Annotated in this window: 76 protein-coding genes and 1 pseudogene; 38 read left to right on the top strand and 39 right to left on the bottom strand. The window is 42.1% G+C overall.

All coding sequences use genetic code 11. From position 1 onward, the window contains the following. Positions 1–97 precede the first annotated feature (97 nt). From RMY27_RS18830 to RMY27_RS18730, 21 genes and pseudogenes are all read right to left on the bottom strand, one after another. Positions 98–847 carry a hypothetical protein gene (locus RMY27_RS18830; RefSeq protein WP_322665754.1) on the bottom strand — a complete coding sequence of 250 codons (750 nt, stop codon included), beginning with the start codon at positions 845–847 and terminating at the stop codon, positions 98–100. Positions 848–1,210: 363 nt separating this feature from the next. Continuing rightward, positions 1,211–1,606, bottom strand: a complete 396-nt coding sequence (locus RMY27_RS18825; RefSeq protein WP_322665752.1) for a hypothetical protein — start codon at positions 1,604–1,606, stop codon at positions 1,211–1,213. 104 nt (positions 1,607–1,710) lie between these two features. Beyond that, on the bottom strand, positions 1,711–2,103 hold the full coding sequence (locus tag RMY27_RS18820) for a hypothetical protein (protein WP_322665750.1): 393 nt from the start codon (positions 2,101–2,103) through the stop codon (positions 1,711–1,713). Between the two features lie 335 nt (positions 2,104–2,438). Continuing rightward, entirely contained in the window at positions 2,439–2,609 is a 171-nt protein-coding gene (locus RMY27_RS18815; RefSeq protein ID WP_322665748.1) for a hypothetical protein, read from the bottom strand. Between the two features lie 206 nt (positions 2,610–2,815). Then, the gene (locus RMY27_RS18810) at positions 2,816–3,994 is read right to left on the bottom strand and encodes an ABC transporter permease (RefSeq protein WP_322665746.1); all 1,179 of its coding nucleotides are present in this window, start codon (positions 3,992–3,994) and stop codon (positions 2,816–2,818) included. Then, positions 3,967–5,433, bottom strand: a complete 1,467-nt coding sequence (locus tag RMY27_RS18805; protein ID WP_322665745.1) for an efflux RND transporter periplasmic adaptor subunit — start codon at positions 5,431–5,433, stop codon at positions 3,967–3,969. Before RMY27_RS18805 ends, RMY27_RS18810 begins: the two co-directional genes overlap by 28 nt. Positions 5,434–5,514: 81 nt before the next feature. After that, a complete protein-coding gene (locus RMY27_RS18800) occupies positions 5,515–6,762 on the bottom strand; it encodes a glycosyltransferase family A protein (RefSeq protein ID WP_322665743.1) in 1,248 nt (415 codons plus the stop codon). Positions 6,763–6,789: 27 nt separating this feature from the next. Beyond that, on the bottom strand, positions 6,790–7,920 hold the full coding sequence (locus RMY27_RS18795) for a glycosyltransferase family 2 protein (RefSeq protein WP_322665741.1): 1,131 nt from the start codon (positions 7,918–7,920) through the stop codon (positions 6,790–6,792). Continuing rightward, on the bottom strand, positions 7,905–9,092 hold the full coding sequence (locus RMY27_RS18790; RefSeq protein ID WP_322665739.1) for a glycosyltransferase: 1,188 nt from the start codon (positions 9,090–9,092) through the stop codon (positions 7,905–7,907). The genes RMY27_RS18795 and RMY27_RS18790 overlap by 16 nt, the downstream gene beginning before the upstream one ends. A 24-nt stretch (positions 9,093–9,116) precedes the next feature. Continuing rightward, entirely contained in the window at positions 9,117–10,256 is a 1,140-nt protein-coding gene (locus tag RMY27_RS18785) for a glycosyltransferase family 1 protein (RefSeq protein WP_322665737.1), read from the bottom strand. Beyond that, positions 10,253–11,593, bottom strand: coding sequence for a glycosyltransferase family 2 protein (locus tag RMY27_RS18780; RefSeq protein ID WP_322665735.1), 1,341 nt, complete (start codon positions 11,591–11,593; stop codon positions 10,253–10,255). The genes RMY27_RS18785 and RMY27_RS18780 overlap by 4 nt, the downstream gene beginning before the upstream one ends. 76 nt (positions 11,594–11,669) lie before the next feature. Further along, positions 11,670–12,863, bottom strand: coding sequence for a hypothetical protein (locus tag RMY27_RS18775; protein ID WP_322665733.1), 1,194 nt, complete (start codon positions 12,861–12,863; stop codon positions 11,670–11,672). A 2-nt stretch (positions 12,864–12,865) separates the two neighbouring features. After that, the gene (locus RMY27_RS18770; RefSeq protein ID WP_322665732.1) at positions 12,866–14,047 is read right to left on the bottom strand and encodes a hypothetical protein; all 1,182 of its coding nucleotides are present in this window, start codon (positions 14,045–14,047) and stop codon (positions 12,866–12,868) included. Positions 14,048–14,072: 25 nt separating this feature from the next. Next, positions 14,073–14,222: pseudogene (locus RMY27_RS35540) on the bottom strand (chloramphenicol acetyltransferase); the annotation flags it as partial. A gap of 413 nt (positions 14,223–14,635) precedes the next feature. Further along, the gene (locus RMY27_RS18760) at positions 14,636–15,235 is read right to left on the bottom strand and encodes an acyltransferase (protein ID WP_322665728.1); all 600 of its coding nucleotides are present in this window, start codon (positions 15,233–15,235) and stop codon (positions 14,636–14,638) included. Between the two features lie 159 nt (positions 15,236–15,394). Then, positions 15,395–17,200, bottom strand: coding sequence for an ABC transporter ATP-binding protein (locus RMY27_RS18755; RefSeq protein WP_322665726.1), 1,806 nt, complete (start codon positions 17,198–17,200; stop codon positions 15,395–15,397). Beyond that, complete coding sequence (locus RMY27_RS18750; RefSeq protein ID WP_322665724.1) at positions 17,197–18,987, bottom strand: ABC transporter ATP-binding protein; 1,791 nt, start codon at positions 18,985–18,987, stop codon at positions 17,197–17,199. Before RMY27_RS18750 ends, RMY27_RS18755 begins: the two co-directional genes overlap by 4 nt. A 96-nt stretch (positions 18,988–19,083) precedes the next feature. Next, the gene (locus RMY27_RS18745; protein WP_322665722.1) at positions 19,084–19,647 is read right to left on the bottom strand and encodes a hypothetical protein; all 564 of its coding nucleotides are present in this window, start codon (positions 19,645–19,647) and stop codon (positions 19,084–19,086) included. 24 nt (positions 19,648–19,671) lie between these two features. Next, on the bottom strand, positions 19,672–21,726 hold the full coding sequence (locus tag RMY27_RS18740; protein WP_322665720.1) for a glycosyltransferase: 2,055 nt from the start codon (positions 21,724–21,726) through the stop codon (positions 19,672–19,674). 404 nt (positions 21,727–22,130) lie between these two features. Continuing rightward, on the bottom strand, positions 22,131–22,256 hold the full coding sequence (locus tag RMY27_RS18735; RefSeq protein ID WP_322665718.1) for a hypothetical protein: 126 nt from the start codon (positions 22,254–22,256) through the stop codon (positions 22,131–22,133). A 65-nt stretch (positions 22,257–22,321) separates the two neighbouring features. Next, the gene (locus RMY27_RS18730) at positions 22,322–24,679 is read right to left on the bottom strand and encodes an NACHT domain-containing NTPase (RefSeq protein ID WP_322665716.1); all 2,358 of its coding nucleotides are present in this window, start codon (positions 24,677–24,679) and stop codon (positions 22,322–22,324) included. Positions 24,680–25,745: 1,066 nt separating this feature from the next. On the opposite strand from RMY27_RS18730, the gene RMY27_RS35535 reads away from it, so the two are divergent. The 6 genes from RMY27_RS35535 to RMY27_RS18705 all read left to right on the top strand — a co-directional run bounded on the left by RMY27_RS35535 (position 25,746) and on the right by RMY27_RS18705 (position 30,828). Next, positions 25,746–25,976, top strand: a complete 231-nt coding sequence (locus tag RMY27_RS35535) for a DUF4870 domain-containing protein (RefSeq protein ID WP_416212353.1) — start codon at positions 25,746–25,748, stop codon at positions 25,974–25,976. 79 nt (positions 25,977–26,055) lie between these two features. After that, the gene (locus RMY27_RS18725; protein WP_322665766.1) at positions 26,056–27,153 is read left to right on the top strand and encodes a Gfo/Idh/MocA family oxidoreductase; all 1,098 of its coding nucleotides are present in this window, start codon (positions 26,056–26,058) and stop codon (positions 27,151–27,153) included. Between the two features lie 7 nt (positions 27,154–27,160). Next, a complete protein-coding gene (locus tag RMY27_RS18720; RefSeq protein WP_322665714.1) occupies positions 27,161–27,406 on the top strand; it encodes an HNH endonuclease in 246 nt (81 codons plus the stop codon). Positions 27,407–27,445: 39 nt separating this feature from the next. Next, entirely contained in the window at positions 27,446–27,691 is a 246-nt protein-coding gene (locus tag RMY27_RS18715; RefSeq protein WP_322665712.1) for a hypothetical protein, read from the top strand. 496 nt (positions 27,692–28,187) lie between these two features. After that, positions 28,188–29,687, top strand: a complete 1,500-nt coding sequence (locus tag RMY27_RS18710) for an SIMPL domain-containing protein (protein ID WP_322665710.1) — start codon at positions 28,188–28,190, stop codon at positions 29,685–29,687. A gap of 292 nt (positions 29,688–29,979) precedes the next feature. Further along, entirely contained in the window at positions 29,980–30,828 is an 849-nt protein-coding gene (locus RMY27_RS18705) for an AraC family transcriptional regulator (protein WP_322665709.1), read from the top strand. 46 nt (positions 30,829–30,874) lie between these two features. Here the strand turns inward: RMY27_RS18705 and RMY27_RS18700 are convergent, their stop codons facing one another. Further along, entirely contained in the window at positions 30,875–31,366 is a 492-nt protein-coding gene (locus RMY27_RS18700) for a GNAT family protein (RefSeq protein WP_322665708.1), read from the bottom strand. A 221-nt stretch (positions 31,367–31,587) separates the two neighbouring features. Here RMY27_RS18700 and RMY27_RS18695 point away from each other — a divergent pair, with 221 nt between their 5' ends. Both RMY27_RS18695 and RMY27_RS18690 read left to right on the top strand, forming a co-directional pair. Continuing rightward, entirely contained in the window at positions 31,588–32,025 is a 438-nt protein-coding gene (locus RMY27_RS18695; protein ID WP_322665706.1) for a DUF6640 family protein, read from the top strand. After that, entirely contained in the window at positions 32,022–32,840 is an 819-nt protein-coding gene (locus RMY27_RS18690) for a nickel/cobalt transporter (protein ID WP_322665704.1), read from the top strand. The genes RMY27_RS18695 and RMY27_RS18690 overlap by 4 nt, the downstream gene beginning before the upstream one ends. Before the next feature lie 297 nt (positions 32,841–33,137). Here the strand turns inward: RMY27_RS18690 and RMY27_RS18685 are convergent, their stop codons facing one another. After that, complete coding sequence (locus RMY27_RS18685) at positions 33,138–34,025, bottom strand: HAMP domain-containing sensor histidine kinase (protein WP_322665702.1); 888 nt, start codon at positions 34,023–34,025, stop codon at positions 33,138–33,140. Between the two features lie 24 nt (positions 34,026–34,049). Beyond that, positions 34,050–34,712, bottom strand: coding sequence for a PAS domain-containing protein (locus RMY27_RS18680; protein ID WP_322665700.1), 663 nt, complete (start codon positions 34,710–34,712; stop codon positions 34,050–34,052). A gap of 1,107 nt (positions 34,713–35,819) precedes the next feature. On the opposite strand from RMY27_RS18680, the gene RMY27_RS18675 reads away from it, so the two are divergent. Continuing rightward, positions 35,820–36,623 (top strand): PEP-CTERM sorting domain-containing protein, encoded by an 804-nt coding sequence (locus RMY27_RS18675; RefSeq protein WP_322665698.1) that lies wholly within the window; start codon positions 35,820–35,822, stop codon positions 36,621–36,623. 163 nt (positions 36,624–36,786) lie between these two features. Here RMY27_RS18675 and ebsA read toward each other — a convergent pair whose 3' ends face one another. Continuing rightward, positions 36,787–37,161, bottom strand: a complete 375-nt coding sequence (gene ebsA / locus RMY27_RS18670; RefSeq protein WP_104905290.1) for a type IV pilus biogenesis protein EbsA — start codon at positions 37,159–37,161, stop codon at positions 36,787–36,789. A 738-nt stretch (positions 37,162–37,899) separates the two neighbouring features. Here ebsA and RMY27_RS18665 point away from each other — a divergent pair. Further along, positions 37,900–39,306, top strand: coding sequence for a glycosyltransferase family 2 protein (locus RMY27_RS18665; RefSeq protein ID WP_322665696.1), 1,407 nt, complete (start codon positions 37,900–37,902; stop codon positions 39,304–39,306). 72 nt (positions 39,307–39,378) lie between these two features. Here the strand turns inward: RMY27_RS18665 and RMY27_RS18660 are convergent, their stop codons facing one another. Continuing rightward, positions 39,379–41,475, bottom strand: a complete 2,097-nt coding sequence (locus RMY27_RS18660) for a DNA polymerase III subunit gamma/tau (protein WP_322665694.1) — start codon at positions 41,473–41,475, stop codon at positions 39,379–39,381. Between the two features lie 379 nt (positions 41,476–41,854). Between RMY27_RS18660 and RMY27_RS18655 the strand changes: the two genes are divergently transcribed. The 5 genes from RMY27_RS18655 (at position 41,855) to RMY27_RS18635 (ending at position 51,552) form a co-directional block, all read left to right on the top strand. Beyond that, entirely contained in the window at positions 41,855–42,553 is a 699-nt protein-coding gene (locus RMY27_RS18655) for a hypothetical protein (protein WP_322665692.1), read from the top strand. Between the two features lie 197 nt (positions 42,554–42,750). Further along, positions 42,751–46,605 carry a CHAT domain-containing protein gene (locus RMY27_RS18650; RefSeq protein WP_322665690.1) on the top strand — a complete coding sequence of 1,285 codons (3,855 nt, stop codon included), beginning with the start codon at positions 42,751–42,753 and terminating at the stop codon, positions 46,603–46,605. A 171-nt stretch (positions 46,606–46,776) separates the two neighbouring features. Then, positions 46,777–48,462, top strand: coding sequence for a M14 family metallopeptidase (locus tag RMY27_RS18645; protein WP_322665688.1), 1,686 nt, complete (start codon positions 46,777–46,779; stop codon positions 48,460–48,462). Positions 48,463–48,652: 190 nt separating this feature from the next. Next, positions 48,653–49,120 carry a GNAT family N-acetyltransferase gene (locus RMY27_RS18640; RefSeq protein ID WP_322665686.1) on the top strand — a complete coding sequence of 156 codons (468 nt, stop codon included), beginning with the start codon at positions 48,653–48,655 and terminating at the stop codon, positions 49,118–49,120. Between the two features lie 749 nt (positions 49,121–49,869). After that, positions 49,870–51,552, top strand: a complete 1,683-nt coding sequence (locus RMY27_RS18635) for a fasciclin domain-containing protein (protein ID WP_322665684.1) — start codon at positions 49,870–49,872, stop codon at positions 51,550–51,552. Positions 51,553–51,610: 58 nt separating this feature from the next. Here RMY27_RS18635 and RMY27_RS18630 read toward each other — a convergent pair whose 3' ends face one another. Further along, positions 51,611–52,276, bottom strand: coding sequence for a class I SAM-dependent methyltransferase (locus RMY27_RS18630; RefSeq protein WP_322665682.1), 666 nt, complete (start codon positions 52,274–52,276; stop codon positions 51,611–51,613). 67 nt (positions 52,277–52,343) lie between these two features. On the opposite strand from RMY27_RS18630, the gene RMY27_RS18625 reads away from it, so the two are divergent. From RMY27_RS18625 to RMY27_RS18615, 3 genes are all read left to right on the top strand, one after another. Beyond that, complete coding sequence (locus RMY27_RS18625; protein WP_322665764.1) at positions 52,344–52,751, top strand: hypothetical protein; 408 nt, start codon at positions 52,344–52,346, stop codon at positions 52,749–52,751. A gap of 239 nt (positions 52,752–52,990) precedes the next feature. Then, entirely contained in the window at positions 52,991–53,764 is a 774-nt protein-coding gene (locus RMY27_RS18620) for a hypothetical protein (protein WP_322665680.1), read from the top strand. Positions 53,765–53,998: 234 nt separating this feature from the next. Continuing rightward, positions 53,999–54,277 (top strand): hypothetical protein, encoded by a 279-nt coding sequence (locus RMY27_RS18615; protein ID WP_322665678.1) that lies wholly within the window; start codon positions 53,999–54,001, stop codon positions 54,275–54,277. A gap of 130 nt (positions 54,278–54,407) precedes the next feature. Here the strand turns inward: RMY27_RS18615 and RMY27_RS18610 are convergent, their stop codons facing one another. The 3 genes from RMY27_RS18610 to RMY27_RS18600 all read right to left on the bottom strand — a co-directional run bounded on the left by RMY27_RS18610 (position 54,408) and on the right by RMY27_RS18600 (position 57,779). After that, positions 54,408–55,292, bottom strand: a complete 885-nt coding sequence (locus RMY27_RS18610) for a hypothetical protein (protein WP_322665676.1) — start codon at positions 55,290–55,292, stop codon at positions 54,408–54,410. Positions 55,293–55,362: 70 nt separating this feature from the next. Further along, a complete protein-coding gene (locus RMY27_RS18605) occupies positions 55,363–55,956 on the bottom strand; it encodes a DUF1517 domain-containing protein (RefSeq protein ID WP_322665674.1) in 594 nt (197 codons plus the stop codon). Between the two features lie 251 nt (positions 55,957–56,207). After that, the gene (locus tag RMY27_RS18600) at positions 56,208–57,779 is read right to left on the bottom strand and encodes a pentapeptide repeat-containing protein (RefSeq protein ID WP_322665761.1); all 1,572 of its coding nucleotides are present in this window, start codon (positions 57,777–57,779) and stop codon (positions 56,208–56,210) included. A gap of 70 nt (positions 57,780–57,849) precedes the next feature. On the opposite strand from RMY27_RS18600, the gene RMY27_RS18595 reads away from it, so the two are divergent. Both RMY27_RS18595 and RMY27_RS18590 read left to right on the top strand, forming a co-directional pair. Continuing rightward, positions 57,850–58,689, top strand: coding sequence for a prephenate/arogenate dehydrogenase (locus RMY27_RS18595; protein ID WP_322665759.1), 840 nt, complete (start codon positions 57,850–57,852; stop codon positions 58,687–58,689). Between the two features lie 540 nt (positions 58,690–59,229). Further along, positions 59,230–59,532, top strand: coding sequence for a hypothetical protein (locus RMY27_RS18590; RefSeq protein WP_322665672.1), 303 nt, complete (start codon positions 59,230–59,232; stop codon positions 59,530–59,532). 314 nt (positions 59,533–59,846) lie between these two features. Here RMY27_RS18590 and RMY27_RS18585 read toward each other — a convergent pair whose 3' ends face one another. Further along, positions 59,847–60,827 (bottom strand): helix-turn-helix domain-containing protein, encoded by a 981-nt coding sequence (locus RMY27_RS18585; RefSeq protein ID WP_322665670.1) that lies wholly within the window; start codon positions 60,825–60,827, stop codon positions 59,847–59,849. Between the two features lie 591 nt (positions 60,828–61,418). On the opposite strand from RMY27_RS18585, the gene RMY27_RS18580 reads away from it, so the two are divergent. The 9 genes from RMY27_RS18580 (at position 61,419) to hetF (ending at position 75,625) form a co-directional block, all read left to right on the top strand. Next, complete coding sequence (locus tag RMY27_RS18580) at positions 61,419–62,180, top strand: DUF6748 domain-containing protein (RefSeq protein WP_322665668.1); 762 nt, start codon at positions 61,419–61,421, stop codon at positions 62,178–62,180. A 293-nt stretch (positions 62,181–62,473) separates the two neighbouring features. Then, positions 62,474–62,842 (top strand): hypothetical protein, encoded by a 369-nt coding sequence (locus RMY27_RS18575; RefSeq protein WP_322665666.1) that lies wholly within the window; start codon positions 62,474–62,476, stop codon positions 62,840–62,842. Between the two features lie 249 nt (positions 62,843–63,091). Then, complete coding sequence (locus tag RMY27_RS18570; protein ID WP_322665664.1) at positions 63,092–63,523, top strand: GFA family protein; 432 nt, start codon at positions 63,092–63,094, stop codon at positions 63,521–63,523. Between the two features lie 883 nt (positions 63,524–64,406). Continuing rightward, complete coding sequence (locus RMY27_RS18565; protein WP_322665662.1) at positions 64,407–65,042, top strand: TetR/AcrR family transcriptional regulator; 636 nt, start codon at positions 64,407–64,409, stop codon at positions 65,040–65,042. Continuing rightward, entirely contained in the window at positions 65,036–65,470 is a 435-nt protein-coding gene (locus RMY27_RS18560) for a thioesterase family protein (RefSeq protein ID WP_322665660.1), read from the top strand. Before RMY27_RS18565 ends, RMY27_RS18560 begins: the two co-directional genes overlap by 7 nt. Positions 65,471–66,576: 1,106 nt before the next feature. Then, entirely contained in the window at positions 66,577–67,407 is an 831-nt protein-coding gene (locus RMY27_RS18555) for a phytoene/squalene synthase family protein (protein ID WP_322665659.1), read from the top strand. Between the two features lie 589 nt (positions 67,408–67,996). Continuing rightward, entirely contained in the window at positions 67,997–69,592 is a 1,596-nt protein-coding gene (locus RMY27_RS18550; RefSeq protein ID WP_322665657.1) for a serine/threonine-protein kinase, read from the top strand. Between the two features lie 690 nt (positions 69,593–70,282). Continuing rightward, positions 70,283–71,038 carry an FHA domain-containing protein gene (locus RMY27_RS18545; protein WP_322665655.1) on the top strand — a complete coding sequence of 252 codons (756 nt, stop codon included), beginning with the start codon at positions 70,283–70,285 and terminating at the stop codon, positions 71,036–71,038. 2,085 nt (positions 71,039–73,123) lie between these two features. After that, positions 73,124–75,625, top strand: coding sequence for a cell division protein HetF (gene hetF, locus RMY27_RS18540; protein ID WP_322665653.1), 2,502 nt, complete (start codon positions 73,124–73,126; stop codon positions 75,623–75,625). Positions 75,626–76,098: 473 nt separating this feature from the next. Here hetF and RMY27_RS18535 read toward each other — a convergent pair whose 3' ends face one another. From RMY27_RS18535 to RMY27_RS18520, 4 genes are all read right to left on the bottom strand, one after another. Beyond that, positions 76,099–76,665 carry an antibiotic biosynthesis monooxygenase gene (locus tag RMY27_RS18535; RefSeq protein ID WP_322665651.1) on the bottom strand — a complete coding sequence of 189 codons (567 nt, stop codon included), beginning with the start codon at positions 76,663–76,665 and terminating at the stop codon, positions 76,099–76,101. Between the two features lie 148 nt (positions 76,666–76,813). Beyond that, a complete protein-coding gene (locus RMY27_RS18530) occupies positions 76,814–77,731 on the bottom strand; it encodes a gluconolactonase (RefSeq protein ID WP_322665649.1) in 918 nt (305 codons plus the stop codon). A gap of 6 nt (positions 77,732–77,737) precedes the next feature. Further along, positions 77,738–78,484, bottom strand: a complete 747-nt coding sequence (locus RMY27_RS18525; protein ID WP_322665647.1) for an SDR family oxidoreductase — start codon at positions 78,482–78,484, stop codon at positions 77,738–77,740. A 358-nt stretch (positions 78,485–78,842) separates the two neighbouring features. Continuing rightward, complete coding sequence (locus RMY27_RS18520; protein ID WP_322665644.1) at positions 78,843–79,817, bottom strand: NAD-dependent epimerase/dehydratase family protein; 975 nt, start codon at positions 79,815–79,817, stop codon at positions 78,843–78,845. A gap of 701 nt (positions 79,818–80,518) precedes the next feature. Between RMY27_RS18520 and purD the strand changes: the two genes are divergently transcribed. Together purD and nblS are read left to right on the top strand one after the other, a co-directional pair. Then, the gene (purD, locus tag RMY27_RS18515) at positions 80,519–81,796 is read left to right on the top strand and encodes a phosphoribosylamine--glycine ligase (RefSeq protein WP_322665642.1); all 1,278 of its coding nucleotides are present in this window, start codon (positions 80,519–80,521) and stop codon (positions 81,794–81,796) included. A 132-nt stretch (positions 81,797–81,928) separates the two neighbouring features. Next, positions 81,929–83,875, top strand: coding sequence for a two-component system sensor histidine kinase NblS (gene nblS / locus RMY27_RS18510; protein WP_322665640.1), 1,947 nt, complete (start codon positions 81,929–81,931; stop codon positions 83,873–83,875). A gap of 152 nt (positions 83,876–84,027) precedes the next feature. Here the strand turns inward: nblS and RMY27_RS18505 are convergent, their stop codons facing one another. Next, positions 84,028–84,399 carry a zinc ribbon domain-containing protein gene (locus tag RMY27_RS18505; protein ID WP_322665639.1) on the bottom strand — a complete coding sequence of 124 codons (372 nt, stop codon included), beginning with the start codon at positions 84,397–84,399 and terminating at the stop codon, positions 84,028–84,030. Positions 84,400–84,663: 264 nt separating this feature from the next. On the opposite strand from RMY27_RS18505, the gene RMY27_RS18500 reads away from it, so the two are divergent. The 3 genes from RMY27_RS18500 to RMY27_RS18490 are packed head-to-tail and all read left to right on the top strand — an operon-like array spanning position 84,664 to position 87,599. Continuing rightward, on the top strand, positions 84,664–86,046 hold the full coding sequence (locus RMY27_RS18500; protein WP_322665637.1) for an AAA family ATPase: 1,383 nt from the start codon (positions 84,664–84,666) through the stop codon (positions 86,044–86,046). Continuing rightward, a complete protein-coding gene (locus RMY27_RS18495; RefSeq protein WP_322665635.1) occupies positions 86,046–86,801 on the top strand; it encodes a ParB/Srx family N-terminal domain-containing protein in 756 nt (251 codons plus the stop codon). Before RMY27_RS18500 ends, RMY27_RS18495 begins: the two co-directional genes overlap by 1 nt. A gap of 42 nt (positions 86,802–86,843) precedes the next feature. Beyond that, on the top strand, positions 86,844–87,599 hold the full coding sequence (locus RMY27_RS18490; protein WP_322665634.1) for a hypothetical protein: 756 nt from the start codon (positions 86,844–86,846) through the stop codon (positions 87,597–87,599). Between the two features lie 231 nt (positions 87,600–87,830). Here RMY27_RS18490 and RMY27_RS18485 read toward each other — a convergent pair whose 3' ends face one another. The 3 genes from RMY27_RS18485 to RMY27_RS18475 form a co-directional block, all read right to left on the bottom strand. After that, a complete protein-coding gene (locus RMY27_RS18485) occupies positions 87,831–88,778 on the bottom strand; it encodes a glycosyltransferase family 2 protein (RefSeq protein WP_322665632.1) in 948 nt (315 codons plus the stop codon). A gap of 494 nt (positions 88,779–89,272) precedes the next feature. Beyond that, positions 89,273–90,301, bottom strand: a complete 1,029-nt coding sequence (locus RMY27_RS18480; protein WP_322665630.1) for an Npun_R2821/Npun_R2822 family protein — start codon at positions 90,299–90,301, stop codon at positions 89,273–89,275. Positions 90,302–90,605: 304 nt separating this feature from the next. Beyond that, a complete protein-coding gene (locus tag RMY27_RS18475; RefSeq protein ID WP_322665628.1) occupies positions 90,606–91,055 on the bottom strand; it encodes a hypothetical protein in 450 nt (149 codons plus the stop codon). Between the two features lie 504 nt (positions 91,056–91,559). On the opposite strand from RMY27_RS18475, the gene RMY27_RS18470 reads away from it, so the two are divergent. The 4 genes from RMY27_RS18470 to RMY27_RS18455 all read left to right on the top strand — a co-directional run bounded on the left by RMY27_RS18470 (position 91,560) and on the right by RMY27_RS18455 (position 94,802). Then, complete coding sequence (locus tag RMY27_RS18470) at positions 91,560–93,035, top strand: MFS transporter (protein WP_322665626.1); 1,476 nt, start codon at positions 91,560–91,562, stop codon at positions 93,033–93,035. A gap of 47 nt (positions 93,036–93,082) precedes the next feature. Continuing rightward, on the top strand, positions 93,083–93,832 hold the full coding sequence (locus tag RMY27_RS18465) for an SDR family NAD(P)-dependent oxidoreductase (RefSeq protein ID WP_322665624.1): 750 nt from the start codon (positions 93,083–93,085) through the stop codon (positions 93,830–93,832). Positions 93,833–94,282: 450 nt separating this feature from the next. Next, entirely contained in the window at positions 94,283–94,525 is a 243-nt protein-coding gene (locus RMY27_RS18460; RefSeq protein WP_322665622.1) for a hypothetical protein, read from the top strand. Positions 94,526–94,559: 34 nt separating this feature from the next. Continuing rightward, complete coding sequence (locus RMY27_RS18455) at positions 94,560–94,802, top strand: transposase (protein ID WP_322665756.1); 243 nt, start codon at positions 94,560–94,562, stop codon at positions 94,800–94,802. Positions 94,803–94,888 lie beyond the last annotated feature (86 nt).

Genomic DNA, 94,888 nt, shown 5'->3' with positions numbered 1-94,888 from the left:
TTCCCTTTAACATGCACCCTTTTCCCTAAGAGTGCAAAAATATATTTTTGCAAGAAATCTAATATGTTTCCTCAATTTGATAGCTGAATTTTCCCTTTTAGCTACAAGTATCAGCTGAAGCTGAGGTCATCGTTCTTAAATCGCCTGTAAATGCGGCTGTGTATTCGTAAGGTGATGCACCATAGCAATTCATGGAATTTGTATAGGTGTTACGGGGAGTCCACCATGACGTTGCTTTCACAGTCAAATTTGCGCCATTCCATGACAGAGAATTGACAAGTAAAGAGTTAGTTTGGCCATTATCAAACTTTTTAGAAGAGAAAAATGTGGCATAATCAACCTGGCCATTAGCTGGATTAATCCGGGCTATAACTGCGGCTTGTGGCCCGCCTCCATAACCATAGCTAGGCAACCACCGACCACTGGCAAAACGCCTAAAATCATTACCTGTTTGACTGCCTGTGGAAGAGTAAACGCCATATAAAACATCACTTCCATTCCAATACAATCCGTAACCTGTACCATCGTCACCTGTTGTCTCGTAATCATTACGACACCATGCTTTTATCCCATTATTAAAGCGGATAGTTACAGGGTTTTTGTTATTAGAGAATTGCTGATAACCAATGTAAATTCTTGCTGTTCCATTAACTACTTTGGGGCCATTTTTAGCTGCGATTGTCGCTTCACTATCATTGCAACTGAATGTCACAGCTTCACCGATCGATGTATTTATGGTTTCGGCTAAAACTGGAGCAGTTTTTTGTGTAAGAACTAAATCACCTACTAAAATCACAGACACAGAAATGCCCGCAAAATACTTTTGTAATTTGCCAGAATAAATCATGTTATGAATCTGCCGAGACAAGGAACGGAAAACACCGTACCACTATAAACTCTAATCAGTATTTATACAAGTAAATGGTTTCAAAACACCACCCCGCAAGAGTCTCAGCATTCCAAAACATTAGACAAACCTACAAAATACCTGATCTAATATGCATGACGATGCATGATAGTAGCTGTATATAATTGTTGTTTATCAAAGACTATTGGTAAATATAAAAAATTGCAATAGGTTATGGTAAATCATAAACAATTGCAGTATTTTAGAAAATAATTTTAATTAGCAAACTAGCCTTTGATCGTGCCCTACATACCTAACAAGAAGATTTATTTACCTTTATGCAATGCTTTTATCCAGGCTGTATTAGGTAGTTTTAGGATTTTCATCTGATGCTTCTCCAGCAGCAGCTTTTAAGCGGCTCAATCTGCTTTTTCGAACCCGTTCACTATCGCGAACCCCACCCGCCATTTCATATTCGCTGCTATCTTTGCCATATTTAAAAGCAACCCCTCTTACCATCTTGTCTGTAAGATTACTTAGGGTTTTTTCCATCGCATCAATTTGAGTTTTGGAAGAATCAATTACAGTTAAAGCAGTGTTATAAGTATTAAGCATAGTTCTTAACTGCTCAATTGCTTGACTTAAGTTTTGCAAATTGCAATCATTATCAAAACTCATATTTGAATCAATTGCTTTTAGTCCAGCGGATCTCAACTCAGCTTTTTCGAGAACACGGGATGTACGTTTTTTACGAGACATCAATATATTCCTTAGAGAGGTTTCTAAAGCTACTTTGCCTTACTAAAGCTGTTTTTTGGTTCAGTAAAATTAGTGAAAAGTTATATTTGTTAAAAAAAAACAAACTAATATAAGTAATTTCTCTTAATTTTTAGTTTGTATCTGTTTTTCTTTGCAATTGCTTTAATCTCGATGAGAAACATTGCAATGTTGATGAGGAACATTGCAATGTTGATGAGGAACATTGTAATGTTGATGAGAAACATTGCAATGTTGATGAGGAACATTGCAATGTTGATGAAGAACATTGCAATGTTGATAAGGAACATTGTAATGTTGATGAGGAATATTGCAATGTTGATGAGGAATATTGCAATAGACTTCTGGGCATTTGTCGGGAAAAGGGTAAGGGGGAAGGGGGAAAGGTTCTGTATTGTCCCCTTCCCCTTTAACATGAACCCCTTTTTCCCCCTCTTGCAAAAAGCACTTTTGCAAGAGACTCCATGATCTGCGCTCACAAGGAACAATGAAAATGATCTTGGAACGATTTTGCGTTGTTTCAGCCTCTATTTTCAAGGCAGGTCTAATGTTTATGCGAATAATATCATGTCCGCCAAATTACCCATAATAAAAGAACCCCACCCCCAACCCCTCCCCGCTCTTCGGGAGGGGAGACAAAGCACAGCTTTGGCGGGGTGGGGTTCTTCGGATTTATAGCAAAGTGCTGAGTGCTGAGTGCTGAGTGCTGAACAAAAACCCAGTCGTTTCAGGCCTTTGAGCAATCAACACTGTCCTAACCTATGTGACTACGGCTATAATAAGCAATCAAGCGGACATGATATAACAACCGACATTAGCGGTTCCCATTCAGATGCGGTATAACATCATATCGCGTGGTGTAAGGCACGGCACTGCCCATTGGTGTTAACTTAAGCCGAAACTCTTTTAAAGCCTCGTTTCTAGCCTCTGGCTGGAAATGCTGCTCCTGGCGGCTCTGCTGCCAGCAAGAGAGGCGGAGCCTCAAAGATGAGCATTCCCAGTCTCCGACTGGGAACGAGGCCCAAATTGTGATTAATCGATACCAGAGATGCCTACAGCAACGCATACTTCATCTAATCGAAAATTGTTGTCAGTACTTTTTAAGTAGATGAAGTACAAAGTGCAAAACTTATACATCAGACATAAAAAGTTTCTGCCTCCTGCCTCTTTGTACTTCATGTAGAAAGAAACTTATGAGCGCAAGGCTTTTACTGGATCGATCTGGCTAGCCCGCACGGCGGGAAGCAAACTAGCTCCCACACCCACCAGTAGCGCTGAACCCACTGCCAACACTGCAATTTTGCTATCAAATTTATAGGGCAAGCTAAAGGTATCAGTAATTACAACAGTCAATCCATGCACTACTCCTAGAGCCGCTGTTCCACCTATTAAACTTAAAAGCATCGCCTCTAGAATAAATTGCAGCATGATTTCGCGTTGGGTTGCACCTATGGCCCGTCTTAAACCTATTTCAGCGGTTCGTTCATTTACCGAGGCAATCATAATATTCGCAATCCCAACACCGCCAACTAACAACGCGATCGCTCCTACTGCTGTTAGACCTTGAGAAGCCATCTCTAGAGTTTTCTGCTGCTGTATAATATCTGATACATTATTCCAAAATTTAAATTTGTACCCTGGAAATCTTTGTAACAGTAACTTCTCTGCTTGCTGGCCTAACTCTTCAATATCTTCAAGTGAATAAGGGCGCATTTGGATGCTCCCAATGTCGCGGCTACCAGTCAAAGCGTTGTAAATAGACATCGGCACATACAGTTGACCCGCCGGGGGTGCATTTTCATTTAAACTAGTTTCTACCACCCCGATGACAATATAGGGTCTGTCCCCAGCATAAATCAGCTGACCTACAGGTTCTTGCTTTTGAAAAAGTTGTTCTGCCAGCAATTGATCGATTACTATTACTGGGCGGTAGTTGGCAAAATCTTCAGAAGTGAAAAACCGTCCTGACACCAATGATTTCCCTGAAGTCAACAAAAAATCTTGGGAAACAGGTGACAAGGTTGGAGTAAATTCCTTATCCCGAAATATAGTTGGCGTAGAACCACCCCAATTAAAAGAACTGATCGCCTGCAAGCCCACCATTCGCTGTCGTAAGAATTCCATATCTTCCAACTTGAGTTGAGTGGCTTGACCACCAGAATCCCAATTTGGATAAACTGAAACTTGAGGCGCGCCTCGTTTTTTTAATTGTTGAGCGATCGCATCTCGGCTAATATTACCAACCTGAAGTGTAGCGCTGACAGCAGCCACACCCATAAATACCCCCAGAGTAGTCAGAGCAGAACGCAAGGGGTTTCTACCTAAAGAGTGAAAGGTAATATTTAATAAGTCAAAAGCTGAAAGAGCCATAATAGTCGCTTTGCTCTAGCTTGGGGATTGGGGATAAGAGGCAGGGGGGCGGAGGGGCGGAGGGGCAGGGGGGCGGAGGGGCGGAGGGGCAGGGGGGCAGAGGGGCAGAGGGGCAGAGGGGATAAACTTACTGCAACTTCTCCCCTGCTCCCTTGCTCCCCTGCTCCCTTGCTCCCCTGCTCCCCTGCTCCCCTGCTCCCCTGCTCCCCTGCCTTAACTGGCGTTCCTGGTTTGAGTTCCGACTCAACGGGCGGCAGTATAACCTGTTCGCCGGCATGCAAACCAGAGGTTACTTCTACGCCCATTAACCCCTCTAATCCCAGATTAATGGTGCGTTTTTGGGCTTGATTTTGGCTATCCAGAACCCATACAAAGGGGCGTGGTTGCGATCGCACAATTGCCTCTGTCTTCAAAACTACTACGTTCTGCCGTTGCTGCAACACAACCTCAACATTTACCCTGCTACCAGGGAGCAGTGTGCGAGTCGGGCTATCAAGCTCAACCGTTGCGGGTACTGTTGATTGCTCTGATTGTTTTGAACTGCTACCATCTTGTTTTTGGGCTTCCGGGCTGAGTGCTTGAGGATACAAGCTTTGCACGCGTCCAGAGAATTTCTTGGCATTAGGCCCAATCGCATTAATGCGGGCAAGTTGGTTAACCCGAACTTGAGCAGCGTTGAGGGTAGAAAGCTGGAGTTTCACCAGGACTTTTCTAGGATCGCCCAAAGTGAGCAGATTGGTACGCAACTCGACCCCATCACCATTTTCTACACTCACACCCAAGACTACGCCATTCAATGGTGCAGTTACAATATTATCCTGGAGTTGCTGCTGAATAAGTTGGCGCTCCAATTGCAAAGTCTGAATTTTGAGGGCGGTTGTACGTGCCTCTGCTTGACTATCTCGCAGACTAGCGCGAGCAACGCGTACTGCATCTTCTTGCGTTTTGGCTTGTTCTTGGGCAATAGCTCCTTCTCGCACCAGAGGAGCAAGCCTCTGGAGTTGTCGTTCCTCGGCTGTTAATCGTTCTTGGTCTTCAATAATTTTCTGGCGACTACGTGCTAGGTTGATTTGCTCTTGCTGGATTTGCAACTGCTGATTGGTAAGAGCAATTTTTCGCTCAGGGTAGCGCAGAGTCAGCAGCACTTGACCAAGTTTTACCCTCTCACCAGGTTTTACCATGACTCGTTCGACTGCACCCTCTTTTGGGGACTTCAAGATTCGCTGTTCTCGTAACTCAACAGTACCGCTCTCATTGATTGTGGTTTCAACATTACCTCGCTCCACAGTTAACAAGCGTACTGCTACTGGTTCAGGAGGTTGGTTCAGAGCTAAGAAGTAGGTCAGCCAACCGCCAGCGCTAGCTAAAGCCAAAACTCCTGACCAGGCTAGCCATCGACTTGGGATATTAAATTTATCTTTTTCATATTTCCAGTTCATGACAACTCGATCCAGTGAGTTTGCAGTTGATTACAAGCGATCGCAAAGTAGATGGGCAGGGGGGCAGGAGGGAAGAGGGTTTTATTCTGGCGACATAATTAACGTTGGAGAATCTCCCAGACAGAGATCGAAGACGACGAGGCGACTGTTGTCCAAAACGCGGCGGAAATTTGAACTGAGATAATTTCGTAGACCAGAGTAATAATCAAGCCACCAGAAGGCCGGCCAGGCAATAATCATAAAACTTGCTCCTGCTTGACGCATTCGTTCAAGTTCTTGGATCGCCATCTCGTCATCCAGTGGCGCTCCCCAGTACTGACCCTCATGTTCTAAAAAGGGTAGAGCATCTAATTCCGCCAGAATCTCGCAGCCCCATTGATTTTCATCGACCAAAATCAAACGCTTCCCGGCGGGAATCACAAATGCAATTTCCCGCATCGCAATCTGTAGCCGCTCTGACCAACTCAAATTAAGTTCAGGTATCAGTTCAGATGTCAACTCACTACGGCGCATATTTATATACAACAGGCGCTCTGCTAGCCACTGACGATAAGATGCATCCTCTGCACGCGGTGACTGTAACAAATAAGCGATCGCATCAGTACGTTCTGCTACCACAGCCAGCGAACCTGTTCCCCCTGGAGAGTGGAAGCTAACCTGGGAATCCTGTTCGACGTGAAACCGCACTTGCGCTAACTCTTGAGCAATAAAGAAGATGTCGAATTGCGCCGCTATCCGCAAGTATAAGTTCAGGTCTAGCATATACTTAGAATGCGGGATGTCAAATGTGCCAACTACTGCAAGTGTATAAGCACGAAACATGACGGCTGAGGTACGCAAAATCCATTTTTGCCCATCAACAATTTGGTGAATGAACTCTAGCCCGTCGATTGCTCCTACTGGGAAGTTGTCGGAAAGTTCCGTCTTTGTTACATCCACTCGGACATTAGAAATGTCAATAAACCCAGCTTGGGCAACCGAGAAACCAACATTTGGATGGTTATCTAATGCTAAGACAGATTCACGGATGAAGCTGGGTAGCAAAATATCATCGTCCGACAAGATACTGAGATAAGGGCTAGAATTTAGCTCAACAGCCAGCTGCCAATTGCCAAAGATGCCAATATTGGTTTCGTTGCGGACATAAGTGATTCGTGGATCTGCGAATGAGCGGACAACCGCCTCTGTATCATCCTCAGAAGCATTATCCAATACAAGCACTTGGTAATCTCGATAGTCCTGTGCCAATGCACTCTCAAGGCTAGCTTTTAGTAATTCCGAGCGATTGTAAGTTGGGATTGCGATCGTAACTTTGCTTTCAGGTTGCATATCGTTTGGTAATAACGGCCAGGTAGTTCAAGCTAAAATCCGTAAATCAAAGACAACCAAGCGCTCATTTTCCAAAACACAACGAAACTTAGTACGCAAATAGCGAGCGAATTCAACATAGTAGTCAAGCCACCAGAAGGCAGGCCATCCAAATACGATGAAACTTGCGCCTGCACCGTGTAATCGCTCGAATTCTTGAATCGCGATCGCATCATTTGTTGGTGGGCCCCAATAGAGACGATTTTTTTCTAGAAAGGGGATTGACTGACTATTTTCAAGTAGTTGATGTTGCCCGAATTGATTCATATCAACTAAAATATATTCTTGTTCTCCAGGAATGAAGGGTTCTAATTCTTGCCCCAAATCGACCATGCTTTGCAGAGATTGATGATAAGAACCTTTCCAGTGTTCAAAAGCATCATCGATTTGAATGCCCTGGTCTTGTAAATACTCGCGTAAGACTGCCACTTCATTGTGATAGTGGTTAAGTCGCCATTTGTAACTACGCTTGCTAGTGCCATTGCTGGCATGAATGCGATACAAAGCTTGATATTCAGGAATGCGCTTGATGCTGCCAGAGAAGGGAGCAAGAATTGCTAGGTAAGAATCGGCATTGAATCGATAGCGGCTTTCCGGCAAGGGCAAAATCTTTTCTAAGTAGCTGCGCGACCAAGCATTACCACTGGTAGGGGAGAAAATATGACCTTCTATACCGCCTTTAATCTGGGCATCACGCAAATCTCCCTCTGACAAAGGATCTTCGGGAATTAACTTTCCTAACAGCTTGCCATGAACGTCAACGGCAGACAGAGGCCAATGTACCTTAACTACATTTGGATCGTGCAGCAGTTCAACTGCTTTTCCAATCGCACTAGGTAGTAAAACATCATCTGCATCCAAGAAGCAGATCGTTTTACCTTGGCTAATCTCAAACCCGGAATTGAATGCGGAGCCTTGACCGCCATTCTCCTTTAACAGAGGGATAATGCGTTCTCCATAATCAGCAACAATCTGCCGTGAATTATCTGTTGAGCCATCATCAACCACAATTACTTCTGTCGACTGATAATCTTGATTTAAAGCACTTTCAATCGCTTCAGGCAGAAAATGCCCGTAGTTGTAGTTATTGATGATAATACTGGCTAGAGGTTTTTGCATAAGCGTAGGTCAAATATAATCACACAGTCATTTCGCAACACACAGGGGAATTTTTGACGTAAATAGTCATAAAATTCAACGTAATAGTCCAGCCACCAAAAAGTGTGCCAAAGGAAAACGATCGCACTAGCACCTATTTGGTGCAGGCGATTAAATTCTCGGATAGCCGTCTCGTCGTCTGCTGGTTGCCCCCAATACTGCCCGTTGTGTTCCGTAAAGGGGATAGTCTGAAAACCCTTGATGATTTCGTTACCGTTCAGGATGTCCTCATCGACCAAAATAAATGATTCCTGCGGTGATATCAGAGTTTTGAGTTCTTCTCTAATTGCATGAAGCTGACCGATGCGATTTCGCTCCATGACAAAATCTAAATCTGCGGTTACACGAACCAGATTCCACTTTTTTTGAATGCGATCGATCTCGCTAGCAGCTTGTTGAAGATCCCATCTTTGGCAAAAATAGTCGAGTTCATCTAAATGGGGGGGATAAGGATGCCAAAAATGAATAATAGATTTCGGCTCAAACACAATTGGAATTTTGGCATTATATAAAGCCAAACTAGAATCAATCCAATCTAGATAAATAACATCTCCATCAAAAGGATTAACTTTGTCAAAAACACTCCGGCGATAAAGCTGACAATGAGCTTCTCCAGACAACTTTATCGTCCGGCGATCGCAACCTTTATCGAGTTGAAGATCGCCTGTCGGTGGCAAGATTTCCCATTTGACTCCGTTGGCTGTTTGTACTGGCTGAACCTCACCCAAGCCTGGATCCCAGTGAATTTTTGTCTCTCCTAAAGGCCCTTCAATAATGCGTGGGATTGCCACATCTGCGGAATGTTCTTCACAGGCAGCGATCAAATAGGATAACCAGTCCTTCTCAACCAGAACATCATTCTCGATAAAACACACAAAATCATCTTTGGCTTCTTGAATCACCAAGTTTTTTGCTTGGTTAGGCATTAGGTAATCATTCGCGTGAATGATCTTGACATTGCTACGCCCTTGTAGCACCTCTTCGATTTGCTGCCAATATACCTTTGGGGTGTTGCCATCCACCACAATCAGGTTAAAAGGGATACAGGTGTAATCAAAAATTCGCTGCAAACATTCAGCAGCCAGAGAAAACTGTTCGCGAGGAGAAAAGCCGATAGTTACTGTTGAGGTCATAATATCTCCTAAACTGAATGGCAGTTAGTTCATTGCCGCCTCTAGCAGAGACGAAAGAACTTTATCTGAGTCAAAATATTCCTCTGCTAACCTCCGTGCTGCATACTGATGTCGCTCATAGTCAGCGTTGATGGCTTCTACACCTTTGACTACCTCCTGTTGGTCGCAAAAAGTTAAAATCCCTTCTCCGATGGGCAACCAATCGCTTAAACCTGTGTCTTGTACTAGAATTGGCTTACCGGAGGCGAGGTAACAAACGCTGCGATCGCTAAACCAGCCGCCTTTGGTAGCAACATAACCCTGTTTTGCGACTCCAAACTCAGCGCGGGATGCTTGGACGAATTTCTGGTAAGATTCTGGTGTAAAGGATGCCAGCCATCCGGGAATTACCTCCCAGCCCGACTGCGATAGTTCATTAGGAAAGCCGCCGCTTAAGGCAATCCGAAACTGCTGTTTGGTAAGTTGTGGTATATCAATAAACTTTAAAAACTCTTTATCCTTGTTACCGTAAGTGACTCCTTCGTAGACCACCTCGCGATAACTTTGCCACTGCATAATCGAACTGAAGTGGGTGGAGTTATCGTTTTGAGTCACTGGCCAGTAAGGCAGTGCTACAAGAGGTAATGTCTTGAGCCAATGCTTACCGTTTGTGGGGATACGACAGTCTTGGGCATCAATGCGTTGTCCAATCGTGAACAAGCGATCGCAATGTTCAATTGTCTGTACTAATTCTCCATGACCGCAAGCAATATTAATCTGAGTGAAACCGGGATCGGCATCAATATAAATGCGGCGCTGCGGCAATCCATATTCCTCTCTCCAGAGAGAAACTGGCGAACCACGGACAATCATCAAATCAGCTTGGGAGCAGATGTCTTTAAACTCGTCAACCTGCATCCCGACAGAGCGATCGCCTGCGCGGTAGATCCATTTGTTTGCAAAGCCCAGCGGTTCCAGGCAGTTTCTTACATAATTGGTGGGATAGTCTAACTCGGTTGTAAATTCCTCAGTTTGCCAGTTATAAACCCACGACTCTAAACCGCATTCTTCCAAATAGAAAATATCATGCCCAAGGGCACGCAGACCCAGAAGGTATTGTAGGTCAGACCAAGCGTTGCCGCCTATGGGAAATCGACCGATAGCACTAGCAAAAATTATAATCATCCGACTTCAACTTTTTCTAACTCGTTTTGAACTGTAAATTCCAGTTCGCGCTGGAGATTGAATACGACAAAATAATTGTTTTCTAGGATGCAGTCGAACTTTGTCCTCAAGTAGTCGTAAAACTGGGAATAATGATCGAACCACCAAAAGGAAGACCAAGCGAAAACAATAAAGCTGGCTCTCAATTGGCGCAACCGCTCTAGTTCCTGAATAGCAGTGCTGTCATCCGCAGGTAAACCCCAGTATTTTCCTTCGTGTTCTAGAAAAGGTATAGTTCTCCACTGGGAAAAAGTCTCTTTACCAAGTTTGTTCTCATCAACGAGAATAAAGGTTTCTTCTTTGGGGATAATGGTTTCCAATTGTTTTACCGATTGTCTAACTTGCTTTAGCCAGCGTGCTTCAGAGCTTTTGCTATAAGCTTTGGCAAGTTTTGAACCAATAATAGGTAAGTATTCAGTGGCAATAATCAAATCACGCACCAAATCTTGTTGATGATTTTTTATCCTGTTGGCTAGTTCACCGTAGCAAAGTAAGCGATCGCGCCAACTCAAAGGCGCTCGATTGATGCCTGCCATATATTCAGCAAACATCCTCCAAGAAGGGAAAATCAGCTTTCCAGCCATTTTGGGGTCGAACCAGACAATAGCCTTATGAGGTTGGCGATAATCAAAGGCACGCGATCCCCGCTGACTGTGGTCTCGACTGTAGAAGAGATACTCAGGAATCTGATAAAATCTTCCATGAAGACTTAATTCCGCCAGTAAAGGCAAATCGTGAGCCGGATAATTTCCCAGCAAAGGAGTTTTGTTTAAAACATCTGCTCGAATTAGCCCTGATATCGGATTAGATGACTGGAAAATTTCCTCGCTAATAAACTCTCGAAATCTTTTGGAGGGAATTGTTGAATTGATCTCTGCGTTAGATTTTAACTGTTTGAAAGGTTTTCCTTGAGCATTAATAGTGATTGTTCTGGCATGACACAAGATGATTGTCGGTTCTCGATCGAGAACTTTGACGCATTCGGCTATAAAAGTAGGCGCACAGACATCATCGTGAGCGGCCCATTTGAAATATTCGCCAGTAGCCATTTGAAACACACGGTTAAAATTGTCGGCAGCTCCAAGGTTTTCTGAATTACGATAGTAACGAACTCGCCGATCTTGAGTTACATACGCCTGACAAATTGCTTCAGTGCAATCGGTCGAAGCGTTATCAGAGATGATTAATTCAAAATTTTCAAATGTTTGATTCAAGATAGAATCAATTGCCTCTTTAATAAAGTTTTCTCCGTTATAAACAGGAAGACCAATACTTACCTTTGGTGATTGAGTGTTCATTTTTGATTAATCTCTCATATTTATTTTAAATTTGTTAAATGTTTTGATTAGCTGATGATTTCTTCTTTATTGGCAGTCAGGGAAATGAAGATATATAAGGTATATTCGTGGTTAAAGCTGTCTCCAGTAGTCGAGGTAGCACCACTTTATAACTAAAGAATTGCTCGGCTAATTCCCTTGCTGCCTGACAGTGAGCCTGATAATTTCTATTGACGCGATCAATGCAATCTACCGCTTCTTCCAAAGATGAAAACGCCAACACACCTTGCCCCGTCGGTAGCCAATCGCTAAATCCAGTATCTTGTAAGATCGCGGGACGACCAGCGGCGAGATAACAAACACTGCGATCGCTAAACCAACCGCTACGGGTTTTGACATAAGCCTGTTTCGCCACGCTAAATTCTCCGCGTGAATTGATTAAATACGTTTGATAGGTTGATAAGTCTACGCTTACCGCTCCACCGTCTCGTATCAGCCATCCCTCTGTTAAAAATTGCGTTTGAATCTCCGAACTTGCCCCAGAAAGCGCCAGTTCCAAACGTTGTGCTGTATGGTTTGGCAGGTTCAGCAACCGCAAGAATTCTTCACTCTTTTGCCCGTAATACTCCCCTGCATAGGCGATCCCTCCATAAGCATTCCAGTTAGCAATTGTCGTGAAGGGAGCATCTGTAATACTTTCTACAATGGGTTGTTCGTTCACAGTCGCCCGTTTCTGCCAAATTTCAGGCACCACAGGCGGAACCGTAGGATGCCAATCAATTCCGCGCGTCGGAACCGTACAATCGGACTTACCAATATTGCCACCATAGCTAAAATACATCTGATATTCGTCCAAATCCTCGACTGCAAAGCGCCCGATCTGGGTAAAGAAAGGGTCTAGATCGATCAGAGTACGCCGATGACACAGACGAAACTCAGGCAACCAGCAAACCCCTCCAATATTCAGTAGCAGATCAGCCCCTTTTAGCATCTCCTTTAAGTCGTCCCAGGTTGCCCCCCAACTCTGGCCAGACTCGCGATTGACATAGCATATTGGGATTTGTAAATCGAATTTAGCCATCACGGCGTGAATAATCTCAAATCCTGGTAGTGGATCATCACTGTACTCCTGGCGCACGGGATTGTAACAGGATTGCGACCAGCCACTTTCTTCCAAATACAGCACATCATGCCCCAGCCGTGCCAACCCCAGCAGATAGTGAAAGAAGACAAAGAGCATTCCTGCTACGGGATATCGAATCATATAGCCACAAACCACAATGCGTGCCATGCTTATAACCCTGCTCGCTCCATAAGACTGCCAATCACTTTCTCTGCGGCAAAGTACTCTGAGGCAATTTCGCGGGCTGCCCGACAATTGCCTTCGTAGTCGCTTTCGATCGCATCCACTGCCGCCAGAATATCTTCCATAGTGTTGAATGCAAATAATCCCTTACCCGTGGGCAAGAACTTGCTAAACCCTGTTTCTTGGGTAATTACAGGACGGCCTGCTGCTAAATAGCAGGCAGAGCGATCACTAAACCAGCCACTATGCAATCGCGTGTATTGATCCTTAGCTACGGTGAATTCTCCGCGCGATCGCTGGATATAATTGCGGTAAGAATTCAGATTTTGGGAGAGTTCCATCGAGTCTACCTGGCTCCAACCGTGTTTTTGCAGCAGGTGTCGGACATCCTGACTGATATCAGCCGCCGCAATCTCAAATTGCACTGAGCGCTGGTGCGGCAGATCGATAAATTTTTCAAACTCGCGTGCCTTGCGCCAGTAATAGGTTTCACCCTGATAGGTAATATCTTTACCTCCCTTGTTATCCCAAGTGGTAATGGTGTTGTAAGCGATGCCAGGCGTGTTATCTGAGGTATGCCACAAATCTGTTGCGATCGGTTGACGAGTCGGCAACCACTCAAAGCGGGAAGTTGGGACTCCACAATCAGGCGCGCCCAGATTTTCTCCAAAGCTAAAGTGTGTATCATGGGCTTCCAGATCGGTAATTAAGGTTTTGTCTCCCTGAACAACCCGAATCTGAGAGCCAACTGGATCGGACTCAACATAGATGCGGCGACGACAAGCTAAATGTTCTTCACGGATTTCTTGAGCGCCAGTTACATTCAAGAATGCATCTGCTTCCTTATATAGGTTGAGGATTTGAGCTTCGCTCATCCCATAACACTCGCCCCCTGGATAGTGGCCACGAAATGCCCAACGCTCTTTAAAGCCATAGTCCTCCAAAATTGGTGCGACTCGCTTAATGTTCTCGCTAGCGTCTGGAGATAAATCGTTGATTAAGGGATTGTAAACCCAGCGTCCTGAATCTTCGATGTAGTAGGGATCGTAGCCGAGTTGACGCAACCCAAGCATATAGTGGAGAAATTGATAAGTTACTCCTGCTAGGGGATACCAAAACAAAATCCCGAAGACAATAATTTTTCCCTTAGTGGGGGATTCACAATTCATGCTTGCTACCTCCTGCCTCTAACTGGCGAACAATCCGGGCAGGATTGCCAGCCACAACGCTATACGGTGGAACATCCTCGCTAACAACAGATCGGGCACCAACGATCGCCCCTTCACCGATTGTCACTCCCGGCAAAATACAGGCATCAAATCCAATCCAGACGTTATCTTGAATCCAAATTGGTTGGGCTGGGACATCGGCGCTAAAGGATTGAGAAGGTTGACACGATGCTTGTTCTAAAATTTTTCGTCGCTTGCCAATGTCGAATGGTAAACGGTAGGTATCCATTATGACAACTTGCCAGGAGATCAAAGCATAATTGCCAATCTTCAGTTCGGCATCGCAGACGATGCGGGCACCGTGAATCAATGCATATTCCCCTACCTTTACCTGAGCGCGGGAACCTATGTCAAACATAGTATCTTTATATACAGCAGATCCTTTACCCAATCGTAGCCCTACTGCCAATTGGCTGTGGTAAAGTTTAAAGCTAAGGCTAGTCTCAATATAAGTGTCGTCTCCTAAAACAACATTGTCGGGAATCGTTCCCGGATACCAGTCCCACGGCAATGTTCGTGTGGCTTCCATTAGGCTTCTACCTCCCCAATCACCTGGGCTGGATTGCCCATCACCCTACTACGTGGTGGTATATTCCGTGTCACCAATGCCCCAGCCTCAATCCAAGCTCCCGCACCAATGCGAACTCCTTTAAGGATCGTGACATTGGGACCAACCCAAACATCATCTTCAATGATCACCGGCTGGCACATCACAGGAGGGCGGAGCCGTCCTTTTCCTAGAGGAGAGCAGGCGATCGCATCTGCAATTCTTTCTGCTGGTGCGATCGGATGAAAGTCAGTGTCAGCGATCGTGGTATTCCATCCCAAAACCACATAGTTGCCGATGCAAATTTCCTGTTCGCAAAGCAGAATGACACTAGTCAAATAGCAATAATTTCCAATCTCAACCCTAGCAGCTTTGCCCAGCGCAAAATGTACATAATCTATCGTGCAGTTTTCTCCAACAAGCAGCGCGGGGTTGATGCGGCTCTGGAAGCGAGCAAAACAGCGCTCATCATGGTTGATAACACTGTTAAGTCCCACCTGGACATTGGATGGAAGAGCTATTGTCTGGCAGTCGGTTGGCTGGTTGGTTAAATCATTCACAATTTCAGGGGAGCGCTGCATGTTGTAATGCGAATCAAAATGGGTTGGTAAACGGTCTGTTAGGTTTTGGAAAATATGTATAATTTAGTAATACAATTAATCAGTATTTTGGTATTTTACTAAACGGATATTTTTGCAATTGCTGTATTTACCTTGAATTCTGACTTTTGCCTTGCGGTACTAGGCTGATGCTGGTTGAGTTGAGCCGAAGTGCAATTTATACAGCTTCTTGTAATAGCCACTTACCGCTAGCAACTCCTCGTGAGTTCCCATCTCTACTACTTTCCCCCGATCCAAAACTACGATTCGGTCAGCTCGTTGAATTGTCGAGAGGCGATGGGCAATGATAAACGTAGTCCGTCCTGCCATCAGTCGTTCTAAAGCTTCTAGCAGCAGAAACTCGGTTTGAGCATCTAGAGCGGAGGTGGGTTCATCCAGAATTAGCACTGGAGCATCCTTGAGCAGGGCACGGGCGATCGCTAATCGTTGCTTTTCTCCTCCTGAAAGTGTGGCTCCGCGCTCACCAATTACCGTGTCATAACCTTGAGGTAATCGTTGAATAAAGGTGTCAGCATTGGCAGCTTGGGCGGCTTTGGCGATCGCTTCACGGCTAGCATTAAAGCAGCCATAGGCAATGTTCTCAGCAATAGTTATCGGCAGCAAAAATGGTTCTTGCAGCACTAGGGCAATTTGCTCGCGCAGGCTTTTCAGTTGCACATCTCGTACATCCACCCCATCAAAGAGAACTCGTCCCTGCCAGGGATCAAAAAAACGAAGGATCAGGGAGACTAGGGTCGTTTTGCCAGCACCAGTTGCGCCTACTAGTGCGATCGTTTCTCCCGGTCGCGCTTCTAGGGTAATTTCTTGGAGGACGGGATAGTTCGGTTCGTAACCGAAGGTGACTTTCTCTAAACATACGTGTCCTCGTCTTCCCAGCGGACGAACTGGCAATGGTCTGGCAGTAGCAGCATCCTGCACCCCATCTTGAGCATCCAAAACCTCTAACACTCTTCGAGCACTAGCTGCTGCTGCCGCAAAACTGGACGACACATAAGCTAGAGTCGCCATCGGCACGTACAAGGAGGCGAGATAAGAGAGGAAAACTAGTAAAGAACCAATTGAGAGTGATCCATCTAAAACCTGGAAGCCACCGTAAGCCATGATTGCTGCTGTTCCAACTGCTGTTACCCCGCCCACCCCAACTTTGAATTGCATTTGGGCAAGGATAGAGCGCACATAAGCTTGGAGGGCTTTTTGAGACAGGTAGCGAAAGCGCTCATCTTCGTGTGCTTCACGTCCGAATGCTTGAATAATTGGTAATGCTGTCAGGGTCTGCTCGCTCAACGCCACGATCTCACCTTCAAATTGTTGATAATGATAGGTTCGTTCAGTCATGGGCTGGTTAAAAACCCAAATTAGTAACATTATTAAAGGAGCAATCATTAGCGAGAGCAGTGAAAGGAAGCGATTAATCTGCCACATCACGGCGAACATTGCGACCAAATTCACCACAGAAGTAAGCACGGGCAGAAAAACCCCCATCGCCAGATTCTGAATACACATGCTGTCGGTCATTACCCGCCTGACCAAATCGCCAGCACGCTGTTGGTTGTGGAATCTCAAAGAAAGATGCTGTAAGCGATCGAACAGTGCTGCTCCCAAGTCATAAACCATCTGGCTGCCAACACCAGCTCCAACATATTCTTGTATCAGCCGAACTCCCTCACCAGATAAAAATAGAACGATTGTGGCACCTGCTAACCAACCGAGCAACTGCATATTGGATTCACTACCAGGCAAGGTTTTGAGCCAAACAACGCTATTTGGCAGCGCTTGGTTGTTCAGGACGCAATCAACGATCAACTTCAAAGGCCAGGGCTTGAGTACATTCAGCCCGACATTAATCAGCATTAGCAGCATGACAAAGGTAAGTCCGCGCCAACGAACCAGGGCGTAACGTGCCAGTCGCAGCCACCACCATTTCATAGAACGACCTCCTGCGGCGGTTTGGAAAACTGCAAGGAGTGCAAACGCTGGTAGAAACCACCGACAGCTAGCAACTCTTGGTGCGTTCCCATCTCTACAACCTTTCCTTGTTCCAGAACCACAATCCGATCTGCTCGTTGAATCGTGGAAAGTCGATGGGCAATGATAAATGTAGTCCGGCCTGCGATCAGGCGATCTAAAGCTTCCAACAGTAAATTCTCAGTTTGGGCATCCAGGGCAGAAGTAGGTTCATCGAGAATCAGTACTGGCGCATCCTTGAGCAGGGCGCGGGCGATCGCTATTCGCTGTCTCTGTCCCCCAGACAGGAGTCCTCCTCTTTCGCCAATCAGGGTGTCATAACCTTGGGGCAACTGTTCAATAAAGTCGTCCGCCTTGGCCGCTTTGGCTGCTGCGACAATCTTCTCTAAACTTGCTTCTGGACTCCCGTAGGCAATATTCTGTGCTACCGAGAGGGGCAGCAAAAACGGTTCTTGCAACACCAGGGCAATTTGCTCGCGCAAGCTTGCCAGTTGTACATCTCGGACATCCACTCCATCAAAGAGGACTCGTCCCTGCCAGGGGTCAAAAAAGCGGGGAATCAGGGAAACCAGTGTACTCTTACCAGCACCTGTCGCTCCTACTAGTGCGATCGTTTCTCCGGGTCGCGCTTCCAGGGTAATTTCTTTGAGGACGGGATAGTTAGGTTCGTAACCGAAGGTGACTTTCTCTAAACATACGTGTCCGCGTTCTCGCGGTGGACGAACTGGCAATGGTCTAACATTAGGGGCATCTTGCACCCCATCTTGAGCATCTAAAACTTCTAAGACTCTATCTATATTGGCATCTACAGACTTCAGGCTCCCGTAAATGCCAAATAGACCCTTAAATGCTCCTTGTATAGATTGTAGATATGCTAGGAATACAAGCAGGCTACCGATACTCATAACCCCCAATAACACTTGCTGGCCGCCCACATACAGAACGATCGCAGTACCAATCGTTGTCACAATACCATTTGCCACACCGTAAACACTCTTGAGCAGAGTTTCGCGTTGTGAGAGAACAACTGCGTCTGCGGCTAAATGCTCAAACTGCCGGGTATTGTAACTCTCTCTACCAAATGCCTGAATCATGGGAATTGCTGTGACTGTTTGGTGGACAAAGCTGGTGAGGCGGGACTGAGCTTCGCGGTTAAGTTTTGTCCGGCGCTTGAGTCGGGAACCAAAAACAAGGGCTGAACCGCCCATCACTGGTGCTACGAAAAGCGAAAGCAGCGTTAGTAAAGGACTCAGATTCCAGGCGACGATGCTAATAGTTGCTAGCGTCAGCAGGTACTGCACAGGTGAAATCAGCAAAGCACTGCTCAAGGTGTAAACGCAATAGGTATCGCCGGCTAGACGGCTGAGGGAATCACCGACAGTCCGTTGGCTATGGAACAGCAGTGAAAGGCGTTGCAAACGATAGAAGAGTTTCTGGGCCAGTTCGTAGACCATACTTTGCCCGGCAGCACTCCAGGCCCAGCTAAGGCTAGTTTCTAGGGTAGCGTTTAAAGCATAAAGTCCAAGGCTACAAACAGCGGCGACAATGACCAGCAGTGATGGTGTAAGCGCCAGGTTAAAAGTCCCCAGGAATGAGCGAACCAGCGGGGGGATGACTGCCTGTCCGAAAGCATAATCCACCAAGATTTTCATGGGCCAAGGTTGAAGTGTGGCGGTGGCTGAAGCGCCGGCCGTGAGACCGAGGATTGCGATTAAGGTGCGCCACTGGCGCAGCGGATATCGGAGCATCTGCCCGTATCGATGCATTATTGCTTTGATCTCTTGCCTCACTTACAGATTTACCTCCCGTCTGGCCATTTGCTTACTGGAGTACCAAGACGTTAGTCATGGCTGTAATACACTTTCTAAGACAGACTTGTTGCTGTTGGTTTGTATTGGCAGTAAGTACACTCTTTTGGCAAGAATCTCCAGTACCTGGTAGAGAATACGTCCTAACTGGAAGTTCTGATATAAGATGAAAGCGCTGTTGAGCATACCTACTGCAATTGTGACTGTTGCTACTTCTGGCATTCCCAGAACGATCGCCACAATTGTAAATAGACAATAGCCAACCATCGCCATAATGGCTAGCTGTGACATTCTCAGGGCACACCGCACCCGCAAAACTCTTTTGTTACCTCCATGATTTTCGGTACATACTTTCAGTTGAACTTTTGACCAAATTCCCTGGTAAATCTCTAGATCCCAGTCGCTCCAGCCTTGATCCATCGCAATGAAATACTTGCAAGGCACGAGTAAATCCATTACCTTTTGCAGCAGGTTCTCCTTCTCTATTCCTGTTTCTGTCCAATAGGACAACTCATAGGCGCGATCGCGCCAGGAAATATTTACTCTGCTGGCTGGCAAATCAAATTGAATTAAATCTGCTTGAGTTAGTGTTTGAGTCATTTTTTTTAATGCTTCTATTTTGATTTACAGATCGTCAACCTTTATCGGCTCGGCTTTCTTAAGTTCTTTGATTCGCCATTTGTAGCGCTCTATACTACGTACAATTGGCCCCAGGTAAATCAATAGCGCCACCAGCAACCGTGCCCTTCTTTTGAGAAAACGAGAGTCAATCCGCGCTTGTATAGCACCAGCTACACACCAGCTAAAAGAGATAAGGAACATTACTGCACCCAACCAGGGGCGATCGCCAGACAAAAGCGCAGAGACAAATAGGATCAAAGCTGCGACATTCCACTCCAGTGTCAGGGGGAGGTAAGAGATCAAAGAGGAGGAAGGCTCGTACAAGGTTTGAAACAGACCACGACCAAACACCCCAGAATAGATAACTGGTTGACCGATACGAAGAAATGTAGATAAATCTCCGTAGATTCTCCCTAACCAAGAGGGCTGTCCCAGAAGGTTAAAGCGGTAGGGATGCTGAAAATAAACGAGTGCTTCTGCCTTACCATAACCTTGCTGTTGTTTGAGATAGGCAGCTACTGTGTTACGGCGAAAGTGCCATACGATTGCTGTTGGACTAAAACCAATGGTGTAACCTCGATCTTGTAGTCGCCAGCAGATATCGACATCATCCCCAGCAGTACGAAATATCGGGTTGAAGCCGTTAATTTCTTGTAGAACGTCCCGACGAAAAGCCATGTTACAGCCAGCAATATGTTCTGCTACCTCATCACTCAAAAGTATGTGGGTAGGTACGCCAGGAGAGACGGCAACGCAGGCGGGAACAAGAGAGTCTTCTGGGGGAGATAAGTTTGGCCCGCCTACGGCAGCTAGTCCAGAGGAGAGAAACTTGGCAACCAGATAGGTAAGCCAGTCTGGATCTGCCATACAATCAGAATCTGTATAGGCCACAATTTCGCCAGTTGCGGCGGCCATACCGACGTTGCGGGCGACGCTTAATCCCTTGTTTTCTTGGTTAATTAGGCGTACATAGTCGTAACTCTGAGTAATTTCGAGAGTGCGATCGCTCGATCCATCATTAACTACAATGACTTCATAGTTGGGATAGTTGAGTTCTTTAAGAGAAGCTAGACAACTATCCATCGTGCGTTCAGCATTGTATGCGCATACGATTACTGAGACTTTGGGATAATCAGGTAGCGCTGGCGGTAAAGGCGCTGTGTAATACTGCTGAACTGTCTCGAAGGCGGGCTTTTTGAGCCGTTCGGCGTCAACTAGACCAAAAGCCCAATCCTGTATGGCATATCCGCCGGTAAACCATTCATCAGTCCAAGAAAATATTATTGTCCCGGCTGCTCCCATCTCAAAACTAGATGACAGCTTTTGAGAGAGAATTTCGGCTTGGGCTTGGGTTCCTTCACGCATTGAGTCAACCCCAAACTCACTTAGCACTAGAGGTTTATCCTCGGCTAGGTTATGGAGTCGTGAGAGGTAGCGACGAAAATCTGTTTCCCGATGCAAGTAAACGTTGAAGCATGAGAAATCAGTAAAGTCAATATTTAAATACTCTGTAGAGGGGTAATTGGCATAACTCACCAAACCTTCGGGATCGCTGTCTTTTGCTACTGCCATTAACTCTTTAATAAAAGCTCGAACTGGTTTTGCTCCATGCCATCGGACAATATCTGGAGGAATCTCATTACCTACCAAATAAGCAAAGGTAGCGGGATGATTCCGGCAAACTTGAACTCCTTGAACAATGCAGTTACGGATTTCTGCTTGTACAGCAGAAGAGTTAAGGAAGGCAATATGCTGAGACCAAGGTATACCAATTAACAGTCTTAGTCCATAAATTGCAGCTAGATCCAACAGCCAATCAGGTGGAACAGTATAGGTACGCAGACAGTTAGCCCCCATTTCTGCTATCATGGCGAAATCTTTTTCCACAACTGATTTTTCTGGAAAAGACTCACCGTGGCTACCGATGGAAAAAGGGCCGTAACTCACTCCTTTAAGAAAAAACTTTTTATCTCTAATAAAGAAAAACTTACCTTTTACTGTGACTACCTCGCTTTTTGCAAGTGGTTCAGCACAGAAGCCAGAAGGTGTTGAAGTCAAGTTTTGCAAATTACCCCCGACAATTCACTGCAAATTTATTTCATTACTGCTGAAACGCTAGCCAGTTTGCTCAAAAACAGAAACACACATATACTTAGCTCATTAATCCATTCGCAGCATATTTGGCGTTAGTACCACCACAATTGCTATCAATTAATAATTTAGTAATACTTAATACTGTGTCAGTAGTACGTTTGCGATCGCGTTTACGAAAATGTATGAATTAACGTATATTTTCAGTCCCGTTTTGTATCCAGTTAGTCAATCAAACTGAGCAACACCAGTTGCTCAGTCAGTTCAAAAATTTGCAGTTTAATACATACATTCAGGGTTAAATTTCAGCCAATGGACGAAATATTGCAAAAAATTTTATACTACATATACTCACTCTGAAAACAGTACTTTTAAAACTTGTTACTATAGCCGTAGTCACATAAGTTAGGACAGTGTTGATTGTTCAAAGGCTTGAAACGACCGGGTTTTTGTTCAGCACGGGCTAAACGCCCCGCTACCGCTACCGCTAACAGCACTCAGCACTCAGCACTCAGCACTTTGCACTTTGCACTTTGCACTTTGCACTCAGCACTTTGCTATACTATGCTTCATAAATCTGCTGTATGCTGTTTCTTATCAATATCTTAGGGGTGGGTAACAATAACGTTGCTAAAAGACTCTCTGGTATGGTGGAAGTTACTTTACAACCACTATTGAGGCAATCAACCAATAACTGGCTAGCAGTATAGTACTGCTTGAGTATTTCTTTCTGCTGGTCGCTAAAATGCCATTGATGACCAATGTTGCGACACCGAATTATCATCAACCTCAAATCATTAGTCCAAGTTTGACCGTTAGCATTCCACCATTCTTTTAATTTTTCTCTACCTTGGACTAGAGTTGGTAATTGTTCTTTGAGTTTTTGCAAAGAACTTTGTAACTCAGAATTACAGACAAGAGTTTGGCAATCGGGAAGAGCAAAGCTTAAAGCTAAAACTCGATCTAAAGTTGGCTCGTTAGATAGGGCAACGCTTAAGTAAAGGGCACACTGAAGAGCTATATCTAAAGCTAAATCAGGGGTAAGATTATTAGTAAGCCTGAGATCAATGCCAAGGGAAAAAGCCAGGTCATTAGTCAAGCTCAGATCGTCGAGAAGTTCTAGTGTTAGATAAAAGGCACGAATAGCGACTCTTTTATGAGTAGACTGAACTGAAAGAGACTTATGGTTAAGCCAGTTGAAGAAATTTTCTAATTGCTGATCAAAGGCAACAAGCCGATCGATCTGTTGCTTCATTAATTGCAACAGACAAGTGGGATTATCCAACATACCAGCGGTTAGTAAAAATATTTTGCGCCAACGTGGTTCTGTCAAATGGCTAACCAGATCGATTAATTTTTTTTCTAATATTTGTGGGTTGGGGCTAGTAACAATATTTTTAGCTGTTAAATACTCCTGAAAAGCTATATGTGAGAACGAGTAAATTCCCCGTGCCTGCTCTATCAGTAATCCATGTGTCTCAAGCAATCTCAGCACAGCTTCACTATTTAGTTGAACCATCTCAGGCTGAGTTTGAGCTATGTTTAAGTTGCAGAGGTAGTCTGTAATATATTGCTCTACAATACTCTGTGTAAAAAAGTAATGACCTTGTTTAAAGGTAATAGCAGCAATTTGACTCAGGAGTTCAAGCTTCTGAGCTAAAGATAAATGAAGATAAATTTCATCTCGTTTAATGCTCCTCACTTTATCCCAACGATTGAGCAAAATATCCAATCCTTGCTTGTAAAATTCGACCCTTCTAACTGGAAAGTCTGAACGGGCTTGAAACACACAACAAGCCAAATTCAGCAAAAGTGGCCTGACAGCTAGTTCTCGAATTTGTTGATTCTCCAACAACTGTAATTTTTGCACAAACTGACAAGCTAAGGCTTTTCCTTTTTCTATGGAATTCTTGCTAACGTTGACAAACCAATTTTGGACAAAAGCCTCAATCTGGGAGCAATCAAAATCAGCAATTTCAACATCGCAAAATTCCTCAAAGTGATACTGTTGATAACCAATGCGACATGTAATAATCAACTTATTTTTATAATAATTTTCAGCTAGGCTGCGAATTTTACTAATAATTTTGGCGTTATCTTCTTCTGGAATCTCATCTAAGCCATCCAGGAGAATTAATATTTTACCGTTAACTAATAATGTTTGAATTTCTTGATCTGAAGCACCACAGTTAGCAAGCTCTTGACTAAGATAGTTCAATAAACTGTAATTTCCGGTTTCTCTAGCATCCTCAGCAAAATTTTTCAAGCGAATAAAGATTGGTATCTGGTCTGATAGTAATTTGCCTTGATTGCATTGCATGGCAATATACTGTAAAAATGTGGTTTTACCAGATCCTGGTTTACCTAGTACCATTAATTTTGGATAGGTGATAACTGCTTGTATTGCAGAGGCTCGTTCTTGATAAAGTTGATTAAAATTAAAACAGTCGAATTCTTCTGTAATTAAGCCTTGTAGATCGAGGATATCTAACCATCTTCGACTTGTAATATTATTCAAAATATTAGTACTGACATATATTTCTTCTAGTTGAATTGGTTGATCGATATCTAACAACCGCGTAGTGGCACATTGAGATTTAATCTTATCACTTAGACGCGATCGCAGCATTTGCACTAAACTTTCGACATCCTGGCAGTCTTCCCATTCCTGGTTGTTTTCTATCAGTAGCTTCTGATTGGGTAGTTCAGCAATGTCTTGCCAATCTAAACCGAGTCGAAAGCATATCTCCATAAAGTTCTGACGCTCAATCGGTTTACCTGTAAAAAACTTCCAGATTGGTTGTCGAGTCTCAAGCCCTACCTCAGTAGCTAAATACTCTTGTGTCCATTCTCGGATTTTAAAAGCCCTTTTTGCTTTTTCAATACCTACAATAGATGCTTTCAACGAACGTCGTGCCATAGACCAGTTTTTGAATCTCCAGTTATTAATTAAAAGAAACTTTTAATCATTAATTATTGATTTATAATTATGTCACTTTAAAGTTTGAGTTTCATTAAGTTTTCTGATAATATCTAAACAAAAGGTTGTAATTAGCGTAACTAATGTAGTGCCATTTATATTCGTTAATATGATTAGTTTGATTACTGGCTTTTAAAATTAACTAATTTATTTAGGGTCTTTCTTCCCCCTTATGGCTTATATTTTACCTTTTTATTAAAAACAATGTCTTTTAGTATTTCGTTATTTTAAATACGTAATTTAATTAAAAGTAGGAAAGGTAGGAAAAGTAGGATAGATATACAAATTAAAGCAAACTCATCTCATATAACTTATACGTCAATTCATACATTCTCCTGAATGCGATCACAAACAGACTTATTGGACTCATAGCTTATCTACAATAACCTTGCTATTGGGTATCTCAAAAGGTTTCGCCAGTACTCAATGTAAACTTTCAGATTGCGATCGCCCAAGTTGATGAAGCCTTCAAAGGTTTTACTTTAAAAAGCTACGCTAATGCCATCTTTAACAGTGCTATCTGCGAAACTTTATACCAAAAGAGGGAAGCAAAAAACTCAAAAACCTCTCTCATATGCATCTCTGCGCTCTTAATGATACGTCTTTAAGGGGATACGGTATCAAATGGCAATGCTTGCGGCAGGCTACATCTACGCAGTCCAAATTTACAAATCGCATATTTTACCACAATCTAAACCAAATACAACAACTATGTGCCCCTCAATACTTTTCCGATAAACTCAACAATTTCTCTTTTAGTTTGGAGAAAAGTTATTGGACTTGGGTAAAGGTAAATTCAAACCCTTCCCCCTTTAACCGAAAAATATTGGTTTGTCCCTTTGAGTTACGTAATATCATTATGGGCGCAGCTATTCCTGGTGGTTTTAAACTCCGACTATTCACTGAAGATTTACACATATCCTTGATTTTAGTATTAACTAACTTTAGTTTAGCAGTGACTAATAATGGTTATATCAATGAAATAAAAAATACTTTAAATAGCTGATTGATTATACTTATTCCACTAATTTCATTCAAAGTTATACTACAATCTTTTGTAGTGACTTTTGCTGCTGTTAAAGCTTACAATAGTGAGCATTATCGTTACCCTTTTACAATTAGTGCGATAAGGCTATCTGATAGTATACTAGATTCAAAAGAGCGATCGCTAGATGTTATTAACTCAATAGCAACCGCTAAATCGGAGGGAAGATATTGCCTAAAAAGTTTGAGATAACTACATATTATATTAGAGATGCTTGCTCAAAGAATATGAATAAAATAATAATTTGCATAAACATGGGGATAAAAATTATATGATTGGAGTTGCGATCGCAGGTACTGGATTTGGTCAAAAAGTCCACATACCAGGATTCCAAGCACATCCTCGAACTGAGGTAGTTGCTGTTTATCACCGAGATATAAATAAAGCCAAAGCCATAGCAGAATCCTATAATATTCGTCACGCTTACGATTCACTTGCAGATATTGTGGCATTACCAGAAGTGCAAGCCGTCAGCATTTCGACACCGCCCTTTTTGCACTATGAAATGGCAAAAACCGTATTGCAGGCTGGAAAACATTTATTACTAGAAAAACCGACAACTTTAAATGCAGTTGAGGCGAAAGAACTTTATCAATTAGCTAAAGCAAAAAGCGTCATTGCAACTGTGGACTTTGAATTTCGCTTTGTACCAGCATGGCAATTGTTTGCAGAATTATTGTCAGAAAACTATGTGGGTGAGTTACGCCTAATTAAAATTGATTGGTTAGGTTCTTCTCGTGCTGATGTTTCGCGCCCTTGGAATTGGTATTCTGATAAAGAGAAAGGAGGCGGTGCATTGGGATCTTTAGGTTCTCACGCCTTCGATTATATTCACTGGTTATTCGGGCCAGTGCGTAGATTAAACGCCTATTTGAGTACTGCTATTCCTACACGAGTTGACCCGATTAGCGGGGAATCTAAAGCAGTGAATACAGATGACAACTGTATCTTAACCCTGGAATTAGCCAATGGTACACCTTGCCAACTTTCTATTAGTGCGGTTGTTCATGCAGCAAGAACCCATTGGGTAGAAGTATACGGCGATCGCGGTACATTAATTGTGGGTAGTGAAAATCAAAAAGATTATATACATGGTTTTCGTGTTTGGGCTTCCCAACCAGGTAAACCTTTGACGGAAATAGAAATACCAAATCGATTAATTTTTCCCAAAAATTATGCTGATGGGCGCATTTCAGCATTTATCCGCGTAGTAGACCAATGGGTGCAAGGAATTGACCGCAATCAGGAAATTACACCATCACTACGCGAAGGAATTTATTCTCAGTTGTTGATGGATTTATCTCATGAATCGCATCAAAAATCAAGTTGGTTAGACATACCCAGTTTGGAAGAATTTCTGAGTAACTAGAAAACAAATGAGCAAAACTCACCGCATTCGTATCCCGCCGGAAGTCAAAAAATATGTTTTTCAACGCGACCAATATCAATGCCGAAACTGCGGTAAAACTAATGTAGAAACTAACCTCAGCATTGATCATATCATTCCCCTTGCTCGTGGGGGTCAAAATGATATCAGCAATCTCCAAACTCTCTGTTTTACCTGTAATCAGCAGAAAACAGATAATATCGATCCACGTTTTCGGCGATATTTTCAGCTTTAGGTTACGATGGTATGAGCTATTAGTTTCTCTCTCATTTCTATGCCTCAAAATCAAAATAGCAATTCCCTAATATTTCTGAATATTAGAACTACCCTTTTTTACTTCTTGACTGTCATAGCTATTTTAGTAGTAGCCTTTCCCTGGCTATATGAGATTAAAACGAAAGCTGGGATCGACATATCACCTGGACGCCATGCAGGAACATTTTTTGAAAAACATACCCGTGGAATCTTCAAGTGTGAGTGGCTTTATCCCTACCATTGCGATCGCTCTCACCTGAAGTAAAGGAAGTTACTCCAGAATTCAGAATTCAGGAGTCAGAATTCAGGAGTAAAACAGGATGCATTACCTGGATTTGCGACAAATTGTTGTGTACTTGACTACTTTGAAATTCACTAGACTTCTTGCATAAGTCGAGAAAAGGGGAAGAGGTTCTGTATTGTTCCCTTCCCCTTTAACCTTTACCCTTTCCCGCCTCTTGCAAAAAGGAGTTTTTGCAAGAGGTCTAATAACTTTCAAACGACCTTATTGCTTATCTTACTTCTCCCAAAAATCGAGATTTGGGCGTTGTTAAATATCAACCCAAATCTCAACAGCGAGACACTTTGGACTTATCTCCAGACCCCACTTGACATTTTGGCGTAGGCGTAGCCCGCACTTCGGCTGCGCTCAGTGACCTTCGTAGACATCGCTTTAAGTTGTCACCAATAGTGAGTGTCCAGATACGATTAAGATTAAAACATCAACAGGTATCAAACATCATTTAAGCAAGGAGAATAAGATGGCTGACACAAATAATCTCACAGGTGTGAGAAATTCGGGTGTTGCGATCGCCGATCCCCTCATTGGTAGCACTGCTTCAAACACTTCTCAGATATTGGAAGTTACTGGTCAAGGAGAAGTCAGTGTTGTCACTACTTTAACTGAGGTGCAATTGGGGATTAGAGTACAGGCAAAAACTGCAACCGAAGTTCAAGAACAAGTTGCTCAACGTTCAACAGCGGTAGTTGATGCACTGCAAAAGCTTGGGGCGCAGGAACTTCAAACTACATCTATTCAACTAAATCCTGTCTATAGCTTTGAAAATGGTACTCAAACCCTAACCGGCTTTGAAGGCCTCAACACACTTCAGTTTGAGTTACCAACAAATCAAGCTGGGGCAGCAATTGACAAAGCTATCCAAGCAGGTGCAAATGTCATACAGAATATCAGCTTCACTGCCTCAGACGAAGTATTGCAGCAGGCACGTCTGCAAGTTCTCAGCGAAGCTGTTAAAGATGCCCAAGCTCAGGCGCAGGCTGTTTTTAGTACCTTGCAGTTAACCCCTGGACAGATTATTGACATTGATATTAACTCAGATGATAATCCTAGACCATCTCCCTTGGTGTCTAATCTAACAGCAGATAGGGTTTCGGCATCAGCTAGTACAACTCCTATAATTGGTGGTCCTCAGACGATAGAAGCTAGTGTTTCTCTAGATATCGGTTATTCTCCAAATTCAGCAGGGACTCTTGCCTCGGCTACTGATAGTCTTATCGGTGTGAGAAATTCGGGTCGTGCGATCGCTGATCCCCTTATTGGTAGCACTGCTTCAAACACTTCTCAGATATTGGAAGTTACTGGTCAAGGAGAAGTCAGTGTTGTCACTACTTTAACTGAGGTGCAATTGGGGATTAGAGTACAGGCAAAAACTGCAACCGAAGTTCAAGAACAAGTTGCTCAACGTTCAACAGCGGTAGTTGATGCACTGCAAAAGCTTGGGGCGCAGGAACTTCAAACTACATCTATTCAACTAAATCCTGTCTATAGCTTTGAAAATGGTACTCAAACCCTAACCGGCTTTGAAGGCCTCAACACACTTCAGTTTGAGTTACCAACAAATCAAGCTGGGGCAGCAATTGACAAAGCTATCCAAGCAGGTGCAAATGTCATACAGAATATCAGCTTCACTGCCTCAGACGAAGTATTGCAGCAGGCACGTCTGCAAGTTCTCAGCGAAGCTGTTAAAGATGCCCAAGCTCAGGCGCAGGCTGTTTTTAGTACCTTGCAGTTAACCCCCGGACAGATTATTGACATTGATATTAACTCAAATGACAATCTTAGACCATCTCCTTTGGTGTCTAATCTAACAGTAGATAGAACTTTTGCACTAGGTACTACAACTCCTATAATTGGTGGTCCTCAGACGATAAAAGCTAGTGTTTCTTTAGATATTGGTTATTCTCCAAATTCAGGAGTGATTCTCGATCTACCTCTTAATGGATTGCAGCAATATGCTTAATCAGGACTTATGCAAGTTTCACAAGCACGTGACGCGGTGTAGTCGCGCCACGTGCCATTCTCATCGGTGGTGTAGGTGCTAACTTTTTCCTTTTGGATTCCTTGGAACAACACCAAATTAAATGTGAGTCAATACCGTTCGGTTAAGGTTTTTTGATGAAAATTCTAGATCGCAAAGACGCGATTTATCGCCGTCTCTTGCCTTAACCGAAGAGTATTGCCATATCTTGTTATTTTTGGACATTTTTTTCCAGGCAAAATTGGATTTACAGTGATCGCTAATTGGACTGCTTATGAAGGAAACATGGATTTCTGAGCGCCGGGTGATTCAATTGCCTGGATTAACTATCGATCACCATATCTCAGCACCGAACGAGCTTGAATTCCCTGGATGCAACCATCATCTGCTTTGTCTTTTGTTGAGCGACCATAATCAACAAAAAATCACTCATATCGGCGAACAAAAATCGGAAAAGTCTCAAGCTAAAGGAGATTTCTGGATTTGTCCTGCGAAAATGTCGGGGCTTTGGGCATGGGAGAGTACCGATGAATCATTGATGTTTGTGATTGATCCATTGTTTTTGTCTCAAACGGCAGAAGAAGTCGGGGGGCTGAATGAAAACAAAGTTGAATTGCTCAGTACGGTTAATGCCCATGATCCACAGATTGAAGCGATCGCTCGTTTGTTTCAAGCAGAGTTTGACACGGGTGGAATCGGTGGCCATCTTTATGCCGAATCGCTGATACAGGTGTTGATTGTTCACTTGCTGCGACAATATTGTGCATTTTCACCAAGAATGCAGTCTGATGATGTAGGAGAGATGCCCAACAATCGACTCCAGCCAGTGTTGGACTACATCCACAGCTATTTAGATCGACCGTTACATCTGGCTGAACTGGCAGAAATTGTGGGCATGAGTCAATATTATTTTTGCCGATTATTTAAACAGTCAATGGGTGTAGCGCCCTATCAATATGTGCTGGGGCAACGAATGGAAAAAGCTAAAGAACTATTGCAACAAAGAAAATATGCGATCGCAGAAATTGCTCTGCTTGTTGGTTGTGCAGATCAAAGCCGCTTTACAAGACATTTTAAAAAATACGTCGGAGTTACACCCAGGATGTTTTTAAAGAAAAATTAGAATGGGTACATCTGGTTTGGGAAATTCTAAATTAGTCAGTACTCTTTTACTGATTGCTGTTACAGTAGTCTGTTCGCAATAAAACAATAAATTGCATTCCATCACTTCCTCGCTCAAATGATTGCTGATACTGGAATTCCAATTTTTGCCATACCCGTATCGCACGCTTGTTGAACGCTGCGATCGTCACCCGAAAAGCTTTTGGTTTAAATAAACTGTCTGCAAATTCCAATACAGCATTAGCATACTCAGCACCCTTTCTTTGTCCGGTCAAGTCAGGGCGAATTCCCATGCCAATATCCAACGCCTGATTATGGTAATTACCACCAGTGACCTGTCCATCTTGTCCAAATGAACAGTAAGCTACTAACTCGCTATTTTCATCCATAATGCTATAGAAGGTATTCTGGGGGTGAAGAATATATTGTAATAAATTAACTTCATCCTCTAAGTAGTTGTATAAATCATAGGGTGGCTTATATCGCCAACTTAGGATAGCGCGTGCGTTACTCTCGTCGATTAGGTGAAACGTAAACATTACTACTGTGCTGTTTGTACTACTTTTATACTCCCTTAGCCCTAACTTTACGCTTAGTAGAACTCTGCGATACGAATCCCGTAGGCATCGCAAGAATGATCTAAATCATGATTATATGTAGCAAGAAAAGTCTATCGTTTATCCAGCAGCACACTGTACCTTCATTTGTGGGATCTACGGCTGATGAACCCACAAATCAACGAAACCGATTAACTAAATTTATGAGAAGAATTAGTCGCATTTTGCTTTCTATTGTTCTGGTCAGCACTGCTGTAGTTTCCGTAGCAGTCGATTGGAACGCGACTCACCTCTTTAACTCTGAATGGCATCCCCATGCTAAATTTCATGATGCAGTGATGCTGTGGTTGCTCAGTGGCGTGAGTATTGTGGCGCTGTGGTTACTATGGCGACGAACAACTGAACCTGACATCGCTTATACCTTTGCCATGTTAGTACCTGTAATCTTCTGGTCGCCCTTTTTCTTTGTGACGCTAGTGGTTCCTGGAACCAGCTTGCAAGCCGATCTAAAAGAACCTCCACCAATCATAGGAGGCATTCCGATTTATCCTAACGTCGCCGTTGCAACAGTCAGCATTATTTTGGCGTTGATTGGCTATGGTTTGTACCGCGCTTCTAAATCGGAAGCGAGTAGTTTATGAACAGGCCGATGCTGATTTTAGGTTTAGCATTGCTAGTTAGTTTCCTGCCGAGTCAATCAGCCGTGGCTCATATCGGACATGGTAGCTTTCTGATGCAAAATCTGGCTCAGATGACCCTCTCTCCATCCTTAATGTTCAGTGGTATTGGCATCGCTTTGGTGGCTGGAGCCGGACACGCTCTTTCACCTGGACACGGAAAAACGATGGTAGCAGCATACCTCGTTGGTTCGCGGGGCACTCCTGGGCAAGCAGTTGTACTGGGGCTGGTGACAACGCTTACTCACACAATCAGCGTTTTTGCGCTGGGTATTTTAGCCTTATTATTATCTCAATATATTTTACCAGAGCAATTGTATCCATTTCTCAGTTTATTGAGCGGATTGATGGTCTGTAGTGTTGGTTTTTGGTTACTCGATCGCTATCTCAACCCCGCACCAGAACATCATCACACTCACAATGATTCTGAGCATCATCACCACACTCACAATGATCGCCATCATTCTGCAAATCAAGTTACATTACAGTCTCTTTTAACTTTGGGGATAGCTGGTGGTTTAGTTCCCTGTCCATCAGCGCTGGTATTATTGTTGAGTGCGATCGCACTTCACCAAACTGCATACGGTTTAATCTTGGTGTGTGCATTCAGCGTGGGATTAGCAGTTGTACTAGTAACCATTGGTTTAGTCATTATTTATGCTCACCAATGGCTAAAGCGTTTTTCATGGGTTCAACCATTGCAGCAGTATACACCGATAATTAGTGCGATCGCGGTGATTATCGTAGGAAGTGTACTGATGGCTTGTGCTGTAATTTAGGTGTTCAAAAGACAATACCAAAGGTATCAAACTCAGATATCGTGAATGCGGCGACCGCCTTGTTAATGCATCGACTTGCATTGTTAATGCGGCGGCCGCCTTGTTAATACATCTGCTTGCATTGTTAATGCGGCGGCCGCCTTGTTAATACATCGACTTGCATTGTTAATGCGGCGGCCGCCTTGTTAATACATCGACTTGCATTATGAATGCGACGGCCGCCTTGTTAATACATCGACTTGCATTATGAATGCATCGACTTGCAAAAATTAACACCTCCTCCCCAAAGTTCATTACCTAAAAGTTGGCGTGTTTTCTAATCGCGGCATAGTGTCTTGCTGTTGTATTCATCTCAATCACCAACTCTGTTCCTTGACCTAATTGAGAATTACACTTAAGTTTACCTTGATGCTTTTCAACGATAATTTGCCGACTAATTGATAGCCCTAGTCCTTGACTTTTGCTTACTGGCTTGGTTGTAAAAAACGGTTCAAATATATGTTTTTGGATATGGGGAAGTATACCTTTGCCATTATCAAAAATGCGAATGATAACTTTGTGTTTTTTACCTAATAGTTTGTCATTTAGCCAAGGTTCATTATTATTGACCAATGATAAATGGCTGCCAACAACTTCTGTATGAATCAAAATTTTTGGAGTAAAAGAATCATCATGCTTCATTTTCTCTTCTAAGGCATCAATGGCATTAGTTAAGATGTTCATGAATACCTGATTTAGTTCACCAGGATAACACTCAATTAAAGGTAATTCTCCAAAGGTTTTAATTACTTTAATCTCTGCTCGATCAGGTTTTTCTTTGAGACGATGTTGTAAAATCCTGAGAACACTATTAAATCCTTCATGCAAGTCAACCTTTTTCATTTGACCTTCGTCAGAGGTGGAAAAATTCCGCAAGGCGAAAATAATATCTTTAACGCGCTCAGAACCGGCTCGCATTGACCACAGTAATTTTAAAAAGTCTGTCTTCACGAAACCAAGGTCAAGGTGTTGCAAATGTAAGGCAATAACTGGGGTAGGCGTGGGATAGTAATATTGGTAAAGTTCAATAATTCTGATTAAATCTTCAGCGTATTTACTAGCAGGATGGAGATTGCCGGAGATAAAGCTAACAAGGTTGTTAATTTCGTTAGCCATATCCGCCAGCAGTTGACCGAGATTAGCCATTTTCTGGTTCTGCAATAACTGCTTTTAAGTATATTTGAGTTCATCAAGAGTAGTTTCTAGCTGCTCTGATTTTTCCTTAATTTGGTCTTCAGTAGACTGGCGTTGAGCAATTTCGGTTTGGAGTTGTTCAAATAGTTGGTATTGTTGAGTAGCGTAAGCGCAGCCCGCACTTCGGCTGCGCTCAGTGACCTTCGTAGACATCGCCTTATCCTGATTAATATCCTTGTGCGTTCCCACCATCCGCACTGGTTTACCGAATTTATCCCACTGAAATACTTTGCCACAAGTCAAAATCCACTTCCACTCCCCGGATTTAGTCAACATTCGCAATTCGACTTCAAACACAGGTATGCATTCTTGAAGATAATCGTGCAATACCTGGCGAATTTTTGGTAAATCCTGTGGATGTACAAGTTGTTCAAAGGATTTATAATCGTTGTCGATTTCGTCTACTTTATATCCCAGGATACTTTTCCACTGGGGATCGTAATAGGTTTTGTCAGTTACGAGATTCCAATCCCACAACCCCAAACCACTAGCGATTAATGCCATTTGTAAGGCGGCTTGTGAGCATTGGCAAGGATCTAAATTTTCTTGAGATAAGTCTTTTGGTTCTGGGAAATTCTGAGAATCTTGTACTGAAAGTGAAGCTTCCGATTCATGGGTAGCGGGTTCTTGGATATGCATAGCTGCTGGTACGATGAGGAAGATATTCTGTAGCTCTCTCTCTACGCTGTTTTAGCACCCTGACGATTCAGTTATGGACAAATCGCCTAGTTGGTTTATTAGGCTGTAACTTAAGTTAGGGATATATCAGCCTATATCATAAATTGGGATGGAATTTAGAAGAATGTAACCTCTGTTGCGATCGCAATAGCAATCTTTTAGAAAAAATCGCTACATTGTTGTGCATCTACATTCTAAGATATGTCTAAAAAAAGTAGTTCAAGTCACATACAATTACCTAAAAAACCCGAACAATTTGTAAAAAAAATTCTATGTACGTGCAGAAGCTAATCCAGCTTCATAGAGTCTTGGACATTCTGAAACAATTTTATCCCAAGAGTGCATTTATCGTTGATAGTTTAATTAAAATTGCACTGAAACTAGTTGAGCCAAAGCATCTAAAAAATTGGTTTACTAATTGCTGTTACTGTACCTCATAAACCTCAAATATGCTGTAAATTACAAAGTATATGGCTAATTAATTTAGAAGGTGATCGCAGTACTCCTGCGTGTGAATTATATCGGTTATATTTCCAACAATATCTCAAAAAAAGTGAGCATTTCAATAATACTCATGTTGAACGCTTGAAACAAGAAAATCAACAGTTGTCCGTCCTCTCTAGTTTAGATGAACTAACTTAATTAGTTAATCACTGCTACTTTGAAAGCTACCTGCAAATTGAGTGGCAAAATTTTGCTCGTCAAAACACTCTAATATCACTGATTTTTTGCGATATGAAGAATAATTCAGCTATTCTGAATTCCGAAGTCAGAATGAATCAGTGGGGAATTCAGACCCGCCACTGTTTTGTTTACCACTAAATATGCAGATTGAGTAGAGGTATTAAACCCCTTAATTCATCCACAGTCGCACAAAATTTATGTCTGTTTTCTGACTTCTGACGCCTTTATTCTGTTTTGCTAAAAATAGCAAACGATAAGACTTTTTTTGTCGATGAAACTTCTATTACTAGCTTGGGAATAATAAATCATGCATGAGATAAACTTGCAATTAATCTCAGCATATTAAGTGTGTTTACTATCGACAAATAAAGGAACAATTTGTTAATGAAAGTGAGTTCATTAGGGATTAAGCTAGGTTTTGCAGCTGTTAGCAGCAGTTGTCTTGCGGCAGTAGCGATCGCGATGAGTGGAGCAAGTGCAATTGCTGCTCAATTCATCACAATTCAAAGCACTGGTACATTATCAGGAACCATCGAACTTCCCAGAAATAATCCCAATTTCAATAACAGTATTACTCGTATTGATACGGATGACACTGGAACTTATTACCGGAACTTAGGTACTAATAATAATCCCAATTATGTTCCTGTATACCATTCAGACTATTTAAAGGTAGAAACACGCTCGGATGGAAGTCTGCATTACTTTGTTGACTTTAAAGGTATTCCGATTGTCTCGTTTAATGGTGTTCTGACATCGCCGGTGCTTTCTGGTGGTCAGTTGACTGCCTTCCTCTACCAGGGACAATTGCCAGGAACCACATTTCAAGGAGTAGTTCAGGATGAATTTAATCTCACAAAAGCTTTCTACACTGGTACTGTCACCGACCCAGACACCGGAAAGAAGTACCAAGGTACTTTTGAAGTGAGTGGATATGGAGAGCGATATAGTAATCCCAATGGGGATTTAACTCCCACGGTCTTTGATTTCAAGTCTGATATCCCAGGTTTCCCAGGCGTAACATCCTTGACCATAACTAACGCTAGCTTGGCAAATTTAAGAATCATAGTACCTATAAATGAAACTTCTATTCCAGAACCTGCTAGCCTTCTCGGAACTCTGATGGTAGCTAGTTTTGGTATCGTTCTGAAAAGAAGAAAAGACAGCGGGCTTAGGAAGACGTTTTAAAACTGAAAGACTGTTGTAAGAAAACTCACAAGGCACTGAATTGTAAATATCAGTGCCTTGTGAGCAAATAATCTCAGACAATAAGGACTAAAGTCCTTACTACAAACTTATTTATCTATCAATTTAAAATAAGCCGGACTTTTGCAAATCCGGCTGAGTTTAATTAATCATCTATACGCAGTAGCTTGCGGTAAAACGGTTGTGAAAAATCGGTTACGCGATAACGTTTATAGTTGTCCATAAGTTCAATTAAAAAATTAATAAACTCGAAACTAGCCATCATCAGTTCATAACTCAGGTCAGCATTGCCATCAAACTGAATTCGGCAACGGGTTAAGTCTGAGGGTAAAGTAGCAACATTCCAGGAGGCGACAAAAGGGACATGTTCGCTGGCTTCGATCTTGCGATGTCCCTCCAAGACCCCTTTTTGATAAAGACTGATGGCATAGGGTAAGAAATTACGCCTAGCACCCTGAACATAAGGTAAGTAAACACTGGCTTGTTGTTGAGTTGCAGGCTGGAGTTGCTCAATAGACATAGTTAAATATTCCTCAAGTTAGTTAGCAACTGGGGATATTAGTGGATGTTAGTAGTATTCCCCAAAGATGTGTCTAAAGCACATAGTAGAAATGGGGAATAGGGAATGGGACAAAGGAGAAATAAGCAATGCCCAATGCAATACTTCTCGGTTTTTGCACTTTTAACTCGGAATCTGGTTTGGGGAAAAGGTTACTGGGTTTGGGTTAAAGGTTTTTTCTTTTCCCTTTTCCCCAAAACCCGAGAAGTATTGATGCCCAATGCCCCATGCCCCATGCCCAATAAATGAAGTTACTACTAAGAAATATTAAAATTTCGGTTACAATGATGCTGCATTAACTGTTATCGAATCTGGGAACGACAACACTAAAAATGCCTACTGTAAAGTGGTGGATGCCGTTATAGCAGTTTTTCCCAACAAAAAGCTGCTGCTACCTTGCTATTACTTTACCCAAAGCGGAGTTCTCATTGGAGAAAGTCCGACTCTACAAGCTTCCTGCCCAAGTGGTTATCAAAGGAATCAAGCCTCTGTCTAAGAGTAGCAAACGTGGTTAATGCGAGGTAATTACGCACAGTGACGGTGACAACAAAGGTAGTCCCAGCGGCTTTTGGCTTAGGGATAGCGGGTATTGCAGTTTGCCCATTCCGATTAATATCGGGAAAAGTAGCTTAGGGATATTTGTCCGTAAAATTACTAACTGTAGACAAATAGTGGTTTTTGAATCAAGCAACCTAACCTATGCCAGCGAATTCCTGGCCCGAAGAAGATTCTTATCAAGAGCTTGATCCGCTCAACTCCTTGTTGTCTGACCTATCAGTAGATGAGGAGTCAGTGTTAGAGACAGATTCTATGTCTCTACCATCCCGGTTTCAAGGTCGTAGAGGCAAAGCAGCTCTAGTCTTGACTATCGTCTGGAGTGGCACGATCGCTCTACATTTAGTTTCTTGGGCTTCAATTTTTATTCTAGGACTAACCACCATTCTAGGATTTCATGCTTTGGTGGTGGTGTTTACTAAATCACGTCGCTATCCAAAAGAAATACAGGGAGATTTACCTTCTGTTTCTGTGTTAGTGGCTGCGAAAAATGAGGAAGCGGTAATTGCTAAATTAGTCAAAAATCTTTGTAATCTGGAATATCCAGGTGGGCAGTACGAAATTTGGATAATTGACGATCACAGCAGTGATAGCACGCCACGTTTATTAGCAGAACTCGAACAGAAACACGACCAGCTGAAAGTACTAAGGCGTTCAGCAGAAGCTACTGGTGGCAAATCGGGGGCGTTGAATCAGGTATTGCCGCTGACAAAGGGCGAAATTATAGCAGTATTTGACGCTGATGCCCAAGTAACACCAGACTTGCTGCAACAGGTAATACCTTTATTTCAAAGAGAAAACGTGGGGGCGGTGCAGGTGCGAAAAGCGATCGCCAACGCTAAAGCAAACTTTTGGACTAAGGGTCAAATGGCTGAAATGGCGCTTGATACCTGGTTTCAGCAACAACGGACTGCCCTTGGTGGCATTGGCGAACTGCGGGGCAATGGTCAATTTGTCCGGCGTTCAGCCTTGGAAAGCTGCGGTGGCTGGAATGAAGAAACCATTACCGATGATTTGGATTTGACAATCCGTTTACATTTGGATAAATGGGATATTGAGTGTGTTTTCCATCCGGCGGTGCAAGAAGAAGGAGTGACAAATGCAGTTTCACTCTGGCATCAGCGCAACCGTTGGGCAGAAGGCGGTTATCAGCGCTATTTAGATTATTGGGATTTAATTCTCAAAAACCGGATGGGAACGCGTAAAAGCTGGGATTTGCTGATTTTTATGCTGATTATGTATATCTTACCGACAGCAGCAGTCCCAGATTTATTAATGGCGATCGCTCGTCATCGTCCACCAATGTTAAGTCCGATCACAGGCTTATCCATTTCTATGTCAATGGTAGGGATGTTTACAGGTCTGAAGCGGGTACGTCAAGATCAAAAGTTCCCACTTTCTACATATCTTACGATGCTGGTGCAAACCCTGCGTGGCAGTTTATATATGTTGCACTGGTTAGTCGTCATGAGCAGTACTACTGCCCGGATGTCGGTAAGACCAAAGCGCCTGAAATGGGTGAAAACCTTGCATACAGGGAATGGGGAATAGCCCCTTTAGGGAATTAAAAATTTAAAATTCAAAATGCAAAATGCAAAATTACCAAAAATAATTTTGCATTTTTTATTCATCATCAACTTCTGCTTCTTCTACCCATTCTGGTGTAGTTATGGAATCAGAGAATTCTGGAAAATCATCTGCAAAACGGATAATTTGTCCATTGAAAAATTCTGCTACACGTTGAGCTGCGATCGCTACTTCGTCAGGTTCCCAATCAGGTGCGGGTGTTTGTTTTGGGGGTGGAGGCAAAGTTTGCATCCCGTTTCCATTTACCCCGTTTCTATTTGCCCCATTTCCATTTACGCCATTTCCATTTACACCATTGCCATTTCTTGCTGCCAACTCGCTTTTTTGTGGTGCTGGTGATGGATTAGTTGGCTGTGGTACTGGCGCTGGAGGCGAAATTTGCTGGTTGTAACTGGGAGTTGGTGGTTGCTGAACGCGAGTAGAATCTTTTGGCGGAGGATTTTTTTTAGCTGAGGTAGGAGTTGCAGAACTGACTTGTTCCAGATTTACCTGAACTTCACGTTGAAAAGTCTGCTGGAAAGCTGCTTTCATCATCGGGAGATCAGATTTAAGTGTTTCATACCATTTAGCCCCTTTAACAGCAATACGCGCTACAGTACCGTTAAACTCTATTAGCTGGCACATTTGTCCAAGTAAAGCTTGCCTGGAAGGCATCGGAAAATTAGCACGCACCTGTTGCCAAACCTGAGTTAAGTCATATTGTGCTTCCCCAACAACTTCTTCTCCAACAACTTCTGAAGTTTCTGGTTCAATGTTTGCAGGTGGCACAGGAACAGCAACAGGTTCTGGGGTTGGTGGTGAAACTGATTTAGCAGCAGAATTGTGATTTGTTTGCTGTTCAACAGGGGGAGATGAAGTGACGGGCTGATTTTGAGCAGCTGCTTGATGATTGGGAGATGCAGAATTATGATTTGTTTGCGGTTCAGCTAAAGGTACAGAAGAGACTGCGTGATTTTGGGCAACTACTGGAGGATAGCTTGGAGATACAGCAGGTGTATTAACTCGCGGCGCGACACTTGGGGCTTGTAGCTGAATATTCGTCGTCGCACTAGGCAACAATCCTAGTAATGTTACTTCCAACCACAAACGTGGCTGGGTGGTATTTTTAATTTGTACTTCAGCTTCTCGTAAGTGTTTCTGTCCCGCCAAAATCACGCTGATATCGAAGTATTGAGCAAACTCAATCAGCGCTGTCCAGGTTTGCTGAGTGCAAGCAACCAAATCGTGGCGGTTGGGTGCTGTTTTGGCAATCAGTAAATCGCGGTAAAAAGCAGCGAGATTTTGCAGAATAGTTAGGGGTTCTCGACCACGATCTAGGATGTAGTGAGTACAGTCTAGAACTGCTTCGGGTTTATCTTGAGCGATCGCATTTAAAAGCGCTAACAAGTCCTGTTCGCTTACCGTACCCACCAAATCCCAAACTCGCTCTGGTGTGACTTCACCCGCTAATAAACCCAATTGGTCGAGTAGACTTTCGGCATCCCGTAACCCTCCCTGAGAAAGTTGGGCTACTAGGGTGACAGCATCATCTGAAATATGAATGTTTTCTTTAAAGGCGATCGCACTTAAATGCTTCACCATCGCCTCTAACTGAATGCGTCTAAAATCAAACCTTTGACAGCGCGAAATAATCGTTGGTAACACCCTTTGCGGGTCTGTTGTCGCCAATACAAAAACTACGTGTCTAGGTGGTTCCTCTAATGTCTTTAGTAGCGCGTTGAATGCCTGGGTACTGAGCATGTGGCATTCGTCAATTACATAAACCTTGTAGCGACACTGCACAGGAGCAAACTGGGCTTTTTCAATCAACTCGCGGATATTATCGACACCAGTGTTACTGGCAGCATCGATTTCAATTACATCTAGGGCGTAGCCCTTAGCGATCCCCTGACAAACCTCACACACGCCGCAGGGTTCAGCCGTGGGCTTGTCACTTTTAAGGCAATTAAGGGATTTAGCCAAAATCCGGGCACTAGAAGTTTTCCCCGTACCTCTTGGCCCGGTGAATAAGTAGGCAGGGGCGATTTTAGATGTGCCGATCGCGTTCGTGAGGGTGGTAGCGATCGCCTCTTGGCCCACCAGTTCAGCAAAACTCTTGGGGCGATATTTGTGGTGCAGGGGTTCGTAAGACATGGAAAAATAGACTTCAATGCCTTTCAACGTGAATTAGTAGCACCGAGTCGAGTTTAGGATTCAATAATTTTAAACTCTCGTACCTGGCTTTATTTATCGATGTTGCCATAGCCCTTGCACTCAACTAATGCCTTAAATTTTGGCATTCAGGAAAGCAAGCAACCAAAGCTTATCCTCTACTATGATTTCAACATCAATGTATCGGAATTATAGCATATCATTTAGTACATTTGTTCTATTTAAGAAGACTGGGAAGCAGAGAAGAATAACTCTTGACAAATGGCTAATGACTAATGACAAATGACTATACGTTTTATTTACTGAACTAACGCCATAGTCCAGTGCGATCGCTACAATTTTATAGATAAAGTAAAACTCGATGGTGCAGCAGATGCTCAAGCGGCTATTTCAATGGCTCAAAAAGCTTTTTCAGAGCTTGTTTGGAGGAAAACAGACTACCTCAAAATCTAGGGGAAATGTGGAAAAAGAACCAGCACCCCCCTTGAGCGATACGGATCTGGAATTTCTCTTCAACGAACTGTTGCAAGGAGTACATCAAGCACGAGGGGAAGCATGGGCACAAAAGTGGCTGCATAATATCGAACATCGCATCACAACTCAAGAGTGGGTTGAGTGGTTAGGGCGCTTTGGCGACAGATTGCTAGCATCTCCGACACCGAATAATGAAATGGCCGCGCGGTTAGTGCAATTGGGTGAGTTAAAAGTCGGAGAAATTGGAGATGTTGCCTATAATATCGGGATGCAGTTGTTGACACGCAATGAAGGCGAACCAGTTTGGGAATATGAAGGGCCAGATGCTTTTAGCACTTCTTTGTCCTCTGAGGTAGCTGTCCCAGTATCGGAGTCAGCAGATGCGCCAGAGAACTTCCCAGAGGGAGAATACCAAACTGTCACCCTAGAACAGTTGTTTGTAATGTTACAGGAGGATGAAAATTTACGTCAGCAAATTGCTCAACAGCTTGCCGTTGAAACAGACGATCCACAAGTGCTTGTCCAGGCATTAATTAGTCAGTTATATCCTGACGGTCAATCGACTACAGAGCAAACTGAAAATTAACTGCTTGCCAGAGTCAAATTCAAGAGTTAAACCTGAGAATTGTAACGTTGTAATGCTATGCTCTTGAAGATTTGTATATTTTTTGCTAACCTGCTACGGAAGCGCTGTCCGAATCTAATGGATTTTTACGTAATTGATGATTTTTTTAACACAACGATGGCTACAATCTAGAAAAACAAAATCCAAGAGTGTGGCAGATGCTCAGGCGGATATCGCAGTCGCTTAAAAGGTTTATAAAGCGCCTCATTGCAAGTAAACAGAATAGTTCTCTCAAGGGTACGAGAGGACGCAATCTGGTGGGGGTACTACCAGAACTAACCAATGCGGATCTGGAACAATTGTTCATCCAATTGTTAGAAGGCGTGCATCAAGCACGAGGACGACAGTGGGCATTGAGGTATCTGCAACGGATCGAAAATCGCGTTCCGGCTGAACGTTGGATAGACTGGTTGGTGATGTTTGGTGAAAGCTTGCTAGCTTCACCTACACCAAATCCTCTTTTAGCAACACAGATGGTGCAATTGGGGGAACTTGGTGTTGGCAGAATTGGAGAAGTTGCTTATGACATTGGCATTCGGCTAATGCAAAACTTACCTACAGAAATAGAAGATTACCCTGACAATCAGGCACAAGATGATCTAGAAATCACTCCTGGGCAAGAACTGATCCGCGATTTGGGCGAACAGTTATGGGAGCATGATGAGCCAAATGTAATCGAAACTACTCCTGGGCAAGAACTAATCCGCGATTTGGGCGAGCAGTTATGGGAGTATGATGAGCCAGATGTAATAGAAACTACAACCGATGAAGAAATTATCCCAACTTCTCCTGGACAAGAGCTAATCCTTAGCTTTGGCGAACAATTATGGGAATATGATGAGCCAGATGTTGAACCAATAACGTCAACACCTCAAAATGCCTCTTTTGAAGAGAGATCGTCCGGAAACTTCGAGGAACTGGTATCGGAATATGAAAGGGAAGACGCCCAAACTACAATACCAGAAAATATCCCCCTGCCGGCAGCAGGAGATACAATCAGCTTGTTGACCCAACTTCGGTTCGACGAAGAAATTGTTCAAATTACTACACCAGCAAATCTTCTTTCCACGAGACAAAAGACTGAATTAGCAACGTCTCCCTCGGTGGAAACCTGGGATAACACTTTGACGAATTTAGAGCCAAATGTGGCTAATACTTTAGATGAGTTGTGGGTGAAGTTGGATCAAAGTACCAATTTAGTCCAGCAACTTGCTTCAGATTTAGCAGTTCAAAGCAGTAATTCTCCTGGTATTATTGAGCGGCATAACGATAATCCGATTACCCACGCTCAAGGGTGGTTTTACCAAGGTCTAAGCCAAGCGAAAACAGGCGATTTGCTAGGCGCGATCGCATCTTATGACCAAGCCATTGAAATGCAACCCGAATTTTCCGAATATTGGTTTAATCGAGGCTTAACGCTGTTCCATTTAGAACGTTTTGATGAAGCGATCGCATCTTATGAAACAGCCATACAACTGAAGCCAGACTTTTACAAAGCTTGGTACAACCGGGGTGGAACTCTCGGAGAATTAGGATACTTTGAAGAAGCGATCGCTTCTTTTGACAAAGCTATAGAAATCAAGCCAGACTATCAAGAAGCGTGGTCTAGCAAGGGTTTGGCACTGCTGAAATTAGGTTGGCTACCAGAAGCTATTGCTAGTTATGACCAAGCGCTACAACTCGAACCTGAAGACCAGGAAAACTGGTATCACCGAGGTATAGCCCTAGCTGTGAGCGAACAATTTGCCGAGGCGATTTTATCTTATGACAGAGCTATAGAAATTAACCCAGAATACCACGAAGTTTGGATAGACCGGGGTGTAGTGCTGTTTAATTTAGGCAGGTGGTCAGAAGCGATCGCCTCTTGGGACAAAGCACTTTCAGTTCAAGCCGACTTCTACTTAGCTTGGTACAACCGAGGTATAGCATTAGACAACTTAGGACGGAGACAAGAAGCGATCGCCTCCTATCGGCAAGCGATCGCCATTAAACCCGACTTCCACTTAGCTTGGTATAATCAGGCAATAGCACTGTTTCATTTAGAACAATTTGCCGAAGCGATCGTTTGTTATGACAACGCTTTGCAAATCAAACAAGATTATTGGGAAGCTTGGATTGGTCGGGGAACTGCGATCGGTCATTTAGTGAATTATGACGAATTACTGAATTTGTCGAGTAGTATCATCGCGGCAAATCCTGCCTTACAACAGGGCGGCTACGAAGGAAAATTAGCCAGTTATGAGGAAGGGTTAAAGCATCTGCGGACAGATACCCATCCAGAAGGTTGGGGTAGATTGCACTTTGCGATCGCTAATACTTACTATGAAGAAGGTAAAAAACATACTAATACGCGCGATTATTGGCGCAAAGCTGCATCTGAGTACCATCAGGCGCTGTTGACCCTGACATTAGAGTATTTTCCCCAGTTGCATTTAGAGGTTTTACAATCTCTAAGCAAAGTGTTGATGGGTTTGGGACAAACCACACAAGTTCAAGAATTGCTGCAACGTGGGACAGATTTATTGCGACAAGTACTAAGTGAAGAAACTCGCTCAGATGAAAGTAAAAAACAGCTAGCTTTAAAATTTGCCGGCTTCGATCAATTGGCAGTTGATTTAGCTGTAGAGTCGGGTGATTTAGTAGAAGCTTGGGAAATTGCCGAACAAGGCAAAAATGCTTGTTTAAACTGGCTGCTTTCTGGCTGGAATCATAATATTTACTCGCCTTATTATGGCGCAATTCAACAACTATTCAATCCCACAACAGCAATTATTTACTGGCATATTAGTCCAGTTGCCCTACATACTTTCATTCTCAAAGACCAAGCGCCATCACCGATTCTCCTGTTTACACCCATGCAAGATACTGGGGTAATACCTTTAGGAGAAGACGCTATCCGCCTCAATGAATTGCCTCTACCCGAAGCAGTACAACGCCTAATTGAATTTGAAACTTGGCTAGAAGATTGGCATCAACAATACCAAGAATATCGCAGCACAGCCCATGACAAAGAAAGTAAAAGCCAGCATTCTTGGCGAGTTGAGATGGAAGAGAAACTGTTGCAACTGTATGAAATCCTGAATATTTCCACAATTGCACAGGAACTCGAAGGCATCACCCAACTGGTCTTAATTCCTCACCGTGACTTGTACCGATTGCCCATTCATACACTTTTTCATCTTTCTTCGCCATCACCAGAAGAGTTACCCAATGTGGAATCAAATTTCAGCGTCACCTATCTACCTAGTGCCCAAATAGGTTTATCAATCAGAACTGAGGATATTTGGCAGTGGCAAAATAAGTTCTTGCTTAGTGTTGAACATCCTGAAAGTACAGGTTATCCCACACTTAAATTTGCCAAACTGGAATCTGAAATTGTTAGTCAGATGTTCAATAACATCCAACGAATTCCGGGAGCAGAAGCGACAAAAAATATTGTTGAAAATGCCTTATCTGATAATTATAACATCTTACATTTTACGGGTTATGCCACTAATAATTTGGTTGAACCCAAAAAGTCAGAATTAGCATTAGCAGGTGAAGATAGACTTACTCTAGATGAAATCTGCCAACAAAATCTTGCAAGTTACAACCTTATTACCCTCTCTGCTTGTGAAAATTTAAGTACTAGCAACCACACTATCACGAGTGAATATGTGAGTTTAGTCAGTGGTTTTGTGAGTCAGGGCGTACCTCATGTAGTGAGTACTCTCTGGAGTGTGGAATCTTCGGCTAGTGCTTTGGTAATGATCGAGTTTTACCGACGATTACAGCCTAATAAATCAGCAGTTATTGCTTTAGCGGAAGCCACACGATGGCTGAAAGAACTAACTGCCGGAGAACTGACAAAATGGTATGAAGATATTTTGAATAATCTGCATCCAGAGGAAGTAAGAATTCAAACTTATTTAGCGACGCAGCTATATAGAAATAGCAAAATGGCATCAGATAAAAATCTTTATAATCATCCTTATTACTGGGCAGCATTCACAATTACGGGTAAGCCGAATTAATATTTTCAAACTTAGTCAAATATAACAATCCTATTTAATTTCTCAACTTATTTGCGTAGGAGGCAATAGGCAATAGGCAAGAAGCCTTTTTGAGTTGTACTGAATCTTTTCAGAAATCAAATATGAGTCAAATAATTTTGGGTTTTATATTTGCGATATGGGGGGTTTATTATGCCAGATGTTCGGTTTGATAAATACTATCGTTATGAAGACTTAACGCGCATTCTGCAAAGTTATGCGAAGGAATTCCCCCAACTAGTACGCATAGAAAGCATTGGCAAAAGTTACGAAGGACGTGACATCTGGCTATTGACAGTTACCAACTTTGCCAGTGGCGCACATCAAGAAAAACCTGCCCTTTGGGTTGATGGGAACATCCACGCCACTGAACTAGCACCGTCAAGTGTTTGCCTATACCTCTTGCAAACATTAGTTACAGCTTACGGCACTCACCCAGAGTTTACCCGTTGTTTAGATACCCGCACCTTCTACATTTGCCCCCGTGTTAACCCTGATGGCGCGGAGTTGGCATTGGCTGACAAACCGAAATTTATTCGCTCCGGTACTCGTCCCTATCCCCATGATGAGGAAGGGAACGACGGGTTAGTGATGGAAGATATCGATGGCGATGGTCGGATTTTACTGATGCGAATCCCCGATGCTAATGGGGCTTGGAAAGTCTGTCCAACTGAACCACGGCTGCTGGTGCGACGCGAACCAACAGAAACAGGTGGTCAGTATTATCGCGTACTACCAGAAGGAAATATAGAAAATTATGACGGAGTTCAGATTCAGATTCAGCGTTCTAAGCAAGGACTAGATTTAAACCGGAATTTTCCGTTTTTGTGGCGGCAAGAATCTGAGCAATCGGGGTCTGGTTCTTATCCTACATCTGAAACAGAAGTGCGATCACTTGTTCAGTTTATCAGTACACATCCTAATATTACAGGAGCGATCGCTTTTCATACCTTTAGCGGTGTTCTCATCCGTCCCTACACCCACCTCAGCGATGATGAATTCCCCGTCAATGACCTCCGCACTTATCAACGCATTGGCGCTAAAGGTGCTGAACTTACTCAATACCCAGCTATCTCCGCCTTTCATGATTTCCGCTATGACCCCAAAGACGTAATTACAGGTACATTCGACGACTGGGCTTATGAATATCAAGGTTTATTTGCCTGGACAGTAGAAGTCTGGAGTCCGCAGCGTCAAGCTGGAATTAATGATTATAAATACATCGATTGGCAGCAAGAACACCCTGTAGAAGATGATCTAAAGTTGCTGCGTTGGAACGATGAAAAACTTGCAGGCAAAGGCTACGTAGATTGGTATCCCTTCCAGCATCCCCAACTCGGTCAGATTGAACTAGGCGGCTGGGATACCATGTACGCTTGGACAAATCCACCGCCTGAATTTTTAGAGAAAGAAATAGCCCTCTTCCCAGAATGGCTGGTTTGGCATCTGTTAATATCTCCGCGTTTAGAGATTTACGAAGCCAGTGTCCACAACTTGGGTGATGATACTTATCGGGTGCAATTGGTTGTGCATAACACAGGCTGGTTGCCCACTAATGTCACCCAAAAAGCCTTAGAAAAAAAGCTGGTGCGGGGCTGTATCTGTGAAATTGAACTGCCTTCTGGGGGAACTTTGGTAACGGGTAAGTCCCGTGAAGAGTTAGGTCAATTAGAAGGACGAACCTATAAACCTTCAACTCCCATTAGACGGCACAGCGATCCTACCAAGGATCGGGCAAAAGTTGAATGGGTGGTGCGTGCGCCTCAAGGTAGTACAGTTAAACTGCTAGCCCGCCATGAACGCGCTGGAGTTGCTCGCACTGAATTGACATTCCCATAATTTTGACATTTGAAATTGTCAAAAATTCCCTTAAAACGAAACTATGTGAACAGAGGTAAACTAGACCAAAACTTTCTTTCCTCCTGCCTCCTGCCTGGTTGTTGAGTTTCGACTACGCTCAACTGCCGCGTAATCGAAACACTACCTCCTGCCTTATCGCAACGATAAATTTTTACGCCGATTTACAGCTTTGTCTAAACCGATAATTACCGTTCGCCTAATTACACGCGACGAACTTCCGCAACTTTTGGCTTTATATAAGCATCTAAATCCTGTCGATGCACCTCTACCGACTGATGATGTTTTACAATCTATCTGGGATGGAATTTTACATGATCCCCGTTTGTATTACGTTGTAGCTGATGTTGATAACCAGCTAGTAGCAACATGTAATTTAACTATTGTTCCCAACTTGACGCGTGGCGCACGTCCATACGGCATTATTGAAAATGTTGTTACCCATCTCGATTATCGACAACAAGGATTTGGTACACAAGTGCTGCATTATGCCTTAGCTTTAGCATGGCAGCAACAGTGCTATAAAGTGATGCTTCTAAGTGGTTCAAAACACGAAGAGACGTTGCACTTCTATGAAAAAGCAGGATTCAAGCGTGGACTAAAAACAGGATTTGTTGCCCTACCTCCAGAGGAGTTGTGAGCAAAATTTATTATACAGATTAGCCAGCTTCCAAAAATTCTAGTTTATCTTTGGGTTCGCTTTTATAAAATAGTCTTTTGGAAAAAAATAATTCTTAGCCAAAAATCTTGGGGCAATCAGGCTCGAAAATTTTGATTGCGATCGCTAATTTTCAGTCTAGTATTTGAAAATTTACCATTCAGGACAACTATCTAAAGAGTGAAAGTTTTTTCTCAAAATCCAGCCCTGAGTTAGTTGTATAATTTCGATTAAAGAATAATACTACATCATATCGCCAAGAGACATTTTATTTATTAAATCTTGCTAAAGATCATGATACATTTAGTTTGACGGCATGAACCCTCCTCGGCAATTATAAAGAGATGGCTATTAAAAGCCAATTATTTTACTGCTTGACTGGAATTTTAAAACTGATAAAATCGCCTACCTGCATTAATTATCTTTATTGTTGCAACAGAAGAGATTACCACAGTATGCCTGCTTCTCTTTAGTGCGATCTGTGGTTCTTTAAAAAACAAACAAATAGGAATCCGATACTACATAATGTGGTAAACATTTGGATAAATGTTATGAGATATCAGAGCAGCTACTCATAATGTCCCACATTTGAACTTTCCAGAGTTAACGGGTTTCATTTTGGTTTCCATATCAAGGCGAACCAAATAATCATCTGGATATTTGTATTTACTTAACCTTGCATCCAGTATTTCCCAATAGTCAACCCAAGAAATTGAAAAGAGGATATTTCCATGTCTAGTTTGTCTCGTTGGTCATCAACAAAGGTTGCTTTGCTAGTTCTGGGAATGACAGCTGCTACAATAACTCCCATCGTAATTTCTGCCCCAGCTTCATCTCAAACTCCTGTTCCATCTGCGACACCATCACCAGCGACACCATCACCTACTTCAACAGTTAACTTGTCTGATGTTTCCTCAGATTATTGGGCGCGTCCCTTCATTCAAGCCCTAGCTGAGAATAACGTGATTAGTGGCTTTCCTGATGGTACTTATAGACCAAATCAGCCTGTGACTCGTGCTGAATTTGCTGCCTTGATTCAAAAAGCTTTCAGTAACCAAAACCGAGTTCGGCAATTAAGTGCGGGTGGATTTAGTGATGTTCCTGCTAACTACTGGGCAGCTGCTGCAATTCAAAACGCCTACGAGACTGGATTTTTGGCAGGCTATCCTGGGAACGTGTTTAGACCAAATCAAGAAATTCCTAGAGTGCAGGGGATCGTTGCTTTAAGTAGTGGCTTAGGTTTAACTGGTGGCGATACAAGTACTCTCACTAATTACTACAACGATGCCTCAGCTATCCCTGAGTATGCTGTTGGCAGTGTGGCAGCAGCGACAGTAGGTAATCTTGTTGTCAACTACCCGGATGTAAAACAACTCAATCCCCAACAGTCTTTGACTCGTGCTGAAGCAGCAGCACTTTTATATCAAGCTTTAGTTAGACAAGGACGGGTGCAACCCATTGCTAGCAATCTTCCAGCTAGTCAGTACATTGTAGCTGGAACTCCTACAAGTACCGATATTGTTTCTCTGGCAGCATCTAGTAGTTCTTTTACAACTCTAACTTCTTTATTAAAGACAGCCGGTCTATCAGATATTCTTCAACAGCCAGGCCCTTATACGGTCTTCGCTCCCACCAATGATGCATTTGCTGCTTTACCTGCTGCTACCTTAGAACAGTTACAGCAACCAGAGAACAGAGAAGCGTTAGTTAAGATTTTGAGATATCATGTGGTTCCCGGTGCGGTAACTTCTAGTCAACTCTCAGCAGGGGAATTGACAACAGATGAAGGAAGACCTGTAAATATTCAAATCGATTCCGCTAACAGTCAAGTTTCGGTGAATAATGCCAGAGTTCTCCAGGCGGACGTGAAAGCTAGCAATGGTGTTATCCATGCAATTAACCAAGTCCTAATTCCGCCTGATGTTAACATCAGTCAGTTAAATCAACCACCAACAGGAAACACAGATGGTACAACGCCTCCGGTTAGACCAGGTAGAACTACTCTTGGTGGGCCTAGCTACATCGGGGGTGGTGGTAACATTGGTTTGAGCGGTGGCGATACAGCTTTGGGCGACACCAACTTTTCAGCGTTCAGCAAAATTGGTCTGACACGCAATATCTCAGTCCGACCAGCAGTAATCTTTGGGGATGATACATTGTTTTTGGTTCCCTTGACTCTGGATTTTACTCCTCGTGCAACTGCTGAAGTGGGTCAACGAACCTTTGCTATAGCTCCTTATGTGGGTGCTGGCGTAGCCATAGAAGCTAATCTCGATACTGATTTTGGATTACTGCTAACTGGTGGTGTAGACATTCCTCTCGGTACTCGATTTACGTTAAATGGCGCTGTAAATGCTGCTTTTATGGATGAAACTGATGTAGGGCTACAATTAGGACTTGGCTACAACTTCTAAGTAAATAGAAGCAGAACACGCAATAAGGGCGCACAGTTAGTTGTGCGCTCTTGCCGTATTAAGCTCGCTTGATTGCTAAAGTAAGTCCATCGGCAATGGGGACAAGGGAGAGGGTGATGCGTTTGTCATGATGTAACTTCTCGTTCAGCGCGCGGATTGCTTGAGTGCTTTCATCTTGATTTTGCTCATCAGCTACTTGTCCAGACCATAAAACATTATCGATCGCAATCAATCCACCTGGACGCACTAATTGCAGCGATCGCTCATAATATCCATCATAATTTTCTTTATCAGCATCAATAAAGGCAAAATCAAAAGTTTCGGCTTGCCCAGTTGCCAATAGCCAATCTAAAGTTTCCAAAGCTGGTGCCAATCGTAGATCGATTTTATCGGCAACCCCAGCTTCTTGCCAATATCGTCGGGCGATCGCAGTAAATTCTTCACTCACATCACAAGCAATAATCTTCCCATCAGGCGGTAGTGCCAAAGCTACAGAAAGTGAGCTATAACCCGTAAATACTCCAACTTCTAGGGTTTTCTTCGCTCCAATTAACTGCACCAGAAGGCTCATAAATTGCCCTTGTTCTGGTGAAATCTGCATTCCACTCCGGGGATGATTGGCAGTTTCTTGGCGCAACTTTTCAAGAATTTCTGGTTCTCGCAGCGAAACGGATAAAAGATAATTGTAGAGTTGTTTATCAAGACCTATAGACTGTTTTGGCATGGTAGATGAGAGAATTGAGAGAATCTACAGTTATACTATCGCTGATAAGTGGAATCTCAGGAATAACATGGTGCGGTTAGTTTTGACAGCAATATTGTTGGTGTTAATAACAGCTTGTGGCAGTATTGGACTGTTACCAACTAGCGATTTAGTGCAAAAAGCGATCGCACTTGGGCTAGAACAGACTCAACAAAAACTTAGCCAACAGTTGGATCTAGATTTTCAAGGATTTGAAATCAAACGGCTATCAATTACCCAGGAACAACCACTGACGATTGAAAATTTACCAGCTTTTCACGTGCGGGGAACCTATGACTTGATTGTTAAGCTACCAAAACGGCGCTTGACGCAACCCAAAAAACCCTTTGATGTTTACCTGCAAATTCAGCAAGAAGGTAAAACTTGGCGATTGCTAATTCCAGAAAAAGGTAGTAAAAACACTCAATCAATTTGGCGCAGTTATCTCATCCAATAATGACGGGGAAACGTTATTACGCCAAGAATCGTTGTCTTTATCTTTTTTAATTTCGTTGAAAACTTCACAAAGAGCATTGAATCTTTTGCAATCATCTACTTGAAACTCTACAAAGCAGTATTCCATTCTTTCTCCCTTCTTTTATTATGTGCAACTAGAAAAACCATCACAAATATATTTGTATAATTTAAAACCACTAGCCATAATCGAGGTGATAGTTTCATTAAAGACAGGGTAAAATGTATATTAATTTTTTCATCAGTTCCATTATTGGAATTGTGGTTCCGGTGCTAGTGGCTTTTGGCTTACTGCAATGGTTGCACATACCTACAGGTAACTTTCTTGATTGGGTGATTGGTGGTGCTAGTTTTTGGTGGCTGTTGGTAATTGTTACCGTACCGTGGAATGTGCATTTTCAAGCCAAAGAAGTCTTAGCAGAAGCAGCACAATCAACTGAGAAAGGAATTCCAGTCGATGAGAAACAAGTGAAGTATGTCACAGTATTGGCAAAGCGATCGCTCTGGGTTGCTATTGCTTTACACTTATTCTCAGCTGTTGGTCTTTATACCCTTGCTGTCACTGGTATTAGTACAGTTGGATATATAAGTTCTGGGGCGGCTTTGTTATTAACAATTCTGCGTCCAGCAATTCGCGCTTATGAGTATTTATATGCGCGGTTAGCGATGATTCGCCAAGAATGGAAGTATCCGCGCGAAGATATTTTTGAACTGCGCGATCGCTTCTCTATATTGGAACAAAAAATCCAGTCATTGGAAGATCAACTCAATCCTGAACAACCCTATTCTTTATCTGCAACACAACAACGTTTTGCCGAAGAAACTCGCAGAGATTTAGCCCGAATTGCAGCTAATTTAGAAGAATTACGGGCGACAAATCAAACAGAACATGAGCGTTTGGGAAGAGAAGCCAGAAATGCGATCGCGCAACTTTCTACTGACGGGCAATTTCTGGATCATGTCCGCGAAATTATTCGATTTTTTAAGACAGCTTAATTATTGCTTTAATAACTGACTAAATTTAAGTTTTGGATTGTGATAGTAAATATTCATTGTCCAAAATTTAAAAAACTTATTCAAAACTACAAACTTTAATTGATTTACGTCTAACGACTTAGTGAGTATGCCTTCATTTCTACTAATTTAAAATCCACTATTGAGGCTCATAGTATACCTCATTAGAATAGGAGAGGCTATAGTGAAGTTGACATAACATCAGGAGTACTCACAGTGAATCAGATACAACTGACTTTAACTATTGGTTACTTATTAATGACCTGCTATTTTTTAACTAATTGGTTAATATTTTCCCTACGTCATCCTGCTTCTAACCCGGAAGATAAATTTTTCTCGGTTGTGATGTTTGTGGTAACAACTATCTTCTGGCCTGTGATGATTCCGATGTCTTGTTTAGAAATGGTTCAACAAAAGCGAATAGACTTTAGTAAAATGATTCCTGTTCTCTTAGCAATATTTGTATTTAGTATTTCATATTATTTAACCGAATAATTAATAATTCCTCCTCGTAAATTGCATAGATATTAAAGAGAAACCGGAGGTTTGACTTGTTACCCTCCGGCTTCTTTGTGTACAACTACCTTAACTTTTTAGGCAGTCTATTTATTGCATTTGGAATTTTCTAACGGCGTCTGCTACCAAAACCAGTTGAGCGGCGGGGTGCTGAACTACGCCCACTACCAAAACCACTACCAGAATTGCGTCTGGGTGACGTGGCTCTACCAGAGGGCTGCAACGTACTACCACCAAAACCAGAACCAGAAGGACGGTTATTACCTGTAGTGCTACGCGGTACATTGCGTACATTTGAATTTCCAGGATATGACCTTCTAATTGTCCCTGTATTACGGAATGCCGTGCGATTTCTCACGGCTGCTGGTTGCGTATTGTATCGAGTTTGGTAATTTTGAACTGCTTGGCCATAGCTTGTGCCATATCCACCAAAGCCACTTAATCCTTGTCCTGGGTAATAGGCAGGGGGTACATAATACTGGGGCCTAAACAACAGACTACCAATCGCCTGACCTGCCACAGCACCAGCCACAGACCCAGCAAATGGTGCCCAGAAGCTATTTTCTCGACGGACTACAACCGTCTCTTGCTGTCCGGTTTGGGGATTGGTTCTATTCTCGGTAACGTTGTGGACGTAATCTATTTTAAAGTCTTCCGTTAGATATAAAATCGGTTGTCCTTTTTCTACCTTCAGATAGGTTTTCTTACCTTGCTTGATTTCATCATCAGTTAACCGTGCCATTTGCAAATTTTCGGTTGCAAAGGTTGGGGGATTATTGTTAAGTAAAAACAGGCTATACTCACCAGTTGCATCGTCATAAGTAGCTTGTTGTATTTTATACTCACCATCACTCAGCTTTGTGTTAGTAGAGGTTTGGCTAACGTTCTTAGCAGGAGGAGTAGTTTCGTTTCCTCCACCACAAGCGACAGTTGTGACACACAAACTCAGAGCTAAAAAAACGGCTGTAAATTTACGTACTATGGTCATGATCATTGGATTATTGTCCTATCTCTGAGCTTAACAATTTATCGATACGAGTAGTAAGTACGGACTACCCAACAAATTACAAAGGAATCAATTCTGGATAATATTGCAACAGTTGATCGCTAGTGAGTTCATCGCCCAGCTGTGCTGGAGAGAAATGCACTTGAATTGCCTTTAATCTATGTTTATAATGCAAATTTATCAATGCTTTCAATCCTTCCTTGAGCGCCTGAACGTTAGAAAGATCGGTTTCCAAATCCGGTACTTCTCCTTCATAAGCTACTGTAATCATCACAATGACGTTGCGGGTTACAGGTATAGATAAAGGTTCATTCAATCCAGAGTTAGAACTGTAATCTGGTTCGCTGAGATATCTTTCGGCAGAGTCAGTAAATAATTCATTCACATAATCCCCTGCCTCGCCTTCATTAAAAAATACGTCACCTTCGTTGGCAGCAGAAAGCCAATATTCATCGTATTGCAGCAGGGTTTGGCTGATTTCTACCAATCCTTCTCCCAAAACTTCTAAATCGCCATCAGCATCGATCGCATCTCGTCCAGCACTATTTAATACTCCCAAAATTGGCGCTACTTCACCTCCCCCTAAGTGCAGAAATAGGCGAAACACTACATAGCGAGTTCGACCAATCATTTTATTAAAAATATTGCTCATTTTTTCCTCCAAAATTTTTGTTTTTTGTCATTTGTCATTTGTCATTTGTCATTAGTTCAATGCCCAATGCCCAATACAACTCTTGGAGAGGCTGCACTTTGACTACGCTCTGTTACCACGCCAACGACTTCTCTACGAGACGCTGTTCGCGTTCGCGGTAGTTGAATCTCGACTCACTTCGACGCCGCTCAGTGCAAGTCGCTCGATTACCGCGCAGTCGAAAATCAGTACAAGTGCCCAATGCCTCATAACTAATGACTAATATAATGAAATCCTTTGACAAAATCTATAATTATATTTAATGAAGGTAATATATTTTTTGTTGAATCACTGGATATATCATAAGCTGAAGCATTGAGAGCAGAGCGATTAATAAATCTTTTCCCAAAGTTGGGATGGTCATAAACAATCAAAGTGTGGGCGCTGGAATTCGTTAAAACCATTTGGGTTGGGGCTTTACAAAAATTTAATTTTGCGGCTACTTCGATATTTTTTTTCATCTGTTTAATTGTTGTAGCCTGATTTCTAGCTTGTTCTAAAAGAGTATTTAATTGTTTCATTATATGAGGTGATTTTAGCGATTTTAAGTCTTGGGTTGCAATAACTTCACTATTAATCATTTCCATAATGCTAGAAATATTCTTTTGGGTAGATGCAGCATCTAAAAAGGGAAGAATGACAATGTAAGCAGTGAGAAATAATGCTTCGTCGCTATCTACATGAAAGGTGAAAATAGTCCGGCGACGACCACTTTCGATACTTGGAGGTTGTTTTAGCCCCCGATATTCTTGAGCAATTTGGTAGTAAGCGCCAGCGATCGCAAAATTGGCTTCGTGTTCTAGAGCTGCATCAACAATAATCCGAATTGTTGGCGGTGTTTCGTTAAAAAAATCTCGTGACTCTTCAGAATGGAAGTTTTGGATAATGGAGCGATCGCCATTTGGGCTAAGATCGACCCATTCACAAACCATGCTTTCAGTCTTTAAACCAAACCTGGAAGTGCCATATAGCTTGGCTCCAGTTAAAGTTGCTCCTGTTAAGTCAGCACCGATCCATTCTGCTCTAATTAATTTTGCCTGAGTTAAATTGGCGTGGACTAAACTTGTATTTGTTAAGTTGGCATTGCTTAAATCTGCGCCGCTCAAATCTGCCCCGCTCAATTTTGCGCCGCTCAAATCTGCCCACCGGAGATTTGCACCACTCAAATCTGCCCATCGAAGATTTGCACCACTCAAATCTGCCCCGCTCAAGTTAGCATGGCTGAAATTGCCTTGTCTGAGTTCGGCATCTCGCAAATTTGCACCACTCAAGTCAGAACGACTAAGGTCACTAGCGTTTAAGTTGGCCATCTCCAAGTTGGCTCCAGTTAAGGAAGCACCTTTCAAGATAGTCTCACTTAAGTTAGCGTGACGGAGATTCGCTTGGCGGAGTGTCGCCTCTCGCAAATCAGCGCCGGTCAGGTCAGCCTCCAACAAGTCAGCGCGACTGAGGTCAGCGCGAACTAACTCGGCGCGGATTAATGACGCTCTTCTGAGTTGGGCACGACCTAGATCCGCTCGAATCAAATTAGCGACATTGAGACTAGCGTTGTTGAGAATGGCGCTGCCTAGATTCGCGCCACTGAGTCTGGCTATATTCAGCTTGGCATTGCTCAAGTTAGCTTCACTCAGATTTGCACCACTCAGGTTGACTATACTCAAATTAGCATCGCTCAGATTTACGCCACTGAGTTTTGCTCCACTCAGATTGGCTTCTGGGAGGTCAACACCACTAAAGTTTAAGACTCCTGCTGCGTATTGTTCCAGTAATTCCTCTACAGTCATCGATGCTACCCCTTGGATGCCAACTTTAATAGTTGGTAAAGTCATAAAAAACAGAATGTCAAAATCAAAAATGAATATTGGGATTTTAGGATTGGGACTGATTGGCGGATCTTTGGGCTTTGATTTGCGATCGCAAGGACATCATATCTTAGGAGTCAGTCGCCGTGAAGCTACCTGTCAAAAGGCAGTTACCCTCGGCAGTGTTGATGAAGCATCAGTCGATCTAAGCCTGTTAGCAGCCGCAGAAGTTGTATTTATTTGTACACCTCTAGGCCTTATTGTGCCCCAATTTGAACAGTTAATCGCTCATTTGCCTACCGCTACAATCGTCACTGATGTCGGTTCGGCAAAAGCACAGATAGTTAAAGATATTTCTCCCCTTTGGGATAATTTTATTGGTGGTCATCCAATGGCGGGTAGAACAGACAGTGGGATAGAAGCTGCACAGCGAGATTTATTTGTTGATAAACCTTATGTATTAACACCGATCGCTACGACACCAGCTAATGCAATTACAGTTGTAGAAGAAATTGTGCGATCGCTCAAAGCTAATATCTACTATTGTCAACCTGAGCAACATGACCGCGCTGTGAGTTGGATTTCCCATTTACCAGTGATGGTCAGTTCCTCGTTGATTGCAGCTTGTTTGAGCGAAACTGACCCCGATGTTTTGCAATTAGCCCAAAAGTTAGCTAGTTCAGGTTTTCGGGATACCAGTCGTGTGGGTGGCGGGAATCCAGAGTTGGGCGTGATGATGGCACGGTATAATCGTCAAGCATTGCTGCGATCGCTCCAACAATATCGTCAAAACCTTGATGAGTTGACTAACTTAATTGAACAAGAAAATTGGGCAGTTTTAGAGGAAAAGTTCAAATCAAGGCAACAGGCACGACCTGATTTTGTTCAATAGTTATCGGGTGTGTTTAGCTATAGATAACGCACCCATTTTTTAATTTAGTGAGTTAATTGATAAACAGAATTCAGAAATCAGAATTCAGGAGTCAGAATCAAGATGCTCGTTCGCCCTTGGCGTCTCTCCTTGGGAGAAGACTCGCTCTAAGCGTTCGCGGTAGCGTCTCGTAGAGAAGCTATGCCGTTGGCGCAGCCTCTCGTAGAGAAGGCTTTACGCTTCGCTATCATTCGGGGATTCAGACCTGCGACTGAATTGTTGCACCACCAAATCTACGATTTGATGGGGTCTTAAACCCGGTTATTCATCCGCCAGCGATGCACTGAGTTTAGACTGCGCGGTAATTGAGCGACTTGTACTGAGCGTAGTCGAAGTAAGTCGAGATTCAACTACCGCCGGTCGTGGTGTCGTACAAAATTTATTCTAAATTCTGACTCCTGACTCTTGAATTCTGTTCGATAAAATCTTTAAAAATGCGACTCGACAGTCTGATAGTCACCAAACCGATGTACCATACAGATAAATTTACAAAAATCAACAATGGTAGAACGTCCAATCAAAAAATCGGAACGTCAGTCTCAAGGAAGCACTGACAGCAATTCCGAAAATTCGGATTCTGTAACCCCTATTGAATCCAACCCTAGAAGCTCAAAACCAAGCCGTGATCGGTCGTCTGACAAAGGGAAAAAAGGATCGTCATATAAGGATGAGGGCAGGCAACCGGTGAATCCTGCACTAGCGCGTGGCCCAAAACCGGTTAAACCTCCAGCCCCCAAAATTAAAACAGAAGAACTTGAAACAGAATCAGAATCAGAATCTATCTCTGAGGAGTCTCAAGAGTAATATTACTGCCGCGTGTGATGTGGGAGGCTTTAACTCGTCGTTACAAGTATATGAAGACAGGATTTCTGCCTCCAAAGCGCAGTAATTATGCCCCACATCACCATGAGTTTATTCTTATATTGAGTGACCTCCAAAACATAAAATCAACAGTAAATAATAATTATTACTATGGGGCAGCCACTGGCTGCCCCTTCCTTCCCCAATTTTCCAAGATGTTGAGCAAGGCACAAGAGGATTTAGGCTCAAATCGCAATGTTGAGTACTTGGCTTTAGATTTTATCAATTAAGATGTAATAGGATTGTGGTGCAGTTCGTTAATATAATCCTTCTGGTGGGGAAATATCAGATCCGACAACCACACCAGTATTAGTAGATTTAATCCCTGGTTTAACAGTAGGGGATTGTTCTCTTAACGATTGTAAAACAGAAGAAGAGTTATCTTGCTCAGTTGATATATTGGTATTTGCCTGTTGCTGGGACATCAAAGCTAATCCTCCCATTGCACCACCAAGAAGAGCTGCATAACCTAGATATAAATGCGTCGGACGAATTTCCAATCCCATTCCTTTTTTAGATTGGTACGAAAAAGGCTGATTTACTGGTATAGCTGCTTGTTCTGGCAAAGAAGCAGCCAAAGCAACACCATTAAGTCCTAAAGCATCTCCATAACGTCGTATATACCCACGTAAAAAAATATCATCTGGTAATTCTTTCGAGTTGCCGTTTTCTAATGCCTCTATCAGCTCGGTTCGGATATGAGTGGAAAGCTGGATGTGATCCAAAGAAAGCCCTTTGGACTGACGGGTTTTTTGGAGTTGTTGCCCGATTTGACGTAAGCACAATATGCGTTGTTGGTCTGCTTGCAAGGCAAGTTCTGCTTGAGAAATTCTCTGATGATTCAGAAATTGTAGTGGTTTTTTCCACAACGAATTTTCTGCTGCATTTTTAGAGGATTGCTCTGTTTCCGTGCAATGCTCCTGTTGTATCTCTAATGAAGTATTGACTGTTTCTGTGGCTTGCTTCGTATCTGTAGCTGTTTCAACCTTTTGATCTTGTTTAGCAAATTGTCGAAATGCTAAACCAATCGCTTCTCTACCTACGGCTTTTAATAAATCTTGAGCCTGATCTGTTTCTGAACCTATTAACTTCTGCACAATCGCTAAAGCACGTCGATAAACTCGGCTACGATGCAGTTGTAGTTCTATTTCTCCTAGAAGCGATCGCAACTCATCTTGAGAAATTTCAATATTCGGATTGTCCAGAATTTGCAAATAGTATACAGGAGTAGTAACCATTGTGAAAGCCCTTTATATTAACTCAATTAAAGAAAGTTACAATCATATCTTCACTATTTTTCCTAACTTCACCTTTGTTATCCGGATGTTAATTGTATAATTTAAACTTTTTAATTTATCATCAACACTGGAACAAGGCAGTAATAAACGCAGTCATAATTCATAAAAATGATACTGGCATCTCTGTGAAACGTTTTGCAGCAGACTAATTGACTTGAGTAATATTCCCTAACTAAAGATGCCATCTACACTGCTCTGGAGTTGAGCCAGGAACATGATTGACTCGTCGCAGCACATAACTTCCGTGAAATCGCTGTGGAGTTCCATCTGTTATTTGGCTTAATTGATAGTCACAAAGTATAAATACACCAGTCCTTAACACTACCTCACAATTAATAAGAGCAAATGATGATTTGGTGTCAGGCACTAATAATATAGTTAACAACAGTTTTAGTATCAATCACTGATACACTAAAAAAGTACCATGACAGGATGATAAGTAGTTATTCCACGTTTTTTACCTACATAGGGTTGCAGTCGAGTGAGGTAAAACACGATGTCTGAAAACCTTAAACAAAATTTAAAGATCCCATGAGCAAAAAATCAATTTACTACAAATACCGACTCATTCTCCTATTAGGTGCAATTCTAGCTAGCTTCGGATTTTACCCGAAGACACATGCTCTGGACATTTATACTCCAGAGGCTAATGATTCTGTTGCAATCAGTGTCAAAAATCAAGACTTTCCCCAGTGGGGATATTACACGGTGCGGAGGGATTTTCGCAGATGTGCTTCTCCAAGATGCGGGGGATTTTTCATCAAGCAGAACAACCTAAAAGCTACTCCCTGTATTGATGGTGTCTTTCGCAATGAATGCTATGTGTCTTCAATTGATTGGAGTTCCCTGAAATTACCACTGGGCAAACTGGCAAAAATTCAAAATCAGGATGTTAGCCGTCTGATTCTCAGAGGTAGTATAGTTCCAGTGGAATTTGGTGAAATTGGCAAGTTTGGGCAATTGAGAGTTAAAGAAGCTTTCATAGCTGCTACAGATACTCCAGCAAAAGGTACTTTTGTTGCGCTTAAAAACAATGGCATTGTCTGTTTCACCACCCCTTGCTTCTCCACAGAGAAGTTTATTTTGAATAAGCCTCAGAGTTCTCAAGTTTCGTCAATAGATTTGAGCCAAACGCGTGCAACACCAGAACAAATTGAAGCTGCAAACAACGAAATTTTCGCTCTAGGTTTGATTACTGTGGGTACAACTAAGGTAGTAGACGACTTAAACCCGACCAAGAGAGATGTTAAGTTTGTGGCTACGCAATTTTATCTGAGAGTGGAACCGAACTAATATTAGTCTCACGCTGGGATGGCTGTTGCTAGATGTTTTTTCAGCTTCCCTGTAACCAACACCAATTAGACGCCAGGGTCTGCAAAAACGATTTTATAAAGAATTTTTAAGAAATTAACATTTTTCAGAAAAGGAAAGACCTAATGCTGAAGTAATCCCCAAAAGTTCAGAATCATGGATTTTGTAGTTTACACAACCCTAGTGTTTGAAAACTTTACATGGCAAAGTCTCTGATGTACTTCATCCATGTCGAAACCTATTATTAGTTTTTCAATTTTTTGAAGGAGAGAAAAATGAAGAAGTTCAGCTGTTTGATGATTGTCGGGGCAATATTGTCGATTAGTGCGCCGGCTGTGGCTGAAAGTCGTGCGGTTAACATCAGTATTGGCAGTATTGGTGGTTCCTTAGATAATGCCGCTTTGCAAACAATTCGCCAGGTTATTGGGTCTGCTGTCGGCAATAGCACTGTCGATAAATTCGTTGTATATAGCCCCAGGGTTGGATCTATTCCCATCGAAGGAGGTTTATCTGCTTGTGCTGAAGCTGGCTTCGGCATAAGCAATACAACATTTAATGCTTTTATCCAGCAGTTGCGTTCAATTAATCCCAAATCAGGGACTTTCTACAATCTAGAACTTACCGCAAGCTGCAAACTGAAATAAGACGTTTGCACTCAAGCAGGGTAGGATGGGCTGAGGTACAAAGCCCATCCATCGAGTTACACTCCACGCGATCAACGCAAAACTCCATATCTTTAAATTGGAGATGTAACATCAATGTTGATTTGAATCAGCGTCAAGAAGCGGCTAGATTAGTTGTATCAGCCTCTACACTCAATAGTGCAGACACTTCCAGCATGAAACAAAAAAGAATGTAAAATTGAAGCGCATTTTTGGGAGCAGAGAAAAAATATGTCTAATGTGAACATTGCAAAAGGTAGCTGCCTGTGCGGAGTAGTAAACGTTTCTACAACCCCTATGAGTAATCAGGTAGGAGCATGTCATTGTAGTATGTGTCGCAACTGGGGTGGAGGACCTTTGTTAGTAGTTGAGTGTGAAAGTGATGTTAGCTTCTCTGGTGAAGAAAATATCGGATTTTATCAATCTTCAGAATGGGCAGAGCGTGGCTTCTGTAAGAAGTGTGGTAGCCATCTATTTTATAAATTGAAACAAACTAACCAGTATTTCATACCCGTTGGACTATTCGATAGCTGTGAAGGTCTTGTTTTCGATCATCAGATGTTCATAGATGAAAAGCCCAAATATTACTGTTTTGCGAATGAAACCAAGAACCTGACAGGGGCAGAGGTATTTGCACAGTTTGCACCGCAATCACAGCAGTAAAGATTGGAGTTACTTTTTAGCATATCTGTGATAGTCTGAGCAATTCTTGTCAGAAAAGCCTTGGTAAATGCCTTAACCTTCACTAATCAACTGTAACAAGACTTCCGTTGATAAGCTGTTATGCAAATAAGATTGCACATCAACTGGTGAGGTTGTCCTAAGTCAATTGTCCAAAGTCCAATTGGTAAACACAAATAACTAATACTTCGGCTTCTCTTCGAGACGCTGTTCGCGGTAGTTGAATCTCGACTTACTTCGACTACGCTCAGTACAAGTCGCTCGATTACCGCGCAGTCGAAATTCATACAAGTGACTAATGACTAATGACGGTCTACATGGAAAATAGTGCAATATGTAGGCGCGTTAGCTTATCTTGCCACTGAGAATATTGCTGCTGAAATTTCTATTGATGCAAAATTTATCATTACTACAGTCGAGGTAGCATCAAAACTAATAGTGTTGATGACCAGGTGAAATCTGCATTGTCTGGACGTTGTGCTAACTTACTTAACTATATATATTAGACCTCTTGCAAAAATATATTTTTGCACTCTTAGGAAAAGGAAAAAGGTTAAAGGGAAAGGATTTTGAGTTTCTTTACCCTTTTCCCCTGCCCCTTATCCCCTTCAGGGACCCCACCTTCCCCTTTACCCCGACAAATGCCAAGAAGTCTATTGTCTTCACTGCAAATGCCATCGTGCAAATCTATGTATGGCTTTACTTTATCGAATAAATCTTTGTTCAGAACTCGGTTTTGAAAAATACTTGACCTACAAGCATATATCATGATAATTATAAAGAAACTGTTCGGTCGGTAATTTTTAATTTACAGTAATTTTTAGTTCAATAAACTCACAACTCCTTACTCTAATAAATCGCTGTAATGTCCAAAGGCGAAGAAACAAAAAGTAGAATTCTCTACCAAGCAGCCGAACTGTTTAACCAACAGGGATATGCAGGCTCATCAATGTCAGACATCATGCGTGTTACGAGATTGCAGAAAGGAGGAATTTACAATCACTTCCAAAGCAAAGATGATCTCGCGTTACAGGCTTTTGATTTTGCGATCGCTCACATTAAGCAGCATACTAGATTTGCATTACGAAGCAAACACCAGGCAGTAGAACGTCTGCAAGCAATCATTGGAGTATTTAGTAGCTTCGCAGAAAATCCACCGATTAAAGGAGGGTGTCCACTGCTGAATACTGCTGTGGAAAGTGATGATGCTCATCCGGCGTTGCGAGAACGTGCTCAACAAGCGATGGACTCTTGGCTGCATCTAATTTGTCGAATTATTGAAACAGGAATTGAAAAGGGTGAAATTCGCCCGGAAGTGAGTGCTGATGAAATCGCTACCATCATAATCGCAATGCTGGAAGGAGGCATAATGATGAGCAAGCTTTATGGAGATTCAGTTCATATCCATAGGGTAATTAATCACCTGAATCAATACTTGGAAACTTCTCTTTCATTGAACAGACCGAGCAGTATTAAAAAATATCAAGAGAAACAATGCTAGTAAATAACAACTTACACAGACCATTCGAAGTAGTGTTAGCAATTCCTGTCAAAACATACGACATTGATTTTATGGGAATTGTAAGTAATATTGTTTATATCAGATGGCTAGAGGATTTACGTCTAAAGTTTTTAGATGAACATTGGCAACTCAATCAACAAATTGAGCAAGGATATACACCAATTCTAGCTGGAACTGAAATTGAATATAAACGTCCAATAAAGATTATTGACCGAGTGATTGGACGTTTATGGTTGAGTGGCTTAGGACGCTTAAAGTGGACTGTGCAAGCTGAAATTTTATCTAACAATGAGTTAGCAGCAGTGGCTAGCCAGAAGGGTGGTTTTGTCAGTTTGCAAAATAATCGTCTTATTCCCATTCCAGAGGAATTACAGAAAAAATATTTACAGTATCAACAAAAGATTTAGAAAATTTAATAATTAGGAATTTTTCGATATTTTTTTAATTTTTTACAGACTGTTCGGTTTGTTTGTGTGTAAACATAATCTAGACTATGATATCGATTATTCATGAGTACGCGAAATAAGCCCACTGCCTGCGGCACCTCTCCTTGGTAAGAGCAGATGGGGAGGGGGTCAATCTAAAAACTTACTAATTTCTTGATGGTTCCCCTTAATTCAGCTCTGTAAGCGGGCTAGTGCGGACACACAAGTCGAAAAAAGCTCGATTTCCTATTGTCTTCTCATTCCCATCCAGAGTATTGGAAGGAGAAAAAGCTCATCAAGCTTGGGTTTCTAGGACTTGTGTGTACCGTAGGCAGGTGGCGAGTGGAGACGAAGTGTAGCTTAAACTCTTCGCGGTTATTTGGGTTTAATAAGCAATCAAGCGGACATGATATAAGAAGTCAAATATTCACAATTATTCTGTTGAGTGGGTAAACAGCCAACTTTTTTATTGTCAATCTCGTAAATATACGGGAACTTATTGTTCTAAGTTTTGGTCACTTTATGTCACTTTGAACAGCAAGGCGGTTCTGACTCCAATCGATTAGGTATAGTCCAACTCAGGCATTGCAGCCTTATATGTCGTCCAATTTAACTGACCCTAACTCTTCGGTAAACCACTATACCCATCAAAAGGTATATACAAATGCTGTTATCCGTTGTCAGCTTTTCCTGAATTGTCTTTATATATACAATAATTACACTTTGTTAGTCAGATTAACGCAGACTTTAAGCAATTTTAAATCCTTAAAATGGATGTTTGCTTATGGAGAAATTTCGTCATATCTAACCAAATATTACCATAATTCTTTATATCTATACTAAAAGTTTATGAAAGCTATATCAAACGACACTTCAAACACTTTTGCACCCAAAAACCTCTATACTAGACTAGACTTTGATTAATTTGAGAGTTTTGTTAATTGCAATACCAAAAACTATCAATTTTTAGATGAAATACTAGCGTATCTTATAGTCTATAGTTTTTAAGGTTTAGTCAAAACTATATCCAGTATCATCAAAAAACTGCAAACTTCATGTGGTGCAAAAATCAAGTGGGGAGTGAAAACATGAATTTACGTAGAGATGCATTGCAAATCCTCAAAGAAACTAGCCGAACTTTTTATATCCCAATTAGTCTTTTACCGCCAGGATTGCAAGAAGCAGTAGCATCAGCATATTTGTGTATGCGTGCCATTGATGAAATTGAAGATCATCCCGAACTAGATAACGCTACTAAAGCAAAGCTGTTAAGAACTATTAGCCTGACCTTACAAGCAGGAGTTGATGGCTTTGCGGTAGATGCTTTTTTTGCAGGATTTAGTGGGCATGAGGATTCATTAGAAGAAGTCACTTTGAGGGTTAGAGAATGGTCACTGCTAGCACCAGACACCATTGCACCTCGAATTTGGGATGCCACTGCTGCAATGGCTGACCGGATGGCTTATTGGTCAGAAAAAAACTGGAAAATTTATACAGAATCTGATTTAGATCGTTATACCTTTGGGGTTGCAGGTGCAGTGGGACTGTTACTTTCCGATTTGTGGACTTGGTATGATGGAACACAAACAAACCGTACCCAGGCAATTGGTTTTGGTCGGGGTTTACAAGCAGTCAATATCCTGCGTAACCACACTGAAGATTTGAAGCGTGGAGTAGAATTCTTCCCAGAAGGTTGGAGCGCAGAAAATATGCAAGAGTATGCCCGGCGCAATCTAGGTTTGGCCGAAGCTTATATCAAAGACCTTCCTACCGGGCCTGCCTTAGATTTTTGTCAAATCCCCTTCACCTTAGCAAACGGCACTCTTGACGCCCTTGCTAATGGTAAAGAGAAACTCAGCCGCAGTGATGTTTTTGCACTTATCGAACAGCTGATTAGTGTGAACATGAAAGCTAGCTAATAATCTCTTAACGACTAATGGAGATGATTCTAAATTGCCTCCAAATGTGGGCATCCAAAATCCTACAGCGACTTTCTGTAGGGTAGCCAGTACGGTCTTCTCCCTTCTCTACGAGACGCTCCGCGTTCGTGTAGCGTTCCGGAGGAAAGGCGTTAGCCTCTCCCTTTGGGAGAAGGGGAGACGCTAAAAGCGATAGCGCAGCCTTAGCGAGTCCGCGAGCGTCTGGGGTTTCCCCAAATTATAGTAACTGGCGTTGGGCACTGCCCTCCAATTAATACCAATTCTCCCATGCAAAAACCAGATTAAAGCTGATTTTCTGAATGGGATAATAGCACGATGAACGCCACAAGCCTTGAGAGAGCGTTATAAGGAATTACGAATTGCTAGAAAATAGCATAAACAGTATTTGCCAATGTAAGTATAATAAATAATCTTGTTTAGCGATCGCTTTAGGTAATATCAGTTAAACTTTAGGAACTCTTCAAAGGATTTCCAGCAAAAATTACCTGGCAAGAGTTGATTAATGTCTAAATAATTGGAAGGGAGTATAACACTCCCCGTGATTATTCGTGCAGCGAGTTGAGAGTGCATGAGCTACTGCTTAAATCCTACCTGTTCCAATCCAGAAAATTTGGTATATAGCCAAAGGTGTCAGTCTTGTGGCTCGCAACTACTGTTGCGCGATCGCTATCAGGTGATCAAACCATTAGGTCAGGGTGGCTTTGGAGCGACCTTCCTAGCCAACGATCAAGGCTTACCAGGAGAACCGAGTTGCGTAATCAAACAATTACGCCCATCAGGAAGCGCCCCACACGTTTTACAGATGGCCAGAGAACTCTTTGAGCGAGAAGCCAAAACTCTAGGTAAGATTGGCAATCATCCCCAAGTACCAAGATTGTTAGACTATTTTGAAGATCACGAGCAATTCTACTTAGTTCAAGAATATATCAGTGGTGACACCTTGCAAGAGGAGGTCAAACTTAACGGCATCTTGAGCGAAACCGGAGTCAAGCAATTTTTGAGCGAGATTTTGCCACTGTTGCAATACATCCACGATCAAAAGGTGATTCACCGTGATATTAAGCCAGCCAACTTAATCCGCCGCACTCAAGATGCCAGAATGGTACTGATCGACTTTGGTGCCGTCAAAAACCAAATCAGCCAAGGTGCGACAGGCCCATCAGGACAAACAGCATTAACTGCCTATGCAATTGGTACTCCTGGTTTTGCACCTCCAGAGCAAATGGCTATGCGTCCAGTCTACGCCAGTGATATTTATGCACTAGGTGTGACATGCATTTATTTACTGACTAGCAAAACTCCTAAAGATTTAGATTACAATCCCAACACTGGCGAGATGATGTGGGAGCAGCTTGTGCAAGTGAGCGATCACTTAGGCAATGTGTTACGAAAAATGTTAGAGGTATCTGTACGTAATCGCTATCAGTCAGCGGCAGAAGTTCTCAGAGCATTGGAAATAGAACCATACTTAGATAGTTTAGCAAAGGGTTTGCTGACTAAATCTGATAATCGATCTAAAGAGCGAACACATAATCACCTGGAAAATTCTGCTGTTTTATGTAACAACCCTGCTGCTACCAACACTGGAGTGGCACAGGTAGCGGCAGCGATTCGTGCTAGACGAGCCAAGGCAGCGGAAGCCGCGGGATCAAACCAGGGTTCTGGGATGGCCAAATCAACGACTTTCAGTAGCAACAGCAATGGTTCACAAGGTCAAAATTCTAAAGTTGAACGGAAGTTAGATACCCAAGGTTTATTAACAGCTTATCTAAAGGGAAGACGAGATTTTGCCTTACACAATTTAAATTTGCTAAATCTGCAAGGTGCTGATTTATCTCAAACAAATTTCCATTCTGCTCAATTGCAAAAAACCAATCTTCAGGGAGCTAATCTTCACAATAGTGACTTTGGCAGAGCCAGTCTTACTCGAGCAAATCTTAAAGATGCTAATTTGAGCAAAGCATACTTTAACCATGCTGATTTAGAAGGAGCAGACCTGCGAGGCGCAGACCTTAGCAATGCTTATCTCAGCAATGCTAACCTCCGAGGAGCTAATTTGTGTGGTGCTAATCTCACCAGTGCCAAAATTTCTGATGAGCAACTAGCATTAGCAAAAACAAATTGGATGACCGTGCGCCCCAATGGGAAACGAGGCTTGTTGTGATTTTAAAGTGTGAACTACCACAATCTATAGACGGATGGAGTTTCCTAATTCATCGCGAACAGCTTCTCTTGTCGCTGTATCCGAATATTCTCGTATATTAGAATTAGATTCTAGATTACCCTGACGGATGAACCTTTTTTATTGAAATCAATTATTGTAGATTAGCAGAATAGCCTCACCTCCCCTGCTTTTAAGTTCTCGATTTTTATTAACAATTTTAAAATACTTATTTTATAAGGCTCACAAGGCTGAACTTTTCTATCTGGGAAGATTAGCCGGATTCTTCTCGATAAAAACTTAGATTTATTCAGAATTGGCCAAATATATATAATGTTTAGGTTGAGCGATAGCCATCACTCTCACGAATATTAATAAATGTCTAAGCATCTAGCAAAAATACGTAGATGTTTGTCAATTCTTCATGAAATCTTTACAGTTTTCATCTGTTACAAATAACAAATGATTATTTACAATAAACAATAAAGTATCATAATAATTTTATAAAGATATTTACATACTTGTTATGGCTATAAACAACAGGGAATCTCGCAACTAAAATTTTTAAAATACAATGATCCGAAACCACTAAATTTTTCAGATGGCAGCAAAAAGCAAAAAATTAATTATCCCTGATTGTCGGCTGGAGATGTATATTACAACGGAAATCAGGTAGTATAAGGTTTACGTATAATGACTGACTTTGCACAAACAGAAATAGAACGGCGATTAACTTTATATCAAGTATTCCTCAAGTTGTATGAACACCACAGCAGCCTTCTAGATGAAATTCTTCAGCTAGAAAACCTATCTCAACCATCGTTGAGGAAAGTCAAGGCGGGTTATGTACATGGTGTAGTAGATAATGCTGCTGTTTATTTGATGACTAACTTGGGCGACAATCAGACTCAGAGTTTACGACAGCCACAGCAGATATGGACGATAGGTCGTAATCGTAACAGTGGTATTTACATTGGTGACAGTCATCTGTCTCGTCGCCACGCTGCTATTCAGCATATTGACGAGCAAGGCTTTTACTTAATTGATTTCAACAGTACCAATGGCTCGTTTGTGAATGGTAATCGCGCTGTTAGTCCGATTCAGCTCAAAGATGGCGATCGCATCCGTCTAGGAAATATGACATTTGATTTTTTTATGACTTCTACCTACCGCGTTCTGCCAACTGTTGCAATAGATTTATTAATGCAGCTTGTGCATCGAAGGAATAATCATACAGTAGATATACTTACTTATTCCCAAAATAGACAAAAACCTCTAATTGAAAAACCAGATGCTAATTTAGAGGCTTTCAGAAATTTCGGAATAGTTGAGAAGCTTGAAAATTTTTATGACAACTTCAGTTCAGAACAGAAATCAGAAATTTTAGACCGCCTGTTTACCACACAATTACCGTCTAATCCTAACCAACTCAAAAATTGGAATTTCTAGCAGTTTTCAATTGCTTCAGGAGTGCTGTTAGCGGTAGCGTGATATTTGGTTTGCTGAGGCAGACAAATAGTGAAAGTTAAAAGGAAACTCGCCAAAATATATAAAAAAAATTAAGAATGGGATTAAATATCATAGCAATCATTTTGGAGTGGCGTTTCTAGCTCACAATAAAAAGAAAGCGATTCAGGGATTGAGTGAGTAAGTTATGCTCTATCCTGGGAACAGGAAGATACTCAAGGTCTACCAGGAGTAAGAACAAGAGTAGTGATAGTGATTTACTCCGGTTATGTAGCTCACCGCTATGCGTCTAGGGCAAAAAAACCCCCAGTGGGTGTTAACCTACTAGGGGAGTTAGTTATCAGGGTGCATCTACCAATTAAGTGTTCTCAGGTTGAAGACCATACTCCGGATAAATTTGGACAAAGGTCAGTTATTTTTTAAATAAAAAAACCCCCAGTGGGTGTTAGCCTACTAGGGGAGTGAGTTATCAGGGTGCATCTACCAATAATCTTTTCTAGGGGCAGCTAGTATCTTCCGGGAAAAATGAACTAAATCAGAGGCGATGGCGATGTCTATAACGGGCTGTAACGTTCGTACCTCTATGGAGAAGCAAGCTACGCGTAGTATCTCTAAGAGGAAAAGACTCGCTAACATTTCTCTACGAGACACAAATGCGTCTCGCTATTGGTAACGCAAGTAGTAGAAAAAACTCCCAGTGGATGTTAACCTATCAGGGGAGTGAGTTATCAGGGTCAGTTATTTTTTTTAAATAAAAAAAGCCCCCAGTGGGTGTTAACCTACTAGGAGAGTGAGTTATCAGGGTGCATCTACCAATAATCTTTTCTAGGGGCAGCTAGCATCTTCCGGGAAAAATGAACTAAATCAAAGGCGATGTCTACAATAATGGGCTGTAAAGCTCGTACCTCTATGGAAAAGGAGGAAAAGACTCGCTAATACTTCTCTACGAAACGCAAATGCGTCTCGCTATTGGTAACGCAAGTAGTAGAAAAAACTCCCAGTGGATGTTAACCTATCAGGGGAGTGAGTTATCAGGGTCAGTTATTTTTTTTAAATAAAAAAAGCCCCCAGTGGGTGTTAACCTACTAGGAGAGTGAGTTATCAGGGTGCATCTACCAATAATCTTTTCTAGGGGCAGCTAGCATCTTCCGGGAAAAATGAACTAAATTAGAGACGATGTCTACGATGGGCTGTAAAGGTTGTACCTCTATGGAGAAGCAAGCTACATGTAGCATCTTTGAGAGGAAAAGACTCGCTAACACTTCTCTACGAAACGCATTTGCGATCGCTATCGGTGACGCAACTAGAAAAAACCCCCAGTGGGTGTTAACCAACCAGGGGAGTGAGTTATCAGGGTGCATCTACCAATAATCTTTTCTAAAATAAATGGGTCGCTACCGGATAAATTAGTAGAGGTTGAAGTTGTTACTGTTTGTCGATGGAAGAAAAACCTTAGAGGGTTAGTTATCAAGATAGACCTAGCAACTAAACGAACGGTGCGCTGCTTTACAAAATGGGTGTTTCAGGGTTAATCAATAGCACTCAATTTTCATAAAAAAACCCCCAGTGGGCGTTAGCCAACCAGGGGAGCTAGTTATCAGGGTGCATCTACCACTTAAATGTTCTAGGTTTAACCACCATGCTCCGGATAAATTTATGAGAAAGTTGATTGCGATCGTGTGTCAAAAAAACAAAAGTGGATATTAACTCAATTAGGGGAGTTAAAGATCGGGGGACATCCATCTATTAATCAAGTATTCTAGGATTAAGCACTATTTTCTGGTAGAGAATATCTGCGTCAGAAGTTGCTGTTGTTTGCCAAAAATAAAAAAACCCCCAGTGGGTGTTAGCCTACTAGGGGAGTTGAAGATCAAGGTGCATCTACCAATTAAGTGTTCTAGACCCAGGTAATCCGATCCGGATAAAGTTGTAAAGGCAGAAAAACCAAAACAACACCGAATCAGAAACATTCAGGGGCAGGATGCATCTAAATTATCAGAGGAAGCGAAAAATCGACTTGAAACTTTCGCGTTTCAAACCAGATTTAGGAGGCGGACAGGAGAAACTGTGACCCAGGAATTCCACATTTCGGTAACTCCTGTAGGGCAAAATGACTACTTGGTGCGGACGGAACAAGTCGCGCCTGGGGTACCATTGGCAGAAGAATTGGTGACTTGGCCTATAGCTGATTGGTTGATGGCTGCTGGGCATTTGATGAATGACCCGTTGAATTCGGTGTTGCAAGGAGATCCATTTACCTCTGGCGGGCATGAAAGTGATATTGCCAGAAACTCTGTGAATTTGGTGGCGTTGGGTCAACAATTTTATAATGCCCTATTTCAAGGCACTCTCAGAGATAGTTGGATTACTGCCCAAGGTATTGCCCAGAACCATCAGCAAGTACTACGGTTACGCTTGGGGCTAAAAGACACTAGATTAGCTCGTTTGCCTTGGGAAGTAATGCACGCAGGCGATCGCCCTCTGGCCACTGGACCTTATGTGGCTTTTTCTCGCTTCCAAAGTGGAATTTTGGGGGCTTCTCCTTTGCGCTCGCAAAATATGCCCACACCACCAGAACAAGGTGGTGTCAGAGTCTTGATGGTAATTGCTTCTCCCTTAGATCAAGTCCGTCTTGACTTACAGAAACAAGAAGCAATTAAACTGCAAGCCGAACTTCACCGTCAAACGTCACGACCTGGTGAAGGCCGCAATCGTTTCCCCGAAATTGAACTCACTGTATTAGACCAACCAGGACGGGAAGAACTGACGCAAGCCTTAGAACAAGGCAGATACCACGTTCTCCACTACTCTGGTCATAGTAATTTAGGCGCAAATGGCGGAGAAATTTATCTTGTTAGTCGCAGAACTGGCTTAACGGAAATCTTAACTGGGGACGATTTGGCAGGTTTGCTTGTCAACAATAATATCCAAATGGCAGTGTTTAATTCCTGCTTGGGCGCTTACACAGCAGCGTCCAATCCCTCTGGAGATACTGGCGAACGAAACTTAGCGGAAAGTCTGGTGAAGCGCGGAATTAGAAGCGTTTTGGCGATGTCAGAACGGATTCCTGATGAAGTGGCGTTGACGCTCACACAATTGTTTTACCGCAATTTAAATCAGGGATATCCAGTAGATTTGTGTGTAAGTCGGGTGCGCCAAGGATTAATTTCTGCTTATGGTTCTCACCAGATGTACTGGGCATTACCGATTTTATATCTCCAGCCAGAATTTGACGGTTTTTTAAGTCAGGAAGCTGAGGTATCTGCAAGTACAGATTCGCTGAATCAGTATGGTTCGCCTTTAGGGGTAACTTCCACGATGTACCCTGGTATACCTGATGATAGCGAGATGCCTTTAGGAATGGAAGACATGATTCCTTCTGGTTTGACACGGGATTCTGGGTTGGATTGGCTGGGTGAAGATACTTGGGGCGATCTGGTTGATGAAATTGAGTATGACGATCCAAGCTATGAAGAAGATTCTGCGATAGTTTCGGATTTATTTCGTCAGCTAGATAACCAAAAAGCTCCAACTGAATCAGATCAACAAATTCGCGAAAATAGTCTTCACCAAAGCCAGATTTCAGAGGAAATGACTTCCTCAGAAGAGTCAGCAGATTTGTGGGGAGAAGTTCCACCACCGCCACCTGCAACTCCTGGAAACCGTGAAGAAAATTGGCAAAATTCTAATTTTTCGCAATCGCAACCACCCCCGCCAAGAAATCGTACCCGTCGCCGCAAGCTGTGGCCGATTGTAAGCGTTGTGGGGATCAGTGCGATCGCAGCAGCGATCGGTTTAAATTGGTGGTGGCAAAATCGCCCCCAAGCACTGCCTAAAATACCAGAAATTCCCACCCAGTCTCTACCTGATTCTCGAACGATTCAAAAGCAGCCCAATATCGATTTAGGAATAGAAACGACTGGAATTGTCACCGCTACTGCTACGGAAAAATTGAGCCAAGGTGATTTGCAAGGTGGGTTATTGGCTGTAGAAGAACTACTCAATCGGGGCGCACTGGCTGCGGCTGAAACTTCCTTAAAACTAATTCCTAGTAAACAAGCTGACGATCCCTCTGTGAATTTTTACAAGGGAAGATTGGCGTGGCAGTCTATCCAAACTGGAGACAATAACTATAGTGTCGATGATGCCCGTCGTTATTGGGAAACTGCTGCCAAAGCTAAACCCGAATCGCTTTTGTATAATAACGCTTTGGGATTTGCCTACTACACAGAAGGCAATCTGAATCGCGCCAATGATTCTTGGTTCAAGGCTTTGAATTTAGCTCTCAAAGAACAGAACACAAATTCAACATCCAGAAATACAGCAGTTCCTCAAGATGCTTTAACTTCTTATGCTGGTTTAGCTCTTGGATTGTATAAATCTGCACTTAGTCAATCTAATGGTAAGCAGACACAATATCTAAATGAAGCGATTAAGTTGCGGCAAACAGTTCTCAAGTCCGATCCAGAAAATTTCCAGGTAGATAAATTAGCTAAAAATTGGCTGTGGACAGAGAAGGCGATTGAAGATTGGCGATCGCTCCTTCAGGAAAAAGGTGAAAAACAGTAATATATTGTCGTGGCGCCAATACGGTTCGGTTAAAGGGTAAAGGGTAAAGGGGAAAGGTTTTGAATACATCCTTTCCCCTTTACCCGCAAACCCATTCCCCAGATCATAAGGAAAGTGAAAAATGCTTATCCGAACCGTATTGGTCGTGGCGCGATCGCTTTTAATTATTAAATGTTAAGGGAGTTGCAAAAAGATAAATATTTGTAGGGGCGCAAGGTCTTGCGCCCCTACGTTCGCGGGGCATCCCGCCGGGATGGAATATTTTTTTAACACCAGTTCGGGTTAAGGACTAAAATTTGATTGATTGGACAAAAGAATAAGGGTTTCACACTGTTGAAACTAACGACTAAATCAAGGTTTCAGCTTATCCTGAACTCAGGTTTTTTTAACTGCAAGTCCCTAATTGTTTTTGACTCAGAAGAGGAGGCAATCGTAAAATAGCCAAAGTAGGTTAGTTAAAATAATGTTAATTGCTAAATTTTTCGTGATTTAGGATATAGCCAAAAGCTAAACAAACGGCTAACTTTAGGCATGACAATATAAGTTAATAGCAAAACCATAATAATCGTTATAATCAACGAAATAATCAAGGGTGGTAAACCTCGGATTAGGGGTACTAAGAACGTATTCAATAAATTAATCAACACATATACAGCTCCCCAAGTTAGCAAGGCTGTTTTATAACGCGGTGGAGTTTTTAATGGTTGACCTGGAAGAGAAAACCAAGCTTCTAATCCACTGATTTTTTGAACATAAGGATCGGATTCAACTAAATGCTTACCTTGATTAAGTAAATGTTCGCGATCGCGCGATGTCATCCACACCTCTAAATTTTCATAACTGTTAAATCGAAAGATAATCACATATTCATTTCGCACTCCAAGTTGAGGACAAATAACATTTGTTCCCATGTGACCCATGTAAGTTCTAGAAACCCTGGTAATCTCTTTCAACCAAGCTTCGTAAGCAGTTTCGCATCCAGGTTTGACAAGTTGTGTAATAACCACGGTTACAAATTGATCGTTCTGTTCTATCTCCATTATTTATGCCAATCAATTTTTGATTTTAGATTTTCTCACGTAGTTTATCAATTGCAGAGCAAGTAGAAATTTGCTGGCTGTGAAACCTTTTTAAATTTGGGATTTTCAATTCAAAATCCCAAATTTAAAATCTAAAATTCGGCCACGCTCAAGCCAAGGGATATCCAGGTTTTCCAACTTCGAGCCGAACAACATTAGCAGGAACGACACCAGTGGGTGGAGGTAAAAACATCCCACCATTAGTCACAACATAAATTGCGGTGCGATCACTCTGGGTTTGACCAAAAGCCACGGCTGTGCTGCCAATTACACCTGCCTCGGCTTGAGCAATAATAGTAGTACTGCGATCGCTTGCAATTCGCACCACACTGTTGTATATGTGCGTTGCTCCATAAAGATTGCCTTCCACGTCAAAGGCGAAGTCGTCAATATTAGTTTGCTCTACAAAAATTTCCGGTTCACCTGGTCGATTTGCGGTATCAACGGGAATCCGCAACAGCAACATTTTTTCCGTATTTGAAACGTAGAGAAAATCACCAAAACGCTTCAAACCATTTGCAGCCGGAATAATATTTTCCGAATTGCTACGAGCAAGCATTGGATGTTCTAGCCAAATTGAGGTGCGAGGTTGAGCGACATCAATCAGCCAAATTGCACCCCGATAAGAATCTGCTGTTAAATACTGAGTGTTAGAAAACGGAGTGATGCCATTGAGAAATATTGCATCTGGCAGTTTCAGCAAGGTTTCTACTGTGCCATCATTGGCTACTAAAGAAACCACTGGTATGGAATCAGCATTCCAGCCTGTTGCCACTAAACCCCCGTTGGCAGCGAAAGCAAGACCACTTACTTTACCTTCAACAGTGGCATGAATCTGCTGATTGCCATCTGGACTAATACGAACAATCTCGCCAACTTCGTGATTGGTTACAAATATTGTGCCATCTGGTGCGATTGCTAAATTTTCCAAAAAAGTATTCACAGGGAAGGAGGCAATAACTTTAGCAGGCGCTAATTCAATGGTTGTATCAACGTAAATAGGCGGTAAAACTGCGGAATTTTCCATCTTAACCTACCACTGTAATTGAATGGGGCCACCAAACTTTCGCATCTCTGCAAAAAATAGTCCTTGCGCTCCTCCATCGGGAAGTGTTGCCAAATAAACAGCTGTTTGCGCTCCTTCTTCTGCTGTGAATGGAGCATCATCTCCTCCCATATCGGTTTTCATCCAACCTGGAGAATAAGCATTTACAAGAATGTTAGTACCTTGGAGTTCTTTTCCCAAAATCGCTGTTAGTCCATTCACTCCCACCTTTGAGAGTCGGTAGGAAGGCGCTAAAGGGTAGTAGTCTCCCGGAACTGACGCCAGAGATGCCATTTCCGTTGAGATATTGACAATGCGACCGTAGTTTTGCACCTTCATTAACGGAATTAGTGCTTGAGAAATTCTGAGTACCGCTAAAACATTAGTTTCAAAGGTAGATCGCATCGTTTCCAAATGCACAGTCAGTAAGCTGGACTCTTCAGGCTTTGTTGTGGGATTTACACCTGCATTATTGACCAGAATATCTACTTTGCCATAAGTTTCATGCAACCACTCGGTAAACTGCTGCACGCTTCCATCATTGGTAACATCCAGCTTGTGATAGTCAACATCAAGCCCTTCACTGGACAACTGCTGTTTAGCAGCAAGACCATCTGTTTCATTACGACTCGTCAGAATTACGCGGTTGCCAAATTGGGATAATTGGCGGGAAATTGCATATCCTAGCCCTCGGTTACTTCCTGTAACTACAGCAATCCTTTTTTGAGTCGTCATTTTTATGACCTTCAAACTGCTTTTAAATTTACTGTACTGAGATGTTGTAAATTAAGCAAATTGATTTTAGCAATACATTTTAGGGTTTATGTATTGACAATAAACACTAAATATGAATAAGTTCAAAAACTACATATTTCATAGAGGCACAGTAATGCTAGGGATATTGCTGATATGGATAGGGGACTTCCAGTTAAAAAAAGATCCCGTCGTAAGGCCTTGCGTCCCTAAAAATCTATAAATAATTTGGGATAATTTATTTTTTGCAAGTCCCTAGACTCACAAAGCGATCGCCCTTGCCTATCCTTTTTGAGTAAATTAAGAAACCACCAGTGTAAATATCTGGTAGTTTGATTAATTAAAAAGAGATTATTTTGGAGGATAGGGAATACAAAGATTTCACCCACTCCCATTCCTGTGTCAAGCCCTCTTTTAGGGAGACTTGCGGCTTATATCCGAGAATTTTCTGTGCTTTTGATACATCAGCAGCCGTGTGACGTGCGTCTCCCATCGCTTTTTCTATGTGGTTTCTTTTAATTGGCTTCCCAACAATTTCTTCAATCGTATTTAAGACTTCTGCTAAAACCACCCTACTACCACCACCGATATTAAAGATTTCTCCTACTGCTTGGGGTGCGGTGGCGGCAGCTAAATTAGCGGCGACAATATCACTAACAAACGTAAACTCCCGCGTTTGCTGACCATCGCCGTAAATAGGAATCGCCTCATCGTGCAAAATGGATTGAAAAAACTTATGAAATGCCATATCTGGGCGCTGTTTGGGGCCGTAGACTGTGAAATAGCGCAATGTCACACAGGGCAGACCAAAGTTCTTATAATAGAGTTCACACAAAAACTCTGCTGCTAGTTTCGTAATGCCGTAAGGAGAAACCGGTTGAGGACAAATTCGCTCGTGGGTAGGTAATGTTTCTGCATCACCATATACACTAGATGAAGAGGCAAACACTAATCTTTTTAGGTGTTTAGCATCTTTAGCTGCTTCCAGCAAAACTTGTGTAGCGTTAACATTTCGTTCTGTATAGCCTCGAAAAGCTTTACCCCAACTTGCTCTGACCCCTGCTTGTGCCGCTTGATGGTAAACTACATCAACATCTTTTAGGAGTTTCTGCCAATCTAAAAACTGCATATCTCCTTCAATTAATGCAAAACCAGGTAAACGATACAAGTGTGCAACATTGTTTCGTTTTAACATCGGATCGTAATAATCATTGAATTCATCAATCCCGATCACTTCGTTGCCTTGTTCTAGCAATGTTTCTGCAAGATGAGAACCAATAAAGCCTGCAACTCCAGTAACGATAATTTTAGCCATGTTGCCGATTTTTTATATCCTGATTAACCGCGATATTCACAAGTTAATAATTATAGTCAAAAATTGGTTGTCGATTGAGGATTTTTTTATAGATAGGTTGAATTGTATCAGCAAAAAAGATAATTAAACTAATACATTTATGCTGAAAATGTGTTATCAACTTGATTTATTAATTACTAATAATAAAAAATAAAATTTTACTAATTAGTGAAATTTTATTTTTTAAATAAATGCAGTTGGAATTCAACAACTAAAATAGGTCAGCAGATCAAATAATTAAAGTGATGCATAAATAAAAGAACTCCACCCCCCTTGGCTACGGTGTATAGATAAGTTTAAAATAGATGATTAACCAAGGCCCCACCCTAACCCTCCCCTTTTATAAAGGCTACGGTGTACACACAAGTTTGAAATAGCTGAAAAACCCAAGTTTTTACCCCACCCTAACCCTCCCCTTGCAAAGAGGAGGGAACTAGATTTTCCGGCATCTCCCCAATGCATCGGGGGGATTGAGGGGGGTAATTCGACTTGTGTACACGTAGGCAGGCGGCGAGGGGCTGGGAGTGGAATCTTAGGGGACTTTTACAAGAGGTATACTAAATCATTCAGAAACTTGCACAAGTGTGAGAATTGATGAAAAAATTGATCCGCGAGAGTCGAATCAGGTATTCTCATTTTGCAAGGGACGCACGAGGAAATCAGTGAAAGTTTTAGTTGTCGGTAATGGGGGGCGCGAACACGCTCTGGCATGGAAACTGTTGCAATCTAAGCAAATTGAGCAAGTTGTCTGTGTACCAGGGAATGGGGGCACAGCAACTATGGAACGTTGTCAAAACTTGCCTTTAGCAGTAGATGATTTTGAGGGGATGAGCCGATATGCTCTAGAACATGGCATAACTTTGGTAATAGTTGGGCCAGAAGTTCCCCTATCTAAGGGAATCACAGATTACCTCCAAGATAAAGGATTGATGGTATTTGGCCCAGTCAGAGCTGGAGCGCAAATTGAGGCGAGTAAAGCTTGGGCAAAAGCCCTGATGCAAGAAGCAGGGATTCCGACGGCACGGGCTGCGGTATTTACTGAGGCTACGGCAGCAAAATCTTACGTCAAATCTCAGGGAGCGCCCATTGTTGTCAAAGCTGATGGGTTGGCGGCTGGTAAGGGTGTAACGGTAGCTGAAACAGTTGCACAGGCAGAAAGTGCCGTTGATGCAATTTTTCAGGGACAATTTGGCAGTGCTGGTAGATTTGTCGTAATTGAAGAATGTTTGATTGGGCAAGAGGTGTCGGTTTTAGCGTTGACTGATGGGTTAACAATTAGACCCTTGTTGCCAGCACAAGATCATAAGCGGATTGGTGACGGCGACACGGGCGAAAATACTGGCGGGATGGGAGCATACAGCCCAGCACCCATCGCTACACCAGAGTTGATGGCACGCATTCAAACAGAAGTACTAGAAAGAGCGATCGCCACCTTACGATCTAAAGGTATTGATTACCGAGGTGTACTGTATGCTGGGTTAATGATTGCACCCGATGGCGACTTGAAGGTTTTGGAATTTAACTGTCGCTTTGGCGACCCCGAAACCCAGGTGATTTTGCCACTGTTAGAAACACCCCTAGAAGAGTTAATCCTAGCCTGTGTACAGCAGCGATTGAGTGAATTGCCGCCCATTGCTTGGAAAGGGGGAGCATCTGCCACTGTTGTTGCCGCTTCTGGTGGTTATCCAGGAGAATATGAAAAGGGCCAGGTGATTACTGGCATTGAGGAAGCAGAAGCAGCAGGAGCAACTGTATTTCATGCAGGTACGAAGTTGAACCAGCAACAAGAAATAGTCACAGATGGGGGTCGAGTATTAAATGTGACTGGAATCGGAGAAAATTTTGAGCAAGCGATCGCCCAAGCCTACACTAGTATCAAACATATTCAGTTTGAAGGGATGTATTACCGGAGAGATATCGGTTATAGAGTTAGGAGTTAAGAGTTAGGAGTTTGGAGTTATTCACCATGCCCAATGCCCCATTCCCTCTTTGCCCAACATATTTGTCAAATTAACTGTTAATTTTTAAGTTGTTGGGCTTTATAACAAAGACTACTAACAACTTTATTTAAGATGCTAAATCTGTTAAAAACAATTCGACATGCGATCGCTAGTTGGTGGTCGGAGTTCACTCTCCAGACTAAACTGCTGGCTGTAGCCACAATGGTAGTTTCATTGGTGATGAGTGGTCTGACATTTTGGGCTGTGAATACAATTCAGCAGGATGCGCGGATGAATGATACCCGCTTTGGTCGTGACTTAGGGCTGCTGCTTGCTGCTAACGTTGCCCCCTTAATCGCTGACAATAATCTCACTGAGGTTGCCCAATTTTCTCAACGCTTTTATAGCAGCACCTCTAGTGTGCGTTATATGCTTTACGCTGATGAAACTGGGCAAATCTTTTTTGGCATTCCTTTTTGGGAAGCTGAGGTAGAAAACTCCCTTACCATTAAACGGCGAATACAACTGCCAGAAGATTACCCTGGCGATGGGGAAAAGCCGATGGTGCGGCAACACATGACCCCAGATGGGACAGTCACCGATGTATTTATTCCCCTGATTGTCAATAAAAAATACTTAGGTGTATTAGCGATCGGCATCAACCCCAATCAGACTGCTGTCATTTCCACCAATTTTACCCGCGATGTCACCATTGCTGTTTTTATCACCATTTGGGTAATGGTGATTTTGGCAGGAGTGATTAACGCCTTAACCATTACTAAGCCCATTAAAGAATTATTGGTGGGGGTGAAGCAAATTGCTACCGGGAATTTCAAGCAGCGCATTGATTTACCTTTAGGGGGCGAACTGGGGGAGTTAATTTTAAGCTTTAATGAAATGGGAGAGCGATTAGAGCGTTATGAAGAACAGAATATTGAGGAACTGACCGCAGAAAAAGCCAAGTTAGAAACCCTAGTTTCAACGATCGCAGATGGTGCAGTGTTGATTGATAACAACATGCAGGTGATTTTAGTCAACCCCACAGCAGAGCGAATTTTTGGCTGGGAAGCCGCTAATGTCGTGGGTTGCAATGTCTTACATCACTTGCCAGCATCGGTACAAATCGAAATCACCCGTCCCTTGTACGAAATGGCAGCAGGGGAATGCGAAAGCGCCGAATTCCGAATTTTTATTAACCAACCCATCCCACGGACGATTCGCATTCTCTTGACTACAGTACTCAACTTGCAAAGAGAAAGCATCAAAGGTATTGCGATTACTATTCAAGATATAACCCGTGAAGTCGAACTAAATGAGGCAAAAAGTCAATTTATCAGCAACGTTTCTCACGAACTGCGAACGCCTCTATTCAACATTAAAACTTATATTGAAACCCTGCACGACTACGGCGAAGACTTGGCTTTACAAGAACGGCAAGAGTTTCTGCAAACAGTCAACCATGAAACTGATCGCCTCACCCGCCTAGTTAACGATGTTTTGGATTTGTCAAAACTCGAATCTGGCCGCAACTACAGCTTTGACGGCGTAGATTTAGCCCAAGCGATCGAGCAAACCCTGCGTACTTACCAACTCAATGCAAAAGATAAAGGTGTTGAACTTGTTCAGGAAGTTGCCCCTAATTTGCCGCTAGTATTAGGTAATTACGATCTGTTAGTACAAGTGTTTGGCAACCTCATTGGTAATGCCCTTAAATTCACCAAAGCCGGTGGTAAAGTAGCAATCCGCGCCTACCAACTAGATTTCAAACCCAGTCACACCGAATCTGCTCCAGTGCGGATTGAAATTTCCGATACTGGAATTGGCATCGCTACAGAAGATCAACACTCAATTTTTGAACGCTTCTTTCGCGTAGAAAACCGAGTTCACACCCTAGAAGGCACGGGTTTAGGTTTATCGATTGTCAGAAATATCATTGACAGACATCGTAGTAAAGTCCATCTCGTGAGTGAAGTCGGCATTGGCACCACTTTTTGGTTCGACTTAGCCATCTTTGAAGAAAAAGCGCCGCCGATACAAGTTGAACCTATTGCAGAAACATCCAACATCATCACAGCTTGAAGGTTAGGGAATGGGAAGTGGGGATTGGGTACAAGAGGCAGAGGTGCACAGGGGCAGAGGGGAAAAACTTACTACAACTCTCCTCTGCTCCCCGGTCACTGAGCGTAGCCGAAGTGCTGCTCCCTTGCTCCCCACTCCCCACTAAACCCAAATCAAGACCTTAATATAACGAACAACAAACAGACTAATAATAAACCTAATAGCAACAGCAAAGCCTGATTGCGTTTTACCCAACTTTTCACAGTTACTGCAAAACTGTTAGTGTAATGCTGCTGTTTCAACTCTAATTTTGTCTCTTCAATATTTTGGTAGAGGGTACAGTCTTTGGCATAGGGACGTTTAGGAAAATTGCAAGTATCATCAGCGTGATAGGTGCAGGTGTCGCACAGATACCCATCCCCAGAGGCGCGGTGCAATGGAATACCGGGATGACCGTAAGCTTTGAGTATAGTCCGACAATAAGGACAACTAATAGCTTGACTATCAACAAGTTGATGGCAGCGGGGACAAGATACAGTAGCCAAAACCTTACCTTTAGCGCAAATAGGTAAACACTATTGATTCTAGCCATTTACAGGGATAATGGGGAAATACATACGTAGCCTGTTAATTTTGAATATGGCTAGCTCTCAAAATTGGTTACTTTATCAGCAAAAGTACTAGGTTTATAATGATTTTTTATATTTTATAAGTGATTTATATCACTCAACCTAATTAAAGCTATGCCATAATCTAGCAAATATCAGGTTTTGTCCCAACTCCAATAATTATTTAGAGGTAGAAAAATATTGCCTTTTAATCCTGAGCTATGCCGTAACGAAAGCGAAGTTGAAAGCAAACTCATAGTGCAATATTTGCTACCACAGCTAGGTTATACTCCTGACACCTGGCATCAAGAAGTTGCCGTTGGTAGCATCCGCTTAGATTTCTTAGCATTTGCCGCGCAAGTGATTCCCTTCGTATTAGATGCCAACTCACCGCTAAGTGTCGTCATGGAGGCAAAGCATCCCAAACAAAACTTAAATAATCATGTTCTCCGACTCAGGCATTATTTAACCAGCTTGAATGTTAGGTATGGATTGCTGACTAATGGCAAAGAGATTAGAATTTATCAAAAATTGCAATACGATATTCAACTAGTATTTCAATGTTCTGGGAAGGAAGTTGAGACTAAATTAGAGAATATTAAAAGTTTAATTGGTAGAGATAGCCTTAAAGAAGGACAGCTAGTAAATAAGCCAGAAGTTAAAATACCTGGAAATAATTTAAATTTTGAAATAAAGAGGCAACATTCAATGAAAACGATTGCAATCTACCACAATAAAGGCGGTGTTGGAAAGACTACTGTTGCAGTCAATCTTGCAGCAGCATTGAGCAAAAAAGGTAAAAGGGTACTGCTAATTGATATAGATTCACAGGCAAATACGACTTTTGCTACAGGATTAATAAAATTTCAATTTGATGAAGAAGATGATTTAAAAGATAGAAATGTTTACCATTTAATAGAATCAGGTGATTTTAACTTTATTCCAGATATTGTTCGCCAGTCTCACTACTTCAATAATCCTGAAATTGATGTTATTCCTTCACACATTACTTTGATTCAACATCAAGACACACTTAATAAAATTCTAGCGACTAGACGTAGATTAGTAAAAAAAATAAAATTAGTAGAAAATAATTATGATATCGTAATCATTGATACTCCTCCATCAAGAGATTATTATGCTGAAATTGCCTTGATTGCTTCTGATTACTTAATCATTCCTTCAGATTTAAAACCATTCGCTAATCAAGGTTTACCAACAGTCATAAATTTTATTAAACAAATTAATGAATCTAGGGAAGACATAGGCAAATTACCTATCAATATAATGGGTGTTATCGCTTCTAAAATTTCAACAAATTCTAAATTTTTACAATATACATTTCCAAAGCAAAGGGATGTCATTTCAGAACGCTATAATCTGCCTCTTATGGAAGCAGTTATTTATGATAGAACAGCACTATCAGAATGTATGAATCAGACGATAACAGTTGGAGATTTAGAGTATCCCGATCCTAAATCTGTTGTTAAATATGCAGAAGAAGCTAAATCTACTGCTCAACAATCGGCTATGGAATTTGATATTTTAGCAGATGAAGTTTTACAAAAAATGGAGATTAATTAATGACTAAGTTTTACCTTGTAGATGTCAAAGATATTACTTCTGATATTCCTCGTTCAAATTTTGCTGAGACTGATTTAGAAAATCTTGCAGATATTATTCTAGAGAGTGGAGGAATTATCAGACCATTAGTTTTGAAAGCTACAGATACTGAGACTTATATGGTTGTTGATGGGCATCTTGAATACTACGCTGCTGTTAGGGCACGAGAAAAAAATCCTCGTCAAGGTGAAATGGTTAATGCTTTTGTAATTTCCCCTAAAAATGAAGAGAAAATATTGAAGCAAATAGCTATATTTAGGGGATTAAATTCTGATGATATACCAGAAGTTCAAACTTCAATTAAAACTAATCATTCAGAATTGATTTCAAAAAATAATGATTTTAATTTGTTGGAAAAGCAAATTAATGATTTAAGGTCAGAACTAGCACAAGAGAGACAAGAAAGAGAGAACCTATATGAAACTTTCAAGTTGATTGAAAGTCAGATACCTAAACAGATGACACCATTAGATGCATTTAATAGTCTAAGCTTACTAGAACTGACTTTCAGATTAAGAACTGCTGGCTTTACTGATAAAAAAGCTGTTCAAGTTACTGAAAGTGTGGAAAAAGAACGTAAAAAGAAAAAGTTTGAATCTTTGAAAGATGTATTAGCGAGAGTAAAAATTGCCAACGGTAAAAAACAGATTAAAGGTATCAGTGGCGAGAAAATGGTAGATATTGTTGATAGCTGGGCACGGATTTTGTTTATTTAAAATTTACTTACATCTAAGTCGCAAGAATAATTTGGGGCTAATATGGATAGTCTGGAATCTCAAATTGTTGAAATTTTAAAATGTGGCACTCCCATAAGAGCAGTAAAAATTGCTGAGATGTTGGGAGTTGAAAGACGGGAAGTCAACCATTACTTATATTCTTCATTGAAAAATATGGTTGTCCAAGATAGCGATTATAAATGGTCATTAAAGATAAATGAAATAGGTAATAATCAGCGTATCCCAACTCAACCACGAACACCTCAAAACCAATCATCAAAACCTGTAACGCAAAATAATGTCTACAGTTTTACAAAAAAAGAAATTCAACAAGATACTCCGATTCAACCACCAATTCGACCAAATCAATCTTCAGAACCTATCAAGCATGAAAAACTGGAGAAATTTCATCAGCAACATTTTCAAGCAAACCCTCAAACTCCATCCTCACAACCTGTAAAACAAACTAATCCTTATGAAGTTGTCAAAAGAGAACTTGCTCAAGTATCTTCTGAGAAAAAGGTAAAAATTCTAGAAAATGCTTTTAAACAAGATAGGTATGCAGAACTAGAAAATGAGCAAATAAATGCTCTCCAATCAATTTTAGAAGAAGCTAGGCGGGAAGTGAATATAGCCAATACGGCTTATACACAAGGAAAACTCAGCTTTTGGAAGGCTAACTCTTTAGCGATCGCACTTGTATCAATAGCCTTAACTCTTGGTACATTCTTCGTGATTAGTCAACTGAGATCCAGTTCAAGTTACCAACCTACCCCAACTATTCCACAAAATAGGTAGATTTGCCATATTTTTTTCCAAATAACGTCAAAAGTAAGTTGCACAATATGTCAATCTCTAAAAGGTTGTTTTAAAAGTGTTCGGCTGTGTTTAATCACATTTTCACCCCCCTTAATCCCCCCTTGTAAAGGGGGGAAACCGGAAAATCTAGTTCCCTCCCCTTTGCAAGGGGAGGGTTAGGGTGGGGTAAACAAATATTTGATACACTACTACAGACTTTTCAAACATCCTCTAACCCTGCATCTGTCGCAGTGCATTAAACGCCTTACCTCGCAACCCAACTGGTAACAACGATAAACCTAAACCAGCCCAAGCTTTAGCAGTCGAAAAAGACTGTCCCGCCAAAACTAGCTCTCTGCCTTTTTGCGTTTCACCCTTTTCAATTAAACGCAAACCTAATAATAATTGTGTTTCAGTTAAACGATTTTTCCTAACTTTTTCTAATTTTTCAGATTCAAACTTATAATTTTCTAAATACTGAATTTTATCAAATAAATAAGGAATGGCTCGATTAATACCTTGCTGCTCTGCATGGTAGCGATATTCCATCAATAATTCTGGTAAGTAATAGCCCTTTTTTCCAGCCAAAGCTAGACGCACAAATAAATCATTATCCTCACAATTTTGCAGATTTGGCTGCATATACCCCAATTCTTGCAAGGTTTTACGGCGAAATAATGTCGCTCCAACTTGAAAGCTTTGCTGAATAAATACAACTTCTAACAAATTATTTACAACACCTGCGGGTAAATTCTTCCTACCCCAGCGATAAGAATTTTCTTGAGTTTTTGCCTCATCCCGTACATTGTTAATATCAATTATCCAATGGTCTGTACCAACAAAATCAATGCTAGAGTCTTGAGCAAGAATAGCTGCTGTACTTGCGAGAAAATCGGGTGTTAGTCGGTCGTCATCATCAAATTTAATAAAATATTCACCAGTGGCAGCATCAAAGCCAGAGCGCATATTATTACTTTTACCAATATTTTGCTGATGACGGATATATTTAATCCGATCGTCTGTGTATTGTGACATCAATTCGGGTGTGCGATCGCTAGAACCGTCATCACAAATAATTAGCTCAAAGTCTTGCTCAGACTGGTTGAGTACACTGTCAATTGCCAAAGGCAGTAAATTAACTCGATTAAACGTGGGAATGGAAACACTAACTTTAGGCATTTTTGCAATATGTAAAGTGGACATTGCTCACGAACTAAACGCATAATACATATTCTTGCAAAAGCCCTTAACACGCCACCCCTTAACCCCCACTTTTAGCAAGGAGCTACAGTGTATACACAAGTCCTTCTCACCCCCTCTAACTCCCTCCACCAGATATTTCCTCCCAAGGCATCGCTACGGTGTATACACAAGTCTGAAATAGCTGATTAACCAGCGTTTTACTCCACCCTAACCCTACCCGTATGTATTGGGAGGGAACTAGATTTCTTGTTTCCCACCAATGCATCAGGGAGCCAGTGCGTTGGGCGGCTCCGCCGACTTGAAGCATCTGGCGTGGGATTAAGGGGGGTAAATCCAGTTTTGGGCTTCATTACCAAGATGTGTGTACACCGTAGTTAGCAAGGGTAGGGAAGATAAAGCGTAGCTTTGGCGGGGTGGGGTTCTTATTTTTGATTTATGCAAAAAGCCTAATGAGCAAGGCTGGGCAAAAGCTAAGTGTAGGAAATAGTTTGATTAATTTTATTCCAAACTTTTTTGATAAATCGATTGCTTCTAGCCGCTATAGTAGGTGGCTTTAATCGCTTCGGTTTTTGCTCTGGTTGCTTCAGAAAGCGATAGTGTAAAAATTCATTTTTATAACAAATATTAACATCCTCACCTTTGCACAAACGGGCAAATTCAATAGCATTATAGCCCATATAGTGAAGACGATGAATTGGTTTTAATCCCTGTTGGTTGTAAAGAACATTATCAATGTTCACAAATCGATTTACACGAGCACAGTTGCCAGTTCTATCTTCGCCATTAGGACTAAGTGTAAAGTTAAATAGCGACCGAGCAATTCTGAAAGTCATGTAACTAAATAAATCTGCGTCACACCACCAAGCAAGTTCATTAATCCATTCGACTTCTTTATCTTCTATCAATCGCTTTTTGAGCATTTTTAACTCTTCAATGCCTAAAATCCCCTTTTTTGAACCAAAAAAACTAGAACAGTGTATTTTTCGTCTGATTTCAGATTCAGACAAAGACATTTTTTGTTCTAACTTCGGCAAGTCGAAAGCTGCAACTGAAGTTTGTTTTGTGTGTTCCCAGTCATCAAACACAAAGTCGTATTGGTCTAGTTTTTCTAAAACCTTGTCCAGCTTATTCATTGCCAAACTATCAGCATCATAAAATACAAATTTTTCAAACTCACCATCAAAAGCACACATTTTTCTGATTAAATTATTTTTTTTGTTCCATTCCATAGAAGGCTTATTTTTTCGGTTATTTATTGGATAAGCATTCCAAACTTGAACGGCAAAATCATCCCATTTTTGAATCGAGCTTTTATCGTCAAATAGGGTAACATTAGATCGAGAACGTATCTCCTGCTTAACTCGCTCTAAGCGGTCATCATAGGGAATGATACAAATAGGAATATCTGCACTAACATTCACCTCAATACTATTTAGCAAGGCTACTAATTGGTCAAATACCACGTCATTAGCAAGTGTGTAAATCCCAAAATTATCCATTGTAATTAAATTATTTTTATCTTTGATTTACTGAGTAATACCAATTCTCTGTGAAGCTGCACATTATTTTCAACCTTCCCAACTCCCCCGAACTTGCGGGGAAGTGCCGCAGGCAGTGAGGTTCTTTCTACACATCTTTATATAGAATTGGTGCAACGAGAATAATACGATCGCTATTTTTTGACCTCTTATTCTCAACTAATAATATACACATTTTTAACCTTCTGCTGAAGTTAAGGAACAAGCTATTTTGGTTAGTTTGGATGATACTAACATTACCCACCTACTTAAAAGTGCTAAAATTTTAGCTGTTAAACAATTGCCTCCTAGAGAATAATCTCAGCAACCCGGCGGTTCCCACACCCCAAGCACTATTAACCAATAAACCTGTCACTATTCCCACAAATTTCCAGCCGCCAGCGATGGGTTGACCCTTGAGCGGTGCAACTACAAACCAAGCCACTAGCGTCGGAGCAATTGCACCAAAGACTAAAGCTCCTAACCAATAGTTTTTATCATGTTGAAAACGAGGTGCAATGACTACTAGAATCAGTCCCCAAATGCCTCCCCAGAAAGCATTTGACCAAATTTGCGGGATTCCTAATGGTTGTATTGGTGCAGTTGAATAAGGGGCGCGAGGTGTAAAATTTACTGCGTGTAGCAGCGCCAACACGCCTTGATGAAATAGCAAAACAGACACAAAGCCTGCAATAAATCCTAAAGTAAATCGAGATAAGGCAGCTTTTTGAGTCATTGCTTATACAAAAAGGTACTTATTTGCAGTTGCAGATGTGGCTTTAATAATTGACATTTCCCATTCCCTATTCTCCATTTTCTCTAGAGCTTGCTTCTGAGAGTTGTCTATGATAGTTTGCTAACTAGTCTCAAATACAGTAACTATATCAAATTACCGTATTTTGTTGACTTCTATCGTTGATATAACCGAAGGAGTGCAGAGTTAAGAGTACTTAAGTACTTTACCAAATATATGACAAGTGGAAAAGCCAATCTTGCCGATTGAGAAGTAGATACTTGATATAAAGCTGAATTTTTCATTCATCCAGAGCATTTCCGAGCAACGAAGCGCCTGCTGCGATGGCTACGCCCGCCGCAGGCATCGCACTCAGCAAAATCGCCAACGTTAAGGATGGAAGCCGCAAATTTAGTTTCCTAAACTTGGTAGTGAGGATAGCACCCTACAATGAATATACGTATGCAAACTATTAACAACCGTAAAGTCAAAGTTGGAGGCTAAACGTTGGCACAATTCCAAGCAGAACCTCTGGCTTTATCAGGCTCTCAAAAAAATTGGGTCTTACTCGGTGTCGGACTTGGGGTATTCATGTCTACCCTGGATGTGGGCATCATCAATGTTGCTTTGCCCACATTGGTGCAAGCCTTTAACACCAGTTTTCCTACCACCCAATGGGCTGTATTGAGTTACCAGTTGGTCAGTTCCGGTTTAGTTTTGGGGGCAACCCGCCTGGGGGATATGTGGGGTAAGAAGTCCTTATACCAAGGGGGACTAGTTCTGTTCACTTTCAGTTCGCTGTTGTGTGGTTTCGCACCTAGTATCGAGTGGTTAATCGGCTTTCGGGCGCTTCAAGGACTAGGTGCTGTGTTCATTTCTGGGCTTGGTTTGGCAATCATCACAGAAGTTTTTCCCTCTTCCGAGCGAGGTCGGGCTGTTGGCATCATCGGTAGTGTAGTTTCACTGGGAATTGCTTTTGGCCCTTCTGCTGGCGGATTGCTCTTAAGTTGGTCAGGCTGGCATAGTATATTCTTCATCAATGTACCCTTGGGGATCATTGCTAGTTTTTTAATAGCTCGCGTGGTGCCACCTTCTGCACGCATTGAGGGCAAACAGAAATTTGACTTTTTTGGAGCAATATTGGCTTTATTGACTCTAGGTACTTTTGGTTTAGGTATGACGCTAGGGCAAAGCCAGGGCTTTGGCAGTACGAATACATTGATATTATTAGCGATCGCCGCCGTAAGTTTCACGACTTTTTTAGTAGTCGAAGCGATTCTAAAGCAGCCACTATTAGAGCTAAAGCTGTTTCGCAATCTTCAGTTGAGTATGGGTTTGCTAAGTGGCTGGTTAGCATTCATTGTTATTGGCGGTTCGCTACTCATTGTCCCTTTCTTTCTAGAGAGGGTCAAGCAATATCCGACGGTAAAAGTAGGGCTGTTACTAGCCGTATCACCTGTACTGAGTGGGTTAATTGCCCCACTAGCTGGAATACTTTCAGACCGTTTTGGCGCTCGGCTAATCAGTTCAATTGGGTTGGGGTTGATGATTGGCGGCTGTCTAGGGATTAGCACCTTTGACGCTCAAATTACTGAGTTAGGTTATGTATCGCGCTATTTTATTTACGGCATTGGTCTGGGTTTATTCCAATCGCCCAACAACAGCACTGTTATGGGATCAGTACCGAGAGAGCGTCTAGGGATTGCTTCTGGGCTTTTGTCTTTGTCACGTACATCAGGTAACACTGTAGGAGTTTCTCTAATTGGCGCAGTATTTGGGGCGTTAATCGCTAGTATGTCTGCGGGTGCAGATGTCTCTGTTGCCCCTCCTGATGCGATCGTTGCAGGGTTCCAAGGAACTTTTCGCTTTGCAGGCATAATACTCTGTGGGGCAGCAGTTGCATCCGTTTTGAGGATCGGTAAGAGGCAGGGGGGAGGGGAGCAGGGGAGCAGGGGAGCAGAGGAGCGGGGAAAGAATAATTAATGCCCAATGCGCAACACCCAATTATCAATTACTAAGGAGTTAGATAAATGACAGGTAAATTAGAAGGAAAAGTGGCAATTATCACTGGGGCTTCAGCGGGAATTGGAGAAGCAACTGCAATCGCTTTGGCTTCAGTTGGAGCAACAGTAGTGCTTGCCGCTAGGCGTGGCGATCGCATTCAGGCATTAGCAGAACGCATTGAAGCTAATGGTGGCAAGGCATTGCCTATTGTCACTGATGTGACTGATGAAACTCAGGTAAATAACTTGGTGGCAAAGGCAAATGCAGAATTGGGAAGGGTTGATATCCTTGTGAATAATGCCGGGATTGCCTTACTGGGCACGATTGAAGCTGGAAATAGCTCAGACTGGCGGCGATCGTTTGACCTCAACGTATTAGGACTGTTATATGCTACTCATGCCGTTTTGCCTTTGTTGAAGGCGCAAAAATCGGGGCATATAGTCAATATCTCCTCAGTAGCGGGTCGGACAGCGCGGGCGGGCGTCGGTGTTTATAATGCTACTAAATGGGGTGTTAATGCCCTCTCGGAAGCATTGCGTCAAGAGGTTCACAAGGACAACATCCGCGTCACGATAATCGAACCTGGTTTGGTGGATACGGAAATTGACAGTCAAATTACCGATCCTGTTGCCAAACAACGGATTGAAGAACGACGCAAGTCAATTCAACCTCTGCAAAGCGAAGACGTTGCTGCTGCGATCGTTTATGCCCTTACGCAACCGCCGCGCGTTAATGTCAACGAAATCCTCATCCGGCCAACAGGACAAGAACATTAAACAAGCATAACGCTTATGATGTAGCAAGGGTGAACAATTCCAGACCTTTGAATCATAATGTGGTTCTTGGCAACTTTTGGTGATCTAGGTTGGGGGAAAGCAGAGGGCAGAAGGCAGAAGGAAGAAGAAAGAAAGATATAATCGAGATACTTCAAACTTCACTCCATCAAACATTTGAGGAATAAGCCTCAGCAAGTTCTATGTCGGTGCTAACTCACCTATTACCAGATTCAACCAATCTGAAACTTGAGAATTGCCTTCTTGACAAAATAAAAACTCAGATAAATTTGATTGTTTCCGCAATCAGTAGAGTAGTTAACTGTCTGGTTTGTAACCAACCAACTCACTTTCATTCATAGTCGCTATGAACGCTTATTAGCAGACTTACCCTGGGCTGATTACAGCATTACCTTACAGTTACGGGTAAGGAAGTTTTTTTGCATCAATAGGTTGTGTAAACGGCGCATTTTTACACAAAGGCTGACCAATGTAACCACACCTTGGGCTAGAAGAACTCTACGTTTAGCTCAACGACTGAGTGTGATTGGTTTAGCTAATGGTGGTGCAGCAGGGGTAAGACTCTCACAGCATTGGGGAATAAAAGTTTCTCGCAACACACTATTAAATTTAGTCCGCTCAATCCCACTACCACCAATCGTAACGCCGCATACTCTTGGGGTAGACGACTTCTGATGTACGTAAATGTAAAACTTACGGCACAGCACTAATTGACCTGGAACGCAGACGACCAATTGCTCTACTAAAAGATGCTAAGGCTGAAACCTTAGCAGAATGGTTAAAAGCTCACCCCGGTGTCAAAGTCGTCTCACGAGATCGGTCAAAAACTTATGAAAGTGGTATTCGCCAAGGCGCACCAGAAGCCATTCAAGTTGCAGACCGTTTTCATCTATTGCAAAACTTATTTCAAACGCAAAAGCCAAGTCTTTGGTACTCATGCCAAAGCACGTAAAAGTTGTGGAAAAACAAGTCTTTAGTACTGATAAGTAGGTCAACCAAAAAAAACGTAAGATAGATAGAGTGCAGAAATTAAGTGAT

The organism is Nostoc sp. DedQUE09, assembly GCF_034530915.1.
Taxonomy (GTDB): Bacteria; Cyanobacteriota; Cyanobacteriia; order Cyanobacteriales; family Nostocaceae; genus Nostoc.
The sequence above is the reverse complement of the archived record's forward strand: the minus strand, read 5'-3'. Positions and strand labels throughout refer to the sequence as shown.

Bases quoted from the DNA above. Each gene is read 5' to 3' on its own strand.
- RMY27_RS18790 (WP_322665739.1), bottom strand. From the start codon at position 9,092: ATGACCTCAACAGTAACTATCGGCTTTTCTCCTCGCGAACAGTTTTCT.
- RMY27_RS18535 (WP_322665651.1), bottom strand. From the start codon at position 76,665: ATGGAGATAGAACAGAACGATCAATTTGTAACCGTGGTTATTACACAA.
- RMY27_RS18475 (WP_322665628.1), bottom strand. From the start codon at position 91,055: ATGACTCAAAAAGCTGCCTTATCTCGATTTACTTTAGGATTTATTGCA.
- RMY27_RS18520 (WP_322665644.1), bottom strand. From the start codon at position 79,817: ATGGCTAAAATTATCGTTACTGGAGTTGCAGGCTTTATTGGTTCTCAT.
- RMY27_RS18805 (WP_322665745.1), bottom strand. From the start codon at position 5,433: ATGAACTGGAAATATGAAAAAGATAAATTTAATATCCCAAGTCGATGG.
- RMY27_RS18630 (WP_322665682.1), bottom strand. From the start codon at position 52,276: ATGCCAAAACAGTCTATAGGTCTTGATAAACAACTCTACAATTATCTT.
- ebsA (WP_104905290.1), bottom strand. From the start codon at position 37,161: ATGTCTATTGAGCAACTCCAGCCTGCAACTCAACAACAAGCCAGTGTT.
- RMY27_RS18490 (WP_322665634.1), top strand. From the start codon at position 86,844: ATGGATAGTCTGGAATCTCAAATTGTTGAAATTTTAAAATGTGGCACT.
- RMY27_RS18580 (WP_322665668.1), top strand. From the start codon at position 61,419: ATGAGCAAAAAATCAATTTACTACAAATACCGACTCATTCTCCTATTA.
- RMY27_RS18525 (WP_322665647.1), bottom strand. From the start codon at position 78,484: ATGACGACTCAAAAAAGGATTGCTGTAGTTACAGGAAGTAACCGAGGG.
- RMY27_RS18800 (WP_322665743.1), bottom strand. From the start codon at position 6,762: ATGCAACCTGAAAGCAAAGTTACGATCGCAATCCCAACTTACAATCGC.
- RMY27_RS18570 (WP_322665664.1), top strand. From the start codon at position 63,092: ATGTCTAATGTGAACATTGCAAAAGGTAGCTGCCTGTGCGGAGTAGTA.
- RMY27_RS18725 (WP_322665766.1), top strand. From the start codon at position 26,056: ATGATTGGAGTTGCGATCGCAGGTACTGGATTTGGTCAAAAAGTCCAC.
- RMY27_RS18560 (WP_322665660.1), top strand. From the start codon at position 65,036: ATGCTAGTAAATAACAACTTACACAGACCATTCGAAGTAGTGTTAGCA.
- RMY27_RS18690 (WP_322665704.1), top strand. From the start codon at position 32,022: ATGAACAGGCCGATGCTGATTTTAGGTTTAGCATTGCTAGTTAGTTTC.
- RMY27_RS18610 (WP_322665676.1), bottom strand. From the start codon at position 55,292: ATGATCATGACCATAGTACGTAAATTTACAGCCGTTTTTTTAGCTCTG.
- RMY27_RS18745 (WP_322665722.1), bottom strand. From the start codon at position 19,647: ATGACTCAAACACTAACTCAAGCAGATTTAATTCAATTTGATTTGCCA.
- nblS (WP_322665640.1), top strand. From the start codon at position 81,929: ATGCTAAATCTGTTAAAAACAATTCGACATGCGATCGCTAGTTGGTGG.
- RMY27_RS18625 (WP_322665764.1), top strand. From the start codon at position 52,344: ATGGTGCGGTTAGTTTTGACAGCAATATTGTTGGTGTTAATAACAGCT.
- RMY27_RS18595 (WP_322665759.1), top strand. From the start codon at position 57,850: ATGAATATTGGGATTTTAGGATTGGGACTGATTGGCGGATCTTTGGGC.
- RMY27_RS18675 (WP_322665698.1), top strand. From the start codon at position 35,820: ATGAAAGTGAGTTCATTAGGGATTAAGCTAGGTTTTGCAGCTGTTAGC.
- RMY27_RS18710 (WP_322665710.1), top strand. From the start codon at position 28,188: ATGGCTGACACAAATAATCTCACAGGTGTGAGAAATTCGGGTGTTGCG.
- RMY27_RS18795 (WP_322665741.1), bottom strand. From the start codon at position 7,920: ATGCAAAAACCTCTAGCCAGTATTATCATCAATAACTACAACTACGGG.
- RMY27_RS18715 (WP_322665712.1), top strand. From the start codon at position 27,446: ATGCCTCAAAATCAAAATAGCAATTCCCTAATATTTCTGAATATTAGA.
- RMY27_RS18755 (WP_322665726.1), bottom strand. From the start codon at position 17,200: ATGAAATGGTGGTGGCTGCGACTGGCACGTTACGCCCTGGTTCGTTGG.
- RMY27_RS18575 (WP_322665666.1), top strand. From the start codon at position 62,474: ATGAAGAAGTTCAGCTGTTTGATGATTGTCGGGGCAATATTGTCGATT.
- RMY27_RS18775 (WP_322665733.1), bottom strand. From the start codon at position 12,863: ATGGCACGCATTGTGGTTTGTGGCTATATGATTCGATATCCCGTAGCA.
- RMY27_RS18785 (WP_322665737.1), bottom strand. From the start codon at position 10,256: ATGATTATAATTTTTGCTAGTGCTATCGGTCGATTTCCCATAGGCGGC.
- RMY27_RS18585 (WP_322665670.1), bottom strand. From the start codon at position 60,827: ATGGTTACTACTCCTGTATACTATTTGCAAATTCTGGACAATCCGAAT.
- RMY27_RS18655 (WP_322665692.1), top strand. From the start codon at position 41,855: ATGGTGCAGCAGATGCTCAAGCGGCTATTTCAATGGCTCAAAAAGCTT.
- RMY27_RS18605 (WP_322665674.1), bottom strand. From the start codon at position 55,956: ATGAGCAATATTTTTAATAAAATGATTGGTCGAACTCGCTATGTAGTG.
- RMY27_RS18485 (WP_322665632.1), bottom strand. From the start codon at position 88,778: ATGCCTAAAGTTAGTGTTTCCATTCCCACGTTTAATCGAGTTAATTTA.
- RMY27_RS18545 (WP_322665655.1), top strand. From the start codon at position 70,283: ATGACTGACTTTGCACAAACAGAAATAGAACGGCGATTAACTTTATAT.
- RMY27_RS18495 (WP_322665635.1), top strand. From the start codon at position 86,046: ATGACTAAGTTTTACCTTGTAGATGTCAAAGATATTACTTCTGATATT.
- RMY27_RS18480 (WP_322665630.1), bottom strand. From the start codon at position 90,301: ATGGATAATTTTGGGATTTACACACTTGCTAATGACGTGGTATTTGAC.
- RMY27_RS18555 (WP_322665659.1), top strand. From the start codon at position 66,577: ATGAATTTACGTAGAGATGCATTGCAAATCCTCAAAGAAACTAGCCGA.
- RMY27_RS18760 (WP_322665728.1), bottom strand. From the start codon at position 15,235: ATGCAGCGCTCCCCTGAAATTGTGAATGATTTAACCAACCAGCCAACC.
- RMY27_RS18645 (WP_322665688.1), top strand. From the start codon at position 46,777: ATGCCAGATGTTCGGTTTGATAAATACTATCGTTATGAAGACTTAACG.
- RMY27_RS18600 (WP_322665761.1), bottom strand. From the start codon at position 57,779: ATGACTGTAGAGGAATTACTGGAACAATACGCAGCAGGAGTCTTAAAC.
- RMY27_RS18825 (WP_322665752.1), bottom strand. From the start codon at position 1,606: ATGTCTCGTAAAAAACGTACATCCCGTGTTCTCGAAAAAGCTGAGTTG.
- RMY27_RS18465 (WP_322665624.1), top strand. From the start codon at position 93,083: ATGACAGGTAAATTAGAAGGAAAAGTGGCAATTATCACTGGGGCTTCA.
- RMY27_RS18665 (WP_322665696.1), top strand. From the start codon at position 37,900: ATGCCAGCGAATTCCTGGCCCGAAGAAGATTCTTATCAAGAGCTTGAT.
- RMY27_RS18750 (WP_322665724.1), bottom strand. From the start codon at position 18,987: ATGCTCCGATATCCGCTGCGCCAGTGGCGCACCTTAATCGCAATCCTC.
- RMY27_RS18530 (WP_322665649.1), bottom strand. From the start codon at position 77,731: ATGGAAAATTCCGCAGTTTTACCGCCTATTTACGTTGATACAACCATT.
- RMY27_RS18685 (WP_322665702.1), bottom strand. From the start codon at position 34,025: ATGGCTAATCTCGGTCAACTGCTGGCGGATATGGCTAACGAAATTAAC.
- RMY27_RS18565 (WP_322665662.1), top strand. From the start codon at position 64,407: ATGTCCAAAGGCGAAGAAACAAAAAGTAGAATTCTCTACCAAGCAGCC.
- RMY27_RS18770 (WP_322665732.1), bottom strand. From the start codon at position 14,047: ATGAATTGTGAATCCCCCACTAAGGGAAAAATTATTGTCTTCGGGATT.
- RMY27_RS18635 (WP_322665684.1), top strand. From the start codon at position 49,870: ATGTCTAGTTTGTCTCGTTGGTCATCAACAAAGGTTGCTTTGCTAGTT.
- RMY27_RS18780 (WP_322665735.1), bottom strand. From the start codon at position 11,593: ATGAACACTCAATCACCAAAGGTAAGTATTGGTCTTCCTGTTTATAAC.
- RMY27_RS18730 (WP_322665716.1), bottom strand. From the start codon at position 24,679: ATGGCACGACGTTCGTTGAAAGCATCTATTGTAGGTATTGAAAAAGCA.
- RMY27_RS18705 (WP_322665709.1), top strand. From the start codon at position 29,980: ATGAAGGAAACATGGATTTCTGAGCGCCGGGTGATTCAATTGCCTGGA.
- RMY27_RS18680 (WP_322665700.1), bottom strand. From the start codon at position 34,712: ATGCATATCCAAGAACCCGCTACCCATGAATCGGAAGCTTCACTTTCA.
- RMY27_RS18830 (WP_322665754.1), bottom strand. From the start codon at position 847: ATGATTTATTCTGGCAAATTACAAAAGTATTTTGCGGGCATTTCTGTG.
- RMY27_RS18660 (WP_322665694.1), bottom strand. From the start codon at position 41,475: ATGTCTTACGAACCCCTGCACCACAAATATCGCCCCAAGAGTTTTGCT.
- RMY27_RS18810 (WP_322665746.1), bottom strand. From the start codon at position 3,994: ATGGCTCTTTCAGCTTTTGACTTATTAAATATTACCTTTCACTCTTTA.
- RMY27_RS18620 (WP_322665680.1), top strand. From the start codon at position 52,991: ATGTATATTAATTTTTTCATCAGTTCCATTATTGGAATTGTGGTTCCG.
- RMY27_RS18590 (WP_322665672.1), top strand. From the start codon at position 59,230: ATGGTAGAACGTCCAATCAAAAAATCGGAACGTCAGTCTCAAGGAAGC.
- RMY27_RS18695 (WP_322665706.1), top strand. From the start codon at position 31,588: ATGAGAAGAATTAGTCGCATTTTGCTTTCTATTGTTCTGGTCAGCACT.
- RMY27_RS18550 (WP_322665657.1), top strand. From the start codon at position 67,997: ATGAGCTACTGCTTAAATCCTACCTGTTCCAATCCAGAAAATTTGGTA.
- RMY27_RS18700 (WP_322665708.1), bottom strand. From the start codon at position 31,366: ATGTTTACGTTTCACCTAATCGACGAGAGTAACGCACGCGCTATCCTA.
- RMY27_RS18650 (WP_322665690.1), top strand. From the start codon at position 42,751: ATGCTCAGGCGGATATCGCAGTCGCTTAAAAGGTTTATAAAGCGCCTC.
- RMY27_RS18720 (WP_322665714.1), top strand. From the start codon at position 27,161: ATGAGCAAAACTCACCGCATTCGTATCCCGCCGGAAGTCAAAAAATAT.